This is a genomic window from Ruminococcus flavefaciens ND2009, assembly GCF_000621785.1.
GTDB classification, from domain to species: domain Bacteria; phylum Bacillota; class Clostridia; order Oscillospirales; family Ruminococcaceae; genus Ruminococcus; species Ruminococcus flavefaciens_C.
Map to the genome: position 1 here is coordinate 1 of NZ_KK211349.1, position 115,343 is coordinate 115,343.

At 48.9% G+C, this 115,343-nt stretch carries 110 protein-coding genes (1 of these 110 running past the window's edge); 45 read left to right on the forward strand and 65 right to left on the reverse strand.

The window, feature by feature from the left end; all coding sequences use genetic code 11:
• Nucleotides 1-164: 164 nt before the first annotated feature.
• The 5 genes from T488_RS0114860 to T488_RS0114880 all read right to left on the reverse strand — a co-directional run bounded on the left by T488_RS0114860 (nucleotide 165) and on the right by T488_RS0114880 (nucleotide 6,227).
• A complete protein-coding gene (locus tag T488_RS0114860; protein WP_028521483.1) occupies nucleotides 165-1,871 on the reverse strand; it encodes a [Fe-Fe] hydrogenase large subunit C-terminal domain-containing protein in 1,707 nt (568 codons plus the stop codon).
• Between the two features lie 42 nt (nucleotides 1,872-1,913).
• Nucleotides 1,914-3,017 carry a hypothetical protein gene (locus tag T488_RS0114865; protein WP_028521484.1) on the reverse strand — a complete coding sequence of 368 codons (1,104 nt, stop codon included), beginning with the start codon at nucleotides 3,015-3,017 and terminating at the stop codon, nucleotides 1,914-1,916.
• 191 nt (nucleotides 3,018-3,208) lie between these two features.
• Nucleotides 3,209-3,766 carry a hypothetical protein gene (locus T488_RS0114870; RefSeq protein WP_028521485.1) on the reverse strand — a complete coding sequence of 186 codons (558 nt, stop codon included), beginning with the start codon at nucleotides 3,764-3,766 and terminating at the stop codon, nucleotides 3,209-3,211.
• Nucleotides 3,767-3,885: 119 nt separating this feature from the next.
• A complete protein-coding gene (locus tag T488_RS0114875; RefSeq protein ID WP_028521486.1) occupies nucleotides 3,886-5,094 on the reverse strand; it encodes a GGDEF domain-containing protein in 1,209 nt (402 codons plus the stop codon).
• Entirely contained in the window at nucleotides 5,094-6,227 is a 1,134-nt protein-coding gene (locus tag T488_RS0114880) for a sugar ABC transporter substrate-binding protein (protein WP_028521487.1), read from the reverse strand. Before T488_RS0114880 ends, T488_RS0114875 begins: the two co-directional genes overlap by 1 nt.
• A 505-nt stretch (nucleotides 6,228-6,732) precedes the next feature.
• On the opposite strand from T488_RS0114880, the gene T488_RS0114885 reads away from it, so the two are divergent.
• The 6 genes from T488_RS0114885 to T488_RS0114910 all read left to right on the forward strand — a co-directional run bounded on the left by T488_RS0114885 (nucleotide 6,733) and on the right by T488_RS0114910 (nucleotide 12,966).
• Nucleotides 6,733-7,776 (forward strand): leucine-rich repeat domain-containing protein, encoded by a 1,044-nt coding sequence (locus tag T488_RS0114885; RefSeq protein ID WP_028521488.1) that lies wholly within the window; start codon nucleotides 6,733-6,735, stop codon nucleotides 7,774-7,776.
• 21 nt (nucleotides 7,777-7,797) lie between these two features.
• Nucleotides 7,798-9,141: a serine/threonine protein kinase gene (locus T488_RS0114890; protein WP_028521489.1), complete on the forward strand. Its 1,344-nt coding sequence runs from the start codon at nucleotides 7,798-7,800 to the stop codon at nucleotides 9,139-9,141.
• 45 nt (nucleotides 9,142-9,186) lie between these two features.
• On the forward strand, nucleotides 9,187-10,062 hold the full coding sequence (locus tag T488_RS0114895) for a vWA domain-containing protein (protein WP_028521490.1): 876 nt from the start codon (nucleotides 9,187-9,189) through the stop codon (nucleotides 10,060-10,062).
• Between the two features lie 27 nt (nucleotides 10,063-10,089).
• On the forward strand, nucleotides 10,090-11,001 hold the full coding sequence (locus T488_RS0114900) for a PP2C family serine/threonine-protein phosphatase (protein WP_242838363.1): 912 nt from the start codon (nucleotides 10,090-10,092) through the stop codon (nucleotides 10,999-11,001).
• Nucleotides 11,002-11,051: 50 nt separating this feature from the next.
• On the forward strand, nucleotides 11,052-12,179 hold the full coding sequence (locus T488_RS19940; protein WP_051536513.1) for a hypothetical protein: 1,128 nt from the start codon (nucleotides 11,052-11,054) through the stop codon (nucleotides 12,177-12,179).
• 256 nt (nucleotides 12,180-12,435) lie between these two features.
• Nucleotides 12,436-12,966, forward strand: a complete 531-nt coding sequence (locus T488_RS0114910; protein WP_028521492.1) for a hypothetical protein — start codon at nucleotides 12,436-12,438, stop codon at nucleotides 12,964-12,966.
• A gap of 174 nt (nucleotides 12,967-13,140) precedes the next feature.
• Here T488_RS0114910 and T488_RS0114915 read toward each other — a convergent pair whose 3' ends face one another.
• The 4 genes from T488_RS0114915 to T488_RS0114930 are packed head-to-tail and all read right to left on the reverse strand — an operon-like array spanning nucleotide 13,141 to nucleotide 18,432.
• The gene (locus tag T488_RS0114915) at nucleotides 13,141-14,529 is read right to left on the reverse strand and encodes an HlyD family secretion protein (RefSeq protein WP_028521493.1); all 1,389 of its coding nucleotides are present in this window, start codon (nucleotides 14,527-14,529) and stop codon (nucleotides 13,141-13,143) included.
• Nucleotides 14,530-14,531: 2 nt separating this feature from the next.
• Nucleotides 14,532-15,407, reverse strand: a complete 876-nt coding sequence (locus T488_RS0114920; protein WP_242838364.1) for a carbohydrate ABC transporter permease — start codon at nucleotides 15,405-15,407, stop codon at nucleotides 14,532-14,534.
• Nucleotides 15,386-16,240, reverse strand: a complete 855-nt coding sequence (locus tag T488_RS0114925; RefSeq protein WP_037298541.1) for a carbohydrate ABC transporter permease — start codon at nucleotides 16,238-16,240, stop codon at nucleotides 15,386-15,388. Before T488_RS0114925 ends, T488_RS0114920 begins: the two co-directional genes overlap by 22 nt.
• Nucleotides 16,241-16,242: 2 nt before the next feature.
• Nucleotides 16,243-18,432: an ABC transporter substrate-binding protein gene (locus tag T488_RS0114930; RefSeq protein ID WP_028521496.1), complete on the reverse strand. Its 2,190-nt coding sequence runs from the start codon at nucleotides 18,430-18,432 to the stop codon at nucleotides 16,243-16,245.
• A 146-nt stretch (nucleotides 18,433-18,578) separates the two neighbouring features.
• Here T488_RS0114930 and T488_RS0114935 point away from each other — a divergent pair, with 146 nt between their 5' ends.
• On the forward strand, nucleotides 18,579-19,256 hold the full coding sequence (locus tag T488_RS0114935) for a response regulator transcription factor (RefSeq protein ID WP_028521497.1): 678 nt from the start codon (nucleotides 18,579-18,581) through the stop codon (nucleotides 19,254-19,256).
• Nucleotides 19,257-19,258: 2 nt separating this feature from the next.
• The gene (locus T488_RS0114940; protein WP_028521498.1) at nucleotides 19,259-20,533 is read left to right on the forward strand and encodes a sensor histidine kinase; all 1,275 of its coding nucleotides are present in this window, start codon (nucleotides 19,259-19,261) and stop codon (nucleotides 20,531-20,533) included.
• 307 nt (nucleotides 20,534-20,840) lie between these two features.
• Here T488_RS0114940 and T488_RS0114945 read toward each other — a convergent pair whose 3' ends face one another.
• Complete coding sequence (locus T488_RS0114945) at nucleotides 20,841-21,791, reverse strand: glycosyltransferase (RefSeq protein WP_028521499.1); 951 nt, start codon at nucleotides 21,789-21,791, stop codon at nucleotides 20,841-20,843.
• 348 nt (nucleotides 21,792-22,139) lie between these two features.
• On the opposite strand from T488_RS0114945, the gene T488_RS0114950 reads away from it, so the two are divergent.
• The 4 genes from T488_RS0114950 (at nucleotide 22,140) to T488_RS0114965 (ending at nucleotide 25,159) form a co-directional block, all read left to right on the forward strand.
• Nucleotides 22,140-22,847 carry a LytR/AlgR family response regulator transcription factor gene (locus tag T488_RS0114950; RefSeq protein WP_028521500.1) on the forward strand — a complete coding sequence of 236 codons (708 nt, stop codon included), beginning with the start codon at nucleotides 22,140-22,142 and terminating at the stop codon, nucleotides 22,845-22,847.
• Nucleotides 22,847-24,121, forward strand: coding sequence for a sensor histidine kinase (locus tag T488_RS0114955; protein ID WP_028521501.1), 1,275 nt, complete (start codon nucleotides 22,847-22,849; stop codon nucleotides 24,119-24,121). Before T488_RS0114950 ends, T488_RS0114955 begins: the two co-directional genes overlap by 1 nt.
• Nucleotides 24,122-24,396: 275 nt before the next feature.
• Complete coding sequence (locus T488_RS0114960; protein WP_028521502.1) at nucleotides 24,397-24,987, forward strand: accessory gene regulator ArgB-like protein; 591 nt, start codon at nucleotides 24,397-24,399, stop codon at nucleotides 24,985-24,987.
• Between the two features lie 16 nt (nucleotides 24,988-25,003).
• Nucleotides 25,004-25,159, forward strand: a complete 156-nt coding sequence (locus T488_RS0114965; protein WP_196243336.1) for a cyclic lactone autoinducer peptide — start codon at nucleotides 25,004-25,006, stop codon at nucleotides 25,157-25,159.
• A gap of 49 nt (nucleotides 25,160-25,208) precedes the next feature.
• Here T488_RS0114965 and T488_RS0114970 read toward each other — a convergent pair whose 3' ends face one another.
• From T488_RS0114970 to T488_RS0115005, 8 genes are all read right to left on the reverse strand, one after another.
• Complete coding sequence (locus T488_RS0114970) at nucleotides 25,209-26,306, reverse strand: alpha/beta fold hydrolase (RefSeq protein WP_028521504.1); 1,098 nt, start codon at nucleotides 26,304-26,306, stop codon at nucleotides 25,209-25,211.
• Between the two features lie 260 nt (nucleotides 26,307-26,566).
• Nucleotides 26,567-28,102, reverse strand: coding sequence for a DUF4153 domain-containing protein (locus T488_RS0114975; protein WP_028521505.1), 1,536 nt, complete (start codon nucleotides 28,100-28,102; stop codon nucleotides 26,567-26,569).
• Between the two features lie 14 nt (nucleotides 28,103-28,116).
• Nucleotides 28,117-28,533, reverse strand: a complete 417-nt coding sequence (locus tag T488_RS0114980) for a hypothetical protein (protein ID WP_028521506.1) — start codon at nucleotides 28,531-28,533, stop codon at nucleotides 28,117-28,119.
• A 14-nt stretch (nucleotides 28,534-28,547) separates the two neighbouring features.
• Entirely contained in the window at nucleotides 28,548-28,841 is a 294-nt protein-coding gene (locus tag T488_RS0114985; RefSeq protein WP_028521507.1) for a hypothetical protein, read from the reverse strand.
• 90 nt (nucleotides 28,842-28,931) lie between these two features.
• Complete coding sequence (locus T488_RS0114990) at nucleotides 28,932-29,291, reverse strand: hypothetical protein (RefSeq protein ID WP_028521508.1); 360 nt, start codon at nucleotides 29,289-29,291, stop codon at nucleotides 28,932-28,934.
• A 10-nt stretch (nucleotides 29,292-29,301) separates the two neighbouring features.
• Entirely contained in the window at nucleotides 29,302-29,508 is a 207-nt protein-coding gene (locus tag T488_RS0114995) for a helix-turn-helix domain-containing protein (RefSeq protein WP_028521509.1), read from the reverse strand.
• A 15-nt stretch (nucleotides 29,509-29,523) separates the two neighbouring features.
• The gene (locus T488_RS0115000; protein WP_028521510.1) at nucleotides 29,524-29,991 is read right to left on the reverse strand and encodes a DUF2975 domain-containing protein; all 468 of its coding nucleotides are present in this window, start codon (nucleotides 29,989-29,991) and stop codon (nucleotides 29,524-29,526) included.
• A gap of 27 nt (nucleotides 29,992-30,018) precedes the next feature.
• The gene (locus T488_RS0115005; protein WP_028521511.1) at nucleotides 30,019-30,453 is read right to left on the reverse strand and encodes a hypothetical protein; all 435 of its coding nucleotides are present in this window, start codon (nucleotides 30,451-30,453) and stop codon (nucleotides 30,019-30,021) included.
• A gap of 224 nt (nucleotides 30,454-30,677) precedes the next feature.
• Between T488_RS0115005 and T488_RS0115015 the strand changes: the two genes are divergently transcribed.
• Together T488_RS0115015 and T488_RS0115020 are read left to right on the forward strand one after the other, a co-directional pair.
• Nucleotides 30,678-31,256, forward strand: a complete 579-nt coding sequence (locus T488_RS0115015) for an RNA polymerase sigma factor (protein ID WP_028521512.1) — start codon at nucleotides 30,678-30,680, stop codon at nucleotides 31,254-31,256.
• Nucleotides 31,253-33,073, forward strand: a complete 1,821-nt coding sequence (locus tag T488_RS0115020) for a hypothetical protein (protein WP_028521513.1) — start codon at nucleotides 31,253-31,255, stop codon at nucleotides 33,071-33,073. Before T488_RS0115015 ends, T488_RS0115020 begins: the two co-directional genes overlap by 4 nt.
• A 203-nt stretch (nucleotides 33,074-33,276) precedes the next feature.
• Here the strand turns inward: T488_RS0115020 and T488_RS0115025 are convergent, their stop codons facing one another.
• Nucleotides 33,277-34,464 (reverse strand): glycoside hydrolase family 5 protein, encoded by a 1,188-nt coding sequence (locus T488_RS0115025; RefSeq protein ID WP_242838365.1) that lies wholly within the window; start codon nucleotides 34,462-34,464, stop codon nucleotides 33,277-33,279.
• A 227-nt stretch (nucleotides 34,465-34,691) separates the two neighbouring features.
• Between T488_RS0115025 and T488_RS0115030 the strand changes: the two genes are divergently transcribed.
• From T488_RS0115030 to T488_RS18260, 3 genes are read left to right on the forward strand one after another with little or no spacing between them, the layout of a single operon-like run.
• Nucleotides 34,692-35,783, forward strand: coding sequence for an iron-containing alcohol dehydrogenase family protein (locus T488_RS0115030; protein ID WP_037298544.1), 1,092 nt, complete (start codon nucleotides 34,692-34,694; stop codon nucleotides 35,781-35,783).
• On the forward strand, nucleotides 35,771-36,868 hold the full coding sequence (locus T488_RS0115035; RefSeq protein ID WP_028521516.1) for a metallophosphoesterase: 1,098 nt from the start codon (nucleotides 35,771-35,773) through the stop codon (nucleotides 36,866-36,868). Before T488_RS0115030 ends, T488_RS0115035 begins: the two co-directional genes overlap by 13 nt.
• 9 nt (nucleotides 36,869-36,877) lie before the next feature.
• Nucleotides 36,878-37,675 carry a TIGR02452 family protein gene (locus T488_RS18260; protein ID WP_037298547.1) on the forward strand — a complete coding sequence of 266 codons (798 nt, stop codon included), beginning with the start codon at nucleotides 36,878-36,880 and terminating at the stop codon, nucleotides 37,673-37,675.
• A 47-nt stretch (nucleotides 37,676-37,722) separates the two neighbouring features.
• Here T488_RS18260 and T488_RS0115045 read toward each other — a convergent pair whose 3' ends face one another.
• From T488_RS0115045 to T488_RS0115075, 7 genes are all read right to left on the reverse strand, one after another.
• Entirely contained in the window at nucleotides 37,723-38,469 is a 747-nt protein-coding gene (locus T488_RS0115045) for an exodeoxyribonuclease III (RefSeq protein WP_028521517.1), read from the reverse strand.
• 287 nt (nucleotides 38,470-38,756) lie between these two features.
• Nucleotides 38,757-40,589, reverse strand: coding sequence for a hypothetical protein (locus tag T488_RS0115050; protein WP_028521518.1), 1,833 nt, complete (start codon nucleotides 40,587-40,589; stop codon nucleotides 38,757-38,759).
• Nucleotides 40,579-41,073 carry an RNA polymerase sigma factor gene (locus tag T488_RS0115055; RefSeq protein WP_028521519.1) on the reverse strand — a complete coding sequence of 165 codons (495 nt, stop codon included), beginning with the start codon at nucleotides 41,071-41,073 and terminating at the stop codon, nucleotides 40,579-40,581. The genes T488_RS0115050 and T488_RS0115055 overlap by 11 nt, the downstream gene beginning before the upstream one ends.
• A 385-nt stretch (nucleotides 41,074-41,458) precedes the next feature.
• A complete protein-coding gene (gene trxA / locus T488_RS0115060) occupies nucleotides 41,459-41,791 on the reverse strand; it encodes a thioredoxin (protein ID WP_028521520.1) in 333 nt (110 codons plus the stop codon).
• 24 nt (nucleotides 41,792-41,815) lie between these two features.
• Nucleotides 41,816-42,262, reverse strand: a complete 447-nt coding sequence (locus tag T488_RS0115065) for a GNAT family N-acetyltransferase (protein WP_028521521.1) — start codon at nucleotides 42,260-42,262, stop codon at nucleotides 41,816-41,818.
• Between the two features lie 64 nt (nucleotides 42,263-42,326).
• On the reverse strand, nucleotides 42,327-42,530 hold the full coding sequence (locus T488_RS0115070; RefSeq protein WP_028521522.1) for a ferredoxin-thioredoxin reductase catalytic domain-containing protein: 204 nt from the start codon (nucleotides 42,528-42,530) through the stop codon (nucleotides 42,327-42,329).
• Between the two features lie 21 nt (nucleotides 42,531-42,551).
• Nucleotides 42,552-43,709: an FprA family A-type flavoprotein gene (locus tag T488_RS0115075; protein WP_028521523.1), complete on the reverse strand. Its 1,158-nt coding sequence runs from the start codon at nucleotides 43,707-43,709 to the stop codon at nucleotides 42,552-42,554.
• A gap of 741 nt (nucleotides 43,710-44,450) precedes the next feature.
• On the opposite strand from T488_RS0115075, the gene T488_RS19430 reads away from it, so the two are divergent.
• The gene (locus T488_RS19430) at nucleotides 44,451-44,558 is read left to right on the forward strand and encodes a DUF3789 domain-containing protein (RefSeq protein WP_082320559.1); all 108 of its coding nucleotides are present in this window, start codon (nucleotides 44,451-44,453) and stop codon (nucleotides 44,556-44,558) included.
• Nucleotides 44,559-44,614: 56 nt separating this feature from the next.
• Here T488_RS19430 and serS read toward each other — a convergent pair whose 3' ends face one another.
• The 12 genes from serS to rpmH form a co-directional block, all read right to left on the reverse strand.
• A complete protein-coding gene (gene serS / locus T488_RS0115080; protein WP_028521524.1) occupies nucleotides 44,615-45,907 on the reverse strand; it encodes a serine--tRNA ligase in 1,293 nt (430 codons plus the stop codon).
• A gap of 11 nt (nucleotides 45,908-45,918) precedes the next feature.
• The gene (locus T488_RS0115085) at nucleotides 45,919-46,770 is read right to left on the reverse strand and encodes a ParB/RepB/Spo0J family partition protein (protein ID WP_028521525.1); all 852 of its coding nucleotides are present in this window, start codon (nucleotides 46,768-46,770) and stop codon (nucleotides 45,919-45,921) included.
• Nucleotides 46,771-46,786: 16 nt separating this feature from the next.
• A complete protein-coding gene (locus tag T488_RS0115090; RefSeq protein WP_028521526.1) occupies nucleotides 46,787-47,614 on the reverse strand; it encodes a ParA family protein in 828 nt (275 codons plus the stop codon).
• 154 nt (nucleotides 47,615-47,768) lie between these two features.
• On the reverse strand, nucleotides 47,769-48,590 hold the full coding sequence (locus tag T488_RS0115095) for a ParB/RepB/Spo0J family partition protein (RefSeq protein ID WP_028521527.1): 822 nt from the start codon (nucleotides 48,588-48,590) through the stop codon (nucleotides 47,769-47,771).
• Nucleotides 48,591-48,702: 112 nt separating this feature from the next.
• Complete coding sequence (gene rsmG / locus T488_RS0115100; protein ID WP_028521528.1) at nucleotides 48,703-49,407, reverse strand: 16S rRNA (guanine(527)-N(7))-methyltransferase RsmG; 705 nt, start codon at nucleotides 49,405-49,407, stop codon at nucleotides 48,703-48,705.
• Nucleotides 49,397-51,286 (reverse strand): tRNA uridine-5-carboxymethylaminomethyl(34) synthesis enzyme MnmG, encoded by a 1,890-nt coding sequence (mnmG, locus tag T488_RS0115105; protein ID WP_028521529.1) that lies wholly within the window; start codon nucleotides 51,284-51,286, stop codon nucleotides 49,397-49,399. The genes rsmG and mnmG overlap by 11 nt, the downstream gene beginning before the upstream one ends.
• A gap of 33 nt (nucleotides 51,287-51,319) precedes the next feature.
• Complete coding sequence (gene mnmE / locus T488_RS0115110; protein ID WP_028521530.1) at nucleotides 51,320-52,681, reverse strand: tRNA uridine-5-carboxymethylaminomethyl(34) synthesis GTPase MnmE; 1,362 nt, start codon at nucleotides 52,679-52,681, stop codon at nucleotides 51,320-51,322.
• A gap of 49 nt (nucleotides 52,682-52,730) precedes the next feature.
• On the reverse strand, nucleotides 52,731-53,813 hold the full coding sequence (gene jag, locus T488_RS0115115) for an RNA-binding cell elongation regulator Jag/EloR (RefSeq protein ID WP_028521531.1): 1,083 nt from the start codon (nucleotides 53,811-53,813) through the stop codon (nucleotides 52,731-52,733).
• A gap of 21 nt (nucleotides 53,814-53,834) precedes the next feature.
• A complete protein-coding gene (locus T488_RS0115120; RefSeq protein WP_028521532.1) occupies nucleotides 53,835-54,977 on the reverse strand; it encodes a YidC/Oxa1 family membrane protein insertase in 1,143 nt (380 codons plus the stop codon).
• 12 nt (nucleotides 54,978-54,989) lie between these two features.
• Nucleotides 54,990-55,277 (reverse strand): membrane protein insertion efficiency factor YidD, encoded by a 288-nt coding sequence (gene yidD, locus T488_RS0115125; RefSeq protein ID WP_028521533.1) that lies wholly within the window; start codon nucleotides 55,275-55,277, stop codon nucleotides 54,990-54,992.
• Entirely contained in the window at nucleotides 55,274-55,642 is a 369-nt protein-coding gene (gene rnpA, locus T488_RS0115130; RefSeq protein ID WP_028521534.1) for a ribonuclease P protein component, read from the reverse strand. The genes yidD and rnpA overlap by 4 nt, the downstream gene beginning before the upstream one ends.
• Before the next feature lie 66 nt (nucleotides 55,643-55,708).
• Nucleotides 55,709-55,843: a 50S ribosomal protein L34 gene (rpmH, locus tag T488_RS0115135; protein ID WP_009986162.1), complete on the reverse strand. Its 135-nt coding sequence runs from the start codon at nucleotides 55,841-55,843 to the stop codon at nucleotides 55,709-55,711.
• Nucleotides 55,844-56,410: 567 nt separating this feature from the next.
• On the opposite strand from rpmH, the gene dnaA reads away from it, so the two are divergent.
• The 12 genes from dnaA to T488_RS0115195 all read left to right on the forward strand — a co-directional run bounded on the left by dnaA (nucleotide 56,411) and on the right by T488_RS0115195 (nucleotide 68,348).
• Nucleotides 56,411-57,781 carry a chromosomal replication initiator protein DnaA gene (gene dnaA, locus T488_RS0115140; protein WP_028521535.1) on the forward strand — a complete coding sequence of 457 codons (1,371 nt, stop codon included), beginning with the start codon at nucleotides 56,411-56,413 and terminating at the stop codon, nucleotides 57,779-57,781.
• Nucleotides 57,782-58,252: 471 nt separating this feature from the next.
• Nucleotides 58,253-59,359 (forward strand): DNA polymerase III subunit beta, encoded by a 1,107-nt coding sequence (gene dnaN, locus T488_RS0115145; RefSeq protein WP_028521536.1) that lies wholly within the window; start codon nucleotides 58,253-58,255, stop codon nucleotides 59,357-59,359.
• Nucleotides 59,360-59,491: 132 nt separating this feature from the next.
• A complete protein-coding gene (gene yaaA / locus T488_RS0115150; RefSeq protein WP_028521537.1) occupies nucleotides 59,492-59,704 on the forward strand; it encodes a S4 domain-containing protein YaaA in 213 nt (70 codons plus the stop codon).
• Nucleotides 59,701-60,849: a DNA replication/repair protein RecF gene (gene recF, locus T488_RS0115155; RefSeq protein WP_028521538.1), complete on the forward strand. Its 1,149-nt coding sequence runs from the start codon at nucleotides 59,701-59,703 to the stop codon at nucleotides 60,847-60,849. The genes yaaA and recF overlap by 4 nt, the downstream gene beginning before the upstream one ends.
• Nucleotides 60,827-61,087, forward strand: coding sequence for an extracellular matrix regulator RemB (gene remB, locus T488_RS0115160; protein ID WP_028521539.1), 261 nt, complete (start codon nucleotides 60,827-60,829; stop codon nucleotides 61,085-61,087). The genes recF and remB overlap by 23 nt, the downstream gene beginning before the upstream one ends.
• Nucleotides 61,087-61,608, forward strand: a complete 522-nt coding sequence (locus T488_RS0115165; RefSeq protein ID WP_028521540.1) for a transposase — start codon at nucleotides 61,087-61,089, stop codon at nucleotides 61,606-61,608. The genes remB and T488_RS0115165 overlap by 1 nt, the downstream gene beginning before the upstream one ends.
• A 3-nt stretch (nucleotides 61,609-61,611) precedes the next feature.
• The gene (gyrB, locus tag T488_RS0115170; protein WP_028521541.1) at nucleotides 61,612-63,543 is read left to right on the forward strand and encodes a DNA topoisomerase (ATP-hydrolyzing) subunit B; all 1,932 of its coding nucleotides are present in this window, start codon (nucleotides 61,612-61,614) and stop codon (nucleotides 63,541-63,543) included.
• Between the two features lie 11 nt (nucleotides 63,544-63,554).
• Nucleotides 63,555-64,127 carry a YcxB family protein gene (locus tag T488_RS0115175; RefSeq protein WP_242838366.1) on the forward strand — a complete coding sequence of 191 codons (573 nt, stop codon included), beginning with the start codon at nucleotides 63,555-63,557 and terminating at the stop codon, nucleotides 64,125-64,127.
• 49 nt (nucleotides 64,128-64,176) lie between these two features.
• Complete coding sequence (gene gyrA, locus T488_RS0115180) at nucleotides 64,177-66,807, forward strand: DNA gyrase subunit A (RefSeq protein ID WP_028521543.1); 2,631 nt, start codon at nucleotides 64,177-64,179, stop codon at nucleotides 66,805-66,807.
• Nucleotides 66,797-67,267 (forward strand): hypothetical protein, encoded by a 471-nt coding sequence (locus T488_RS0115185; RefSeq protein WP_028521544.1) that lies wholly within the window; start codon nucleotides 66,797-66,799, stop codon nucleotides 67,265-67,267. The genes gyrA and T488_RS0115185 overlap by 11 nt, the downstream gene beginning before the upstream one ends.
• Nucleotides 67,268-67,272: 5 nt before the next feature.
• Nucleotides 67,273-67,551 carry a hypothetical protein gene (locus tag T488_RS0115190; RefSeq protein WP_037298555.1) on the forward strand — a complete coding sequence of 93 codons (279 nt, stop codon included), beginning with the start codon at nucleotides 67,273-67,275 and terminating at the stop codon, nucleotides 67,549-67,551.
• 14 nt (nucleotides 67,552-67,565) lie between these two features.
• On the forward strand, nucleotides 67,566-68,348 hold the full coding sequence (locus T488_RS0115195; protein WP_242838367.1) for a metallophosphoesterase: 783 nt from the start codon (nucleotides 67,566-67,568) through the stop codon (nucleotides 68,346-68,348).
• Here the strand turns inward: T488_RS0115195 and T488_RS0115200 are convergent.
• Entirely contained in the window at nucleotides 68,345-68,959 is a 615-nt protein-coding gene (locus T488_RS0115200) for a manganese efflux pump (protein WP_028521547.1), read from the reverse strand. The two genes, T488_RS0115195 and T488_RS0115200, sit on opposite strands and share 4 nt — an antisense overlap.
• Before the next feature lie 485 nt (nucleotides 68,960-69,444).
• Between T488_RS0115200 and T488_RS0115205 the strand changes: the two genes are divergently transcribed.
• The 4 genes from T488_RS0115205 (at nucleotide 69,445) to T488_RS0115220 (ending at nucleotide 72,541) form a co-directional block, all read left to right on the forward strand.
• Complete coding sequence (locus T488_RS0115205; protein WP_028521548.1) at nucleotides 69,445-70,773, forward strand: hemolysin family protein; 1,329 nt, start codon at nucleotides 69,445-69,447, stop codon at nucleotides 70,771-70,773.
• A 98-nt stretch (nucleotides 70,774-70,871) separates the two neighbouring features.
• Nucleotides 70,872-71,675, forward strand: a complete 804-nt coding sequence (locus tag T488_RS0115210) for a sugar phosphate isomerase/epimerase family protein (RefSeq protein ID WP_028521549.1) — start codon at nucleotides 70,872-70,874, stop codon at nucleotides 71,673-71,675.
• Complete coding sequence (gene nrdR / locus T488_RS0115215) at nucleotides 71,672-72,163, forward strand: transcriptional regulator NrdR (RefSeq protein ID WP_028521550.1); 492 nt, start codon at nucleotides 71,672-71,674, stop codon at nucleotides 72,161-72,163. Before T488_RS0115210 ends, nrdR begins: the two co-directional genes overlap by 4 nt.
• A gap of 3 nt (nucleotides 72,164-72,166) precedes the next feature.
• Entirely contained in the window at nucleotides 72,167-72,541 is a 375-nt protein-coding gene (locus T488_RS0115220) for a DUF4870 domain-containing protein (RefSeq protein WP_051536514.1), read from the forward strand.
• Nucleotide 72,542: 1 nt separating this feature from the next.
• Here the strand turns inward: T488_RS0115220 and T488_RS0115225 are convergent, their stop codons facing one another.
• Nucleotides 72,543-72,950: a DUF4830 domain-containing protein gene (locus T488_RS0115225; protein ID WP_028521552.1), complete on the reverse strand. Its 408-nt coding sequence runs from the start codon at nucleotides 72,948-72,950 to the stop codon at nucleotides 72,543-72,545.
• 91 nt (nucleotides 72,951-73,041) lie between these two features.
• On the opposite strand from T488_RS0115225, the gene T488_RS0115230 reads away from it, so the two are divergent.
• The 3 genes from T488_RS0115230 to T488_RS0115240 all read left to right on the forward strand — a co-directional run bounded on the left by T488_RS0115230 (nucleotide 73,042) and on the right by T488_RS0115240 (nucleotide 76,525).
• On the forward strand, nucleotides 73,042-73,827 hold the full coding sequence (locus T488_RS0115230) for a pseudouridine synthase (protein WP_028521553.1): 786 nt from the start codon (nucleotides 73,042-73,044) through the stop codon (nucleotides 73,825-73,827).
• A 115-nt stretch (nucleotides 73,828-73,942) separates the two neighbouring features.
• Complete coding sequence (locus T488_RS0115235; RefSeq protein WP_028521554.1) at nucleotides 73,943-75,073, forward strand: ABC transporter ATP-binding protein; 1,131 nt, start codon at nucleotides 73,943-73,945, stop codon at nucleotides 75,071-75,073.
• Between the two features lie 156 nt (nucleotides 75,074-75,229).
• Nucleotides 75,230-76,525, forward strand: a complete 1,296-nt coding sequence (locus T488_RS0115240) for a Sapep family Mn(2+)-dependent dipeptidase (RefSeq protein WP_028521555.1) — start codon at nucleotides 75,230-75,232, stop codon at nucleotides 76,523-76,525.
• A gap of 148 nt (nucleotides 76,526-76,673) precedes the next feature.
• Here T488_RS0115240 and T488_RS18265 read toward each other — a convergent pair whose 3' ends face one another.
• Complete coding sequence (locus tag T488_RS18265; protein WP_051536515.1) at nucleotides 76,674-77,030, reverse strand: hypothetical protein; 357 nt, start codon at nucleotides 77,028-77,030, stop codon at nucleotides 76,674-76,676.
• A gap of 472 nt (nucleotides 77,031-77,502) precedes the next feature.
• On the opposite strand from T488_RS18265, the gene T488_RS0115250 reads away from it, so the two are divergent.
• Nucleotides 77,503-78,243, forward strand: a complete 741-nt coding sequence (locus T488_RS0115250; RefSeq protein ID WP_028521556.1) for a DUF2461 family protein — start codon at nucleotides 77,503-77,505, stop codon at nucleotides 78,241-78,243.
• 227 nt (nucleotides 78,244-78,470) lie between these two features.
• Here the strand turns inward: T488_RS0115250 and gpr are convergent, their stop codons facing one another.
• The gene (gpr, locus tag T488_RS0115255; protein ID WP_028521557.1) at nucleotides 78,471-79,313 is read right to left on the reverse strand and encodes a GPR endopeptidase; all 843 of its coding nucleotides are present in this window, start codon (nucleotides 79,311-79,313) and stop codon (nucleotides 78,471-78,473) included.
• Nucleotides 79,314-79,539: 226 nt separating this feature from the next.
• On the opposite strand from gpr, the gene rpsT reads away from it, so the two are divergent.
• Nucleotides 79,540-79,800 (forward strand): 30S ribosomal protein S20, encoded by a 261-nt coding sequence (gene rpsT / locus T488_RS0115260; protein WP_028521558.1) that lies wholly within the window; start codon nucleotides 79,540-79,542, stop codon nucleotides 79,798-79,800.
• Between the two features lie 139 nt (nucleotides 79,801-79,939).
• Here rpsT and T488_RS0115265 read toward each other — a convergent pair whose 3' ends face one another.
• The 6 genes from T488_RS0115265 to T488_RS0115290 form a co-directional block, all read right to left on the reverse strand.
• Nucleotides 79,940-80,146 (reverse strand): hypothetical protein, encoded by a 207-nt coding sequence (locus tag T488_RS0115265; protein ID WP_037298560.1) that lies wholly within the window; start codon nucleotides 80,144-80,146, stop codon nucleotides 79,940-79,942.
• A gap of 81 nt (nucleotides 80,147-80,227) precedes the next feature.
• Nucleotides 80,228-80,737, reverse strand: coding sequence for a flavin reductase (locus tag T488_RS0115270; RefSeq protein WP_028521560.1), 510 nt, complete (start codon nucleotides 80,735-80,737; stop codon nucleotides 80,228-80,230).
• A gap of 67 nt (nucleotides 80,738-80,804) precedes the next feature.
• Nucleotides 80,805-81,560, reverse strand: coding sequence for a sporulation transcription factor Spo0A (spo0A, locus tag T488_RS0115275; RefSeq protein ID WP_028521561.1), 756 nt, complete (start codon nucleotides 81,558-81,560; stop codon nucleotides 80,805-80,807).
• A gap of 190 nt (nucleotides 81,561-81,750) precedes the next feature.
• A complete protein-coding gene (locus tag T488_RS0115280; RefSeq protein ID WP_028521562.1) occupies nucleotides 81,751-83,061 on the reverse strand; it encodes a hypothetical protein in 1,311 nt (436 codons plus the stop codon).
• Between the two features lie 15 nt (nucleotides 83,062-83,076).
• Nucleotides 83,077-84,729, reverse strand: coding sequence for a glycosyl hydrolase (locus T488_RS18270; RefSeq protein WP_051536516.1), 1,653 nt, complete (start codon nucleotides 84,727-84,729; stop codon nucleotides 83,077-83,079).
• Between the two features lie 14 nt (nucleotides 84,730-84,743).
• The gene (locus tag T488_RS0115290; RefSeq protein WP_028521563.1) at nucleotides 84,744-87,065 is read right to left on the reverse strand and encodes a glycoside hydrolase family 95 protein; all 2,322 of its coding nucleotides are present in this window, start codon (nucleotides 87,063-87,065) and stop codon (nucleotides 84,744-84,746) included.
• A 459-nt stretch (nucleotides 87,066-87,524) separates the two neighbouring features.
• On the opposite strand from T488_RS0115290, the gene T488_RS0115295 reads away from it, so the two are divergent.
• Both T488_RS0115295 and T488_RS0115300 read left to right on the forward strand, forming a co-directional pair.
• A complete protein-coding gene (locus T488_RS0115295) occupies nucleotides 87,525-89,027 on the forward strand; it encodes a hypothetical protein (RefSeq protein WP_028521564.1) in 1,503 nt (500 codons plus the stop codon).
• Nucleotides 89,020-90,327, forward strand: coding sequence for a hypothetical protein (locus T488_RS0115300; RefSeq protein WP_028521565.1), 1,308 nt, complete (start codon nucleotides 89,020-89,022; stop codon nucleotides 90,325-90,327). The genes T488_RS0115295 and T488_RS0115300 overlap by 8 nt, the downstream gene beginning before the upstream one ends.
• A 318-nt stretch (nucleotides 90,328-90,645) precedes the next feature.
• Here T488_RS0115300 and T488_RS18275 read toward each other — a convergent pair whose 3' ends face one another.
• The 10 genes from T488_RS18275 to T488_RS0115350 all read right to left on the reverse strand — a co-directional run bounded on the left by T488_RS18275 (nucleotide 90,646) and on the right by T488_RS0115350 (nucleotide 101,048).
• Nucleotides 90,646-91,116, reverse strand: a complete 471-nt coding sequence (locus T488_RS18275; RefSeq protein ID WP_051536517.1) for a DUF2726 domain-containing protein — start codon at nucleotides 91,114-91,116, stop codon at nucleotides 90,646-90,648.
• 66 nt (nucleotides 91,117-91,182) lie between these two features.
• Nucleotides 91,183-92,418 (reverse strand): phenylacetate--CoA ligase family protein, encoded by a 1,236-nt coding sequence (locus T488_RS0115310; protein WP_028521566.1) that lies wholly within the window; start codon nucleotides 92,416-92,418, stop codon nucleotides 91,183-91,185.
• A gap of 125 nt (nucleotides 92,419-92,543) precedes the next feature.
• Nucleotides 92,544-93,116 carry an indolepyruvate oxidoreductase subunit beta gene (locus tag T488_RS0115315; RefSeq protein WP_028521567.1) on the reverse strand — a complete coding sequence of 191 codons (573 nt, stop codon included), beginning with the start codon at nucleotides 93,114-93,116 and terminating at the stop codon, nucleotides 92,544-92,546.
• Nucleotides 93,106-94,923, reverse strand: coding sequence for an indolepyruvate ferredoxin oxidoreductase subunit alpha (gene iorA / locus T488_RS0115320; RefSeq protein WP_028521568.1), 1,818 nt, complete (start codon nucleotides 94,921-94,923; stop codon nucleotides 93,106-93,108). The genes T488_RS0115315 and iorA overlap by 11 nt, the downstream gene beginning before the upstream one ends.
• Before the next feature lie 134 nt (nucleotides 94,924-95,057).
• Entirely contained in the window at nucleotides 95,058-95,984 is a 927-nt protein-coding gene (locus T488_RS0115325) for a hypothetical protein (RefSeq protein WP_028521569.1), read from the reverse strand.
• Nucleotides 95,985-95,996: 12 nt separating this feature from the next.
• Nucleotides 95,997-96,482 carry a hypothetical protein gene (locus tag T488_RS0115330; protein ID WP_028521570.1) on the reverse strand — a complete coding sequence of 162 codons (486 nt, stop codon included), beginning with the start codon at nucleotides 96,480-96,482 and terminating at the stop codon, nucleotides 95,997-95,999.
• A 1-nt stretch (nucleotide 96,483) separates the two neighbouring features.
• Nucleotides 96,484-96,948 carry a lipocalin family protein gene (locus tag T488_RS0115335; RefSeq protein WP_028521571.1) on the reverse strand — a complete coding sequence of 155 codons (465 nt, stop codon included), beginning with the start codon at nucleotides 96,946-96,948 and terminating at the stop codon, nucleotides 96,484-96,486.
• Between the two features lie 87 nt (nucleotides 96,949-97,035).
• On the reverse strand, nucleotides 97,036-97,677 hold the full coding sequence (locus T488_RS0115340; protein ID WP_028521572.1) for a CDP-alcohol phosphatidyltransferase family protein: 642 nt from the start codon (nucleotides 97,675-97,677) through the stop codon (nucleotides 97,036-97,038).
• Nucleotides 97,678-97,798: 121 nt separating this feature from the next.
• Nucleotides 97,799-100,006, reverse strand: a complete 2,208-nt coding sequence (gene ppk1 / locus T488_RS18280) for a polyphosphate kinase 1 (protein WP_082320560.1) — start codon at nucleotides 100,004-100,006, stop codon at nucleotides 97,799-97,801.
• 19 nt (nucleotides 100,007-100,025) lie between these two features.
• Nucleotides 100,026-101,048 carry a uridine kinase family protein gene (locus T488_RS0115350; RefSeq protein WP_242838368.1) on the reverse strand — a complete coding sequence of 341 codons (1,023 nt, stop codon included), beginning with the start codon at nucleotides 101,046-101,048 and terminating at the stop codon, nucleotides 100,026-100,028.
• A 425-nt stretch (nucleotides 101,049-101,473) separates the two neighbouring features.
• On the opposite strand from T488_RS0115350, the gene T488_RS0115355 reads away from it, so the two are divergent.
• The 3 genes from T488_RS0115355 (at nucleotide 101,474) to T488_RS0115365 (ending at nucleotide 104,559) form a co-directional block, all read left to right on the forward strand.
• Complete coding sequence (locus tag T488_RS0115355) at nucleotides 101,474-101,854, forward strand: hypothetical protein (protein ID WP_028521574.1); 381 nt, start codon at nucleotides 101,474-101,476, stop codon at nucleotides 101,852-101,854.
• 155 nt (nucleotides 101,855-102,009) lie between these two features.
• Nucleotides 102,010-103,950: a threonine--tRNA ligase gene (thrS, locus tag T488_RS0115360; protein WP_028521575.1), complete on the forward strand. Its 1,941-nt coding sequence runs from the start codon at nucleotides 102,010-102,012 to the stop codon at nucleotides 103,948-103,950.
• Nucleotides 103,951-104,034: 84 nt separating this feature from the next.
• Nucleotides 104,035-104,559 (forward strand): hypothetical protein, encoded by a 525-nt coding sequence (locus tag T488_RS0115365; RefSeq protein WP_028521576.1) that lies wholly within the window; start codon nucleotides 104,035-104,037, stop codon nucleotides 104,557-104,559.
• 67 nt (nucleotides 104,560-104,626) lie between these two features.
• Here T488_RS0115365 and T488_RS0115370 read toward each other — a convergent pair whose 3' ends face one another.
• From T488_RS0115370 to T488_RS0115390, 5 genes are all read right to left on the reverse strand, one after another.
• Nucleotides 104,627-106,033, reverse strand: a complete 1,407-nt coding sequence (locus T488_RS0115370) for a glycine--tRNA ligase (protein ID WP_028521577.1) — start codon at nucleotides 106,031-106,033, stop codon at nucleotides 104,627-104,629.
• A gap of 238 nt (nucleotides 106,034-106,271) precedes the next feature.
• Nucleotides 106,272-106,454, reverse strand: coding sequence for a hypothetical protein (locus T488_RS0115375; RefSeq protein ID WP_028521578.1), 183 nt, complete (start codon nucleotides 106,452-106,454; stop codon nucleotides 106,272-106,274).
• 15 nt (nucleotides 106,455-106,469) lie between these two features.
• Entirely contained in the window at nucleotides 106,470-107,450 is a 981-nt protein-coding gene (locus T488_RS0115380) for a glycosyltransferase family 2 protein (protein ID WP_028521579.1), read from the reverse strand.
• 73 nt (nucleotides 107,451-107,523) lie between these two features.
• Nucleotides 107,524-109,410 (reverse strand): glycoside hydrolase family 13 protein, encoded by a 1,887-nt coding sequence (locus T488_RS0115385; RefSeq protein WP_028521580.1) that lies wholly within the window; start codon nucleotides 109,408-109,410, stop codon nucleotides 107,524-107,526.
• A 106-nt stretch (nucleotides 109,411-109,516) separates the two neighbouring features.
• A complete protein-coding gene (locus T488_RS0115390) occupies nucleotides 109,517-111,925 on the reverse strand; it encodes a glycogen/starch/alpha-glucan phosphorylase (protein WP_051536518.1) in 2,409 nt (802 codons plus the stop codon).
• 473 nt (nucleotides 111,926-112,398) lie between these two features.
• Here T488_RS0115390 and T488_RS0115395 point away from each other — a divergent pair, with 473 nt between their 5' ends.
• Nucleotides 112,399-113,607 carry a hypothetical protein gene (locus T488_RS0115395; RefSeq protein WP_028521582.1) on the forward strand — a complete coding sequence of 403 codons (1,209 nt, stop codon included), beginning with the start codon at nucleotides 112,399-112,401 and terminating at the stop codon, nucleotides 113,605-113,607.
• A gap of 60 nt (nucleotides 113,608-113,667) precedes the next feature.
• Here T488_RS0115395 and T488_RS0115400 read toward each other — a convergent pair whose 3' ends face one another.
• Both T488_RS0115400 and T488_RS0115405 read right to left on the reverse strand, forming a co-directional pair.
• A complete protein-coding gene (locus T488_RS0115400; RefSeq protein ID WP_028521583.1) occupies nucleotides 113,668-114,462 on the reverse strand; it encodes a DUF3592 domain-containing protein in 795 nt (264 codons plus the stop codon).
• A 52-nt stretch (nucleotides 114,463-114,514) separates the two neighbouring features.
• On the reverse strand, nucleotides 114,515-115,343 hold the 3' portion of the coding sequence (locus T488_RS0115405) for a helix-turn-helix domain-containing protein (protein ID WP_028521584.1). Its footprint extends 146 nt past the window's final position; only the last 829 of its 975 coding nucleotides appear in the window; the start codon falls outside the window, past its right edge; it ends in the stop codon at nucleotides 114,515-114,517.

Here is a 115,343-nt window from a genome sequence, read left to right on the forward strand (position 1 = left end):
GAGGCGCTGCCTCTGGACTCTGCCAAAGGAACACAGTCCCTTTGGAATCCCATTCATAGTTGCCGCAAGGTATTACGATAAATTCTGATTTACCTTAGCAACCATATAAACACAAATGCCCCGAAGCACTTTGAAATGCTTCGGGGCTTGTTTTATTTCAGTATTTATTCTGCCTTTACCTCTACAGGCTCGGCATTTTCGGTCTTGCCGAGAACTCCGTTTATCTCGCCGACCAGCGAAATAATATCGTTTATGGACTGATTTATGGTCTCTGAACTCTCATTTGTCCTGCTTACGTTGTCATCAAGGGCACTGAATGCCGCAATGGTGGTCTCCAGGATAGATGTGAGCTGTGAGACGCTGTCAGCGTCCATAGTGGAGTTTTCATTACAGAAGGTAACTACATTCTCCAGCAGATCCTTTACTACAGCAGCTCTCTCGCTGGTAGCGGTGGTGGACTCGCCGATATTCTTCATATTCTCGTTGATCTTTGCAACGTTGTCCTTCAGCTTGTCTGAAAGCTCAAGACATTCTGCGGTGATCTCGTCCAGCTGCTCATTCTGCCTGTTGAGGGCTGAATGTCTTGCCAGAAGGACTGACTTTGCGTGAACGATACAGTTATCGGGAGTATTGAGTCCGCGGTAGATAGCGATAGCCATGTCGCGGCAGGTATCGTATCCGCAGGCGTGACAGTCATACTTTCGGTCCTCCTCGGTGTGCATACCCATCTTCTTGAAAATGGGGTCAAGCTGTGCGTTTCCGGGAACGGGAGTAGGCATTGATGGCTTGTAGTTCCTGAGGAAATCGGCAACTCTGAGCTCGTCATCAAATCTCTTGAAGAGCCTGTCGTCGCCTCTGCCCATGATACCTGTGGACTTTCTGCGTCCCTTGGCATCATTCTCGATAGCGCGCATTGTTGACATAACATCGAAAACGGTATGCTTTGTACCAGAAGCGGGGCCTATATTACAGCCGAACTCACATGAGAGAACATCGAATACCTTGGGGTGCTTGGACTCGGGCATCCTGCCGTACATCTCTATCTCGCTGAACACCTTGTGGACGCCCTCTGAATTGGTGATATTGAGCTCGGGGTCATGTATCCAGAGATTATCTCTGAGTCCGCCGGGACGTGAATAAATGGAACCCAGCTGTCCCTGGGGCTCGTCAAACTTGTACTCATAATCCTCTGAGGTGTCTATGGGTATTGTTATATCGTTCCTGTCGAAGTATTCAAGGAGCTTCTTGATAGTGATATTGTAATCGAAGAGCTCTGTATCCTTAGCCTCGTTCCTTGCTGCGATACAGGGAGTGATGAAGGCTATGGGGTTATTTCTTCTCAGGTACTTCTTTATGTATATAGCGCTGCAGGCAGCAGGGCTGTGGATAGGCGAGAGATTCTGAAGGAGCTTAGGCTGGTATATCTCGATATACTTTACTATAGCAGGACATTGCTGTGTGATGATATTGCCTATCTTATCCTGCTCGATGGTCCTCAGATGAGCCCATGTGCAAATATCCGCACCGAAGGAAACATCGAATATGGTACATCCCTGCTTCTTGAACCAGTCAAGAACGCCCTTCCACTTTGTGGGAAGAACGGTCTTTATGGCGGGAGAAGCCATAATGATTATCTTTTCCTTGATTATATCGGCGATACATTCATCGGTATCGTCGATAAAGTCTCTTGCGCCGTGATTACACTTCTTGACGCACTCACCGCAGCCGATACACTTATCGTGATTAACCATGGTGATAAATCTGCCGTCCTCAAGCTGTTTTGTCATATTTGCCTCGGGGGCGGGACATTCTCTGACGCAGGCATTGCAGCCGACGCACTTTTCAGGTTTTACGATGATCAGTTCACTCATAACTATAATAACTCCTTACTGCAAATCAGAAAGTGATCCTCATTATTTTTTGCCGATGGAATTAGCCTTTGCTGCCAGGGCTGCAAGGTCTATCTTTCCGCTTTTTTTCTCTCCCTCTGCAGGTTTTTCTTCTGCTGCTGTGTCCTGCTGCTGTTCTTCAGCGGGCTCTGAGGGCGTTTCCTCGGCTGTATCCTTATCGTAGTCTTCCTTTTTACTCCCGATGGACTCTGCCATCTGTCTGAGCTTGTCAAGCTCCTCCTGTTTTTTGCGCCTTTCTTCCTCATTGCGTGAATCTTCGCGCATTTTCTCCGAAAGAGTAATAGGCTGCTCGGGGAGCTCAGGCTCATAGACCTTAGGCTCTCTGAACACGGGAACGCCGCCGTTCTTGAGGGTCGTCTCGGTATCGCCGAGAAGCTCTCTTGCCTTTTCCAGTCTCTCTATGCCCTCATCGCGAAGGGTCTCGAAGGCATTAGCCATGAACTCAACCTGTTTTTTCAGTTCGGCAACGTCATCGAGGGCAGCCGCTCTCAGGTTATTGGAAGCAACCTCCATCTGCTCGGCTCTGTTCTTAGCCTCTGCTATTTTTTCTGCGGCAGTTTTTTCTGCCTCATAAATTATCTGTTCAGCCTCAACGTTGGCATCTGAAACTATATTTTCAGCCAGCTTCTTTGAATTGAACTCTATCTCGGCAGCCTTAGCCTTTGCAGTTCCCTCCAGCATAGCCGATGACTTCTGAGCCTCGATGAAAACGTTGCTCAGAGCCATTGCCTCGTCCTGAGCCATCAGGGCGGCGCATTTCGATTCGGCAGCCTTCAGCTTGTCCTTCAGCTCGGCGATCTCTGCCTGCTGATCCTTTATCTCCTGCTCAAAGGTACGGTTCTCATCGTCCGTAGCCTTCAGCTTCAGGTTGAGGGTGTTGTTCTGTACCTGTACCTGTGTGAGCTTAGCGCGCTCCTCGGAGAGCACTGATTCCAGAGCCTTTTCCTGATCCGAGCCTTTTCTGTAGGCTTCCAGAAGGAGCTTAGTCTCCCTGAGCTCGTTCCTGAGGTCGTGAACCTGAGTATTCAGAAACTCCATTCGTTTTATTACGGCTTCTTTCTCATATCCGCCGAAGGTCACTGTTTTGATAAATCTTGCCTCAGCCATAAGTATATCCTCCTTGCAACACCCGATGCTGCGGCGGGACTGATTTCAGACAAACACCGCCGAGCGCACTTACCGAGTATGATATAAAATAATTATACACCATAACGGGAATATAGTCAATAAAAAAACTGCACAAAAAACAGGGCGGTTTTATGTAAACCGCCCAATGCTGATTTTTCCTGATATTGGCATTACCAATCGTTTTCGCTGTCCTTTATCATCTTCTGTACTTCCGAATTGTTGTACAGTCCCAGGTCGAAGAGCCTGTCCGCCTGACGCTTGGTAATGATGCCCTTTTCGGTATAGACGAACTGACCGTGGTGCTGCTGGGTGCCGTCCCATGAATCCATCACCTGGAGCCAGCCGTTCCTGTCCAGGGTCCTCTCGGGGAAGCGGGCGTTTGGATAGTACTTCATAGCTATCATTTTTGCGCACTTATTGTGGTTGGTGAAGGCGCAGGAGTAGGTGTCGCCATCGGGAGAGATCCAGCCCAGCTTGAAATCGGGGTCGTTGAGCTTGAACATCTCCTCCAGCTCAAGGGGATACTCCTTATCGGATTCGATTATCCTGCTGAAGTCATGGTCGTCCTCACGGAAGCGGAAATAGCCGCCTCTGCCGTCGAAGACCACGGGCAGCTGTTCCTCGGTGATTATATCCTCGAAGCCCGTGCCTTTGAGAGCTTCCTCGGTATCCGCATATCTGTAGCAATAATCCCCCGTAGGAGAGCTGTATACCGCATATTTTTTCACCGATCACACCTGCCTTTCATTATTCAATAAGTATATTCTATCACTTTTCCTACTATCTGTCAACAATTTCGGGCATAAAAGAACGGCTGCCTTTTCAGACAGCCGTTCCGTGAAGGATCTTACATATTCATTACTGTATTGATCATATTACCGCCGTTCATCTTAACGGTTCTCAGAGCTGTGTCGAGTTTAACCAGCAGTGAGTTTACGTTGAGACAATCGCCGGGCAGGTAGTGGTAAACAGCGCCTGAGCAGGGAAGCTGTACCGCAAGGTTGAGGACCTCATAGGGGCTGCTCATTACACGCTGGATGTTCTGAGCGATACCCATTGCCTGGCTCTCGGTAATGCTTGAATTGAATACGAAGCAGAATTCGTTTCCTGTGATGTTGTAGATCTCAGCTACCTCGCCGAACTCCTCCTTGAGCTTCTCGGCTACAGCTGCGAGGTACTCGTCACCGAAATCGTATCCGTAAGTATCGTTGATGCTTCTGAAGTTATCCATATCGAATACGGCGATATTGAATCTGCCTGATTCGAGTCTGTCGCTTATGTCGCTGTCGAGAGCGTAACGGTTCTTCATACCTGTAAGAACGTTGATAACAGCAAGGTCGCTTGCCTTCTGACGTGTAGCCTTGAGCTTTGCGTCGACCTCTGCAAGGTTCTTCTCACGCTCTTCCAGCTCTGCTCTCATCTTCTTTGCACGTCTTGCGAAGATCCATACAACGACCTCACCGAGGATAGCAACGATCATCATTACAGTCATGAGGAGGAATGCTCTCTTGGTGTTGGCTGCTGACATCTTTGCGGCCTCAACGTTAACGCCGTCGATGGTAGATGTAAGCATTTCGGAAGCGGTAGTCTGAAGAGGATAGATCTCCTGCTTCAGAAGGTCTCTCATCTCGGCCTCGTTACCTTCTCTGACAGCTCCGGAACCGAGGCTTTCGAGCTTTGCCTTGAACGCGGTGATGAGCGCCTTAGCATAATTGTATCTCTTTACAACGGCGGGAGAAAGACCGTCGATAGCCTCGAACTGATGCTCGGAAGCTATGATGTTTCCGTATCTTCTCTCTGTATCGCCCATTACCATTCCAATGTCCTCGGGGGCGATGATACCTGCTGCGATACTGATACTGTCCATATTGATGGATGTGAGCTCGCCGTTGATCTTATTGAGGGCGTTCATAGCCTGTCCTGTCTTCTGTGAAACCTCCTGGTTGCCCCAGTAGATGCTTTCAACGAGGAAGGTATTGATGACATAGATGATAGCGATAAGAATACCGGCGAACACGTATGCACCTGAACCCTTTGACTTCTTATTCTTTGCCATTAACCCTCACCTCCTTCTCCTTTTTCATCGGGTCTGCCGTCAGGGAACATCATGAGCTGGATGAACTCCTCGTTGATGTTGTCTGCGGTTACGAATACAGCACCTGTATCGACTCTTGCGGCACAGCTGTCGCCCGAGATGATCTTCTTTGCGTATCTTACGCCAACGTATCCCATCATGTAAGGATTCTGGATTATAGTACCGTCAAGTACATGGTTATTGATATAGTTTATCTCGTCCATATCCGAATTGAAGCCGATAACTACGACATCGTCCTGAAGGTCGAGTGCGCTTACGGCGTCACAGATACCGAGTGTGGTATTTGTGTTTGTACCGTACATAACAGAGATATTGCCTGCATTTGCCTCAAGGATCTCCCTTGCCTCAGCCTCGGCAACCTCACGCTTTGAGCAGGCAGCGCCCTTGACGATGCCCTTCTTGAAGTCATTCTTCTTGGCGTCTCTGTTCTCCTTTGCCTTAGCCTCGTTATTCTCTGTCATATTAACGGGAGCGATAGCATCTGAAGCCTGTTCTGTAAATGCTTCAACAAAGCCCGATACACGCTCTTCAGCAGTTGAGGCTGTATGCGGGATGATCGCAATATTCTTGAGACCAGCCAGCTCGGGATCTTTTGCCTTGAGAAGCTTTACCGCATTTCTTGCTGCGAGAGAGCCGCTTTCCTTATCGGAGCAGCGTACAAATGTGATAACACCATCATAATCAGCCTTTGAGTTGATATTGATGATCTTGATACCTGCTTTTTCTGCCTCTTCAAAAGCACTGTTGAGCTCTGTCTTGCCGTTGGGCGCGATAACTATCGCCTTTGCCTTTTTCTTGATAGCGTCCTGAATGTCTGCTTCCTGTGAAGAATAGTCGTTATCGCTTGTTCCCTGACGATAAACTATATCGTAACCGAACTCTTCACCTGCATCTTCAGCGCCCTTTCTTACATCGTCCCAGAAGCTGAGCGGCTGCTTTCCGATAACGTAGATAGTACCGCCCTGAGAACCGTAAGGTCCGTGTTGACCGCCGGGACCGCCGGGCTTTCCGCATCCGCCCGCAATGAGCATTGCAGCAGAAAGTGCACAAGCCGTAACTGCCCTGAAAACACCTCTTCTGTTTTTCTTGTTCATAATACTGAACCTCCTTTGATCAATTAAGCCTGTTCTACCGCAGGATACCTGCCGCGACTTTAAATGCTGCGCCTATTAACAACGTCTTAGCTTGCGGTAACACCCCTGTCAGGCTATCTATTGATATCCATACTTAATTCTATCACATTTCTTCCCGAATTTCAACAGTATTTTGTAAATACATTCCCGCAACCATGTACAAAAAAATCAAAAATTTTATATGCAATTTAATCAATTTTATACCTAAAGTTGTTTTGCTTCATTTATTTACAGTATTCCCGGGCTGCCGGAGGACGGATAATATTTCATGCCGATATTACGCACTGTAAAAGGATTTTCAATATTGCACAAACAAGCACACTTCTTTTTGTAAAAGATAATTCAAATTTTGTATCCGCCGTCCTTTTTGCTTGACATTAAAATAGAAAAGTGTTATACTAATCGTGATAACAATATAAATACGCATTTATTGCGCTGCTATATTTTTATGTCAGGAGGAGAGACCATGCAATGCGAGAAATGCAACGCACAACTTGACCCGAAGCTTACAGCCTGCCCCGAATGCGGTGCTCCTGTCCCGCAGAATATAGAAGGCTTTGAGAATACTATAGAATTTCAGAAAGAGCTTAGGTCTATCGTCGTTAACTACGGCGCCCGTGCCGTTATGAATAAAGACAGATTCATCGGACTTCTCAGCGACCACATCCCCGATTACGACAAGGAACGCCGCTTACTTATTAATATGTACCGTATGGGCGTCCTGAAGATCCTTCTCGAGGATAAGAACCGCGAGATAGCTGTCATGAAGGCAAAGAGCTTCATGCTCGGTGACCTGTTCCTTGCAGAGAACGCTTCGGAATTCGTTGTCGCCTGCTATACATACCTGCTGGGCTGGCCCTATGAGTCACATCTCAAGGTCCTCCCCGAAAGTGAGGACGGCTCAGAAAAGAAAGAGCCCGAAACAAAGAAAAAATCAGTTGATATCAACGAGATGGTATTCATGCCCCGTAACGCCTTCAAATACAGGCTCAGCGGAAATATCACCATCCCCGACGGATATACAAAGCTGGAAGCCTTCTGCTTCGACAGATTCGGCTCCCTCAGGACCATCAAGCTTCCCTCTACTCTGCTTGCTATCGGAGAATACGCTTTCTCCTCCTGTAAGCGCCTGAGAGGTCTTGAACTTCCCGAGGGACTCAAGATAATCAAGCAGGGCGCATTCAGCCAGTGCGCTAACCTGGTGGTCGTCAAGATCCCCGACGGCGTGCTGGAGATCGAGGACAGTACATTCTCATTCTGTACGAGCCTCGAAGTCATCGAGATACCGCCAAGCGTCAGCAGCATTGGTGCAGAGGCATTCTCGGGCTGTGAAAAGCTCAGGAAGCTCTACCTCCCCGAGAGCATCAAGTTCATCGACGCAAACGCCTTCTCGTACTGTCCCAATCTTACTATCTACTGCATAGAAAATTCTTACGTTCATAAATACTGTTTAGCCACTGGAATAAGGTACGTCCTCGTGACCTCGGCTGAAGAATATGAGCTTGACTAACAATGGAAAGGATGAGATCATATGATAGAGCTTGAAATAGGTCAGGAGGTCGAGATGGAATTCGGCGGCAAAGCCAAGGTCCTCAGCGTCATCGGCAGCGGCGGTCAGGGTATCGTTTACCTGGTCCGCTTCAACGGTCAGAAATGGGCGCTGAAATGGTATGACATCAATAAGATGGCAAAGCCCGCTGCATTCCGCAAAAATCTCCAGAACAACATAAATGACGGTCCCCCCAGCAATAAGTTCCTCTGGCCGAAATACCTCACCAAGGAGGCAGAGGACGGTACATTCGGATATATCATGGAGCTCAAGCCCGAAGGCTTCGACTCATTCGTTGATATCCTCAATACCTATAAGCTGGAGATAGACCCTCTTACAGGACGCAGCACCAAGCGTCCCGTAAAATTCAATACCCTCAGCGCTATGGTCACCTGCGTTATCAATATCGTAAACGCCTTCAGACAGCTCCACCGTGCCGGTAAGAGCTATCAGGACCTTAACGACGGAGGCTTCTTCATCAACGTGAATACAGGCGCCGTTCTGGTCTGCGACTGTGATAACATCGCTCCCGACGGAAGCAACTTCGGTATCGGCGGTAAGCCGGGCTATATGGCTCCCGAGATCGTAAGAGGCATAGCTCAGCCTAATGTCCAGACCGATAAGTATTCTCTTGCCGTAGTTCTCTTTAAGCTCCTCTTCAGAGGCGACCCCATGGAGGGCGAAAAGGTGGTACGCGATGTATGCCTTACAGAGTCCTCTGAGCTCAAGCACTACGGACAGAACGCTGTTTTCGTGTATGACCCCAACGACGATTCAAACCGTCCCGTAAGAGGTATCCACGACAACATCATCAAGTTCTGGAGAATATACCCCGATTATATCAAGGACGCCTTCATCCGCTCATTCACTACAGGTATCACCGATCCCTCAAAGCGTATCATCGAGAACGAATGGCAGAAGCTGTTCATACGCCTCAGATCAGAGATAATCCAGTGCGGCTGCGGAAGAACTAATTTCAGTTCGATGTTCATTCATCAGAACGAGAAAACATTCAAGTGCCCCAAGTGCGGTATGGAATTCGTCACCATCGGATTCAGCAACCGCGATTACCGTACTCCCCTATACCTGGGCTGTAAATTCTATTCCTGCGAGATAATCCCCGAATCCGACGACTTCTCAGCCGTTGCGGGAGAGCTCGTTGAGAATAAGCTCAAGCCGGGAGTACTCGGTATAAAGAACTGCTCAGACAGGCAGTGGAAAGCCAAGATGCCTGACGGAGTATTTTACGACATCGCCCCGGGAAAGGGCTTCCCCGTATGGCAGGGGCTCGAGATCGATTTCGGCGAAGTGAAAGCACAGATCTAACCTGCTTTCTCATAAGCAGTATTACTGAAAGGATGTATGTAAATTATGAGCAATGAACATGTTACAGAACCGGAAGTGAACGAGACTCAGAACGTTTCTCCTCTGGATGATTTTGATACCGCAGAAACAGTTTCTACCGCTCCCGTATCCGACGATAGTATTCTTGACTTCGATGACGATCCCCTCAGCGCTACCAGCGTTTCAAAGAAAAGCCTTGTTATCTTCTTCCTCATTGATACCTCAGGTTCAATGAAGGGCAAGAAAATGGGCGAGCTCAATACCGTTATGGAGGAGCTCATTCCTGAGATCCGCCGCGTGGGCGAGGCTGATACAGAGGTCAAGGTCGCTGTACTCACCTTCTCTACAGAAGTAAGATGGATGTACTCGACTCCTATCCCGATAGAGGACTTTGAGTGGGCAAGACTCCGCGCAAGCGGCGTTACCAGCATGGGCGCTGCATTCAAGGAGCTCAACCACAGAATGTCAAGAAACAGCTTCCTCAATTCACCTTCACTCTCTTTCGCACCCGTTATCTTCCTTATGACCGACGGTTATCCCTCGGACGACTATAAGGAGGGTCTGAGAGAGCTTCAGACAAACAGCTGGTACAAGTTCGGCCTTAAAGCCGCTCTCGGTATCGGTCAGGAAGCCAACGATAATATCCTTGCCGAGTTCACAGGCTCGAAGGATACAGTTGTTCACGCTTATTCGGGCGGACAGCTGGCTCAGATGATAAAGATAATCGCTGTTACATCTTCACAGATCGGAAGCAAGAGTATGACTCTCTCCGATGATACCAACCATGAGCTGGGCGAGGAAGATGTATTCGCAGCTAAGCAGAAGCTCCTCGGTCAGCAGATCCAGGAGCTGGTAAGCACCCAGACCGACGGAGATGACGTCCCCTTCGATACAGGCTGGTAATTCGCAATATTTCGTTAGGAGGACTGAATGATAATGTTTAACGGCTTCAGCCATTCGGTCATGGGCGCAAGCCATGAAAAGACCAATCTGGTTTGTCAGGACAGCTCTGCATTCAAGGTGGGCGACCACTACGCTGTTGCTGTAGTTGCCGACGGACACGGAAGCAAGAAGCACTTCAGGAGCCATCTGGGTTCAAAGTTCGCTGTCGAGGCTACTATCGAGGCTATCGACAGGTTCTACGAGGACCGCGAGGCGCTTGAAGCGAACCTTCCCGCCAACCACAAACTCATCATTAAAAATATCGAAAAGCAGATAATCTCAAACTGGAATATGAAGGTCGAAAAACATCTGGCTGAAAATCCCGTTACCGATGAGGAGAAAAGCAAGTTCACTCCCGAGGAGTTCGAGGCTATCCCTCCCGAGTCCTATTACGGAACGACCCTCGTTGCAGGTATCACAGGAGATAACTATACCTTCGGCGTACAGATAGGCGACGGAAGCTTCGTAGCCATTTTCGAGGACGGAAGGGCTGTAATGCCTATGGAATACAACGAATCCGCCCCCGCTAACGTTACAGCCTCTGTCTGCAACTCAAATGCAGCTTCCATGTTCAGCAGCTTCTATGCTCCCAACAGAAAGCTCATCGCTATGTACTGCTCTACCGACGGTCTCTATACCTCCTTCGGCAGCGAGCACGATTTCCTCGATTATCATACCATAATCACAAGTCAGCTCGTGAACATTGAGACCTTCAAGGAGATCATCAAGAACAACCTCACAAAGAGATCCCGCTTCGGTACAGAGGACGATATTTCTCTCTCCTGTATCTATAACGAGAAGCTCCTTCAGGACAGGATCGACCTTGTAAACAAAAGGGTCGCAGAAAACAAGAAAGCTGCCGCCGACAGAAAAGCGGCAATGCTTGAAAAGAAAGTATGATATAAAACGCAGGATACGCGTTTAATAAATTAAGAAAAGTGGTGTTTGTTATGGAAATAGGTTCTCTCTACAACACAGCCAAGAATTTTGCGGAAACAGTTAAACACAGCAGACCCGAGCTCGCCAATTACGATGCTTGTCTCTGTCTTATAGTTGCCGATTCAGGCGATATTTATTCGGGTGTTTCTTCCGTGTCCATAAACGAGGGTACAGTACAGGATGTACCTGCGGAGAGGATCGCGGTAATGTCCGTTATCACCGCAAAGCACGTTATCGCTAAACAGCTCATCGTCATCTCTATCGACGATTACAGCTATTTCAAGCCCGAGGACGAGGCTATCGCTCTCCTTGTCAATTCAAGCGTTGACAACGGCAGCTGTCAGGTAGTTCTCTCTCCCGATGAAACAGCCACCGCAGCAAGTCTGGCTCCCGCTTCCGCAGTGACCGACTTCCTCAGCGGCTATGACGAGACTCCCGAACAGCTGGGAGCTCCCGCAGAATACGCAAGCGGCTTCGATGTTGACTCTACCAACCCCTTCAACAACGGCGAGGAGGATAAGGTGGATTCACTCAACTCACTCTATGAGCATCCCGAGGAGGCTCAGCAGATGGGCGCAAGCGGATTCCCCAATGTATACGCACAGCAGGGCTATCCTCAGCAGCAGGGCTTCCCCCAGCAGCAGGGTTATCCCCAGCAGCAGGGCTTCCCTCAGCAGCAGGGTTATCCCCAGCAGCAGGGCTTCCCTCAGCAGCAGGGCTATCCCCAGCAGGGCTTCCCTCAGCAGCAGGGTTATCCCCAGCAGCAGGGCTATCCCCAGCAGGGCTTCCCTCAGCAGCAGGGCTATCCCCAGCAGGGTATGCCTCAGCCCACTCCTTACGGCGGCGGAATGCAGAACTCAATGTATCAGCAGAATATGAATGCAGCTCCCTACAGACAGGGATATACAGGTCAATCGCTCCACGGCGGCAGTATGTATCAGCAGCCTCAGAGCGTAAGTGTTACTCTTACATCAAAGCCCGGCGGCGAGAGCGCTTTCAAGAAGCGTCTCAATAACTTCCTCGGCGACGACGATGACGTCGAGACCACAGACAATATGTCTAAGGAAGATATGCTCAAGCAGGCTAAGGACAGAAAAAAGGTCGCTAAAGCTAACCTGAACTTCAAGAAAAAGATGTGATGACCGCTTCGGGGCATATGTCATAAATATGACATACCGGGGTCTCAGAGCCGCTTTTCCGGAGCTCCCGTAAGGCTTAGAACTGCGGCTTTACCATCTGAAACAAAGAAACTTATTTTAGTATTGCATTTTATTCAGTTTTGTGCTATAATAATTTTATATGATTATAGTTCGGATCTTTTACATTAAAGTTTACTGACCTGTTTTATATTCTCAGATGCACAGTTAATATTTCGTGTTAAGGAAAGGGATAGCTATGAATTACTTGCTCAATATTGATGAAGCGATAGACCGAAAGTTCCTTGTGACAAAGGCTATGAAGGGTCAGGCTGAAGTCGGTACCATCATTCACGTTATGGACGCCGAGCAGCAGGGACAGGCTGTTATAGTTTATTACCGCGTCACAAGGTATAACGAAAAATTCCACGATTATCAGGATTACACGGCAAAGTTTGAAAATCTCGCTGCGTTCTGCAAATGGGCACAGCCCGATAACTTCATTGCCCGTAATTATGAGTGCTTCAGTCTCAGAGACATACAGCACTACATAAAGGTAAAGAATAAGAACTTCACTTCATTCTGCCTTCCCATAATCCTTATTGCAGCTATCATCATCTGGGTACTTGCTCTGTTCGTACTCAAGGGTGTAGTCGGAATCATCGTGGGAGCATTCCTTACTCTCCTGGTGGCTTTCGGAACTCTCTATCTGCTCAAGAGCATGAAGAAAAAGGAAAAGATGCGTTTGTACCGAAAGGTCAGCGCGGGCTGGGGCGTAGTATTCCAGTAAGGGCTCCCGCCATTTGTAATGCTTCATCATTGACGACCTGATACGTCAGGTTTTCCCTTGAACAATATCATCAATATCAATGCCCCTTTAAGGAGCTATGGTAAACGCCATAACTGCTTAAAGGGGCATTTTATATTTTCTGTCTCGGATTGACCGACGCAAGGATTTCCTTCACTATCCCAGCCTTACCTTCATACCCTCGGCAAGCTTCTTTGAGCTGGTCCTGACTATAAGGGTCTCGGGAGTTAGCCCCAGGTCGGTGACGGCGTACATATTTCCCGTTTCCTCCTTTATCCTGAGGCTGGCGCTGTGTACGATGTACTCCTTGCCCAGGAAGCCCTCGGTCTCGGTGATATAGAAGACCTTTCCCTTGTCGCCTTCAGCGGTGACAGCCTCAAAGGGAATGCAGTCATACCTTTCATCGGAAAGCTTCGTGGTCACAAGCTCAGCCATGTCTCCCAGCTTAATGTCCTCGCTCTCTACGGACACCTCTATCCTGCACCCATCGCCGCCCTTTCGGGTCATGAGACCTATCTTCTGATCCTTCGCTCTTGCACTTTCACCTGCGGATATGCTCACCTTGTCCCCAACTTTGAGGTGCTCCACCTCTTCGTCGGGAACTATGCCCGAGAACAGCTTTCCCGAGCTCTCGTCGGAGATGATGAAGGCTGCTCCCTCGGAGGTAAGGTCTCCTGCGCGGACAGTCGCCTCGGTGATAAGCCCTCCCGCAGGACTGTTTATGTAGCCAAGGTGCTCAGCCGCCTTTTTCAGCGCATCTATCCTGCGACGGAGCCGCTCCGCCTCGCCGCTGAGCTCCGGGGAGCTGCTGATGAGCGCCACAGCCTGCTCCATGGTGATGTCTCCTGCCTTTATGAGTATATCCGTGACCACTCCGCCGCAGGAGCTGTAGACGGTACCGCCGTCATTCCATATACTGTTATAGCGGTCCAGCTCACGCTGCTTCTCGTCTATCTGCTTTGATAGAGCCTCTGCGGAGCGGCTGTCATCGGCTTCATACATACCGTCACGGGTGAGCCTCTGGGATTCCAGCTCCCCCTCCATATCGCTGATCTTACGCCCGAGATATTCCGTATCCAGACGGATAAGGGGCTGTCCTGCATAGACGCTGTCCCCCTTTTTCACGCATACCTGCGACACGCGGAGCCCACCCTCGGTAAATACGGGAGTCCTGTCTCCCTCGGTGTAGGCGTCCCCCTTTTCCATGAACTCCTCAAGCTCCTTTTCCGCATTGGCGGTCTCGCTTGCAAGGTAGTCCTCATCAAGGCGCATAAGGTGCTCGCCCTTGCCTATTTTTGAGCCCTGCTTCACATAGACTTCCGACACTCTCAGCCCCTCGGCAACGAATACAGGGGTCTGCTTTTCAGCTTCTATAGTTCCTCCCACCTCAACTCTGTGGGCGATACTTTCTCTCTTTATGCCTACGGTAGTGACCACGGGCATTTTCTGCGTGACTATGAAACGGGAGACCACCGTCATGATGAGCATGGCTCCCAGAAATATACCAAAGAGCTTAACAGCTCTGCTTTTCGTGTTTTCCTTCATATCTACTCCTTGAGCGCCGAGGCGATAATGCCCCGCTCAAGCTCCTCCTGTCCTATAACGAATACGAATACCGCAGGTATCAGCGTCACCGCCGCCGCTGCCAGCAGCAGCTCTCCCCTGTCAGCTCCCAGTGTGGGAAGGTAAAGGGACAGCGGATACTTTGTCTTGTCCCTGAGGAAGGTCAGGGGCTGTTCCACCATGTTCCACAGGTCCAGAAAGCTGATGACCACGCAGGCAAGTATGCCCGATTTTCCCAGCGGCAGACCAATGTACCTCAGCACCTGCCACTCATTTGCGCCGTCTATCCTTGCTGAGTCCGCAACGTCACGGGGAATGTCCGCAAAGCCCCTGTATATGAGAAATACAGGGAAAGCCGAGAACACCGCAGGCAGTATCACCGCCAGCCGCCTGTTCATAAGTCCCATGCCGTCCAGCACCAGATACTGTGAAAGCATGGTGACCTGAAAGGGCATGAGCATGAATATGACATAGACATTGAACAGCAGCCGCCTGCCCTTGAATTCAGCCCTTGCAAATGCCCACGCCGCAGGCACTGCCACAAGGGTCTGGAAAAGGAGTATGCAGCCCACCATGAGAAGGGAGTTCCAGAAAACACGGTAAAACTCGGGAGAATAGACCAGAAGCTCCTTGAAATTCTCCGTGGAGGGATACTGCGGCAGCAGGTCCACACGGGAGTACTTCCCTGTGAAGTTCACAAGGGGCGAAAGGGTGTCCTTCAGCTCGCTATGCGCCTGAAATGGCAGTATCACAGCCAGTATGACGGGAAAGAGCACTGCTGTGCAGAGTATCGCCATTACGATGTAAAGGGGCAGTCCTGCTGACTTTTTCCTCATGGTCAGACCTCCTTTCTGTCCCATACTCTCTGGAGCAGCACTGCTGCTGCGAATATAACTGAGAATACCACCACAGCCGCCGCTGCCATCTTGTCAAGGTCCATGTTCACGAACCAGTTGTTGAACAGGTGCTGGAGGAGGTAAATGCTCTTGTGGGGGTAGGCTCCTGCCACAAGATAGGCTTCCCTGAACACCTTGAAGGAGTTCAGGAATGAGATTATGGTTATGGTGTAGAGCGCGGGCTTCAGCTCGGGCAGTATTATGCGGAACAGGACCTGTCTCTCGTTTGCGCCGTCCACCTTTGCCGCGTCGATGACGGAGGTGGAAACGCCCATTATGCCCGTCAGCCACAGCAGCACCGTGTACCCCAGATTTTTCCAGATATAGCTCCCCACCAGCACCCAGAACGCCTTTGATGAGCCGAGGAAGCTGACCGCACCATGACCGTGTGAGGTGATGATGTGGTTTATCCAGCCTGCGTCCCCGAAAAGTATCTGCCAGATGAGCACCAGTGCTGCGGTAGGTACTGCCATGGGAAACAGCAGCACCGACTTTATGAGCCTTATGTGCTTCACGCGGCTGAGCCCGTAGGCTATGAAGAAGGAGATACCTATGAGCAGCGGTATGCACACCGCCGTAAAGACCGCCGTGTTCTTCACAGCCAGTCCGAAAGCTTCGTTGCCGAACACGGCTTTATAATTGTTTACCCCGACAAAATCGCCCGTTACCGCGGCGCAGAAGGACCTGCGGAATGAATCGGCAAAGGGCAGGAATGTGAATACCGCCACTCCCGCCGCACTGGGCAGCAGGAATGGCAGGTAACGATATTTTCTCTTTATATCATATCTTTTTATCATAACTATTCTTTCATTCTCAGTTCAAGCTGCTTCACGGTCTCCTCGGCAGCCTGCTCCGCAGTTTCCGTGCCGTTAAGGCATTTTTCTCCTGCGGCTTCTGCTATTTCTCTTACCGCATACTCAATGTACACAGGCTGATCAAGGCTCTTTATATAGTTGTCGAACTCCTTTACCTCGTCGTTGTCCATGCTCTTTATATCAAGCTCAACGGTGTCTTTGAGCTCGCCGTCATCGCTGTAAACGTCCAGAGATGTGGTATAATCATATTCATCATTTCTGTTTCTGGAATACATCTTTTTCAGCGCCTTTTCATTTACGGGGAAGCCATCGTAATCGTTGCCGTTTTCCTGTGTCTTATCGTTGAGGGCATAGGCAAGGAAGTTGTATGCGTCGTCGGTGTTCTTTGCTGACTGCGTTATGCCGATATTGCAGACAGGAAGGAAGCTGCGGCTGTCCTCGCTTATACCCAGCTTGTATGACAGCTTTTTGCCCAGCACGGATTCATCAACAGAGGTAAGCATACTCATATCCCTGCTTATATCATTTACGGCTCCCGTAGCTATGACCTTATAGCCCAGCGCGCCCCAGAATCTTGCGCTGAAAGCATTTTCGGAGGTCACATCGGGGCTCCAGTAGGTGATCGATGCCTCGGTGTTATCGGCATATTCAGCATCATGTATGCGCTTGCAGCTGTCAAAGAATTCCGTCAGAGCCTCCTTGTCGGGAGAGATGCCGAAAAGCCTGTTCCACTCATACATAAGCCCTATCCTTACGGAGTCGTTTACGTCATAATAGCCCATAATTGTTTCCTTAGGATCGTACTTCTCCCTGTATTTCTCGCAGAGGTCGGCAATGTCCGCATAGCTGTGTATCTTTTTCAGCTCGTCCTCCTCTGCACCCACGGCAGGCAGCCTGAACCTGCACGCAACGCTGCAAAGCTTTCCGTCATGGTCGTTCCAGTTGACCACATTGCTGAGCAGATCATTCTCGGGAAGCCATTCTTCGCTGTTCTCCGACAGATCTGTCAGCATATTCTTGTCAATGAGGTTCTCTATGTCAAGACCGTCCAGTATCATCAGGTCGGGAGCATTTCCCGAGAGTATCTGGGTTGTGAGCTCCTTCATGGCGTCGCTGTAGGTCATACCCTCCTTCATGCCCACCTGAAGGTCCACCTTGACTCCCCTGTTTTCAGAGGCAAAGCCGCTGATGAGCTTTGAGACGGTGTTGTTTTTCTCAAGGGTGTAGATCTTCAGCTCCGAAGCGGCTGTGGTCTCAAGCTCGGGATCGAAGCGATAGCTGTAAATACCGCTGACAAATGCACCATAGAGCGTTCCGTCCTCTCCGCAGTACAGCGAGATCATCTCGTCGGAGGGGTCTCCGAAGCGGCTCACAAATCCGTCTATGAGCTGCTCGATGATATTGCCGCCCATCACATAACGGTAGAGACCGTCAGAGCAGCCGATGTATATGTCATCATCATTTCCGTGGCATATATCCACAGCTATGCCGCTGGTCAGCCTTTCGTGTCTGTAGCTGCCGAGGAAATCCTTCAGAGCAGCAGGCACCTCTGTCTCCTTGCCGCTGTCAATGTCATAGAAATGGGCTCCGTCATCATCGATGTAGATAATATTGCTGCCTATGATGTCAAAGGCGGAGAATATTCCGTTTCCGCCGGTGATCTTTTTGGTATCGCCCGTGCTTATATCCACCTCAAGTATGTCTCCCATGGTGTTACAGGCAAAAAGCCTGCCGTCCTCTGAGAACTCCGCATACATGATGTTTTCGAGACCGCTTACCTGATTTTCGGTGCCGTCAGGTGAAAGCACCCATACATTGCTGTTCATTTTCCAGTACAGATATCCGTACTCAGATGCAGCAAATATCGTAGCAATGTCATCATTGTTGACCTCATCAAGGTCGGAAAGCACGTCCCTGAATATCCTTGTGCCGTCCTTGGAGATGTAGCCGAGCTCGTCGGTATAGGGAAGCACAGCCCCCACCTTTCCGCCTATATCGGTAAATTCGGAAGCAGGTCCCAGATCCCCGTATGCAAATTCCAGCTTCTTTTCGGCGTATCCGCCCTTTGCTGAGAGCTTCTTTATCTGTGCAGGCTTACTGCTACTGCATGACACTGCGGAAGCCGACATGACAAGGGCTGCTATGAATGCTGTTATCTTCATTATCTTTTTCATGTTGAGTTACCTCCTTGTTCTATGATAATATAATATCACATCAATCTCTAAATCTCCTCTAAAAAATCTCTAATTTTTCTCTAATTCTTTCCATTTGGGTATCAATGTGATATAATAGTCATAAGAAAACCGAAAGGACAGTTTTTATGCGTATACTTATTATAGAGGACGACAGGGAGCAGTGTACGCTCCTTCAGTTCAGACTTGAAAAGGAGGGCTATTCCTCTGATATATGCTTTGACGGTGCCGACGCGGACTACTACCTCAGCAGCAACGCCTATGACCTTGTGCTGCTGGACTGTATGCTCCCCCACAAGGACGGTCTCACTATCCTAAGCGAAATGCGCAGCAGCGGCAATACTACTCCCGTTATCATGCTCACCGCTCTCGGGGAGCTCAGCGACAGGATCTCGGGACTTGACAGCGGCGCCGATGACTACATCGTAAAGCCCTATGAGTTCGGGGAGCTTATGGCGAGGATACGCTGCCGCCTCCGCAGACACTCGGGCATAGAGAGCCTGAGCAGGCTGAAAGCAGGAGACGTTGAGTACTCCGCTGAGGAAAAGGTGCTGACGGGGCCAAATGACAGCTGCACCCTCTCCAACAAGGAGAGCGAGCTCATGGAGCTCTTCCTGCGCAATCCCGACCAGACCCTCTCACGCTCCACCATACTCTCAAGGATATGGGGCGCGGACTACGAGATAGAGGGCGGAAACCTTGACAACTACATCTACTTCGTCCGCAGAAGGCTCAGAAAGGTGGGCAGCAGCCTTGCCATCAGGACCGTTCACGGCATAGGCTACCGCCTTTCCACGGAGGGCTGACCATGTTCAGAAAGGTACATATAAGGCTTACTCTGCTGTTCACGGCGGTGTGCGCTCTGGTCATAGTAATAATGTCGGGGCTGTATCTCTACCTGAGCAGACAGAATATCCGTGAGAACAGTCTCATGACCTTCCGCACGGATATGGCGTCTTTCAGCGCTTCACTGTCGGACAGGCACGTTGTCACCCAGAGCTGGCTAAGTTCGGTAAGGAGCAACTATAACTACAGCTTTTTCATCTATGACAACGAAAAGCCCACCCGGTTCACCGCCCTGACTGCCAATGAGGAAAGGGAAAGCCTCATAAATGATATTCGTCAGCACTTTTCCGACGAGATAAGGCAGCTCCGCTATACAGGCTCTGTCAGCCACAAGGAAATGACCTACAAAAGGAACGGCAGGGAATACTATGTGGGTATCATCTGTATCAGCGGCGAAAAGGGCTACACGGAGCTCTACGCGGCAGACTCCCTTGACGCAGAAAAGGAGCAGTTCCGCTCTCTGCTGCGCAACTTCATTATTATAATACTGCTTACTGTTGCAGCCCTTTTCGTTTTTGCCTTTATGTTCACAAGAAGGCTGCTTCTGCCCATAAAGAAGAACCACGAGCAGCAGGCGCACTTCATCGCGGCGGCTTCCCATGAGATACGCAATCCCGTGAATACCATAATCTCCGCCCTTGATGCCATGGACAGCTCCGAGGGGGCACAGCAGAAGGAGTTCGCGGACATCGCCCGCAAGGAGGGCAAGCGTCTCACTCTCCTCACAGAGGACCTGCTCACCCTTGCAAGGTCAGACAACGGCAGCTTCGCACCGAGAACTGCGCCCACAGAGCTGGATACGCTGGTGCTGGACTGCTATGAAGCCTTTATCGCTCCCGCAAAGGAGAAGAACATCACCATGAATATAAGCCTGCCCGACGAAAACGTCCCCAAGGCAGACGTGGACGGTGAGCGCATAAAGCAGGTAATATCCGTTATTCTCAGCAACGCCGTCAGCTATACTCCCGAGGGCGGAAGGATAGAGATAGCCTATACCGCTGACCGCTCATGGCACAGGATAAGGATCTCCGACAGCGGCGGCGGAATCTCCGACGAGGACAAGGAGCATATTTTCGAGCGTTTTTACCGCGCCGACCGCTCCCGTGAGGACCGCTCCCACTTTGGTCTGGGACTTGCCATAGCCAAGGAGATAACCGACCTTCACCACGGCACCCTCACCGCCGAGGACAGCCCCCTGGGCGGCGCATCCTTTGTGATATGTCTCCCCGTTATATAAAGATAAATCATAATTTTGCGGAGCAAAATTATGATTTGAGTAAGTAGTAAGTAGAAAGTAGTGAGTAGAAGACGATACACTGAATAATACTACTCTCTACTTACTACTCTCTACTCACTCATAATTTAACACCTGCGGTGTTAAATTATGATTTATATAATCTTCCTATCTGAAAAACAGAAAAGCTCCGCAAAAATGCGAAGCTTTCGGAAGGAATATCAAAGCCCAAGGATATTTCCCCAAGCCTTTTATCAATATATTGCTGCCCCTTGTTACAGGGAAGGGACAAGGCGCAGCATAGCGGATATCAAGCAAATGAAGGCTTTCTTGCCGAGCGCTCAAGGTGCTTATAGACCTCGATCCAGATGTTTTTGCCGGGCTCTGCCTTACGGATACGCTCCCTGCGGACAGGATCAAAGAAGCTCTTGAACTCTGCCAGCTCGTCAAGGAAGCTATCGTTATATTTCCTGAGCATTATGTCAAGGTTGCTCTTCCATTCACTGTAGCGCTTGCTGTCGAATTTCTCCTTCTCATAGAGGCGGAGAACCGCTACCTGCGGATTATAAACTATATCCACGCCGTTTTTCATCATGCGGTATCCGAACTCCCAGTCCTCTACCTCCTGACCGCGGAAATTCTCGTCAATACCGCCGAACTGCCTGATACACTCCATGGGTATGGAGAGGTTTGAGGTCTGGGTGAATATCATCTTATACTTTACCTTCTCAAAATCATAGCGGTAGGGCTCAAGCATTTTGAGGCGTATATCCTTGATATAGTAATAGCTCTTGTGCTTGTCCAGTCCGTAGGTCTCGGGCTCTGTGAGCCAGTAGCGTATGCCGTTCCTGAGTATCTCGCGGTTCTCAAAGAACACCTCATCGTTGTCCTCAAACACCTGCTTGGTGAGACCGAACTGCATAACGGGCTTGCCGTGCTTCTTATAGGCTTCATAGTGCCCCGCAACGAAGTCTCGCGGAGCGATCTCATCACCGTTGAGGAAGATGAGAAGCTCACCTGAGGCGCGTCTGATCCCCTGATTTTTAGCCTGTCCCTCTTTTGCGCCTGCAATAGTGAAACAGCGGACCCTTACACTTGAGGGGTGTTCCGAGATATAATCGGAAAGGTTATCACTCTCACCGTAATTTACGAAGATAAGCTCATACTCATCATGTGGGAAGTCCTGGTGTTCAAGCGAGTGGTACAATCTTACCGCTCTCTCAGTTGAGCGGCAATATGATACTATTATGCTGCATTTCATTATTATTTCTCCTGTACATCCTTTATTATGTTTTGACGGTATCCCCATACCGACTGATCCCCTGCTGTGAAAAGCAGAATAATTATATAACACAACTAAGTAAGATTATAGCGCAAAACCGTTATAAATTTCAAGCGAAATGCGCCAAGTGTAATTTTTGTGCGTGAAATGCACTGTTTTGTTCATGAAAAATTCATTTTTCTCTTAAAACCTGCCCTTAAATGATTGACAAAATATATTTTTTATAGTATAATTAATCCGTTATATGTTTTGCACGAAGTGACCGTTTTGCGTTGATTAGTCAGATTTTTAAACATCAGCGCGCTGGATAAAAGGAGGATAAACATATTGAATATCGCCATTTGCGATGATGAAGAAAAATTTTTAATCAAAATAAAAGAGGACATCTCCTCTCTCCAGTCCTATGACAATGAATTCTCCTTTGACGAATTCAGAACGGGCAGAGAGCTCCTTGCGGAATTTTCTGAGGACAAATATGCTATTATTGTCCTGGATATTGAAATGCCGGGGCTCAACGGTCTTGAAACTGCGGAATTTATCAGGAAAATTGACGAAAAGGTAATTATCATATTCCTGACGAGCTATGAGAAATTCGCCTGCCAGGGCTATGCGGTGAGAGCCTTCAGATATATCCTCAAAAACCAGCCCCGCTCTATTTATATGAAGCAGCTGGACGACGCGGTCAGGGAGTATTACCGCAATACCCGCTATATCATCGCATCGGACGGTGACAAGGACGAAAAGATACCTACCGATGATATTCTCTATATCGAGGTGTTCTCACATAAGCTCCTTATTCATACGAAAAACGGGAATTACTTCACAAAGGGCACCCTCTCGGAGCTTGAAGCCCAGCTGTCAGACCTGCTTTTCGCACGCCTTGACAAGAGCACCCTCGCCAACATCGCCAATATCGACTATATCCGCAAAAATCAGGTGATACTCACCAGCGGTGACACACTATTTGCAAGCAGAAATCATATCAAGAATATAAAACAGTGCTTTATGGACTACAGCAGGAGCAGGTGGAGCTGATGTTTACTTCAGAAAACATTATAGAAACCGTAAATTGCGCCCTTGAGGCGTGTATAACTATTTTTTACCTTTATCAGATAATGAAGGAGCAGTGCCGGTATTCCCCGAAGCTCCTTGTTGTCCCCGCCGTCATGATGTTCGGCGTTATCGAAGCCGTCACTGTCACCCACTTGAACCCCTGGTTCAAGCTGGTATTCATGTTCGGGGCGATGATGCTCATTTCCGTGACTATGTTCGAGAGCAAGATACGAAGTATCATCTTCTACTGTCTGATGTTCATTGTCGTCATACTTGCCTCAGAGATAATCCCTATGGGAGCTATAACGCTGCTCAATCTGGGAACTCCCGAAACACAGCTTACCTCGGGCATGGGCAGATATATCGGCATGGCTTGCTCAAAGCTGTTCTGCTTCTGGATATGTATATATATCGCGGAATACCTCAGACCCAAGCAGCGAGAGCTGCCCTTCAAAAACTGGCTTCTCATAATCTTCGTGCCGCTGCTGAGCCTGATAATCCTCAACGGTATTTTCGTATCACACGCTATTTCCCCGAGAAGGACTATCATTTATCTTCTCTCCGTGGCAGGGATATTCCTGCTGAATATACTTGTATTCGACTTTTTCGATACCTACTCCAACACTATCAAGCTCCAGCTCATGGAGCAGCGGCTCAAGTCCGAGGAGGAGAACTACAGGCTCATCGAAAACAAATATATAGAGATACGCCAGCTCAAGCACGACATCAGTAATCAGCTTGCGGCGGCTAAGAGAATGTTCCGACAGGGCTCGGGTCCCGAGGCTGTTGTACATCTGGACAGACTCTATTCAAAGGTCAATGAAGCCAGCGGAGTCTGCTATACAGGCATTTCCGCTATTGACGCCATAGTTAATATGAAATGGGGACAGTCCCTCGAAAAGGGTATCCCCTTCTCCTGCAAGGTCATGGTGACAGAACAGATGGAGACCGATGAGCTCCTCCTTTGCAGGATAATCGCAAATCTGCTGGATAACGCCATTGAGGGCACCCAGCGCTCTCAGTCAGAGGACAAATACGTGTATATCTCAATAATACAGAATAACAAAAAGCTGAGGATATGCGTTATGAACCCCTCCGACGAGGTGGACGCCGATAACCTGACCACAAAGAAAGAAGGATACGGTCACGGTATCGGAGTAAACAGCGTCCGCGAAGCCGTCAAACAGCTTGACGGTATCCTTTCCTTTAAATGGGAAAAGGGTATCTTCACAGCGGACATTATGATAGCATATTGAGATAAGTGCCGTAAGGCATTTATTTCTGCTCATAGTATTAACAAACTATGAACAAATATGTGCATTTCACGCTGAAAACTTACATTTCACGCTAAGTTCTTGATTTTCTGATTTTAAAGAGGTATGATATAAGATAGTCTGTTCCGTCTGTAAACAGACAAATATCCACGGCTTTGCCGTGGATAACTCCGCTTAAATGGGCTTTTGTCCCCTGCGGAGGCTCCTTTTCATCACGCAGAGTCGGAACTTACCCCCCGTACCGAAAAGGAGTCTCCGTGATTGGAAAATTATCGCTGAAAACCGCAGTTTTCTTCTCAGATAACAATATAATAAGCTCCGAGGACATAGAAGCTTATGCCTATGGACTGGAAATACTCATCTCTACCGTGATAAATTTCATGGCGGCGATTTTTATTGCCGTTCTGACAGGCGAATTCCTCGCATTTACCGTCTGCCTCGCGGCATTCATTACCCTCAGACTGCACGCGGGCGGCTACCACGCAAAGACCCATGTCGGCTGTGTTTCCGTACTTGTGGTCTTTCTTCTTGCATATACCGCTGCACTAAGGCTGCTGTCACCTGCGGGAAAGACCGTAACAGCTGCCGTTTTTCTTGTCATATCGACAGCCGCTATAATCGCTTTCGCACCCGTCGGACACCCAAATCACCCTCTTTCCGATAAAACAAAGAAAAAGCTGAGATCAAAAACACTTATACTACTCGGTATGTGGATCGTCTTTTGCATCGTTTTTCATTTCTTCAGGACAGAGCTGTCCTTTTTTGCTGCCTCGGGAGTTTTTACCTCCGCATTGGCAATGGCAGCAGAAAGGCTCAGGCTCGGCTCCGAAAAGAATGATCATATATAAGAAAGGAAAGAATGATTTGAAGAGGATAAAGAGGTTCATATTGAAGCACGGTCATGTAATAGCTGCTCTGGCTATTGCAGCAGCCACGGAATCAGCATCAAAGGCTTGCTGGTTCTGGTTCAACCAGCCAAAAGTACCCGAGGGGATGAAAAAATTCGTAAAGGACGCATAAAAAATACAGAATAAGACCCGTAAGCCGATCGCTTACGGGTCTTTATTTATCAGTCAAGGCTGTCTATGAATTCCTTTGCTATCTTTGCGCACTCCTCGGGTCTGTACTGATACTCGAAGTGGTCGCCGGGGAAGTCCTTTATCTGGCAGTTTCCAAGCTTTTCAATATAGGGCTCGATGACCTCACTGCGCTCCTTTGCAACTTCCTCAAGCATTTTATCAACGGCATAGGCTCTGCGCTCCTCATCGCTTCCCTCAAAATCATCGGCAAACCGATTGACCGTAAAGCATTCATCAAAGCCGCCGTTATCGTCTATGTACTTGTTTACATCATCAGTTGTACGGAAGCCGTTGCTGAAGCAGATATACAGCTTCGGAACATCATTGGGCACCAGTGCATTCCATGTATCATTAATGTTTCGCTCGAAGTATTTGCTTTCCTCATAGATCGAAGATGAAGCTAAAGTCGATGTATACATTATATCGAAGGCTCTCTGCTCATCGGCAGTATAATCGGGATCCTTGGGAATAAATGCGTGGAACGCCACATCTCCTACGCCAAGATTTGCAAGATAGTAGATCAGGTCCTTGCCCGGTCCCTCCTCGGGAGAATCTATGGGCTTGGGACATGATCCGTCAAGATTTACCATAGCCTCTATCTCGTCGGGATACTTGCTTACCCAGTAGGAAGCGTAAATGCTTCCGAGAGAATGGGGCATGAGGAGATAGGGCTTCTGCACTCCTGCATTTTCCAGTGCCTTGCGGTAGTCCTCAACTACATTCTCAACAGTCATATCCTTCTTGCTGTCATCGCTGGCATCATAGCCTGCACGGGACAGGAATATGACCTGATCGTCCCCCTGGAGATAGCTTGCATAGTCCTTCATAAACAGTCTGTAGCAGGGACCTGATCCCGAGAGGATAACTATCCTGTGGTCGCCGTTCTCATTGCCTGTTTTCTGAACATTGAGGGAATAGTCCCCCACGGAAACGGGATCATAGTAGCCCTTTTCCTTCAGAAATTCCTTGTTTTTTGAGATCATTATGCGGTGATAGATGAAAATTCCGATAATACAGATTATCAGAAGTATCAGCAGCACCAGAAGTATCTTTCCTATGACCTTGAATATCTTTTTTACAACTTCCATACCAACTATCCATTCCCGCGGAAATACAGTTCTTTCCGCATTTTATATTTGTTTTATCATACATCTTTTTTGCGAAAGATGTATATATACATCATATACGGCATCAACTCTGTTGTCAAGTCTTTTTCCGAAATTTTTCCTTATTGCATCAAATATAAATAGTCAATATGCGCGGAAAGAGGTATGCCTTTTTGATCCTTATAACGAGAAAAAGCCGCATTCTCCCTGACATACTGGGAAAATGCGGCTTTATCCAAAGCTTATTCGGTCATGCTGTCAACTATCATTGCGGGGATATTGTATCTTCCGTAGCTGTGGCGCTGATAGAGCCTGTATTTCACTTCGTTGACCTCCTCAGCTGTCACCTCGCCCTCCTCAAGTGCCACAAGGAGACCGTCATCGGACATATGCAGAATGGCTTTCGTATCAAGCTCGTCAAGCTGCTCTGCACGGTACATCTCTATGTTGTACTTTGCGATGATGGCTTCGGGACGCGAGAAACAGAGGAGTCCGAACATGAGAGTGAAGATAATGCACAGGTGCTTCGCAAACTTCATATCATAGCGGAACTGCTTTATTATTATCAGTACAAATACCAGTGCAAGAAGCACCATGAACCAGCTTGTGTAAACTCTCAGAACTGTAAGTCCGTAGGCGTTGATGTACATTACCATCTTGCTCATAGCTGTTGCGATGAGTATAATGGTGAATACGCTGATGACAATGCTGTAAAACTTCAGGGCAAAGGGCTTTTCCTTGCCTGCCTTCTTGGAGTGAAGGCTCATGAAGCAGAGAACGCCCAGATTGATGAGAGCTACCACAAATAGCTCAAAGAAGCCCCGTCTTGCGTAGTCTGCGTAGCTGTAGCCCTCGGGAAGGCTGCCCGAAAAGGCTGAGAGGAAGTAATTCGCCTGTGAGATGAAGAACAGCACATAGAGTATACATATAGGAGTTACTGCGGTGTATACCACAAGGTTGCTTACGAAGCGCATATTGAATATCTTGAACTTGCACAAATTGGGGTCAAGCTCTTTTATGCCGATGCGGTGAGTGCTGGTGTAGAGCATACCGAAAAGATACAGCGAAACAGGAAAAGCTATTGCCAGCTGGATAATGACGTTCCATATCTCCTCGCTGAAAATGCTGTTTATGACACCTGTGAGCATTCTCTCAACGCCGTCATCTGCGGACATGAGAAGTCCTGCAACTACAACTGTAAGGGGGATAGTGATAAGGAGTCCGATAATGATGTATTTTATATTTGTGGCTGTCTTTGAGTCCGAGAGTGAGTCCTGAGCGATGTCGGTCTGCTTTGTGAAGCCCGAGAATGGGTGACCGAATACAGCCTTTGTAAGTGCAAAGGGCAGATAGCGCTCCACGCCCTTGTTGTCTGCTCCCACAGAGTACACCAGATAGGCAATGCCGCAGAAAAGGAAGAGCACATCAAGAGTCTTTATGAAGTTGTTGGCGGTTATGGAAAATACCGCGGAAAATAGGTAAAATACCACGGTCAGCAGCTTGTTGTAGCCTGAGAAGGTGCAGCTTCGCTTCTTCATGTAGATAATTGCCGCGGTAATGATCGCTATAAATAGTCCCGTGGTGATGAAGCCCGTAGCGTGGAACACCACGAACCTGACGAAGAAGAATGCTGCAATAAACACGAATGCCGAAAGGATCAGCTCCCCCTTTGAGTATTCGGGCTTTTCCTTCACCTTTGCCACAGGGTGAGGCGGTGTATAGGGCATAGAATAGGGCGTACCCGGGTACTGTCCGTAAAGATTATTGTTATTATCCATTATGGTATCCTCCTTTATACTGTCTCATGGAGCTTTATACAATAGCTTCCGCCTGCAAGGCAGGTCACCTCTATCTCACCTCTGCCGTCGCTGTAATCGTAGAGCAATCTGCCGTCGTTTGTGGGGCGGAGTTCCAGAGGGGCGTTGACGTTCTCGGATATGAACCTTTCGTAATCGTCAGTCTCAAGCTCCACTGTCTCGCCCTTTTCACTGTCCCTGCCGCTGTAGCTGAAGTATCTGAACTCGTCCGCCTCGCTTATATCAAAGACCTGCTCTATGTGGGCAAGGTTCTCATCGCTGAGAGTTATGCGGTAGTTGACTCTGTACAGCCGCAGGGCAACAGCTCCCGAAAACAGGACTGAGCCTGCTGCGATAGTGCCTGCAAGTAATTTAAGAAATGTGTGTATGCCGCCTGTTGTTCCCTTTTTCATTCTTATCTCTCCTTTTAAGCTATGAGGAAAAAGTCAATGCCGTAGAGGAGCAGTGCTGTGAGTATGAGCCTGTAGACGGTCATTACCGCGCCCACTGACTTAGGCGTATATTCGTCCTTGTAGTAGAGCCGCCTGAACCCCAGCGGCAGAACTGCCGACAGAAGGGCGATGACACCTGCCATACACAGCCATTCGCTTCCCCCTGCGCAGAGCACAGAGCATACAAGGAAGTTCATGACGCAGAGACAGAGGTCTGTGCCGTAGGTTATTTTGAGCTCTCTTCTTTCCGTTGCAGCTGTCTTTTTCATAGTAACGCCTCCTCTTAAAGCATATTATACATATCTGAATATAGTATATTGACTGTATGCCGATGTGACGGGAGTTTCCTGTACTCCCCCTCAGACCATCTTTACTTTTATTGTTTCCGACCTTGCTTCGCTGTAACCGCGTGCATCGACTATCAGATTCAGCTCGCCTTTACGGCTTCCCGTTCTTATTGAGCTGCCCTCACCTGTGATGACCAGCCCGTCCACGGAACCGTCGTCCCAGTAAGCGTCACATATGCCTGCGGTATCATATTTTTCTATATCAGCTATATCATGTAAATTTATCACCGTGCCTGCGCTGAATGTGAGGTCATTCTTTGGAGTTATCCTCGGAACACCTCTCGTATACCGGAATAATCCTGCTATCATAAATCCCGCACATATCACCCCGAAAGCGCCGGTCACCAGAACTATCCATTTCAGTACCTTCATATTATCCCCCCTATTCTCTCTTGAACTCCAGTATATCCCCCGGCTGGCAGTCCAGCTCGTCGCATATCTTTTCGAGAGTGGAAAATCTTACCGCCTTTGCCTTTCCCGTTTTCAGTATGGAGAGGTTTGCAGTGGTTATGCCCACCCTTTCGGCAAGCTCCTGAGAGGACATCTTCCGCTTTGCCATCATTACATCAAGATTTACTACTATCGGCATGGAAAGCACCTCCTGTTATATAGTAAAGTCGTTTTCCGACTTTATCTCTACTGCCTTTTCAAAGACATTTTTCAGCACCCTCATAATAAGTCCGAACATTACAGCTATCATACCAATAAAGGCGAATATCGAACTCCAGAGCCCGAATATCATGAGCACTACGCCTACTGCGATACATATCCAGGAAATGCGTCTCAGGCAGGAGGTGTTCTTGGGAATGAATACCTGGTCCTTGCTGATGTTTCTCAGCAGCAGATGAAGGTTCCACAGTGCTGCCAGCGCCAGCGCATCGCATACATAGAGTGTTACGCACATTGGTATGAACATCGAGCTCCTGTCAAGTATGCCCGCTGTCTCTACTGCCATCACGTACTGATACCACTCAGACAGCGTGGGGATAAAGAATGCAACGAATATCGCCACTCCTGCTGCCACAACGGTCAGTATACGGGATAGAAAAAGTGATTTGTCCTTGTTCCACATAAAAATAAGCTCCTTTATATTATTTGGTCAGCGCCATATATCGTAATCAAGGCTTTTTATATATGACGGAGTGTCCGCCGTCTTTCCTATGGTGTCCTCTGCTCTGAAAAACACAGGCTGCTGCATTCCGACGTCAATGAATATCTCTGCAAGATAATCCTCTGTGGCAGTGAGCAGGCAGATCCTTGTGTTTTTGTCCTCCGTGCCGTCCTGTATCACATATCCGAGACACTTCCCCACATCTTCGCCTTTAAGGGACCTTTCCACGGTGCCATAGGGGAGGAATTTTCTTCCATCGTACTCTATTTCCAGATAGGTATCGTCCTTGTCAGTTGGAGAAACATAAGTCTTTGTGTTGAATTTTATGGGCTCAGGCGGCAGGTCGCAGTTTATTCCCTTTCCGCAGCCGGTCAGGATAAACAGCGTTCCCAGAAGCGCCGCAGCCTTACTCATCGTCCTCATACAGACGTTTCCTTTCCTACGGACCTGTGCCGTATTTCTTACTGTGACTATAGTATATCACATAAAATATCATTTGTCAATAGAAAATTATTGTTTTTCAATAATTTTTTTCTGTTTTTCAAAGAGCTTGAATTTTTTCTCCAAAAATGATAGAATTATGTGTCTGTTTTTTTTATCCGGTTCGATTATATTATTGAATGCATTCAAAAAAGGAGGAGTTCCTGATGACGGACACGGAACTGCGTATGCTTATGGCTGAGTCTGTGCAGAAATGCCACAGGGCGGTCTTTGACAGATACTGCAACTATGTTTACGCCATTGTTATCAATATACTGAGAAACTGCGGCAGCCGCGAGGACATTGAAGACTGCGTCAGCGATGTCTTTTTCAAGATATACAAACAGCTTGACACCACCACGGAGTTTTCGGGGGATCTTAAAAGCTTTATCGCCGCAGTAGCAAGAAATACCGCTATAGACGCCTTCCGCAGGCTCAGCCTGAGAAATAACAGGAGCGTTTATATAGACGACGATACAATGGACGAGCTTCGCTCAGATGAGAGGATAGAGGAAAATGCCGAAAAAGCCGAGCGCTCACACATTATCCTCGGTAAGATAAAGGAGCTGGGCGAACCCGATACTACTATTATAATACAGCAGTATTACTACAACCGTACAGCCAAAGAGATAGCAAAAAGCATTTCCATGACAGCTTCGGCAGTCCAGAAACGAAGCAGCCGCGCCAGGCTGAAACTTAAAGACCTGCTCTGTGAAGCAGGTTTTAGTAAGGAGGATCTCATATGAAAGACGATCTTTTTAAGAATACCGATGATATGACCATAGATTCCCTTGCTCAGGACTTCCCCGTACTCACTGATGAAGAAAAGGAGAGGATCTACGCTATGAGCGAGAGAAAATACAATAACGATACAGATATGAATGCAGACAAGAAATTCGACAGAAAAATTGAAGTAACAGGCGTTGAGCGCTATAAGCGTCCCAAGTGGAGGAGCGCTTCCATAGCGGCAGCTGCCGCACTTGTACTGGGTGCAGGCTCCTTCGGAGGCTACAACATCGCACAGCAGTTCCGTGACGGCAACGGCGAAGACGAGCTCCCCACAAATGTTTCCGAGGAAATGTCACAGGAGAGCACAGGGGCTGTTGATGACAGCCGCGCAGAAGAATACCGCATCACCGCGGAGTCTCTGCTGAACGCATATGAGGACTTTATACAGCCCTATAATAACGATGAGATACTTGAGCGTGGTCTGACCGAAGAAGAACGCAACAGTATGTCCGTCGAAGAACAGGATGAATACCTTAGAAGGAATGACAATCCGAACTACTCTTTCTTCTGGTTTGCACTGGAAGACGAAAATGCTACATCATGGGCAGGACATGATCGCGGGATCTGGAGCTATGAGTATTATGCCACAGGAATGAAGTACAACAATACCGATGAGGTAATGGATAAGGCGCTTTCCTTTATGTCACAGAGCTGCATCGACAAGCAGTTCCCCGATCTTATAGGCGATGACCTTACAGACTATGAGGCTAACCGCATATATTCCGTTAATGAAGCCCCCCCTCATTTCGGCACCTACACGATGATAGGCGGCAAGCTTTATTGCAGCAGCGAAAAATATGATGACATTTATAAAATACCTTCCACATACAGCTTTTATCACCTCAAGGACGAGCCCATCGAAATATCCGACATTACCGATAACAGCTTCACTGCCTGCGTACACTATGAATTTACCAGTGTGCCCAACAGGTGTGATATGAAAATGAAGATCGTAAACGACGGCAATAAATGGGTCATAGATGATATCGGGACAACAGGTCCCGAGCTTGATGCCCAGAAGCTGGAGATCGTGGATAAGATGCTCAATTCCATGGATCACTATGACAAAATAAGTGCAAAAAAGGCAAATGCTTATTTAAGTAATGACGCTGATATAGGATCTCTCATCATGCCGAACAAGTACTACGCCGATAATAATGCACTGACATCATATAATATTAACGGCAATGACATAGATTATAATGGCGCTCAGGACATTCAGTCGCTCCTTGATTTTGTAAAGAGCGTTGATATTGATTCTCAGAAATCAGAAGAATCTTACTGTGACGGAGAAAAGAACTATTACTGGAACAGTCATGACGGAAATAGCGGATATAATAAGTTTGATAACTTTGTCCCGAGAAAGGACGATCCCAAGCTCAGTCTTGAAAACAGCATCAGGGTCGTAGACCCAGGGACCACAATAGGAAAAGAAACAAGACCAATGAACTGCCCCAACGGTCAAGATCTCGTCATTTATTACCTCTATGATTTCAGTAAATGGGATATTACAGGCGATACTACCTTTGAAGGCAGAGACTGCTATGTAATTGATTACCATTCATCTACATCTGTAGAAGGCAAAGATTATCAAAAAGATATTACCTGCTATGTAGATAAGGAAACAGGTATCCCCATGTATCAGCAGACCATTGCAAATGACGATGTTTATGTTATCTACAACTTCTACTATGACGTTCACTTCAATGAGGGCGCTGAGCCTATGCCCGAGGTAAACATAGACAAGAGTCTCTTTACTGAAATGTACTCATGATCACTTTTAGCGAGTAGACGGATATAAATAAAGAAATAATGCCCCGAGGCACATCATAGTGCTTCGGGGCATTGTGTTTTATAAATTATGAGTGAGTAGAGAGTAGTAAGTAGAGAGTAGTATTATTCAGTGTATCGGCTTCTACTCACTACTTTCTACTTACTACTTACTCAAATCATAATTTTGCTCCGCAAAATTATGATTTATATGCACTTTTTTACGTCGGAGCGTCTGCCTGCCATGGGGTCTTTATTCTTTACGCCGTTGATAATGGCTTCTATTATCCCGGGCTGTGTAGCCTTTACCGCCCGGCGGTCAAACAGCGCAAGACCGAATTTGCCGTTGAAGCCGTTGTCCCAGTACACGGGGACAATACCATTCTGAGCCGCAGTACCTGCCACAAATCCGTCATAGTAGGCGCGGTTCTCGTTTATCCTGTCGGGGATATGGGGAGCGCACACCGCACGGTCTATACAGCCGAATTCTCCTATAACTACAGGTATCCCCCTGTCGATGTAGTCCTTTTTAAGCTTGGCGAACTGAGCCCTTATATGCTCCTCATCGCCCCAGTCAGCCATATATCGCTGATCTGCCAGCTCAAGCTCGATGATCTCCTGTCCCTTTTCGCCCCAGAGGAAAATGGTCTTTTCCTCCTCGCCGCAGTAGTCCCACGGGTCATAGCAGTGAACGGAGAGTATGAGCCTGCCCTCTCCGCAGGTGCAGAGCTTATCCTCGGGAAATCGGAATCCGTATCCGCCGCAGGTATAGTTTATATCCGTATTCCAGCCTGCCGCCATGAGCCAGCGGTGGGTATTATTGCCCCCGGTGCTTCTGACAGTGTCGATGAAAATGCGGTTGTAATCATTGATATTCTCGTAATACTCCGCAACGGGAGTGTGATATATCCCGTCGAAGACCTCGTTCATGCTCTCGAAGATGAGGTGCTCGTCATAGTCCGCAAAGCGCAGAGCTATCTGCCGCCAGACAGCGGCGTATTTTTCCTTTATGTAGGACTGGTCGCTGCCGTCACAGAGAAGCCATCCCCCCTTGATGGTATGGTAGCCGTCACCGTGGATATTGATAATGACGAAAAGCTCTCTGTTATAGCAGTAATCCACCACCTCGGCTATCCTGTCCAGCCATTCCCGGTCTATCTTATATCCGCAGCTGTCGTCGATCTTGCTGAGAAAGGAAACGGGTATCCTGACGGTACCGAAGCCCGCATCCGCAACAGCGTCCACCATTGCCTGGGAAGCCCTCGGGTTGCCCCATACAGTCTCATCGGGAGTTCCTCCCCTGTTTGCTTCAAGGGTGTTTCCGTAATTCCACCCTGCCCCCATTCTGTCAGCGATCTCGTCAGCAGCTACCCTGAAATCATTGTCATTCTTCATAAGGCATATTCCCCCTTGCTGCCGTGGAAAGTTACACATATTATAACACAGGAAACTGCCCATTTCAACCGAATACAGGGCATAGAAGATTATATGCAACAAAGAGGCGTTTTTTTTACCCATATATTGACCGCAGATGAAAATTATGATAATATTAAAATATGTGGCGATGACCGCATTGTCCCGCCATTCGGATACTTTTTTCATTCCTGGATAAAGGTGATATTATGAATTATTATATGCCTGTAAAGGTTTTTTCGGAAAATAACTGCGTGCTGGTACACAGCGCCGACCTGGCAGCTCTGGGAAGCTGCGCACTCATCGTAACGGGAAGGAGCTCCTCAAAGAAAAACGGCTCTCTGGACGATGTAAAGGCTGCACTTGAGGCTGAGGGTATAAGATACACGGTCTTTGACGAGGTAGAGGAAAATCCCTCAGTGGAGACTGTCATGAAAGCCCGTGATATTGGTGTTTCCTGCGGCGCGGACTTCGTTGTGGGAGTGGGCGGCGGCTCACCTCTTGACGCTGCAAAGGCTATCGCTGTCATGATAAAAAATGCCGGCTCTCCCCGGGAGCTGCTATTCGATGCCGGCGCCTCTCCCGACAATATCCCCGTTGCTGCTGTTCCCACTACCTGCGGAACAGGCTCGGAGGTCACGGGGATAGCTGTGCTCACACGCCATGACCTGCGCACCAAGACCTCAATGGTACATAAGGTATTCCCCGATATTGCCCTATGCGACGGCAAATATCTGATGGGAGCTCCCATAAAGGTCATTGCAAATACTGCCGTTGACGCTCTGGGACATATGATAGAGAGCTATATAAACTCCGCCGCTACGCCCTTCAGCCGTATGTTCGCTGATACGGGACTGAAGCTGTGGAGCAGCTGCCGCAGATACCTCAGCGGAGAGGAAAAGCTCACGGAAAAGGCTGCTGCGGACCTGCTCTGTGCCTCTACTTTCGGAGGAATGGCTATTGCCCACACGGGTACATCGGTGCCCCACGGTCTCAGCTACACTCTCACCTACGAGGGCGGTATTCCTCACGGAGCTGCTGTGGGACTTTTCCAGAGCGGCTACCTCAGACTTGCCGATGAAGCCGACCGCAGCCATATACTCTCCCTCGCAGGCTTTGACAGCACCGAAAGTCTGGCTCGGTTTATCGCTGAAATCAGCCCGGTAATGGCTGACAGGGAGCTTCTTGAAAGGGCTGCGGAGAACCTGCTGAAAAATACGAAAAAGCTGGCAAGCTGCCCCTATAAGGCTGACAGGGACGCTCTTTACGATATAATAGGAGGAGTTATATGTTCTGGCTGATACTCTTTGCACTCCTGCTGATAATGGCTGTGGGGGGAACTGTCTATCTGTTCACTCGCTTTCACAGATTCAGCTTCATGGAAAAATTCGGCGAGAAGCACAAGGTGCTCTCCTGGCTCGCCTGCCTGATACCCTTCGGCGGACTTGCCTGCTTCGCCTTTATCAATATCTACACCGTCATAGTTGTGGTGCTCCACCTTATGATATTCTGGCTCATCGCTGACATCATCGCCGCCATAGTCAGAAAAATAGCAAAAAAAGAGCGCCGCCGCAATATCGAGGGAGTTATCGCCATTCTCTTTACGGCGGTATACCTTGCCATAGGCTGGCACAACGCCCACGACGTAAGGCGTACAGCCTATGAGCTCCACACGGACAAGCCACTCCCCGGGGGAGGTATCCGAATTGCCGCTATCGCTGACCCTCACCTGGGTATCACACTCAAGGGTGATGACTTCGCAAGGGAGATGGAGCGCATACAGGCTGAAAAGCCCGATATGCTGGTCATCGCAGGCGATTACGTTGACGACGACTCATGCAGGGAGGACATGGTCCGCTCCTGTGAAGCTCTCGGAAAACTGGATACAAAATACGGAGTCTACTTCATCTTTGGCAACCACGACAAGGGCTATTTTGAAGGCTACCGTGACTTCACTGCCGATGACCTCCGCCAGGAGCTGAAAAAGAACAATGTCACAATCCTTGAGGACCAGTCCGTGGAGATAGCTGAGGGACTTACCCTCATTGGCCGTCAGGACAAGAGCAACGAAGCCCGTGCTGAAATGTCCGCCCTTGCTAAGGATATGAACGCTGAGAGCTTCAACTTCATTCTCGACCACCAGCCCAATGACTACGCAAATGAGGCGGAGTCGGGCGCAGACTTAGTATTCTCGGGTCATACCCACGGCGGACATATCTGGCCTGCGGGACAGATAGGACTGCTCCTCGGCGCCAACGACAGAGTATACGGAACTGAGAAGCGAGGCAATACCGAATTCATCGTAACATCGGGCATTTCGGGCTGGGCTATCCCCTTCAAGACAGGTACATTCTCTGAGTATGTCATCATCGACATAAAGAACTGAGGTGTTTTTATGAACAACATCGCCATTGCAAATGAGACCATGAAGATAACCGCCGACGGCTTCTATGAGCTGGGCGGCAAAAAAATTGAGCTGCCCTGCGAGGACACCTCTGCCGTTGAGGTATGGGCTCCCGAAAATGGCGCTGCCCTTGTGGAGTCTACGGTGATACCCGAGGGCGATATGTGCACCATCACCGTCACTAAGGAGGACTCATTCACTGCCGCCAGCCGCTTTGAAAACGCCTTTGTTATGAACTTCGCCAACGCTCACAAGGCAGGCGGCGGCTTCCGTCTGGGAGCCAATACCCAGGAAGAGGCGCTGTGCAGGTGCAGCACCCTTTATGCCTCCATAACTTCCGAGGCTGCGGGAGAAATGTACCGCTATAACAACACTCACCTCAGCTCCACGGAATCGGACTATATGCTGTATTCGCCTGATGTATGCGTTTTCCGAAGCTGTGAATGTGAGCTGCTGGAGAAGCCTTTCATGGCGTCCGTCATAACCGTGCCTGCTCCCAACAGGCGGGGCGCTGCTATCTTTGCTTCAAACAAGAAGATAGCCGAGGTGATGACAAGGCGCATACGGATAATGCTGGCAATTGCCGCAAAACACGGTCACAGGAGCATTATTCTCGGAGCCTGGGGCTGCGGAGCCTTCGGCAACTCCTCAGAAGATGTGGCAGGCTATTTCCGGAAGGTCCTCATTGACGAGAAGTACGGACAGCTCTTTGATAACGTCTGCTTCGCCATCTATTCCTCGGGAAGCGACAAGAAATACAATATCTTCTCGGAGGTATTCAGCCGATAAAATAACAAAGCCATAAAGAAGCTCTTGCCTCTTTATGGCTTTTTCGTTTATTCTATGGTTAGCATTACGGGACAATGGTCGCTGCCCATTATATCCGTGAGTATCTCGGAATCCTTTACCCTCTCCATAAATCTGTCCGACACCACAAAATAGTCTATGCGCCAGCCCGCGTTCTTCTCACGGGCTTTGAAGCGGTATGACCACCAGGAATATGTAACGGTATCGGGATAGAGCTTTCTGAATGTATCAGTGAAGCCTGCACCTAAAAGCTCCGTGAACTTGCCGCGCTCCTCGTCGGAGAAGCCTGCATTTCCGCGGTTGGTCTTGGGATTTTTCAGGTCTATCTCGTTATGAGCAACGTTGAGGTCGCCGCAGTACACCACGGGCTTTTTCTTGTCAAGCTCCGACAGATAGCCTCTCATGGCGTCCTCGAACTCCATGCGGTAGTCTATGCGCTTGAGACCGTCCTGTGCGTTGGGCACATAGCAGCACACGAAGTAAAAGTCCTCATACTCGCAGGTGATGACCCTTCCCTCGTCAAGGTGCTCGCCTTTTATGCCGTAGGTCACGGAAATGGGCTCTGTCTTGCTGAAAACGGCAGTTCCCGAGTAGCCCTTCTTTACAGCGCTGTGAAAATATATGTGATAGCCCTCGGGCTTGAAGTCCGCCTGATCGGGCTGCATTTTTGTTTCCTGTAAGCAGAATATATCAGCATCCGCAGCCTTGAAAAAGTCCTCAAAGCCCTTTTGCAGACAAGCACGAAAGCCGTTTACGTTCCATGATATGAGCTTCATAGTTATACCTCCGAAAAAATTTCTCCGCAGCCATACCGACTGCGGAGACTTTCATATATTATAACATATAAGTACGAAAATAGCAAGATGCGCGGAGAAAAACTGCTGTTTTATGATTCTTCGCCGCGAAACAGCCTGCGGGGGCTCCCCGCTTATAACATAAAAGCACTATAATAGCAAGGGACGCGGCGAAAAAGTTCCCGTGCGACGTATTATAACGCGAAAAAGGGGGCGCAGGCTCTGCGCTTATAACATAAAAAGCCATAAATAGCAAGATGCGCGTGCCGTTATTCTGCAAACATATCCAGAATATCCTGATATACCTTGCCGTCATCAGCAAAACTGTGCATTGTAAGATTCTCTTTGCCGTTGTTGTTTTCAGTCCATGTAAATGCACCTGTATCGTATATCACTAATTTATAAGCATATTTTTCATTTGCTCCGACGTAAGAATATTCCTTTTTTGCTTCACCGATCTTTCTGAAAAATACAGTTATTTTCTTATCACTCGGACTAAACTCGCCCGGTCCTATTTCTGATGACATATCATAATTATCAAGATATTCAAACAATCTATTCTTATCAATATCATTCTTTTTGATGTCATCGCTGAGGTCAACGGTATAGCTCTCTTTATCAACTTTAAGCTTGCTGTATATTGTAGTTTCTTCGCTGTTCTCTGTGAAATGAGCGTCAAGTATCTCCCTGAACCTGTTCAGTGAGCTGTCAAACTTCAGCCTGTATGCACACTGATGTGTATCGCCGCTCTGTGGGTAGATATAGCCATTTCTGCTGATAATTGCGCCTGCAATATAGAAATCCTTATAGATATTCTCATCGCTGACCTCGCAGGTCACCCATTCAAGGGAAGCAAGCTCATTTTTCAGTCCCTCAAAGTCACTGACGGTGACATCGGTGTCCCCTGTGAACTGTCCGCTGTCCTTGCGGAATTTTGCAGTCTTTCCGTCATAGTTCTCATTAAATGCATCCCGTATAATGTAATCCTGAACGTCTGTGCCGTATTGGTTCAGTATAAAATGCTCATCAAGCATTTCCCTGAATGCCTCAACGTCGCTGTCATTTTCAAGAGCAAAGCAGGTCCTCATAATATCACCGTTCTCAATACGGATAATTCCGTTTCGTGAAATGTACAGACATGAAGTTTCATAATTACCTTCCGAACCATTTAACGCGCTGAGCATATATACGGCATCTGTCATGGGAACAAATCCCGGATAGACCCAGTCAAACTTCAGAAGGTCTGCCTTTAATGTATTGAAGTTGACGATCTTGTATTCCACAGGTCCGTCATAACTGCCCGACATATAATAAGCATAATCGCTGTCAATATGATTGAATTTTTCGTCCAGCAGCGATCTCAGACCTTCATTTGCGTCAGGGCTGTTAACTGCCCAGTCGATAGTGTACTTCATAAGCATTGCCCTGAGATCATCAAATCCCTCTTCTCCGTTTTTCAGACGGTGATAGGTAACTCTCGAAGCTGACATATCGCTCCATACATAGGTGCCGTTATTATATACCTGACAGATATATTCCGCAGATTGATCCATAGTCAGATCCAGAAGCTGATAGCTGAAGTCTTTCCCCTGATCCATTCTTCCAAAGCGGAAATAAATACATTCACTGCCTAATACGGCGCTATCCTTGCGTATTTCCTCGTTATCACCGTAAGTGTCCATGTAATCAAAGAATTCTGAAGCAGAATTGCATAAAACCAGCTTCGCTGCATTTTCTGTCCCATGAGCCGCACCGACCAACATACAGTAATCGTCCTTCTCACTTCTGAGAGCAGCATATATTGAGCCGTCGTCAACGAACTTATTTCCGTCCTTGTCGGTGATCACGTTGTCGCTGTTTACCTTTGAAAAATGATAGGCTGTTCCGCCTGCGGCTCCTCCTATTATCACGAATGCCGCTGCTAAGGCGGCAAACTTTCCCCATCTGCGCCCCGGAGTAATGACCTCCGCCTCTCCGCTGACTATCTCCTCATACTCGGCGTCCTCGGAAGGCTCGGCGCTCAGCTTTTCCTGCATACGGCTGCGGAAATCATCGCTGCAGCGTATCTTTTTCAGCAGGTCATCGTATTCATTAGGTCTCATAGATATAGCCCTCCTTTTCCAGTTCTGTTTTCAGCTTTTTCCTGCCGCGCTGCAGCAGCGAGCTGACGGTGTTTTCGCTCTTTCCCAGTATCGAGGCTATCTCTCTGATGTTGTACTCCTCATAGTAATAGAGGAATATCACAGATGAGTATCTCTCGGGGAGCTTTGCTATCCGCTCCCTTATCTCGTTGTCTCTGGGAGTGAATTCACAGCTCAGCGTATTTGCCAGAGCTTCATCGAGAGGAGTGTCCCGTCTTATACGGGCACTTTTTCTCAGGTTCTTGCAGCGGTTTATTGCTGTACGCAGCAGCCAGGCTTTCATATGTTCATCGGACTCAAAATCCTGCGGCTTTGTATGGAGTGTCAGAAAGACCTCCTGGGTAATGTCCTCTGCCTCGGGGTAGCTGCCCGTCATGGCGAAGGCTGCCCGCAGGACCGTGTCGCCGAATTTATTGAATGCATACAGCGCGGAATTATCATTCATGGTATTCCTCCTTTCCGTCAGAAGCGTTGCTTCACTAATATATACAATGCTGAGGAGCATTTCCGTGCAATGTCTGAAAAAAAAGGGCTCACTAATGACCGTTATACTCATATAGCAGTTTTATACGCAATTTTGAGGAAAGCCATTTTGAAGAAGTGCTTCCCTTAATTCTTTTTCTGAGGACTCTGTTTCGTTTTTATCAGGACAGGGCGCTTGATAATATATGCCTTTTTATTATATTTAAGGCGCCCTGTCCTGATAAAAACCAGCCAAAAGTCTTTGGAAAAGGGGTTCGGGGAAAGAACCTTTCCTCAGAAAGGTTTTTCCCCGATATTTACGTATAAACTTCTATATCAGCACCACGGTTATCGGTGAGTCCTCAGGCTTACTTTACGTCGGGATAAACTCCGAGCATATCATAAATGTCCTCCTTGGGACGAAGTCCCACAGCCTGCTTTACGATAGCGCCGTCCTTGACAACTACCAGAAGGGGGATGCTTTCAACTCTGAAAGCAGCTGCAAGCTCGGGCTGCTCGTCAACATTTACCTTGCCGACCTTTATCCTGCCGTCAAGCTCATCGGCTATCTCCTCAACTATGGGTGAGAGCATCATGCAGGGACCGCACCATGTTGCCCAGAAGTCGAGAAGAATGGGCATACCCTTATAGTTGCGCACTTCCTCGTCGAAGTTTTCCTTTGTGATGATTATTTCATTCATAATAGACCTCCTTCTGATCTGTTATCAAATTTCCTTTGCATACAGGCGGTCGGTATCGCCGCCGTAGTTCACTATATCACGGATATAGGTGTATCCGTATTTCTCATAAAGTCCCGTATACTCCGTGGGTATATAGGTCTTTGTGAAGCCCAGCTCCTTTGCGAAAGCATTGGCTGAGTTTATAAGCTCGCCGCTTATGCGGCGTCCCCTTGAACTCTCCGTTACGAAGATGCAGGAGATCCACGGAAATATTTCCGGAAGCGGATAGTAGTCCGTCTTCATTATTGAAGCCATTCCAACTATCTCGCCGTTCTCAACTGCGGCAAACATACACTCCCAGTCGGTGAACTCCCACTTCCTGAGCATTTCCGCAATGTGCTCCTTTACCTCATACCATGAGCAATTCTCAACGAAGCTCATGAGCTGCTGTGCAATAGGTGAGTCCTTTACGACTCTGCTTACGGTCACCATGAGAAATGCTGGGCTGCCAGCTGAACTTCCTCTTCCACTGTTTTGCCATCCATTATATTTCTCCTTAATCCTCCAGAGATTTATAGTAGAGCATACAGTGACAGAAGCCCTCAAATGTGGGGTCTGCGATCTGGTCGCGGAACTCCTTGCACATACACTTGTTCTCGGGAGTCTTTGCCAGTCTGCACGGACAGTAGCCGTCCTTCATTTTCAGACCTTCCTTTATTCTTGCCACTACTTCTTTGTCGGGATTGAGTGTAACTTTCACGCTTAGTCCCTCCTTGTATTTTTATTTCATGAGCTCCTCTGCGAGAGCGTCTATCTGCTCAAGGTTTGCAGCCTTAACAGCAGACTTGATAGATACTGTTGTGTCTGTCCATGTGATGTTCTTGGACTTCTCGAACATTCCCTTTACTACCTTTGCAGCCATGGGAGCCCAACTTCCGTTCTCGATGATACCGATAGTCTTGTTCTGGTAGTTTCTCTCGGTGAGGTCGAGAATGAAGTGCTTCATGAAGGGGAATATGTCTGCGTTGTAGGTAGTTGTTGCGATGACAAGCTTGCCGTAGCGGAATGCGTCCTCAACGGACTCAGCCATGTCCTCTCTTGCAAGGTCTGCGATAGCTACCTTTGGGCAGCCCTTTGCTTCCAGCTTCTCCTTGAGGAGCTCTGCTGCCTTCTTGGTGTTGCCGTATACGGAAGTGTAAGCGATGAACACGCCCTCGGACTCAACGCCGTAGCCTGACCAGGTGTTGTAGAGTCCCAGATAGTAGTCAAGGTTATCCTTGAGAATTGGTCCGTGGAGAGCACAGATTATCTTTATGTCAAGAGCAGCAGCCTTCTTGAGAACAGCTTGTACCTGCATACCGTACTTGCCTACGATGCCGAAGTAGTAACGGCGAGCCTCGCAAGCCCAGTCCTCCTCAACGTCAAGAGCGCCGAACTTACCGAAGGCGTCTGCGGAGAAGAGCACCTTATCTGTGCTGTCGTATGAGAACATTACCTCGGGCCAGTGGACCATGGGAGCGAAAACGAATGTGAGCTCATGCTTTCCGAGGCTGAGCTTGTCCCCCTCCTTGACCTCCAGCTTGTTTGCGATGTTCATATCCTCGAAGAAGTTGCCTATCATTGTGAAGGTCTTTGCGTTGCCCACAACAACAGTCCCGGGATACTTGTCCAGAAAGTTCTTCAGGTTAGCGGAGTGGTCGGGCTCCATGTGGTGAACGATGATGTAATCGGGCTTGCGGTCACCGAGCACCTCAGTGATATTGCTGAGCCACTGGTCTGTGAAGTTTCCGTCGACGGTATCGCAGACTGCTATCTTCTCATCAAGGATAATATATGAATTATAAGCCATGCCGTTGGGCACGTCATACTGTCCCTCAAAGAGGTCGAGCTCGTGATCATTGACTCCGATGTAGTAAATGTCGTTGGTTATTTTATTCATTGGAAATTACCTCTTTTCATTGATTTAAGTGCAGTTTTTTTCCTGCACGCTGTAAAGTAATTATAACATAAATACTATATAATGAAAAGTGGCATTTGCAACAAATTTAAACTTTTTTCTTGTACTGTCTGCGCTTCAAAAGTGCTCTTTATTTTGTTAAGATATGATATTTTAGTTTGCAGCTGCGAAAACTTCTCCCACGGAAAATAGCCTTATTCTCAGGCAGGGGAGTACCTCTCTCAGGCATTCTGCGGTGGGGGAGGGGTTGGTTTTCCACCACCTTTGTACAATATTACTATTGCCGTTTTTCAGAAAAATATGCAGGCTCTCTCCCCTCTCCCCTTGCGAGGCGCCTGACGTAATAAGGGGCTCTGCCCCTTGAACCCTGCCAGAGGCGCCGCCTCTGGACTCCGCCAAAGGAACAGAGTCCCTTTGGAATCCCGTTCATGAGCGTCCCAAGCACTCCCCGTGTCGAGGAGCAACTGCCCTTTCGTTGATACACGGACGTCTTAGCGCCGCCGCTCGCTCAGCGGCAAATTATGATTTATGATATTAAAAATATAGAACAACATCTCCGCTTTTGATTATTGTGATAAAAAATGAGCATAATATAAATGTGCGCGGAAAATGTTTTGAAAGTAAAGGAGTAAATTTATGCTTGGCTTCGTTTTAGGCAGTATGTTTGGCGGGCGGAGTGCCTCCGCTGCCAGCGTGCGCTACCGAGAGTAAAGGAGTAAATTCATGTTTGGTTTCGTTTTAGGCAGTATGTGCGGCGGGGTGGTAGGCGTTGTTACAATGTGTCTCTGCACAGCAGCAAAGTGGGGAGACCAGCACATCGACCGCCGGTAACTCCCCTGCCACATAAAAAAAGCGGTACAGCAAAACTGTACCGCTCATTATAATCATTACTTCTTCTCGGGAACCTTGATGAGATCCTTTCTCATGTAAGGCTGGAGTGCCTTGGGGATTCGGATAGAACCGTCCTCGTTGAGGTTGTTCTCAACGAATGCGATGAGCATTCTCGGAGGAGCTACAACTGTATTGTTAAGAGTATGAGGGAAGTACTTGTTTCCGTCCTCGGTCTTTATCCTTATGCCAAGACGTCTTGCCTGTGCGTCGCCAAGGTTTGAACAGCTTCCTACCTCGAAGTACTTCTTCTGACGGGGTGACCATGCCTCTACGTCGATGGACTTTACCTTCAGATCTGCCAGGTCTCCCGAACAGCACTCAAGTGTGCGGACAGGTATATCCAGTGTGCGGAAGAACTCAACTGTATAGCTGTAAAGCTTGTGGAACCAGTCCATAGACTCCTCGGGCTTACATACAACTACCATTTCCTGCTTCTCAAACTGGTGGATACGGTAAACGCCGCGCTCCTCGATACCCTTTGAGCCAACCTCCTTACGGAAGCAGGGAGAGTAGCTTGTGAGTGTCTGGGGAAGCTCAGACTCGGGAAGGATAGTGTCGATGAACTTACCGATCATTGAGTGCTCGGAGGTACCGATGAGGTAAAGGTCCTCGCCCTCGATCTTGTACATCATGTTTGCCATGTCATCGAAGCTCATAACGCCTGTAACGACTGCGCTTCTTATCATAAAGGGCGGGATATAATATGTAAAGCCCTTGTCGATCATGAAGTCTCTTGCATATGAGAGAATACAGCTCTGGAGCTGTGCGATGTCGCCCTTGAGGTAGTAGAAACCGTTACCGCTGGTGCTTCTTGCGCTGTCGATGTCGATACCGTTGACCTTTTCCATGATGTCAACGTGGTAAGGAACCTCGAAATCCGGTACAGCAGGCTCGCCGAACCTCTCCACCTCGACGTTCTCGGAGTCATCCTTACCGATTGGAACGCTGTCGTCGATGATGTTAGGAATGACCATCATGATCTCCTTGATCTCGCCCTCAAGCTTTGTCTCAAGATCCTCCATCTCAGCAAGCTTGTCGCCCAGCTGAGTTACCTCAGCCTTTGCCTTCTCAGCCTCTTCCTTCATGCCCTTAGCCATGTATCCGCCGATCTCCTTGCTTCTGACCTTGCGGACATTACGGAGGCTGTCGCACTCTGTCTTGGTCTTTCTGTACTCCTCATCGAGAGCAACTACCTTATCAACAAGCTCCAGCTTTTCGTCCTGGAACTTCTTCTTGATGTTTTCCTTTACCAGCTCGGGGTTGGTTCTAATAAGCTTAATATCTATCATATTTATTCTCCTTATTCCTCTTTTGCCAGCTTTTCAGCCAGTGCTGCGAGGTCATTTTTGTCATAAAATTCAAGTATGAGGGCGCCCTTGTTCTTCCCGTAGTCCACCTTGACCTTTCTGCCAAGGCGCTCATTCAGTGAAAGCTCCATTTCCTTGAAGTAATTGTCTATCTTCTTATTTGAAGTCTCTGCGGGAGCTTCGATGTGTTCCGCAGACTTCTGTGCAGCCTTCTCTACCTGACGTACGGTCAGACCGCCCTCAGCAGCCTTGAGAGCTGTTGCGATAAGCATTTCCTCGTCCTCAAAGCCCAGCAGCGCCCTTGCGTGACCTGCGGATATATCTCCGTTTTCAAGCATTTTAAGCACTCTCTCGGGAAGTGAGAGAAGTCTCACAGCATTTGCAACTGCGGAACGTGACCTGCCCACCATCTTTGCTACCTTTTCCTGAGTCATGCCGAACTTCTCTATAAGCTCGTTATATCCGGCAGCTTCTTCGACGGGATTGAGGTTTTCACGCTGAAGGTTCTCGATAATGGCTATCTGCATAGTCTCAAGATCCGAAAGCTCACGGATATTTACGGGCACCTCGTCCAGACCCAGCATTCTTGCAGCGCGCCATCTTCTCTCGCCTGCCACGATCTGGTAGCCGCCTGTGTCAATTGGTCTGACAACGATAGGCTGAAGCATACCATGCTCACGGATTGAGTCCGCAAGAGCTGTGATAGCTTCGTCGCTGAAGGCTTTTCTGGGCTGATCCCTGTTAGGCTCTATCTCAGAAGTGCGAAGGGTCTTTTTTACCTGCACATCGAAATTATTATCGCTGAGCAAGGTATCAAGTCCAGCACCTAAACCACCTTTTGCCATATTTTATCCTCATTCGTCAAGACGAACGTTTTCCTTTCTTATGTTTTTTGAAAGAGAAGATCTTCTTCTTTTTAGGCAGCTCCAGAGGCTCGCCCAGCAGCTCATGACACACAAGCTCATATGCTTCCGAGCCCTTTGACGCTTTGTCGTAGTACATCACAGGCTTGCCATGGCTGGGAGCCTCTGATATACGCACGTTTCTCGGCACCTTTGTGCTGAACACCTTGCCGGGGAAGTACTTCTCCACCTCTGCCACAACGTCGTTAGCCACATTAAGGCGTCCGTCAAACATGGTAAAGAGGATACCCTCGATCTGGAGCGCGGGATTATAATTATTTTTAACTATTTTAATAGTGTTCACCAGCTGTGAAAGTCCCTCAAGTGCATAGAATTCAGCCAACATAGGAACGATGACACTGTCGCAGGCAACTATACCATTAATAGTAATAGTACCCAGAGCAGGAGGACAATCAATAAATATATAATCAAAATTCTCCTTGCAGGTAAGAAGCTGCATTTTCAGTCTGTTTACCCTGTTCTCATTCTGTGCAAGCTCAAGTTCACAGCCTGCAAGATCCTCTGTCGCAGGAACTATTGATACATTCTTGAACTCAGTAGGTATGATTGCGTCCTGAATACGGGTCTTTCCTGTTATAACATCGTAAGTCGATGCAGGAACGGATTTTTTCTTTATTCCGAAGCCCGTAGTTGTATTGCCCTGGGGATCGGAGTCGACGCAGAGCACTTTAAAGTCTCTGGAGCCCAGATATGCCGCGATATTGATAACGGTAGTTGACTTTCCGACGCCGCCCTTCTGGTTGGCAACAGCGATGATCTTGCCCATATTATCTTCCTTTCAGAATTTACTTATACTATTATAACACTTTTTGCTCCTATTGTAAATACGAAAGAGAGATTTTTTCAAAAATTGTTTCATGTGAAACATTTTGAAATAAAAAAACACATGAAACATATAAAATGTTTCATGTGAAACAATTTCAGGTCTGATTTTTCTTCTGTATTGGTATCCTTACCCTGTACTCAATATAATCTTCACTCTGTATCTTTCTGGAGTCTGCTGAAATGCCCGCAGCCTGCATAGTCTCCACAGCCTTATTAATAGTGTTGACAAACATCTTTACATTCTGAAATACAACAGAACGTTTCTTGTAGCTCACCTTATTTTTCTCGCTTCCAATAAATTCATCTATAAGCCTCTCTGAACGCTCCACATTAAGGTTATTGCGAATTATCTTTTCAAGGATAAAAAGCCTGTCCTCAGGACTTCCAAGCCTGAGAAGTGCCCTTGCATGACGCTCGGTAAGATCATAGCGGGTTATCAGTCCCCTCTCCTTCTCAGTAAGTCTTAACAGACGAAGTTTATTTGCAACAGTGCTCTGAGCCCTCCCAAGCTTTGCAGCAGCGTCCTCCTGAGTCATACCATAGTGTGTGATAAGCTTTTCGATAGCAGCAGCCTCCTCAAAGAAGGACAAGTCCTGACGCTGAATATTCTCCACAAGAGCAAGAACCGCAGAATGTCGGTCGCTGATGTCATAAACAATACAGGGAACTACCTTAAATCCGCACATTTTAGCGGCTCTTAGCCTTCGCTCACCGGCAATAAGCTCATACATATTGTCCTTTTTGCGAACCGATAAAGGCTGTAGTATACCGTTCTGCGCAATTGACTCGGCAAGAGCGGTTATATCCTCGGTGAAGTCTGTTCGTGGCTGATAGGGATTAGCCATTATCTGGTCAATACCGATCTCAACTACCTTATTTACAAGCTTTTCTTTAGTGAAATTCAAAAATCCAGACATATTTACCTCCAAGTGTTTTTTTATATTTTAACACCTTCGGGAAATAGTTTCCATACAAAAAAATCGCCATTTTGAAACAAAATGGCGATCAATGCGACATATAAACGCATTATTATAAAGCTTTTTTCTTGATCTGACTGCTATTTCTTGGATATTTTGGCGGAGTCTGCGATATTTTTTTTACGACAACGATCTTTCTGCTTTCGTCAAAGAGCTTGTATTCCTGTTGAGTCTCAATACTTCCGCCAAGTATTTCTACAGCATTAGCTCCGAGGGAAATATCCTCATTAGGTCCCTTCATTGCCGCAAATAAACCGTTGATCTTTATAAATGGGATACACAACTCGCTTAAAAGTGACATATTGGCAACTGCCCTCGCGCAGGAAAAATCGAATTTTTCCCTATATTCAGGTAATTTAGAAATATCCTCGGCACGTCCATGTATAAATTCAGCCTCGATCTCAAGCTTATCACAAAGCTGTTTAAGAAAATCTATCCGCTTGTTAAGGCTGTCGAGAAGGGTAAGTCTGATGTCAGGGCGAAAGATCTTAATAGGAACAGAGGGAAATCCGGCACCGGTACCTACATCAATAAGAGAAGAATTTAGCGGTATATTGACAAATTTCAGAAGCATAATACTGTCAATAAAATGTTTGCGAAGTATTTCTTTTGGCTCTGTTATAGCAGTAAGATTGACCTTTTCATTATATTCAACAAGAAACTTTGCATATATATCAAGTTTGTCATACTGCTCTCTTGTAAGCTCAAGTCCGGCAGCTTTAAATTCAGAGCAAGATAATTCAAATTCAGGTAGCATCTGAAGCTCCTTTCTCGTGCATAAGCCAGACTGCAAGCATGGAAATATCAGCAGGTGAAACGCCTGAAATCCTCGAGGCCTGACCGAGAGATAAAGGTTTGATCTTATTCAGTTTTTCAGTAGCCTCTAAACGAAGTCCATATATCTGAGAATAGTCAATGTCGGGCGGGAGCTTTTTCGACTCCATTTTACGCATTTGCTCTATCTGTGCAAGTTGCTTTTCAATATAACCCTCATATTTGATCTGAAGCTCGACCTGTTCACAAACCTCCCAGGAGAGATCAGGACGATCAGGATCAAACTGAGCAAGATCGTTATAATTAATCTGAGGGCGCCTTATAAGATCAGACATTTTACAGCCGGTCGAAAGGGGACTTGTTCCACATGATTCAAGAAAAGAATTCAGCTCATTACTTGGTGATACGTTTAATTTTGACACTCTGTCGATTTCTTCAGCGGTCTGCCTTTCTTTTTCAAGAAGCTTTTCATACCTTTCGTGAGAAATCAAACCAAGACTGTGTCCGATCGGGGTAAGCCTCTGATCTGCATTATCCTGCCTTAAAATAAGCCTGTACTCACTTCGTGAAGTCATCATTCTATAGGGGTCTGAGCAGCCTTTTGTGACCAGATCATCAACAAGAGTACCGATATAAGAGCTTGCTCTGTCAAGTATCATGGGCTCTCTACCTTTTATCTTAAGGGCAGCATTAATACCGGCAACGAGACCTTGTGCTCCTGCTTCTTCGTATCCTGAGCTTCCATTGAACTGTCCTGCACCGTATAAGCCCTCGACATTTTTAAACTCCAGGGTAGGAAGAAGCTGATTTGGATTACAGCAATCGTACTCTATGGCATAAGCCGGTCTCATTATCTCTACGTCTTCCAGTCCGTCTATTGTTCTTAAAAACGCAAGCTGTACGTCTTCCGGCAGCGATGATGACATTCCCTGTAAATAGTATTCTTCTGTTGTCAATCCCATGGGTTCAACAAAAAGCTGATGTCGCGGCTTGTCAGAAAATCTCACAATTTTGTCCTCGATTGACGGACAATATCTCGGACCTACACCTTCGATCCTGCCGGAATATAAGGGTGATCTGTCAAGGTTTGCAAGAATAACTTCGTGCGTTTTACTGTTTGTATATGTAACATAGCAGCTAACTTTATTCTCAAGTCCCTCTGATTCAGTTTCAAATGAGAAGGGGACTATTCTTTCGTCTCCTTCTTGTTTTTCCATTATATCAAAATTAATACTTCTCTTGTTTACTCGGCATGGAGTTCCGGTCTTAAATCTACGGAGCTCTACACCATTTTCTGCAAGACTTTTTGACAACATTTTACTTGGTAAAGCAGCGTCAGGACCGCTTTCATATGAAACTTCACCTATATGTATCTTACCTTTAAGATAAGTTCCGGTAGCAATAATTACAGCCTTGACCCTGTATTCAGCTCCGAGACTTGTCCTTACTCCGACAATTTTATTATCTTCTGTAATAATGTCAGAGATCTCCGCCTGCTTGACATAAAGATTTTTTTGATTTTCACATACATTTTTCATATATTCATGGTATCTGACACGATCTGCCTGGACCCTGAGACTGTGAACTGCGGGACCTTTTCCCCGATTGAGCATACGGCTCTGTATGAAGCAGCTGTCCGCAGCTTTGCCCATTTCTCCGCCTAAAGCGTCTATTTCGCGCACCAGATGCCCCTTTGCAGTTCCGCCGATTGACGGATTACATGGCATATTTGCGATCTGATCAAGTGATATAGTAAACATCACAGTCTTGCAGCCAAGTCGGGCTGAGGCAAGAGCTGCCTCCACACCTGCGTGACCTGCACCTACAACTGCGACGTCAAATTCTCCCATCTGGTATGTCAAATCTATCCCTCCTTCATTGTTTCACATGAAACATTACTTTCCTACACAGAAGCGTGAAAATACTTCGTCAACTACAGCGTCGGTAACTTTCTTTCCGGTAAGCTGTAAAAGCGACTGTTCCGCTTCATCTATAAGTACATTGACAGCGTCCAGCATTTCACCGATTTCAAGTGATGAAATAGCACTTTCAATACCTTCAAGTGCTTTATCGATACACTTTTTCTGTCTCTCGTTTGCAGCTGTTACTGTATCAAAATCAGCTTCGTTGAGCTTGAATATCTCTTCAATATGTCTGTGGAGATCCTCCACACCTGTATTTTCCTTGGCAGATAAAAATACTATATGTTGAATTTTATTCTGTAAAAGGGAAGTATCTATCAGCTGATCAACATCATTTTTATTGATGACGGCAATTGTTTTATTATTATTAATTTTATTAATTAAATACAAATCGTCCTCCGTGAGCGGACAGCTTCCGTCAAAGACAGCAATGCACAACTCTGAGTTATCGATCATCTTTTCAGCCATCTCAATGCCGATACCCTCGATCCTGTCATCTGTATTGTGAATGCCGGCAGTATCTGAGAGCCTGAGAGTGATGTCACCCACGCGGACAGTTTCCTCAATAACATCACGGGTGGTTCCAGCGATCTCGGTTACAATACTCCTCTCGCAGCCGCTCAGACAGTTGAACAGCGTGGACTTCCCCACGTTAGGGCGCCCGATGATAGCCGTAGCAACTCCCTCACGAAGTATCCTTCCGCTGTCATAGTTCTTCACCAGTGAGCTGAGATCACCGCGGACCTCTTTCAGCTCCGCAGCAAGGTTCTCGGGACGTACCTCGGGAATATCCTCCTCGGGATAGTCAGCCCATGCAGCCAGATCGCCAAGTATCTTCAGCAGCTTCTGGGAGCATTTCTCAGCCTTTCTGAAGGCAGCGCCCTCACGGAGGCTCTCCGCCATTTTAAGCTCACGCTCCCCCTTGGCGGAGATTATATCCATGACTGCCTCCGCCTGTGTCAGGTCAAGCTTTCCGTTGAGATAAGCCCTCTTGGTGAACTCGCCCGCCTCCGCGTTGACAGCTCCGTTAGCAAGAGCCGCGCGGAGTATCTTCCTTGTGACATAGAGACCGCCGTGGCAGGACAGCTCCGCAACGTCCTCGCCTGTGTAGCTGTGTGGAGCACGGAACACCGTCAGGATACAGTCGTCAAGTCGCTCTCCGCTGTCGTGGGCGATACCGTAGGCGCAGGTGTACCCGGGCATATCAGCGACCTTCTTATCACCGTAAGGGGAGAATATACGCTCCGCAACAGCTATTGCCTCCTCACCGGAGATCCTTATGACTGCTATACCTCCGACTGCGTTGGGAGTCGAAATGGCTGCTATTGTCGACATTTTATCACTTCCTAAAAAAACAACGGCAATTAAGCCGTTGTTTGAGATATTAAAGTTCTATCTTTCCGTAGAGACCGCCCTCGATACTGTCCTCGGGCTTTGGTCTCTTGTAATCCTTTTCAAAGCTTGTTGAGAGGTCAACGCTTCTGCGCTCCATGTTTACCTCTCTGTCGCGGTTTCTTCTCTCGCCGCCGTTTCTTCTGTCATTTCTTCTTCCGCCTCCGCGTCTGTCGTCACGGCGTCCGCCGCTTCTTCTGGGATTATTTGAAGAGATGATGATCTTTCTGTAAGGCTCTTCGCCCACAGAGCGTGAGGAAACGCCCTCGATATTTGAGATAGCGGAGTGGATAACTCTTCTCTCATAGGGATTCATAGGCTCAAGGGGCTGTGATCTGCCTGTTCTGAGAACAGACTTGGCAACCTTAGCAGCCAGCTGCTCAAGAGTTTCCTTTCTCTTGCTTCTGTAGCCGAGGCAGTCAATGGTGATCCTGTAATAGTCCTTGTCGCCCTTGTTGGCGATGATCGAGCAGAGGTACTGGATAGCGTCGAGGGTCTCGCCGCGTCTTCCGATGATAGTACCGTTATTGTTGCTTTCGATGTTGATGACAGCGCCTGTCTCGTTCTGGTAAACGGTGAACTCTGCGTCAACGTCCATAGCTCTGAGAATGCTTGTGATGTAGTCCTTAGCCAGCTTTACCTTTGGATTGATGAGAGCCTCGTCCTCGATGAGGGTAAAGTTATCGAGGGAGTAAGCCTCCTCCTCCATATCCTCAGCGGCATTTGTCTCTGCGGGAGCTTCCTCTGCCTTCTTTTCAGCGGGCTGGGGAGCTGCCTTTGTCTCGGTAGTAACAACGGGCTTCTCTGCTGCGGGAGCCTTTGTAACAGGCTCAGCAGGCTTCGGTGCGGGAGCAGTGGTAACAGGCTTTGCCTCAGCATTTGGAGCTGTTGTCTGAGCTGCGGAAGCTGTCTCAACGGTCGCCTTTACCTTTGCTTCCTTGGCGCCCAGTCCGAAAAGTCCTTTTTTTCCTTCGTCGATGATCTCGAAGCTGATCTCACTGATCTTTTTTCCGAACTTCTTTGCGGCTAAATCCTTAGCCTCTTCAACGGATCTTGCTGTAAAAATTTCAGTCATACTTTTACCTCCCTGAGGACTTTAGTCCTCATCATTATCATCATCGTCGTAAGAATCACCGTATTTTTCAGCCATGCGTCGTCTTGCTTCCTTGAGCTTGTCGCGGTTCTGCTTATTCTGCTCGGAACGTGAGATGCCCTTAGCCTTGCCTGAAGCTGAAGAGCCGCTGTTCTGCTGATCGAGAGCAGCCTGCTGCTCCATCATTTTCTGCATGAAGGTCTTCTTATTCGGATGTTTTTCTGCGTAAATTCGTGCTTTTTCTTTTTCCTTCTCATTTATCGCCGTAATACGCTCGGGAGTAAAGTAGCAGTTAAGCGCAAAGGTTATAAGGAATGAGAATACGGATGACCATATCCAGTAGAATCCGATACCTGCGGGGAGACCGAAGGCAAAGAGGATAGAGATGATAGGCATACCGAAGGTCATTACTGTCATACAGCCGCCGCCTGCCTGAGCAGCAGGGTTGGTCTTCTTCTGATGGATCTGGCTGTAGACTGATACCAGCATCTGTGCCAGACCTGCCAGGAAGGGGATAGCTGCAAGGATAACAGCTTCCTTTGTCCAGCTGTCGGGGTGAAGAGTAGGAGTCTTGCCAAGGTTAGCGCCGAAGATGGTGAACTTCTCATTGAATTCGCTTACCTTTGAGAGGAAATTCTCGCCGAGAGAAGCGTACTTGTCGCCGTGGTCTCTCAGGTTCTCCATAGTGAGGAGCTCACATCTCAGGTTCTTCATATTGAGACCCTTGATGTCGCTGTTCTCAGCTGCAATACCTACAGCCTTTGTGATAACGTCCTTGGATATGTTAAGGATATGGGTTATGGGCTTATAAATAACGTCGATAACGCCGAAGAGCAGGAACATCTGTATGAACATAGGGAGGCATGAGCCCATGGGGTTTACGCCCTCCTGCTGATACAGCTTCTGCTGTTCCTCCTGAAGTCTCTGTGGGTTATTGGCGAAGCTTTTCTTGAGCTTTTCCAGCTTCGGGTTAAGAAGCTGCATTCTTGCTGCGCCCTTCTGAGTCTTATAGCTGACGGGGAAGAGCAGTATCTTTGTAACTATGGTGAATATGATTATAGCCACAGCATAGTTATTGCAAAACGAGTAAATAAGTCTCATCAGGTATCCGAAGGGGACACCGATAATATCATAAAGTGCGTTCAATATTCATCCCTCTTAAATCTTTTTGTTGTCTTCATCCTCACCGTAGTCAGGGTCAATGAAGTCGTATTTTTTCACCCTGAAGGTGAATTTCTCGGGGACGAGGTCCACGCCGCCCATAGACCATGGGTTACAGCGGAGTATCCTCCACACGGCAAGAGCCGAGCCCCTTACTGCGCCGAAGCGCCTGACAGCTTCCAGAGCGTAGGTGCTGCAGGTAGGATAATACTTGCATTTAGGGGGGAACAGCGGAGATATGAACCTGCGGTAGAACTTTATCAGCCCCAGTATCAGAAATTTCATATCCGCTTTTTATTACCGTCGAAGCTGCGGAACATCCTGTTGATGTCGGCGACTCCGTACTTTTCCATATAGCCGCAGTACTCCTGTGACTTGATCTCGCATATAGCGGTCCTTGCAACTATGACTATATCCATGCCCACGGGGAGCTTTACCTCATTATTCCTGTAGGCGAGGCGGATAAGCCTTTTAGCTCTGTTGCGGCAGACAGCGTTGCCAACTTTCTTACCTGCGGTTATACCCAGTCGATTGAATGGTCTGCCGTTTGGTCTGACATAGATGACCGAGTATTTTGAAGCGGCATACCTGCCCTTTTTATACAGGGCGAGGAAGTCCTTATTATCGTTCAATATTTCCGTATAAAGCATAATCGCACCTGTAAAAGCCGTCCTAACAAAAAAGACCACAAAATAAAGATTTTGTGGTCAGCCTCGTCAGTGAGTTAATCTTGCTCTGCCCTTAGATCTTCTACGAGCTAAAACCTTTCTGCCGTTCTTAGTAGCCATTCTCTTCATGAAGCCGTGCTCCTTCTTTCTGTGGAGCTTCTTAGGCTGATATGTTCTTTTCATATTCAGTGTCCTCCTCTCTGCCAATTGTATACAAGAGCGTAAAAACCGCTCTGACTGACGCGATTTACGCGCAGGGGCACTTCGCCCTGCATTACACTAAATCATTATATATTAAAAAGACCTTTCTGTCAAGCAATTCCCGAAATTTTTTTATCGGGAAGGTGATTTTCTGTCTTTTTGACAATATATTCTGAACCTTAACAGATGAAATTTCAACACTTTGTCCGATTTTGACAGCTGACACAGCTCTGACCCGGTATTGCTGATATATCGTTGAATTTTTTGAAAAACAAGAGTAAAATTCTTATCAACCGTCCTGTTTCAACATTTTCAGACACGGTTTTTTCAGTAAAAAACAGGTTTTCCCCATGAGTTTTCAAGCGTTTCAACACAGTTTTCAACAATATGTCAATTTGTGTGTGGAAAGAAGGGTTATTTTCTATCTCTTTACCAAGGAAATCTACTTGCTTTTTTCCACCCGTTATGGTATAATTGTCTTATATATTATTAATAGGAGAGTACGGTCATTTTTTCTCCAACTATACTTACATACATTCGGAGGTTATTATGAATTCATTTGTCGAGGTTTTTGAGAAGGTAAAGAGCTACTGTCTCGAAAACGGAACTATACCGGAAATAGGCATCAAGACATGGATAGATCCGCTGGTGCCTGTTGATTTCAACGGATCCGAGGCTATTTTCAGCGTGCAGACTGATTTCCAGAAAAATATTGTAATGAACTCATATGCCAATGCTGTCAAGGACGCATTCTTCAACGTTCTCGGACTCAATGTCAATATCACCATCAATGTTGAATCCGACGAGCCCGAAAAAATAAAGGTTCCCACGGACGCCGAGCTTGAGCAGAAGCACGCCGAGCTTGAGCAGTCCTATAAATTTGCAAATTACGATTACACCTTCGATACCTTCATCGAGGGCCGTTCAAACGAATTTGCCCTTGCCTGCTGTAAATCAGTGGCAAACAACTGCGGAAACAAGGATATTCCCGACTATAACCCCCTGTTCATCTACGGTCATTCGGGAATGGGCAAGACCCACCTCATCACCGCTATTGCCAACGAGGTAAGAAAAAATCACCCCGACTTCAACATCGTCTATGTCACCAGCGAGACCTTCGGAAGCGACCTTGTAAACGCCATCAACAAGAGCAGTCTCTCTGACTTCCACAATAAGTACAGGAATGCGGATATACTCCTCATCGACGATATACAGTTCTTCTCCGGCAAGGAACGTATGCAGGAGGAATTCTTCCATACCTTCTATAAGCTCCACCAGGAGGGCAAGCAGATCGTTATCACATCGGATAAGCCCCCCAAGGAACTGGTTACTCTTGAGGAGCGTCTCCGTACACGTTTCGAGGGCGGTCTCATCGCAGACATCTCAGACCCCGACTATGAGACAAGACTTGCTATCATCAACAGAAAATCCGAGCTCCTTGAGCTCAAGATGCCCAGCGAGGTCGCGGAATTCATGGCTAACCGCCTGAAATCCAATATCAGACAGCTTGAGGGCGCAGTTGTCCGCCTCAAGGCTCTCAACCACTTCGCAGGAAGCCCCATAACCATATCAATGGCTCAGAGCGTTATCCGCGATGTCCTCACAGACGAGCAGCCTATCCCCATCACCGTCGAGAAGATCATCTCAGAGGTATCCACGGTATACGGCGTATCTCCCGAGGATCTCCGCTCAAGCAAGCGCTCCGCACAGATCTCTACAGCCCGTAAGGTGGCTATCTACGTTGTCCGTGAGATCACTCAGATGCCCCTTGCTTCCATCGGTACTGAGTTCGGCGGCAGAGACCACTCAACCATCGTTTACTCAGTCACCAGCGTTACCGAGTCAATGGAAAAGGACTCTAACCTCAAGAACCTTGTCAACGATATAATCAAGAACATCAAGGACAAGAGCAAGATCTGAGTCAACGTTTAAAATGTTGAAAACTGCTCATTCAACAGAGTTTTCAACAGTGAGTTTAAAACTAATTCAGAGACAGTCCTCTGAATTAATCCCCGATACAAAAATGATACTCCGTCTTTGCCGGACGGTGATGCCGGATCTCATTTCAACAGGGACAACTTTCAACACTTAACACCATTGTGAAATTTTCAGCTTAAAAATATTTCAAAATCCCCCTTTCCACATTTTTCTCAACTTTTTTTCCTTTTCAACTCCACAATGCTCAACCTTTTTCACACAAAAACGGACAGGCTCTGAGCTTTTCCAAAAATTCCAAAATTTCACAACAGCGCTCTGTGGACGAGCTGTTCGGCGTATATCTTCAAAAAACGCCTGTTCCAACTTTTCCACCGACACAATAACAACAACAATAATATTTATTCTTATCTTAGCTTATCTTATCACAGCCAAGATAATACGGAGGCTTATATAATGAAATTCATCTGCAATAAAACAGAGATCAGCGAGGCTATCGGTAATGTCTCAAGAGCTGTTTCACAGAAATCCACCATTCCCGCTCTTGAGGGTATAAAGGTACGCGTATCAGAGGGAAGCGTTGAGCTCACAGCCTATAACCTTGAAATGGGTATCCGCACCTCTATCAGCGCAAACACCGATGGCGAGGGAGAATTCGTGGTAAGCGCAAGACTTTTCAGCGAGTTCACAAGACGTATGTCGGGAGACGAGATAACCTTCGATATTGACGAGAACCTCGTCATCACCATCTCATGCAGCGCTACCGAGTGCAGCTTCCCTGCAATGTCAGCAAACGAGTATCCCGAGCTTCCCAAGGTAGACTCCGCAAGAAGCTTCTCCGTAAAGCAGAGCATACTCAAATCCATGATAAATATGACCAGCTATGCTGCTTCTCTCAATGAGAGCAAGCCTGTTCTCACAGGTGAGCTCTTCGACATCGAGGAGGGAAGCTTCAATATGGTAGCTATAGACGGTTTCAGACTCGCTATCAGAAGCGAGCTCACCGACTGTGCAGAGAAATATCACTTCGTAGTTCCGAAAAAGGCTCTCCTTGAGGTGTCTACACTTATCAAGGACGACGACGATGAAAAGCTCTGCACAGTCTGCACCAACGACAGACACATCATCTTCGAGATAGGCAACGTTTTCGTTATATCCAGACTTCTCGAAGGCGTTTTCCATAACTACAAGCTCAGTATCCCCAGCGGCTGCAAGACAGAGGTCATCATCAGCAAGAGGGATTTCTCCACCTGTCTTGAGCGCTGCTCGCTGCTTATAGATGACAAGAACAAGTCGCCTATCCGCTGCGAGGTCGGCAACGGCGTAATGAAGATAAGCTGCAAGACAGGCATCGGTAAGATAAACGACGCTATTTCCGCTGATATTTCGGGCGAGACCGTTACTATCGGCTTCAATAACAAGCTCATTCTGGAGGCGCTCCGTGCTGCGGAGGGCGACAAGGTGCGCATTCGCTTCAACGGCGCAATGAAGGTCATCGAGATACTTCCTCTCGAAGGCGAAAGCTTCATATTCCTTGTAATGCCCATACAGCTCAAGAACTGAGAGCTGCGGAATGGCTGAACTTTCCAGCTGCTGTATGAGCAGCTGAAGTCATGTTTCAGCCCCTTGGCAAGATAAAGAATGTATTGATTTTTGTTCCGCTATTTAAGTATTCTACCGTAAGAGGTGATATATATGCCCGAAAACAGGATAAAAATAACCACTGAGTTCATAAAGCTTGACGCGCTCCTGAAATTCGCTTCACTTGTGGGCTCCGGCGGAGAGGCAAAGCAGCTCATACAGGACGGAGAGGTCCTTGTGAACGGAGAGGTCTGCACCATGAGAGGCAAGAAGATACGCCCCGGTGACAGAGTAGAGCTGGACGGTCAAGAGGTAATCGTAGAGTGATAGTCACCTACGCCGATATTGACGGCTTCAAGAACCTGAGCGGCATATCCTTTGCTCCCGACCCCAAGTATAACATCATAGTGGGTCCCAATGCTCAGGGCAAGACCAATCTCCTTGAAGCCATGTGGATACTTTCGGGCTGCAAGAGCTTCCGCGGCTCGAAGGAAAAGGACTATATCTGTCTCGGCGGCAGCCGTATGGAGTCAAAGGTGAAGATAATGGACAGCGTCCGCGAACAGAAGATAACCTTTGAGATGACCAGAAGCGCCGCAAACAGCAAGAATATAACCCTCAACGGCGTGAAACAGAAGGGAACAAGGGCGCTCTTTGACGTTTTCAAGTGCATAGCCTTTATCCCGGACGATGTGGACATTATAAAGGGTTCGCCCGAAAAACGGCGTAATTTCGTGGATATGGCAGCTTCGCAGCTCAATCCCGTCTTTGTCATGCACATCAACAAGAACAACGCCATCATGAACCAGCGCAATGCGCTCCTCAAGGGCATAATGCAGGGAAATACCGAAAGAGGCATCCTTGATGTATGGGACAGACAGGCTTCCCGTGAGGGAGCAGTCATCTCCTATATGCGCCACGAGTATATAGAAAAGTTCAACGGTATCTGCGGCAGACTTTACTGCACTATATCGGGAGGAACAGAGGAGCTTGAGCTGGAGTACAAGTCAAACGTTTTCAGACCCGAGGACTTTGAAAAGCCCTGCGGCGAGGAAGCTTATGAGCAGTATTACAGGAAGCTGAAAGAGACCTCGGATTACGACATCAGAACGGGAAGCACCCACGCGGGTGTGAACCGCGATGAGATCCTCATAAAGATAAACGGCGTCAGCGCCAAGGACTACGGCTCACAGGGACAGATAAAAAGTGCCGCTCTGGTCATGAAGCTGGCTCAGGCTGAGATATTCATGCAGCGTTCCAAGGAAGCGCCCGTCATATTTCTTGATGACGTAATGGGCGAGCTGGACGAGAGCCGCCAGAGGTTCGTATTCGATATGATAAAAGATATGCAGGTATTCATAACCACACCCAACGAAAATGCACTTCTTCCCGAGATAAAGGGAAAGATCCTCCGTATAAGCGGCGGAAGCGTCATGGAGGAGGAAGAAAATGTATCTGCACATAGGGAATAATTATTCTGTGGACGTCAGGGACGTTGTGGGAATTTTCGACATTGAGAATACAACTGTTGAAAAGTGTACCAAGAAGCTCCTTGAACGTGCCGAAAAGGAACATCATTGCATCTACACCACCTATGAGATGCCGAAAAGCTTCATAATAACCGTGAAGAACGGCAGCGAGAGGGTGTATATCTCCCAGCTCTCGGCAGCTACACTGCGGAAACGCCTGAAAAATGGCGGAGGGTTCTGATGGAGCAAAATGAACGAAAGCTCAACAGGCTTACAAATTTTGATTATTCGCGGAATGGTCTGTATTTCATTACCATTTGCACGAAAGAACGTAAAAAATGCCTTTCGGAAATACTGGATGTAGGGGACGGCGTCCTCGACGTCCCTATTGTTCGATTGACAGATTACGGAAAAATTGTAAATGACCAGATAAATGAGATAAATTCGGTTTATGCGAAATTGAAGATCATGAAATATGTTATCATGCCGGATCATCTGCACATGATAATATATTTATTTGATGAAAATAACGTAATTGTCGGGACGTCGAGGACGCCGTCCCCTACAAATGCCGTGATTCCATCATTGATATCGGTTTTCAAAAGATTCGTTAACAAGAAAACTGGATGTAATATCTGGCAGCGTTCCTATCACGACCACATTATCCGCAATGAGAGGGAATTCCTTGAGATCTGCAATTACATAGACAATAATCCCATGAATTGGGTCAATGACATATACAACCAGAATTTTTGGAGGTAAATCATGAGTCAGCAGAACAACAATTACGATGAAAACGACATACAAGTCTTGGAGGGACTTGAAGCGGTCCGCAAAAGACCCGGTATGTACATCGGTTCCACAGGTCCCGGGGGACTCCACCACCTCGTCTATGAGATAGTGGACAACTCCATCGACGAAGCCCTTGCAGGCTACTGTACAGAGATAACCGTTGAGATACTTGAGGGCGATGTCATCCGCGTTTCCGATAACGGACGCGGTATCCCCGTAGGTATCCACCCCAAGGAAGGCATCTCAGCTGCTACGGTAGTTTATACCATACTTCACGCAGGCGGAAAGTTCGGCGGCGGCGGATATAAGGTATCGGGCGGTCTCCACGGTGTTGGCGCCTCGGTAGTAAATGCCCTTTCCTCATGGCTGGAGCTCACGGTCAAGGACGGCGAGCACGTTTACTTCCAGCGCTTCGAGCGCGGTCACTACGACGAGGAGCTGAAGATAATCGGCGATACCAAGGAGACAGGTACCAGCGTAATGTTCAAGGCTGACGATGAGATATTCGAGAGCACTGTCTACGATTACGAGGTGCTTCTGAAGCGTCTCCGCGAGCAGGCTTTCCTCAACGCAGGTATAAAGATAGTCTTCTCGGATAAGCGCGACAGCGCCAATATCATCAGCGAGACCCTTCACTATGAGGGCGGTATCCGCCAGTTCGTAGAGCATATCCACGCCACAAGAGGACTTGAGTCCCTCAGCGGCGATGTTATCTATATTTCGGGAACTCAGGGCGACTCCTTCGCGGAGATAGCTCTCCAGTACAACGACAGCTACAATGAGGTAATACTCTCATTCGCAAACAATATCCACACCAAGGACGGCGGCTCCCATGAGACAGGCTTCAAGAACGCCCTGACCAAGGTCATCAACGAGTACGGCGTCAAGATGGGCAAGATAAAGGACGCCAAGGATAAGCTCAAGGGCGAGGACGTCCGTGAGGGACTTACCGCTATCATCTCCGTAAAGCTCACCGAATGTGAGTTTGAGGGTCAGACAAAGGGACGTCTCGGAAATCCCGAGGTAAGACCCTTTATCGAGAAAATGGTCCAGGAAAAGCTCATGAACTTCCTGGAGGAGAACCCAGAGACCGCAAATCTCATCTTCGAGAAGAGCGTTTCCGCTCTCAAAGCCCGTGAGGCTGCAAAGCGCGCCCGTGAGGCAGAGCGTAACAAGAACGCCTTCGGAAAGGCTACAATGCCCGAAAAGCTGGCGGACTGCGCCGAGCGTGACAATCGCTACACCGAGATATACATCGTCGAGGGAGATTCTGCGGGAGGCTCTGCAAAGCAGGGACGTGACCGACGCTATCAGGCTATCCTGGCTCTCTGGGGCAAGATGCTCAACGTTGAGAAGGCGCGTATCGACCGTATCTACGGCAATGACAAGCTTGAGCCCGTAGTTACTGCCCTGGGAACGGGAATAGGCGAGGACTTCGACATCGAAAAGCTCCGCTACGGCAAGGTAATAATCATGGCGGATGCCGATGTTGACGGTATGCACATCAGAACACTTCTCCTCACCTTCTTCTTCCGCTATATGAGACCCCTCATCACCAACGGCAATATTTATATCGCTCAGCCTCCCCTTTTCAGAGTCGAGCGCAAAAAGAAGATATACTATGCTTTCTCCGACGAGGAGCGCGATAAGTACATCGCCGAGCTCTCCGAGGACGGCAAGTACAAGGACGTAGAGGTACAGCGCTACAAGGGTCTTGGTGAGATGGATCCCGAACAGCTCTGGGAGACCACTATGGACCCCGAGCACCGTACCATCGTAAGGATAGGCATGGAGGACGCCCTCAAGGCAGACGAGACCTTCAGTATCCTTATGGGAGACAAGGTAGAACCGCGACGCAACTTCATCGAAAAGAACGCCAAGTTCGCTCAGGATCTTGATATATGACAGGAGCTCCAATGGAAGAAAATTACAGGCTTAAAAAAGAATATAAAATATCGTCGGAGCTCTTCAACAGATCCTATCTGGAGCTCCAGAAGAGGTTCGTGCTCCCCAAGAGCAGGCTGTATACCGCTGTTTTCGCGGTGCTTGCAGTTGGTATAATTATCTTCGGGATGTTTGTCATGAAAGACGCCACAACGAAGCAGAAATACATGATATACCTGGGATTTGCAATTTCCTGCGCCTTTGCGGTAAAGGAATGGTACGATCCCAAAAAGATGCGCAGGAACCTTACCGAGTCCATAAAGGCTCTGGGCGAGCCTGTGTACTGCGTAGGCATAGCCGATAAGTATGTGGACATAGCAACAGTTGCCGACGATCTCAGCAATATACCCGAGGAGGAAAGGGAGAAAGCCGCAGAGGAAGACCCCCTTCCCGAAAAGACAAGGATAAATATAGACGAAAACTTTCAGCTCATAGAGCAGGACGACTATTTCATGCTGATGAAGGGCAGGGAAATGTTCTATGTTCTCCCCAAGGAATACTTTTCCGGGGACGAGCTGGACATCATAAGAAGCTTAAAGAAATGAGAATAACGCATGATACTGCGGATAAAATAAATTCTCTCAGGAGGAAAAAATGCTTTACACTGACAACTCAAAGGTAATAAATACCGAGATAGTTGACGAAATGGAAAATTCCATGCTCAATTACGCCATGTCGGTAATTGTTTCCAGAGCGCTCCCCGACGTAAGAGACGGTCTGAAGCCGGTACACAGAAGAATACTGTATACGCTCCATGAGAACGGACTTACTCCCGAGAAGCCTTACCGTAAGTGCGCCGATACCGTCGGTGCGGTTCTGGGACGTTATCATCCACACGGCGACGCGTCAGTATATGACGCTCTCGTAAGACTTGCACAGGACTTCTCGATGCGCTATCCCCTTGTTGACGGCCACGGAAACTTCGGTTCCATCGACGGTGACGGCCCTGCGGCTTACCGTTATACCGAGGCTAAAATGGCTAAGCTGACGCTGGATATGCTCACCGACATCAACAAGGAGACCGTTGACTTTACCTCAAACTATGACGATCGTCTCAAGGAGCCTGTTGTGCTCCCCTCACGTTTCCCGAATCTGCTGGTAAACGGTTCTGTAGGTATCGCCGTAGGTATGGCTACAAATATTCCTCCCCACAATCTGGGCGAGGTCATAGATGCACTTCATCTTCTTATCGAAGACCCGGACTGCACTCTTGAGCAGCTCATGGAGCACATTCAGGGTCCCGATTTCCCCACAGGCGGCATAATCATGGGCAGAGCGGGTATCCGCGCTGCTTACGGCACAGGCAAGGGCAAGATAATCCTCCGCAGCCGTACCCACTTTGAGGAGATAAAGGGAAGAAACTGTATCATCATCGACGAGATACCCTATATGCTCCGTAAGGAGAGGCTCCTCAAGAGCATCAACCAGCTTGCGAGAGACAAGCGCATAGAGGGACTTTACGACCTCCGCGACGAGTCCGACAAGGACGGTATGAGAGTAGTAATCGAGCTGAAAAAGGACGCTGTTCCAAATATCGTCCTCAATAAGCTCTTTGCGCTTACACAGCTCCAGGATACAGTCGGTATCATCATGCTGGCTCTGGTAAACGGCGAGCCAAAGATACTCACCCTGAAGCAGATGCTCCAGCACTACCTCGATTTCCAGGTAGATGTTATCCAGAGAAGAACACGCTTCGACCTGCGCAAGGCTCTCGAAAGAGCTCATATCTTACAGGGCTTCGTGCTTGCTGCTGATTACATCGACGAGGTAATCGACATAATCCGCTCCAGCTCTACTGTTCAGGAAGCCAAGGACCGCATGATAGAGCGTTTCAAGGACATTGATATGTCCGCACTTCTGGACCGTGCACAGTACGACCTGACAGGTCTCCACATCGAGGAGCAGACAGGTCTTTCGCAGGAACAGGCTGAGGCTATCGTTCAGATGCGTCTGGGACAGCTGACAGGTCTGGAGAGACAGAAAATAACCGACGAACTCTACGGACTTCTCACAAAGATCTCCGACTATGAGGATATCCTTGCAGATGTGAACAGAGTTTACGCTATTATCATGGACGACCTCAACGCTATCCGCAAGAAGTTCAGCGACAAGCGCCGTACAGACATCGAGAATGTCAGCGGTGAGGTGGATATAGAGGACCTTATCCCCGAGGAGGACTGCGTCGTTACTCTTACAAACAACGGCTACATCAAGCGTATGCCCCTTACTGAGTACAAGACCCAGCACCGCGGCGGACGCGGCATAACAGGCATGAAGCAGCGTGAGGAGGACTTCGTGGAGGAGATGTTCATCTGCGGCTCTCACGACAATATCCTGTTCATATCCAACAAGGGTATAATGTACAAGCTCAAGTGCTATGAGATCCCCGACGGCTCAAAGGCATCAAGAGGCTTCAACCTCATAAATCTGCTTCCTCTCACAGAAAACGAGAAGATTGCAGCTATGATAAAGACCACGGATTTCAGCGATGAGAAGTTCATCACCATGGTCACAAAGAACGGCAAGATAAAGAGGACGAACCTGTCACTGTACAAGAACGTCCGCAAGAACGGTCTTATCGCCATTGGTCTTGACGAGGGCGACGAGATAGCAGGCGTACGCATGACAGACGGAAATGCACAGCTCTTTGTAGCTACTCACAACGGTATGGCTATCCGCCTTGAAGAGAGCAAGGGCAGAGCACTTTCACGTTCCGCTCACGGCGTAAGAGCTATCAAGCTCCGCGACGGCGACTATGTTGTAAGCATGGCAAGAGTCCGCGAGGGAGCAACTCTCCTGACAGTCACCGAAAACGGCTACGGCAAGCGCACCGAGCTTGACAGCTACCGTATCCAGAACCGCGGCGGCTACGGACTTACCAACTACAAGGTGGACGATATACGCGGTCATGTCTGCGGAATAAAGATAGTTGACGAGGACGACGATATAATCCTTGTATCCAGTGACGGTATCATCATCAGGATACTCGCCAGCGACATCAGAGTTATGGGACGTATCGCAAAGGGCGTCCGCGTAATGAGGGTAAATGAGGGCGCGAATGTAGTTGCCTTCACCCGTGCGGAGCACGATGACAATGCCGAGACCGAAAAGGTGGAGCAGCTCACCGAGGAACAGGCTCAGGCTGCTGAGGAAGAGGCTGCACTTGAGGAGCAGAACGAGGTTATCATCGAGGCTGAGCCCGAGGACGAGGAGAATGAGGAATAAGCCAGAGGCGAGCTTCCTTCGGTTCCGCGAAAGCCCGTTCACAGCCATAGCTGTGACTCTGGCAAGCCTTTTCTGCCAGTGGGCTAACTGGTTCGTATACGAAAAAATAAACTACGCATGGGGCTTCACTTTGGTGACGCCCCTCGTGCTATGTATGATGTATCATTTCGTACAGCTTGACAGCGGAAGGGAAGGCAGCTTCTCGCGGCGGTTCTTTTTCATATTCTCGGCAGCCGTGCCCTTGTTTACGGGAGTTATACTGACAGTGATAATGCTGCTGGCAGCTCCCGACATAAGCGTTTTTTCTCCCGAAGCTGAGTACAGGGGGACAGTAAGGGAAGTCATAGCCACGTATGCAGGAAGATTTGTGTTCACCTCGCTGTATCTGCTGATTTTCGGGATAGTTGACGCACTGATACTTAAAAAACACGGGCAGGACAGCCGCAGAGAAAGGAAATGAGAGCTATGGGCGGAGTTATAGAGCGTAAAAAGATGCACCCGAACAATATCATGTATGCGGGCTGGTCTCCTGCACTGAATATGTATGTGATGAATACGCTTGAGAACGACAGCTTCATGTATTACAGCGATTATTATGAGATAGACGAGTATACCTACGAGCATTTCTGCGACGAGGGCTTTAAGCCTCAGCCCATAAGACTGCTGTTTTCGGGAAGTCCCCATAGAATACCCAAGGGCGAGGAGAGAAGGTTTCACGACCTGTTTTTTGGAGAGAGAAATTGATATATATTATACTTTTGGTAGTAATTCTACTTGCCGTATATGCGGCAGCGGAGAACCTTTACATCCTTACGGTCAGGCGTGAGAAGCTGGGCAGCTGCATTAAGATAGCCCATCTTTCCGACCTCCACAGGCGGAGCTTCGGCAGTGACAACAGCAGGCTCATCAGCAGGGTGAGGGCTGAAAACCCCGACCTTATCATTTTCAGCGGCGATCTTGTTTCCAGGGACACCGACAGCCTTGACATTGCGAAGAAAACTCTCGATCAGCTCTGTGATATTGCTCCCGTATACATGATATACGGCAACCACGAGCAGAGCATTTCCGCGGAAATGAAGCCTCAGCTGGAGGCTATGTTCGCGAATACAAGGGCTGTGCTGCTGAGAAATCAGCATACAACGGTGAGTATAAATGGCAGGGAACTGAAAATATACGGTCTCCTTGAAAATTACGGCGTGTATAAGAAAAAGGGCGGCTACCGCGGTCTGGACAGCATTACCGCCGAGGATCTGGAAGCCTTGCTGGGCAGCTGTCCCGAGGGGGAAGTGCTGCTCATGGCGCACAATCCCTTTTTCGGTGAAGCCTATGCGGAGTGGGGAGCCGATTATACCTTCAGCGGTCATGTTCACGGCGGAGCTGTCAGACTTTTCGGAATTGCCATGCTCTCTCCCGAGAGAAAATTTTTCCCGAAAAACGCCAAGGGAGTGTATACCTTCGGTAAAATGAAGCTCCTTGTGTCCGCAGGACTGGGCAAGCTGAGGCTCTTTGACCCTGCCGAGATCGTGATATATGAGATCTAAGCCTGAAAAAAGGCGAATACTATGAGAAGGACTCCTCCCAGCCATGACAGGTCATGCCGCAGGGAGGATATTTTTCTGCCGACAGCTGAGCCGAGGAGAAGTGCAGCGGCTCCGCAGACAAAGGTCATAGCCGAGGCGGAAAGCGGCGATATACAGCCGTATCCGCAGCTGAGCCCTGTTGCTGCCGAGTCCAGGGAGCTTGCCAGTGCAAGAGCGGCAGCCTCCCCTGCGGACAGCACCTTTGAGCAGTCCTTATCCGCTGCGGTGTCGTCGATGCAAAGCTTCACCATGAGGGAGCTCCCCTTCAGCTTCAGCAGCAGCTCTCCCCTGTCGGCAATTCGCCGCACAAGGCTGCGGAAAAGGCTTTTTGCGATGGTGGCAGCTCCTATGATGATGAGTACAGCTTCCCCTGCCGTGCGGCAGAGCTCCATAGGGAGAGCGCGGCAGATAATGTCGGAAAATGTCATGGAAATACCAAGTACAGCCGCAGATATAAGGTCTATGACCGCAGCAGACAGCAAGGGTATCCGTATGCCGCTGTTACAGCAGGCGGCTGCCGCAAGGAATATGTCGATGCTGATAATGACGGAGAGGAACAGTTCTTTCAGCAAAATACCACACCTCCGCCTTATAATATGCGCCCGATTTGGAGACTGTGAAAAATTTTTCCGCTTAGTGTTGCTTTATTTTGAAATATATGATATAATGTTCGCAAGGCGAACATTATATATTATTTTTATGTCCTTGCAGATACGCATATCAAAGATATGCTCCCTGCAATCGGACAATTATATCAAAAAGCTTCGCTTTTATGATATAATTTCGCAAGGCGAACACTATATAATTTTTTTATTCCCTTTAAGGTTCAGATATTGCTATCTTAGGGTAATGAAAAGTGTTGCCGAAAAAATATAATTTGTGCAGAACAGGAGATGAAAACTGAGATGGACGGTGCCCCTGATGGCAGTAATCCTGATAATTACGGAATATACTCCGCTGAATATATGATACCGGGGCATGGTCTGCACTATCGTTTGTGTTAGGCTGTGCCTTTATGAGGTTATGGAAAAAATATATTTAAAACGGAGGATATAAAATGTTAGGGCAGATAATTCTGCAAATAATACTTATTGCGCTGAACGCGGTCTTTGCCTGTGCGGAGGTCGCTGTCATTTCCACAAATGATATGCGCATCGAAAAGCTTGCCGCAAGCGGTAACAAAAAGGCTGCAAGGCTGAAAAAGCTGACTGACAGTCCCACCCGCTTCCTCGCCACTATCCAGGTGGCTATCACTCTGGCAGGCTTTATCGGAGCGGCTTTTGCCGCAGACAGCTTTTCGGAATACCTTACGTCCGCTATCTTAAAGACGGGCATAGGCATACCCTCTGCTGTCGTAAAGAAGGTGTCGGTAGTTCTTATAACGCTGATACTCTCATATTTCACACTGGTTTTCGGCGAGCTGGTACCCAAACGCGCAGCCATGAAAGACCCCGAGAAGATAGCTCTCGCCATGAGCGGAGCCATCACCTTCGTGTCAAAGCTCTTTGCGCCTATGGTATGGCTGCTCAACGCCTCAGCTAACGGCATACTCAGACTCATGGGCATCGACCCCGAGAGCGATGACGATACCGTTACCGAGGAGGAGATACTCATGATGTCCGACGCAGGTGCGGAAAAGGGCACCATCGACGAGGACGAGAACCGCATAATCAAAAACGTCTTTGCCTTTGACGATATGACCGCAGAGCAGGTCTGTACCCACAGAACTGATGTTGACGTTCTCTGGAGCGCCGACGATGTCAGTGTCTGGGAGGAGACTATCCACCGCACCCGTCATTCAGCTTTCCCTATCTGCGGTGAGAGCGTTGATAACGTTATCGGCGTCCTCAACGCCAAGGACTACTTCCGCCTTGAGGACAAGAGCGTGGAAAACATAATGGCAAAGGCTGTCCGCGAGCCCTGCTTCGTTCACGAGAATATGAAGGCTGACCGCCTTTTCGACCAGATGAAGCAGCGGGGTGCAGACCACTTCGCCATAGTAGTAGACGAATACGGCGGCATGAGCGGTATCATCACTATCACCGACCTTGTTGAGGAGCTGGTGGGCGATTTTGCCGACGACCCCGAGGACGAGCCTGCTGCAAGACTTGAGCAGACAGGAAAAAACACCTGGACTGTTCCCGGTATCAGCTCTCTCAGCGACGTCTGTGAGGAGCTTGATGTCACTCTCCCTGCGGATAAGTATGAGACCTTCGGCGGCTATGTCATAGCCGAGCTGGGCGAGATACCAAAGGACGGCTCTCAGCTCACTCTCGAGGCAGGAGGGCTTAAAATAGCTGTTCTTGAGGTAAAGCACCACCGTATAGAGGTATGCCGCGTCAATAAACTCGAAACAGAGAAAAAGGACGAGGAACAGGGTGAATGATATACCTGTAATTATTGTAAATTTTTTGCTTGTTCTATTGACTTTCGGGCTGAATATGATATAATAAAAATATCAGAATTGCGCAAGGAGGGGTATAATTGATAGCAGGTGTTTCTACAGCTTGCCTGTATCCAAAACCCCTTGAAGAAGCTCTATACGACCTATCGGTCAACGGAGTTTCATGCGTAGAGCTTTTCATCAATACTCATTCCGAGCTGAAAAAGGGTTTCGCCCACGGCGTCGCCAATCTGCTCAGGAGATTTGATGTGAAATGCCCGTCTGTACATCCGTTTACCTGCGAGATAGAGCCTCAGATGTTCTTCTCTGAATATGAGCGCAGAGTAAACGATATGCTGGAATATTACAAACTTTATTTCCGCTTCATGAATATTGTGGGAGCCGATATTTTCGTCTTTCACGGAGGCAAGCCCTCATCGGTATGCACCTCTGAGCTGTACTGCGAGAGATTTTCAAAGCTCTACCGCCTCGGAAAGGAATTCGGGGTAACGGTCGCCATTGAGAACGTATCAAGGTGCAAAAGCGGTTCTTCGGCGTTTATAAAGGAAATAAAGAATATGCTGGGAGATGAATTTGCCTTCGTCCTGGATACAAAACAGGCGATACGTTCAAACGAAAATCCCATGAGGTTCCTTGATATAGTGGGCGACAAGATAGCCCATGTCCATATCAGCGACTCGGGAGAAATGGGCGACTGCCTTCTCATCGGAAAGGGCAGGTTCGATTTCAGAAAATTCTTCGATAAGCTTGCAGGCTATAACCCTGACTGCGGCGTCATTCTTGAGCTGTACAGAAGCGGTTGGACCGGCATCAGCGACCTTGTTTCCAGCTATAATATACTTACCAGAATGACTGAGTCTTATTGCGGGGAGCAGAAGCTATGAAGTGTCCATACTGCGGATATGAAGATATAAAAGTAATAGATTCGCGTCCTGTTGACGATAAGACAAGACGCAGACGCGAGTGTTCAAGATGCGGCGAGAGATTTACCACATACGAGGCTGTTGAGGTGCCGCTGCTCATGGTCGAAAAGAGGGACGGAAGCGTTCAGCTCTTCGACAAGGCAAAGCTGATAAACGGCATAGTCTCGGCAATAAAAAAGAGACCCGTCTCCGCGGAGAAGGTCACCGAGATAGCAAATTATGTGGAAAACTACTACGCCAATGCACTGAGAACAGTTGCAAGGTCTGCGGAGATAGGAGAGCTGGTCCTTGAAAAGCTCAGGGATATTGATCCTATCTCATATATCAGATTCGCTTCCGTGTACAAGGACTTCACGGATATTGACAGCTTCGTTGCCGCAATAAGCGAATTTGACAGAAAAGAGTCAAAAACGGAAGATGATTCCGAAAATAAAAATACGGAGGTATGAAACATGAATGATTTCCTTGAGCAGTTCAATGACATCAACACAGAGCAGACATTTGTACAGAATGAGGTAGAAAAGCATAAGGTGTTAGCAATTCTTGCATACTTTATCCCTATTCTCTTCTTCCTTCCCGCAATAGCAGGAGACAAGAACTCTACTTACTGTAAGTTCCACTCAAATCAGAGCCTCACATGGCTCATCACACTGGTTGTGCTCAGCATTGTAAGAGTTATATTTGCATTTATCCCGATACTCGGCGTTCTTCTCAATCTTGCTCTCTCACTTCTTCTCGTAGCTGTTCTCGTTGTTCTTATCATCGGCGCAGTTAAGGGCAAGGCATACAGAATACCCGTTGTAGGCAATCTCCTCAACGTATTCTGATCTAACTTACAGGCATTTTTATACTGCCGCTGTCCTCACTGTATACCATTGAGGCAACGGCAGTATTATCACAGACAAGCAGCTCTGCAAGCATTTTTTTGCTGTCGGGGCTGTAATTTTTTACCTCATAGGTGAAAAGTCTTGCATTCCTCCCAGCGTATTTTCTCAGGGGAAGTCCCTGTCTGTCCTGCATGAGGGCGTACTCCTCATACACAGCGGAAAAGCTGTGGGGGATAGTGACGGACTGCTCCGATACCTCCTCAACCTCCCAGCCGTGGGAGGCAAAATAGTCTATGCGCTGAGAGGGCTCTCCCGCAGCTATTGCCGCGGCTGAGCTCTCTCCCTTTCCGCCGCAGGCTGTCAGGGCAAAGGCAGCCGCCGCTATGAACATGAATGTGAGTTTTTTCATTATATCGCTCCCTTGTGAAAGATCAGGGGAAAACTCCCCGACTGTAAATCTTATTCCGTTACAGAGGGGGATTATTACTAAAGGAGCAGCTATGGCATCGGTCAGACTTGATAAATTCATCTCCGAGAGAACGGAGTATACCCGCAGTCAGATAAAGGAGCTTGCCGCAAAGGGAAAAATAACCATTGACGGTGCTCCCGTTAAGCGCTGTGATGTGAAGATAGACCCCGATACAGTTAATGCGGAGGTCTGCGGAAGGGCTGTGGGAAACAGCAGGTTCCGCTATATATTGCTGAATAAGCCCCAGGGCTATGTGTGCTCTACCGACGACAAGGACGGCGAGACCGTTATGAAGCTTATCCCCGAGGATATGCGCACAAAGGGTATGTTCCCCGCAGGAAGGCTGGACAAGGACAGCATGGGTGCCCTGCTGCTCACAGATGACGGCGAGCTTGCCCACCGTATGCTCTCACCGCGCAGGCACATACCTAAAGTTTATATTGTGAAACTTGCCAGACCATTTGAAAATAATTATGTTAACAAATTTAGTGAGGGACTGACTCTCGCCGACGGCGAAACTTGTCTCCCCGCTCGCGTGAAAAAGGCTGAAAACAGCGATAATCTGGCATTTATAGAACTTCACGAGGGAAAGTATCATCAGGTGAAAAGAATGTTCGCCTCTGTGGGAAACCACGTTGAGGCACTTATGAGAGTTTCGCTCGGAGCTCTTGTTTTGCCCGAAAAACTGGCGATCGGAGAGTGTATGGAATTATTGCACAAAGATGTTGAAAACTTGTTTAAAGAAGCGGATTTTGAACTCTTTTGCCGGCGTTTTTCCGCTGTTTTTTCGGCAAACTTTCTAATAAACCTTCATTAACTTTGGCAATTTAGAGACTTGCAATATTTTTGGAAATGTGGTATCATATTATCATAGCTGATACTGTAAAGAATAAATGATCGGCACTATATATTGAACTGGAGGACTGGATTAAATGGCAGGCTTAACACTTAAAGGCATTTATAAGAAATATCCCGGCGGCGTTGTTGCTGTTTCGGATGTTAATTTAGAGATAAGAGATAAGGAGTTCATCGTTCTCGTTGGACCTTCCGGATGCGGTAAGTCAACTACTCTCCGTATGATCGCCGGACTCGAAGAGATCTCTGAGGGTGAGCTTTACATCGGCGACCGCCTTGTAAACGACATCGCTCCCAAGGACAGAGATATTGCGATGGTTTTCCAGAACTACGCTCTTTATCCTCACATGACTGTATTCGATAACATGGCTTTCGGACTCAAGCTCCGTAAGGTTCCCAAGGCAGAGATCGAGAGAAAGGTAAACGAGGCTGCTAAGATCCTCGACCTTACACACCTCCTCGACAGAAAGCCTAAGGCTATGTCCGGTGGTCAGAGACAGAGAGTTGCTCTCGGTCGTGCCATCGTACGTTCACCTAAGGTATTCCTCCTCGACGAGCCTCTCTCAAACCTCGATGCTAAGCTCCGTGCTCAGATGAGAACCGAGATCGCTAAGATCCACAAGAAGCTGGGAACTACATTTATCTACGTAACTCATGACCAGACAGAGGCTATGACAATGGGTGACAGAATCGTTTGTATGAAGGACGGTTTCGTTCAGCAGATCGATACACCTCAGAACCTCTATGAGAACCCTGTAAACAAGTTCGTTGCAGGCTTCCTCGGATCACCTCAGATGAACTTCATCGACGCTGAGCTGAAGGAAGAGTATGGTCAGTTCATCGTTGAATTCGGCGCATCAAACGGCAGAGGAAACAGATACCAGATCATCGTTCCCGAGTCTAAGGTAAACGAAGACCTCGGCAGCTATGTTGGCAAGGAGATCATCCTCGGCGTTCGTCCCGAGTCTATCCACGATGAGGAAATGTACCTCTCAAATGCTTCTACAGGCGTTATCGACGCTAACGTTGAAATTACAGAAATGATGGGTGCTGAGACATACCTTTACCTCCTCTGTGAAGGTATCCCGCTCACAGCACGTGTAAGCCCGAGATCAACAGCAAGACCCGGAGATGACATCAAGGTTGCTATTGATCCCAACAGGATCCATATCTTTGATAAGGAAACTGAGAAGGCTATTGTGAACTGATTAATTCTTTTCATATTTATCCTTTCTTTCTTGGTACACACCGTCGGGAGACGTTGTGTACAAGCAAATTGCCGCAGTACTCCTACTGCGGTTTTTTGCGTTTACAGGCATTTTTCGGCGGTATACCGCCATTCATCAGGTATAAAGGAGACTTTAATGAGCAATATCAGAGACTATCTTGAAGCACATAAACAGGAAATGATCGACCTTCTCAGCGCACTTGTGGCAGTCCCCAGCGTTCAGGGCAAGGCTGAGGATGGAGCTCCCTTCGGAAAGGAGCCTGCAAGAGCTCTTGAGCTTATGCTGGAGAAATGCAGGGAGTACGGTTTTACTGTTGATAATGTTGAAAACTTCGCAGGCTCCGCAGATGTGAACGACCTGCCTGCGGGGCTTGCTGTACTTACCCACCTTGACGTGGTGCCCGTCGGCGCAGGCTGGACCACGGATCCTTTCGTTCTGCGCTATGAGCCCGACACCGACAAGCTGGTGGGAAGGGGAGCTATCGATGACAAGGGACCTGCCGTTGCGGCGCTTTTTGCGGCAAGAGCCGTCAGGGAGCTGGGACTTCCCCTGAAAAAGGGAATTCGCCTTATTTTCGGCACCAACGAGGAAAACGGCTCAGCCGACCTTGAATACTACCGCAAGCACAGGGAGCTTCCGTCTATGGTGTTCACTCCCGACGGTGAATACCCTGTCATCAATGCGGAGAAGGGAATGCTGAGAGTGTGGTTCTCCTCGGACTTCGACGATGACGAGATACTGGATATACAGGCAGGAACGGTCATCAACGCCGTTCCCCAGTTCTGCACGGTGACCATGGAAAATGACGAGGGCGAGCCTGAGGAGGCTGTCTACGAGGGCGTTTCCGCACACGCATCTACTCCCGAAAAGGGCGAGAACGCCATAACCCTGTTTCTGGACAGCTACTGCGGCGAGAATATGCTTATACAGTCCCTCGGGGAGCTGTTCCCTCACGGTGAGTTCAGCGGCAAGAGCTGCGGACTTGGCTTCCGCGATGAATTATCGGGGGATATGACCTGCGTGCTGTCAATGCTGAATACCGTGAACGGCAGGCTTTGCGGCGCTGTGGACATTCGGTTCCCCCTTGACCGCAAAAAGGCTGAGATAAGCGGTATCATCTGCGACGCCCTTGAGGGGGCAGGCTTTACCGTTGACAGCTGCGAGGGCGTGGAGCCCCACTGTACCGACGAAAACAGCGAATTCGTCCAAGGTCTTCTCCGAGTCTATGAGCGCGTGACAGGGGATAAAGCCCACTGTATAGCCATCGGCGGCGGTACCTATGTACACGATATCGAGGGCGGAGTTGCCTTCGGTGCGGAGTTTCCCAATGAGGACGGCCGTATGCACAGCCCCGATGAGTTCATAACTGTTGCAAATCTTCTGAAAAATGCGGAGATAATGGCGGAGGCTATGGCTGAGCTCTGCGGCTGATTTTCAACAATTACAGGTAATATGTTGAAAAAGCCTGCTTATAAATAGGATTTCAAAGGTTTCACAACCCTTTGGCAGAGTCCGGAGGCAGCGCCCCTTGTAACAACGATCACGAAGCCCCGAGGCAATGCCCCGGGGCTCTCTTTTGTCATTCCCTTTTACTTTTACGGGAGGTAGTTTCCTCCTCGTCATGCTCCTTGTCGCCGTCAAGTCCGTCGATAATATCGTCCGCGGCGTCCTTAGCCCCGTCGATAGCCTCCTTGCCCGCGTCACCTGCGCCGTCAATGATGTCTTTACCGGCGTCACCGATACCGTCGGCAGCGTCGTCAACACGGTCCCGAATGTCATTGTCAGCTGTAGTCTCGTACTTTTTACCGGTGGTGGAGTCCTCTATGACAGCGCCGTTTCCGTCGTCCGTATAATGTCCGTCGTTATTATCGCCGCAGCCTGTGAGAGTTGCACAAACGGTAAAAAATATGGAGCATATTGCTAAAAGCTTTTTCATACAAATCATATCCTTTACAGTGAATTGTTGTGGAGCTGTTTTCCACAACGTATTTTTATTGTTTACTCATTTTCCCTGATTATCCACACCGTTTTCAACTTTTAAGAACTTCCAGAAAGTTAATTCTGCGTTGTTTTCCACTCTTTCAACAGAGTTATCAACAATCGAACATATGACTCCACAGTCATTTCAACACCGTGTTGAAAACTTTTCCACCCCTGTGTGAAATATAATTAGGACGATATTGCTGTAAGAATTTGGTTAAAAGTTGTTTCCGCTTGAATTATGTCACAACTTGTGATATAATAAATCATAATTTAACACCTGCGGTGTTAAATTATGAGTGAGTAGAGAGTAGTAAGTAGAGAGGAGTATTATTCAGTGTATCGGCTTCTACTCACTACTTTCTACTTACTACTTACTCAAATCATAATTTTGCTCCGCAAAATTATGATTTATGAAAGGATAAACCATGTTTGAAGGATTTTCACAGGAGGCGCTGGAGTTCCTCCTCGGTATAAGGCATAACAACAATAAAGAGTGGTTCGAGCCGCGGAAGGCGGTCTACACCGAGAAGATATACGAGCCCATGAAGGCTCTCGGAGAGGAGCTTTTTGCGCCCTTTGCCGAAACTGACGGAATGATGTACAAGGTGGGCAGGATATACCGCGACGAGAATTTCGCTCCCTATCTTCACTACCGCGACACCATGTGGATATATGTTCGCTACGATGCCTGGTACTGGAGCAAGACTCCTACCCTGTATTTCGAGCTTTCCCCCGAGGGAGCGGAGTTCGGCTTCCGTATTTCCAAGCCCGAAGCCGCTGTTATGGAGCGTTTCCGCAGCGGACTTCTTGAGGACTCGGAGCCGTTTATCAACATGGTGGATGAGCTTGTTGAAAAGTACGGGCTCACCGTCGGCGGTGACGAGTACAAGCGGAAAAAGTCCTGTCCCGACCCGAAGCTGGAGCCCTATTTCATCAAAAAGGGGGTTAGCGTCCACACCAAGGTCAGCGGCGCTGAGGAGCTTTTTTCCCATAAAATAGCTGACCACGCTATTGAAGTATTCAAGGCGCTCCAGCCTCTCAACGATTATTTCCACGAGATAGTTGAAATGGAGGAGCTTGCAAAGGCTCTGCTGAAGGAGGAAAAGTCTCAGCCCGAGCCCGAGATCAACATGGTAAAAGCTCCCGATGTGGAATTTATGTGGTAGCGCGGAGCCCGCGCTGCCTTGCCAGCTCTGCATATAGCTGTGAAATCCAAATCAAAGATTTGGTACACAGCGTAACGTTGCCGCTCGCAAGCTTGCTTACAGTTATAAGGATCGATATTCGTACATCGCTTACAGCACTTTTTTTAACTGAACGTGAAAAGCTGACGTCAGAATTTTTATGCGGATATCACTTATAATTATGAATTATGCATTATGAATTATGAATTTTAAAACAGCCCTCTTACGTCCTCAAAGCTGAGGGCAGGCTGCAATGCAAGGTTTATGCCGAAGGCGATGAGCTGAGAGGCGCGCTCTGTAAGGCGGTCTATATCACGGGGAGTTACCATCATATTTGGCAGCTCCCTGTTTATTTTCTCCCCTGTCAGGCTGCGGACTATGGTGTGCATATCCACCACCGTAGGAACTCCCACGGCGATAACGGGAACTCCCAGCACCTTTTCCGACAGCTCTATGCGGTGGTTGGAAACACCGCTTCCCGGGGATATGCCTGTGTCGGTGAGCTGTATGGTGGTGCCCAGACGGCTTATGTCCGTGCAGGCGAGGGCGTCCACGGCTATGACTGCGGCAGGGCGGAGCTCCGTCGCTACTGCCCGTATAAGCTCCGCGGACTCAATGCCCGTCTGCCCCATTACTCCACCTGCAAGGGAGCTGACTCGGCGCAGGGACGCGAAAAACTCCTCTTCCACGGTATCGCAGCTGAGATGCCGCGTGGCAAGCACCTTTGCGGCAGTCTGGGGACCTATGGCGTCGGGCGTAATATCGTTGTTGCCGATACCTGCCACCAGAATATCCCCCTCGGGCACAAGTGCGGACAGCTCCGCAGCAAGCTCCTCGGTCATGGACTGATAGTCCTCGGCAAAGCGGCTGAGACTGCTGCCCTCAAGGGTGATGTAGCGTCCCCTGCCCTTGCCGATGGTGTCAAGGCAGCTGTCGTCGTCAATGGTTATCTCCGTTATGCGGAAAGCCCTTCCCCTTGTGGAGATGTGAACGCTTTCGGGCAGGCTGTCGGGAGATATGCTTTCAAGTGCAAGATCAGTACGAATATCCATGAATTCCTCCATATTGTGCATATTGCTTTAATTGTGGAAAATATTTCGGGTCATAATTTCACTTTTGGCTATTGAAAATGGTGTGGAAAAATGTTATAATTATATTTGTCTCAGTATGGCAGCTGTGCGTTGCAGCTGTCGGGAGTGAACGAACCCGTGTTTGCTCCTATTATCTGTAAAATGCAGGCGATTATTCGGTCTGCATAATCCAAGGAGGTGTAACGTAATGCCAAACATTAAGTCTGCAAAGAAGAGAGTAAAGGTCAATGCAACAAAGGCTGCTGCCAACAAGGCAAGAAAGTCTAATCTCAAGACTATCCTCAAGAAGGCTGACGCAGCTGTAGCAGCTGGTTCTGCTGACAAGGCAGAGGCAATCAAGGTTGCTATCAAGAGAGTTGATCAGGCTTGCGCAAAGGGTCTTATGCACAAGAATAAGGCTGCAAGAAAGAAGTCACAGCTCGCTAAGAAGCTCAACTCTGCTGAATAAGGTCTTTTTTGATCATATAAGAAATGAACCCCTTGCGGACAACTCACGGTCCTGCAAGGGGGTTTTGTTTTGGAAAAGTGAATATAAAGACAAACCCCGAGGCTTTCCGTAAAAGCTTCGGGGATATTTTTATGAAAAGTCAATTCATCTGGGATTTAGCTACTTCCTTGAGGACGTGTTCCATGACCTCTTCGGTAGTAGGCACTCTTCCTTTACCTAACTTATTTATGGGGTTTTTGGGGTCTTTGCAGGCTTCTGCGATAGATGCTTCGATCTCGCGTCTTACTTCTTCTTCTGATACTCCGTTTTTTACAGCTATTTCCTTTAAAATGTCATTTATGTTCATATTCCCTCCAATAGCAGCTTTTACCGTGAAAAGCACTGGTCGTGTTGTTTGTTTTGTGATGTTATTATGCCCCTTTTGCGCTTACTTTTTCACATATACTCCGACGATCTCGGAGATATAAGCGCGGTGGTACGGATCCGTGCCGAAGAATCTGGCGGGGATACCGTCATCTGTGAGAAAACCGCTCTCCTGAAGGTCATAGCTGTAGAGCTTGCGGCAGACCAGTACGAGCTCTGCCTCCTCGAAAGCCATTGAGCCGTCTATCTCAACAGGAGTGAGACCTGTCTCCTCAGCCTTGTTGCAGTCCCTGCCCGAATGGGAACCGCAGAAGGAGAGGGCATTTCTGTATTCCTCGCCATAGAACGAAGCTGTAAAGCACTCGCCCTTCTCGACGAAGTCATAGGTATAGCGGTTAGGTCTGATGTAGCAGGTAAGGACGTTCTTGTTCCAGAGAACACCCAGCTGACCCCATGAAGCGGTCATTGTGTTGAAGCTGTCCTTATCGCCGCCTGTCAGGAGCATCCATTGTTTGCCGATCTTATCGAAGGGATTGAATGAAAGCTCACTGATGTCGATTTTTGTAAAAGCCATGATGTTGTTCCTCCTTTTATTATTATCACGGAATAGTATATTCGGAAACAACGCGGCTTATACGTTATCAGTGAGTGTTCAGTGCACTTTTATAGCGAAGTCTGAGCTTATCTGTGATAAGAGCGATGAATTCCGAATTTGTGGGCTTGCCCTTTCCTGTATCAACTGTATAGCCGAAGAAGGAATTAAGGGTATCCACGTTTCCTCTGTCCCATGCTATTTCGATAGCGTGGCGGATAGCACGTTCCACCCGTGATGACGTGGTATCGTAGATACCTGCCACAGTGGGATAGAGGAGCTTAGTTACGCTGTCAAGGAGAGTTTTGTCCTTGATAGAGTAAAGGATAGCCGTTCTGAGATAGTGATATCCTTTTATATGAGCGGGCACTCCCAGCTGATGAATCATGTCGGTGACTACCACCTCCATATCATCGCTGAGACTGCTTACCCTGTCTCCGAGAGAAGAATTGATAGCGGTGCAGAGGTCCTCTGCGCTGTAGGGTCTGAGCATGAATCTTGAAGCTCCGTTTTCCATTACCTGTCTTTCGATGAACTCGTTGTCATAGGCAGAAGTAATGATGAAGACAGGGGGCTTTACGCCCGAGTCCTTCACGGTCCTCATGACCGAGATGATGTCGCCGTTCTGGGACGAGATGTCCATTACAGCCACATCGGGGGGATCCTTCTTGATAGACTCAAGTATTATACCGCAGTCTCTGCGCCTTGTATAGGCATACATTCCCTTTTCGCGGAGCTTATTAGCCACGCTTACACCTGTTTCGGCGGAATCGTCGCCGATAAGTACCTTTACCTTGTTGTTCATTATTTATACCTCCTTTTACTTGACGGTCCCTGACCGCTCAATAATGATAACACGAAGCAAAAGGTGGCTGCAACGGGATTTTTTAGGTTCTTACGGTATTTTTGGGTGGGAAATGTAATAACCCATAGCTGTTATAAAACGCCGTCGAAAACGGCTGTCGTAATTGAAGTTATGTGGGAAAAAGCTGCGGTCACTTTTTCTTTTTTCCCGTGAGTATGCCCTCTGAGATCTCCCTGACTCTTGTACCTTCGGGGAAAAGCTTGTCGGCAAGCTTCTGAAGAGGGTTCTTTTTGACCGCTTTTGTATGTACGGGAGCGAGTTTTGGTTCATTGGCGGGTTTTCCCCATTTTTTGAGACCAATTTCGGACAGAGTGGGCTTTATGAGCTCTCTGTCGCCGATATAGCTGAATTTTTCGATGAATTCCAGCGGCAGCTGACAGCCTTCGCCGCCGTATTTCCCGATGAAATCTCCGAAATGGTGGTAGACCATCTGTTCAAAGTCCTGTTTTCCCGCAGAGATCTCCTTATTTTTCTCCATAGCGTCGATGAGCTGGCGCTGGAGCTCGGTCTCGGGGGAGAAGTCCTTGATGAACGTAAGGGGACCCAGTACGATGAAGCCCAGCATACGGGCATCGCCGCAGAAATCGCTCTTTGGTCTTTTATTCTGAGGAGTGTCGAAGCCGTATATTGCATAGAGAGCCAGAGCGCACCTGAGAGCGGTGAATTTCGGCTCCTCGATGTCGTAGAGGTGCTTTTCCTCGATGAAGCCGCGGAGCCTTCCCGACTTGACCATAAGTGGAAGTACGGGCTGGAGCATTATGGCTCTCATGCCCTTCATTATGGGCGTCTCAACATCGTTAACAATGTCGCTTCCTATGTGGAGTATATTTGAAGCTTCAACTCCCGATTTCTTTATGACCGTGCCGATGAAGGCAGAAGCGGCGGAATCGGGGATATTCTGCTCGGCGGGGATAATGAGCGAATCGTATTCGCCGTAGCCGCAGTCGCAGAGTATCTTCACTATAACGTCCCTCGGATAGATCGATTCCGAGGTGATGATTATCTTGTTCTTACAGTCCTTTGCCTTGTCGAAAAGGAGCTTTCCCGTATGTCTGGCAAAGGCAAAATGGTGTATAAGGTCGCACTCGCGGTTGAAGAGCTTTTCCCTTCCTGCGGGAGTGATACCGCTCATCTTGGTGAAGATGTCGTATATCTTCTCAAGGGTCACATTGCCCTTGAGGGCGTATTTTTTCTCCGCAGCCTTCTGTGCCTCGGTCCTGAGCTGAGTGAAGGTCTTGTCCCCTGTATTCAGCAGGGAGAAGTCATCCTCCATGAACAGGAAAAGGTCCTCGGGCTGAGAGAATGGGGTAATGACCAGGGTGTCCCACATTTTGAAGCTGGCAGCCCTGTGGTCATTTCTTTCCACCTCATGGAGCATTTTCACCATCAGCTCCGCCTGAGTGTCGGAATCGGGTTTTATCGGCGAAATATCGTCGTTCATGCGAAGCCTCCTTCCTTAATCTTCACCGTCAGCCTCAGCAGGCTTCGGTTCGATGCCTCTCATTTTCTGATATTCATCCAGAGTCATGGCGCCGTCGGAGTTATAAGCCCTGACGAGAGCGTCCTTGCTGGTGAATTTCTCGGAATATTCGCCCTTTTCGTCCTGTATGTACTTTCCGTACCACTGTCCGAAGAAGGACCATACAGCGTTGTCGCGGAAGGCAGCGTCCATATCGGGAACGCTTCCGCACTCGCTGAGAGCAATGAGCTTATCGCTGCCCACGAACTTCTGGACAGCGGCGAATTCCTCGTAAAATCTGCTTCCGTAGTCCTTCTCGCCGTCAAGGTAGAGGTCTACAGCGGCAATATCGAAGGTACGCTTGTCCACCAGAGAGCTTTCGCTCTGACCGTTCCATATCCAGATAAGGTTGTCCAGCTCGAAATATCTGGTAAAGCGGTCATAGATGAGCTGCCAGAGCCACTTATAGGGAGCATTTCCCTTTGCGCCCCACCAGTACCAGTCGCCGCAGCCCTCGGGCAGGGGTCTCCAGAGCACGGGAACTCCCCTGTTTTTGAGAGATGTGAGCTGTCCCGCCATGCTGTCGATGTCGAGTATCAGACCGTAGCATTCTTTGGAAATAGTGCCCTTGCTGTAGAGCTCTCTCAGCTCCTCCTCGGTGAGATCCGCTATCTTCTCCTCGGTGACAGCCTTTGACAGGTCAAAGTCAGTATCCTCGGTGCGGATACCGCTTTTCTTGTCCGAGGGAGCCTTCCAGAACCAGCTGACACAGGTGATACCGCCGTTGAGGTACCATTCCGCTGCGGCATCTATTTCCTTGAAGCCGGCATCGTAGTTCTCGTCGGGGACCTCAAAGTTTGAGAAGCGTATAACGGGGTATTTGCCTGTAGTGCGGTAGATAAGGTCCATTTCGGAGTTATTTCCGCCGTAGGCATACTGTCCCGTGATGATGTATTTTCCGTAGTTTTCGCTGAGGAAGCTCATGAGCTCCTTTGCGGACTCCCCTGCGTTCTTGTTTACCAGCTCGCCCTTTGCGTCGTAGCTGATATCGCTGAGGGAGGTATTGTTCTCTATCTTGAGATAGTCTATGCACATATCGCCGTTCTGGGGAGTTATGGTAAGCTTCTGCTTGCCCTTGGTGAGGAAGACTCCGTAAATGGTGATATAGGTGAACTGATCATTGTCGGTGGTCCTGAACACCGTCAGCTGCTCGTCGCCCAGTGACAGGCGGCAGTCCACAGCGGTCTTTGCCGAGATGTTGAAGGAAAGGTCATAGTGCTGATTGCTGGGCACGTCCACCTCAAAGGTGACCGAAGCCTCGCCCTTGTTGCCAAAGCCTGTGACATAGCCCTCGCCGCTGAATTCGGGAAGGTCTGCGGCAGCTTTTGCGCCGCCCTTCAGCTCGCCTTTTTCCGCCTCATATAGGTTGCCCGACTGGGTCTTCTCTATCTCGGGGAAGGTCACGGGATAATCGGGGAAGGTCTCCACAGGGACCGTGGTAGTGGGTTCGGTTGTCTTTTTAGCAGTGGTTTCCTCGATTATAGGCACGGAAGCCGTTACCGAAGCCTTTTTGCTTTTGCTGCAGGCTGTGAATGCCGATGCGGCAGCTCCCAGAGCAGCTGCAAGAGCGATGAACTTGCGAATATCCATTTGTTCCTCCTATATCAGGCATTGACAGTATATGTTTTGCCCTGTTCCGTGTTAAATACCACAGCGCCGTCCTCTATCCGTGAATCGACTGACTCTCCCTCGCAGGTGATGCTGACCACAGAGTTGGTCCTGAGTCTGAGCTCTCCGCCCAGAGATGAGTATATCTCCGCGGAGCTGAGCCTGTTCTCTATCCAGTTCATATCCACGGTGAAGCCGCCCTTGGCTCTGAGTCCCCTTACGTGCCCCTTGCTCCACTCGTCTGGGAGGGCAGGGAGCAGGTAAATACAGCCGCCGCAGCTCTGCATGAGAGACTCTGCGATAGCAGCAGTGCCGCCCAGATTGCCGTCTATGCTCATGGAGGGCTTCCATGACATCATGTTGGGAGCGGTGTAGTGGGACAGCAGTCGTTTCAGGTGCTCCGATACCATGCTGCTGTCATAGAGCCTTGCCCACATATTGGTGACCCATGAGCAGCTCCAGGCTGTACGTCCGCCGCCGTTGATGATTCTGCGGACCAGGGTAGCTCTTGCGGCATCAGCCAGCTTCGGCGTACTATGGGGAGTTATCAGGTCAGCGGGGTGGAGTGCGAAAAGCTGTGAGATGTGGAGATGACCGATGTCTATCTCGTCGAAGTCCTCCGACCATTCCATTATCTGACCGTATTTGCCCACCTGAGGCTGAGGAAGCTTCTTTACAGCCTCCACAAGCTTCTCTGCCAGCGCCTCGTCTCTGCCAAGTATTCCGGCAGCCTTTATGACGTCGGAGAACAGCACCGTAAGTATCTGTGAGTCGATGGCAGGTCCCATGCAAAGGCTTGCCTCAGCGCCGTTTCCGTCCTTATATATGTTTTCGGGGGATACGGAAGGACCTGTTACCAGTCTGCCGTCCTTGTCCTCTGCAAGATACTCCAGGAAGAATTCCGCAGCCTCCTTCATTATGTGGTACTTCTCCCTGAGGAAATCCTTGTCAAGGGTGTACTCATAGTGCTCGAAGATATGCAGAGCCAGCCATGCACCGCCCATAGGCCATATGGTAGCCGTCGGGTTCTCGTCCTGAGGAGCGGTATCTCCCCATATATCCGTATTATGGTGACATACGAAGCCCTTTGAGATTCCGTACATCTCCTTTGCGGTGACTCTGCCGTTGCCGCAGACCCTTTCCAGAAGGTCGAAAAGGGGCAGATGACATTCGGGAAGTCCGCAGCTCTCAGCCAGCCAGTAGCACATCTCGGTGTTGACGTTGAGAATGTATCTGCTGCCGATATGTACGGCGGTAAGGTCGTTCCAGAGACCCTGCAAGCCCACGGGCTGAGTGCCTGCGCGGCTGCATGAGATCATCAGGTATCTTCCAAAGTTGAAGTAAAGCTCAAAGAGCTTGTTATCGTTTATAAGACGGCGGCAGTCCTTATTGTCCAGCTCGTCGCCCTTGAGACGGTCTATCCTCTCCGCGGTGTTGAGGAGGGCGATGTCCTCCTCCTCGCTGTTGTCGCTGAGGGAAAGCTCAACGCGGTCGAAGAGCTCGCGGTAGTCATTGACATGGCGGTAGTAGAGCTCGTCGTATTCGCACTGCAAAGCCATTTCCGTGTCAACCTCTGCGGACTCGGCATAGCTCTGGCTGTAGAAGTCGGTGCGGACCGAGAGTATCATCATGACCTCGTCGGCATTTTCAACTACGAGCTTGCTTCCCACGGTCTTTACAGAGCCGTTTTTGGCTGAGGCTCCGAGACAGGCAGCAAAGAGTATACCGTTTGCACCGCCTGTACCGCCGCTGAAAAGTATCATATTCTCTCCGCAGGGACGGTTGTCGTCGTAGAGGTCCTCGGGGCTGTCTATGCAACAGGAGAGAGAGACCTTTCCGGGCTCAGATGCGCTTATGCGCACAGCCATTACCTCGTCGGGAGCGGAGACGAAATACTCCTTGGTATATGTGATTCCGTTGACTGTGAAGGAAGCGTCGGCAACAGCGCTGCCGATGTCAAGGCTGCGGGAGTAATCCCTTGCCCTGCCGTCCAGCCGGAGGTCTATCTTCAGCTCGCCCAGGGGCATATATCTGCGCATATTGGGCGTAACGCCCTGCATCTTCGCAAAGGCAGCCTCCTCGGCTTCCGAGGGTTTACCCTCCAGGAGCAGGCTGCGGGCTTCCCTGAAGCCCTCTACCGCGTCGGGGTTGATACGGTGGCGCAGACCGCCTGACCAGAAGGAATCTTCGTTGAGAGTGATAGACTCCTTATCGGGCGTACCGCTTATCATAGCTCCGATACGTCCGTTTCCGATAGGGAGGGCTTCTATATAGCTCTCAGCGGGAGAATCGTATTTCATTATAGTTTCAGTACTCATTTGTATCTCCTATGGGAATATAGTATCGTTGGTTCATAGCGTGTGGAAAAATGTCAATAGTTTGTGTATCTTACTATTATAACATAAATGCTTTAAAATAGCAAGTGGCGCGGCGATAAAGCCGATATTTTACAGTATTCTGCCGCGAAACAGGCGGCGGAGGCACTCCGCTTATAACATAAACTTACTGATAAAGCAAGTGGCGCGGCGATAAAGCCGATATTTTACAGTATTTTGCCGCAAAACAGGCAGCGGAGGCACTCCGCTTATAACATAAATGAATATAAATATCAAGTATGGTATTTAGTGATTAGTTGTTAGTGCTTAGTTGGGGATTGACAGTATGAAGGCGGTGCGATATAATGGATATATATTTTTTTGTTTTAACATGAAAAAGCTTCGTCTTTTCTGCCCTCTGAAATCACTTATATATGAAGACTATCCGAAAGGAGCATCATCATGAAAAGGGTATTATGTTTAATTGCGGCTTCAATGCTTGCTTTCAGCACCTTCTCATGCAGTGAGAAGAAGAATAAAAAGTCCTCGGCACCCGCGGCGGATACCACTGCGGATACAGGTGAGGATATTTCGGGAGAGCCCGTTGAAAGGGAGTTTATGACCTATTCCGCCGAGGATTTCTCCGCAGTAAACGTGGAGACCACCATTACGGACAGGGAGTTTCCCTATAAGCGCTGCGAATTCTCCTCTAAGGAGCAGGACTTCGGCAGCATGATCTCCCCGTGCAGGGACGAGAAATACCGCGACAGGTTCATTGAATATTTAAACGAAGGCTACCGCGATGAGCGTTTTATGGCAGACAGGTTATCGGAATGGGAGATGAGCTTTACCGATCCCGATAGTTTTATCATCACCTCCGCAATTGGCTGCGGCACAACTGCCTATATAGCCGTAAATTACGATACGCTCTGTTACGGATGCCATGAGAGCTCGGTTTTTCGCTATGATACGGAAAAGGGAGAGCTGAAGGAGATACTCCACCACTCCGATCCCGAAAACAGCCTTGAGATAAGGCAGATATGCTCCGTCCGCGGAGAGCTTTTCGTGGATACGGATACTTTGGGCATCTGCCGCTTTGACGGGGAAACAGGCGAGATGGAGCAGATACTGGAAAGCGAAGATGACGGTTATGGCCACATGGTCTCCAATGACGCCGACAGGCTCATAGTTACATTTTCCGTCCCTCAGAGGGAAAAGGTGGACAAGGACTATAAGCCCAAGGAGGGAGAGGTAGTATACTCCGACAACAATGAGAACTTCTTCGTTGAGCATGGCTCGGACATGACCATGAAGGAGTACGATTTCGATACGGGGGAGTGGAAGGAGCTTTATTCCGTTTTCAGCCCTGCTGAAGAAAGCAAATGGGGCACAGAGGAGTTTCCCAATATATACGGGGAGCTCTTTGCATGGAAGGAAAAGCCCGAGGGCACACGTAAATACGACGTTGTCACCGAGGAATACAGAATGTCCACAGGTCTCAACAACTGCGATATAGTATATGCGGGCAGGGATAAGCTTATTCTCAGCCTTTCCAACGGCGGAGGAAATGGCGGCGTTTCTAAATATGTCCTGCACGAATTCGACCTTGAGACCATGCAGCACTATGTTATTGATTATACCAGCTACGGCGGAAACTGCGTTGCCTTCGGTGACGGAGTTATCACATATATGGGTGGTATGCGTACAGGCGGCGCTTATTACATTATGCCTGCTCTGGGACTTGTTTTCCCTGTTGAGACAGTTCCTATTGATGACGGAAACCTGATGAACATGAGCACGGGACTTTTCGGCAATGACAGAAAAAATGCGATGTTCATGACCTACCGTCCTACAAAATCAAAGCCTGTGACGGTAAGTACCCCTGACGGTGACTTCACACATACGGAGTATTATGACTATGAGTACATATACTTCTGGTTCACTGCGGAGGGTAACGATGAATAAGAGAATAGCACTGATACTGGCGGCAGTTTCGGTATTCGGCTGGGGCTGCGCCGAGAAGAAAAAGGTCAGCTCGGTGACCGATGACATCACGGGCGACTACGCCGAGGACAGCGAAATAAGTACAAAGGCAGAGTACAGCGACAGCGATTTCAAGGTGCTGAACGTCACACTGAGCTATCCCGAGGGAGAGGCTCCCGTAAAGGTGGAGAGCACAGACCTCAGCGGCATTGAGGTGGGCGAGAGGATACCTGTCTGCAACAAGGCGGAGTTCGCCGAGCAATGCTACGGGCAGGAATACTGGAACGAACAGTCTGTATATAACTGGCAGGATTTTGTAGACAAGCCCATGGAGGGAGTCATAGAAAGCTGCTATACCGAGAATGACCTCTGCTTCCTCTATATTGCCTATCCAAACTTTATGTATGGGGTATATGACTGGGACGTTTTGTGCTATGACCCTAAAAGCGGCAGCACTGAGGAGGTGTTCAGCTGGTCAGCCGAGAGACTGGAGGACCACTGTCAGGACCCCTGTTTCGGCAATGGAGCCCTATTCAGTGAGGTCTACGACTCATCGGGTGAAAAGGGCAGCGTGATCTATAAGACCGACCTCTATACCCATGAGACGGAGCAGGTCTTTGAGGGCAGCACCGAGGAGTATTTATGGCTTCATACCGATGATACGGGAGCTGTCTGCATACTCGCATATCCAAAGGACAGCGATGATGACAGGGTGCTTTACAAGTTTGACAGCGACAAGGACGGATTTGTGCTGAGCGAGGATATAGAAGCTCCCGAAAATTCGGTGACAAATGACCGTTTCAACGGTGTACAGAGCTATCTGGTAAAGCGTGAGGGCAGCCGCAAGCTGGATATGGACAACGAGTTTTACCACGCGGAGACCTCTGTCTCCACGGGCATAATCGTATATGCCGACGCGGAGCGCTTCATCATAAGGTCGGGGAATAAGCTCCACACCTATGATATTACGAAGATGGAGCACTATATCTCCGACATCACGGACATGGGCGACGAGATAACTTACAGCTGCGGAATGGTGTTCATCGGAAACAGGAGCAATACCTTCCGGATGCCTGTATACTGCATAATGCCCGAGCTGGGACTCACCTACCCTGTCTGCGAAAAGGGCATATATGGGGACATAAGAAGGCAGGAGGACGGAATATCCTTCAACAGTATACATAATGTGGAGAACACCATGGTCGGTGCCGGCGGTGAGGTCTTTTTGACATACAGCTTACATACCGTGGATAAGGTATACAGATTGACAGTTGAGAGTTGAGAGTAGGGGCGGCGTTCCCTACAAAAAAAGCATGGCTATCGTTATACTTATATAGCAGTTTTACGCGTAATTTTGAGGGAAGCCCTTTTGAAGAAGTGCTTTCCTTAATTCTTTTTCTGAGGACTCTGTTTTGTTTTTATCAGGACAGGGCGCTTGATAATATATGCCTTTTTATTATATTTAAGGCGCCCTGTCCTGATAAAAATCAGCCAAAAGTCTTTGGAAAAGGGGTTCGGGGAAAGAACCTTTCCTCAGAAAGGTTTTTCCCCGATAGTTTCGTATAAATTTCTATATAAGCATCACAGTAGCCATGCTTTTTTATTTAAGGTATTCCTCGATAACGTCAAGGTCGCCGTAGGTTCGGAGCAGGGTGTAGCCCGTATTCTCCAGCACGGCGTTGACGAAATCGTCTCTCTCCACGCGGTCAGCACGGGCATGGGAGGTGTCGTCCAGCTCTATGAGCGCCACGATGCAGGTCTCATCGTCGGCAAGGGCAAAGTCGATATGCTTCGCTTTTATCTTGTTGAAGCACTCCATCCAGTAGGGGTTCTCCTCCTTGGGCTTGGGCTCGATAAGGTCCGCAAGCCTGACCTTGGTGTAGATATTCAGCCCGTACTGATCCGCAATGGGCTTGAGACGGGTGTAGAACTCATACTCCCTGTCGGTGAGGATGGTCTTTGCATTGTAGAGCTTGGTAATATCGGGCTTGTGAAGCCTCTTGTACAGCCATACCGCAAAGGCGATAACGGCTGTTATAAATATAAGCGCGAGAAGTTCGTTTGCATTCATTTCCTTTATTTGTTCCCGTGGAAGTATTGATAAGGGCGCTGTGGTGAGCGCCCTTAAAATGTGTTATCAGTCAAATCTCTCGTCGATGACTCTTGCGGTCTTCTTCATGCTTCTGGGCAGGACTCCCACCTCTACTACCTTTACGATAGGAGTGAAGCCTATCCTGCTCTTTACCTTTTCGGCTATCCTCTTGCTCAGCGACTCAAAGTCCACATCGCCTGTGGACTCGACGTAGATACGCATAGTATCCTTGCCGTCAAGGTGAGAGATACGGATCTGGTATTCGCTGTTTATCTCGTTGAAGTTTGCAAGAACTTCCTCTATCTGGCTGGGGAATACGTTTACGCCCTTGATCTTCATCATGTCGTCGGTACGTCCCATGATAGTGTCAAGACGGGGATAGCAGCGTCCGCACTTGCACTTGCCGGGGATTATCCTTGAAAGGTCATGTGTTCTGTAACGGATAAGGGGAGCGCCCTCCTTGACGAGAGTTGTGATTACGATCTCGCCCATTTCTCCGTCGGGAACGGGCTCGCCTGTCTTGGGGTCGATGATCTCTATGTAGAGGAAGTCGTCCCAGTAGTGCATACCCTCGTTGTATTCGCAGTTTATACCGATACCGGGGCCGTATATCTCGGTAAGTCCGTAGATGTCGTAAAGCTCGATACCGAGAGACTCGGAGATGTGCTTGCGCATCTTGTCGCTCCATCTCTCAGAGCCGATAACGCCCTTCTTGAGGTGGATATTTTTCTTTATTCCGCGCTTTTCTATCTCCTCTGCAAGAAGAAGTGCATATGAAGATGTTGAGCAGAGCACAGTGCTCTTCATATCCTGCATCATCTGGAGCTGCTTGTCGGTATTTCCGGGACCCATGGGTATTACCATTGCACCCAGCTTCTCGGCACCGTTCTGGAAGCCGATACCTGCGGTCCAGAGGCCGTAGCCGGGGGTTATCTGGATACGGTCCATGTTGGTTATGCCTGCTGTCTCGTAGCAGCGCTTGAACATGATAGCCCAGTCGTCAACGTCCTTGGCTGTATAGGGGATAATTACGGGAGTACCTGTAGTTCCCGATGATGAATGTATGCGGACTATCTCCTCCTCGGGAGCGGTCATGAGTCCGAGAGGATAAGCGTCACGGAGGTCCTTCTTCTCGGAGAATGGCAGCTTTGTGAAGTCCTCGGGAGTTTCAACGTGGGTGATACCTGCCTCTGCAAGCTTTTTTCCATAGAAGCTGCCTGCCTCAACGAGAGCGCGTATGCGGTCGTTGACCAGGTCCAGCTGCTGCTGTGATATCTGCATTTTAATTCTTTCCTTTCAATTAATTCGTAATTAACGATATTGTAGGGGAGCCCGCCCTTGGGCTCCCGATACACATTTTTATGTCCGTTTCGGGAGGGCGCCCTCCCCTACAAAGTCAATTTTAATTATCCATTATAGCGGAGCGCTTTGCTGTTGAGCTCGATGAACTGCGGTTTAACTGTCTTTTTCATGGTGTCTTCAATATCGTCTACAGAGAAGGGCAGTACGCCGTTGCGGACGGCTGCACCCAGCATTACCATGTTCAGCACCTTAGGGGAGCCTATCTCCTCGATAGCCTTATTTCCGTCAACGAGGACAACGTTCTTCACGTTGCGCTGAAGGTAATCCAGCATCTCGTTTCCTGTGTAGTCAGAGCCGCTGAGAGTAGCGGTTACGGGCATTATGGGGTGGGTATTGACTACCACCTGACCGCCGTCCTTCAGATAGGGCAGCATACGGACAGCCTCGGCAGGCTCAAAGCCTATGATTATATCCGCAGTCTTTTCGGGGAACATTGGGCAGTAGATGTCATCACCCAGTCTCAGGAAGCTGAAAACGCTTCCGCCCTTCTGAGCCATACCGATGGTCTCGGCACTCATAACGGGTATATCATGCTCCATAGCTGTAGCGGCGATGAGCTTTGAGGTAAGGACTATTCCCTGACCTCCTACGCCGCAGATAAGGATATTACTCTGCATCTTCGCCACCTCCTATAGCACCGAAAGGACATACCTGCGAACAGAGTCCGCAGCCTGTACAAAGGGAATTCTCGATAGTTACCCTGCCGTCCCTCAGCACGATGCCGGGGCAGCCCAGGGTCTTTATGCACTTCTTGCAGGAGGTGCACTTCTCGCTGTCGATAACAGCGGGCTTGTTGCCCTTGATGAGCACAGCACATGGTGACTTGAACACGATGGCTTTGACGCCCTTTTCTGCGGAAACACGCTTTACCGTGTCGATAGCCTTATTGAGCTCAAGGGGATCAACGGTCTCTACGGTCTTTACGCCCACGCCCTTCAGGACCTCCTGAATGCTGACCTTTTCAACGACCTCGCCCATCATGGTGCGGCCTGTGCCGGGGTGAGGCTGATGGCCTGTCATGGCGGTGGTGGAGTTGTCAAGAACTACCAGTGTCATATCAGCCTGATTGTATACAGCGTTCACAGCGCCTGTGATAGCGGAGGCGAAGAATGTGGAGTCGCCCACGAAAGCGAAGCAGTTTGTGTCGGGCTCTATCTTGCCGATACCCTGGGTGATGTTCACGCCTGCGCCCATGCAGAGACAGGTGTCCACCATGTCAAGGGGCATGGCGTTTCCGAGGGTGTAGCAGCCGATGTCGCCGCAGAATACGGACTTCTTGCCCTTCATTGCTTCCTTTACAGCGAAGAATGAAGCTCTGTGAGGACAGCCTGCGCAGAGGACGGGAGGTCTGACGGGAAGTGCGGGGGGAGTCTCAGCCTCAATGGCAGCAGGCTTCTCCCAGCCCATGAATTCCGCGATATTTGCAGCAACGGTAGCGCAGGTGTTCTCGCCTGCGGTCTTTACATTATGTGTAAGCTTGCCCAGTATCTTTGTGGGAAGGTGGTACTTTCCGCAGATATAGGTAAGCTCTCTCTCGATGATGGGGTCAAGCTCCTCGATACAGAGCACCTCGTCCAGTCCCTCAAGGAACTTTACGGCAGCCTGCTCGGGGAAGGGGAAGGGAGTGGACACCTTGAATATTCTGGGAGCGCTCTTTCCGCGGAGTGCCTCCATAGTGTAGGTGTAGCTTATGCCGTGGGTAGCTATACCCCTGCGGCAGCCCTTGTCGCCTGCCTCTGTGATGATATTTCTCTCATATTCGGAGAAAACCTTTGAAAGCTCAACATTGCGCTCCTCAATGTGGATATGAGCGTTGTAGGAAAGACGGGGGAAAATTACCCATTTTGAGGAGTCCTTGATGAAGCCCTCGGGCTTGTTTACCTTGTACTCCTCCTTGTCCTTGACCTCAATGGAAGCGTAGCCGTGACAGACTCTTGTAGTAGGTCTGAAAAGCACGGGTGTGTGGTATTTCTCGGAATATTCAAATGCCTCCTGTATCATGTCATAGGCTTCCTGAACAGAGGAAGGGTCAAAGCAGGGAAGCTTTGAGAATGAGGCGAAATGTCTTGTATCCTGTTCTGTCTGTGATGAAATGGGACCCGGGTCATCGGCGACCAGTATCACCATGCCGCCCTTGACGCCGATATAAGCAAGGCTCATAAGGGGGTCGGAAGCCACGTTGAGACCCACCTGCTTCATGGTGACCATTGAACGTGCTCCGCTGTAGGCAGCGCCTGCGCCCAGCTCCATAGCGGCTTTTTCATTTACCGACCACTCGACGTATATAGAGCCGTCGTTGGTCTTTGCGGTAGTTTCCAGCACCTCCGTGGAGGGAGTGCCCGGGTAGCCTGCCACAAGGTTCAGACCTGCCGCAATAGCGCCGCGTGCTATGGCAGCATTACCCATTAAGAATTCCTTATGCATAGTATCTCTCCTTTATTATTTCAAAAAAGTCCATACTTATTTCAATTATACCATTTATGGAGCATAAAGTCAAATCAGAGGAGCTGCTCCTTCACTGTGCAAAAAAAGGACTGCCACTGGCAGTCCTTTGGGTATCAGGTAGTTTCCTCCGTCTCCTCGGGATTGAGGATAGCGTCATCGTCGGGAGCTGAGGCCGCAGCGGCAGAGAAGTCATAATCGGAGAATTCCTCAACGCTGTGGAGCTTTATGACAAGTCCCGTTTCGCTGTCAAGAGTGAGTATGCCGTCATTGAGGGTGATAGCGAAGCCCTCATAGTCGTTCCACATATAAAGCTCGTTCTTCTTCTGAGCCTCCCACTGATAATCCAGGGGCTCGCCGAAAATGGACAGGACAGCGGAATTATCGTCATTGAGTTCAAATCTGAATGCCACATTTACGGGATAATCGCCCATAGTCTCGGTATAGGTCTCACCGTAGGAGGTGACCTCCTCCGACTCCCATTTGCCGAAATATGCGCTGTAATCCACCTTGTCCAGACCAGCCTCGGTTGTGGACTGTGACTCGCTGAATTTATCCACGGAGAACAGGAATATCTCTGTTCCGTCGTCGTAATCGGCGTATCTCACTATCATCTGTCCCTGCTCGATCCTGCAATCGTACCTGTCATCGGGACTTACGACGTGGAGGACGTCATTTCCCTCCATAGAGGTGATGTTCCACTTGTAGTAATCGCTGGTGCGCTCCTTGCCGCGGGGGTTGAGAGCGGTGGTGATATGGGCGGTATTGTCCTCGAATATCTCCAGCTTCATGACAGCGCTGAGGGGATAGCCCGAGTAGTCTGTCTCGTAATCCACGCCCCCCACGGTAGCCTTGTAGGACTCCCATTTACCGAGGAATTTCCTTACGTCATTGGTAACCGTGGTATTTTCTGAGGAAGCCTCCGCTGTGGAGGACTCGGTGGTGGTGCTGCTCTGAGAGGTCTTTCCTGTTTTGTTGCTGCAGCCGCATATACAGCCTGCCATGAGAACAGCTGCTGCACAAAAGCAAATCAGTTTTTTCATAATGATCTCCTGTTAGTTGGAAATGCCGAAATTCTGGATAACTCCCGCAGCTGCGTTGAGGGCATCGGGGTCTATCTCTGTGAATTCATCGACTTTGCTGATATTGATGTATGAGCCTTCTTCTTCGATCACGAGTTTTCCGTCGCGATAGGTAAGATCCATGATGTTATCGGGATTTTTGTCGGTGAGGTCGGAGACTCTTATCTCGATGACGTTGTCCTCGGTCTCCTTCCAGGTTATGTCCAGGTTTTCGTTGGCGTTCTGGATCACTTTGTTATTTACCGCAGATCTCCATTCCACCTTGCCGTCCTTCTTTATCTCAAAGCTGAACAGTGCCGACAGGGGGACGCCCATCATATCCTTGTAGCTGGTGCCGTCCATCATCATCTCGGTGGCTTCCCATTTACCGATATACTTGGGGTCTCTTTTGGCTCCGCAGCCTATGACGCAGCACATGAGGATAAATGCAGCGGCGGCGAGAGAAATAATCCTTTTCATATCAGTTCTCCTTATCATCCTTGTCTTTTTCGGGGGACTTTGTCTTTGAGATGCAGGTCTCGCGGACGCCCTCGTCAGTATCCTCCGTCAGGGTCAGCACTTCATTGCTGAGCTCATAGGGGGCAGTGGTCTCATCGGTCTCCACATAGGTAATGGTGATACCGCCGCTTTCGGTGATATGCCAGGTTATCTGGTGGAGCCCGCCCTCCTTGTCGTAGAAGGTGCCGTTTCCGTTGTCGGTGAAGGTGAATTTATCGCGGACGAAGTCACAGGGCTCGCCGTTTATGGTGGAGGAAGTGGTCTCCCAGTCTCCTTCCATTTCCTTTGAGACGTCCTCGGCTGTTCTGTTGCTGTGCATTTTCAGCGTAGCCGAGACGTTGTCCGTTGAGACTGTGCGGCTGCCGCAGGAAACGGCACAGCACAGCAATGCTGCCGCAGCTGCGGCGAAGCGCATTATCCTTTTCATATTTTAGCTCCTTGAACTGCGCCGGGGCGCTGAGTAAAAACTATCCTAATCCGAAAGGGCTGCCGCAGCCCGCAGCAGCCCTCATGTTCATCTTGTCTTGGTCTTATAGAGCATCCATACCAGTTCACCCACGCCCACTCCGATAAAGCAGAGCATGGTCTTCATACTGGGCTTCTTGACCTTGAAGCGGGTGATGAATGCGAGGGCGATGAGCAGGAGAGCGCCGCCGTATACCTCGGGGAACCATTCACCTATATCCTTGTGGAAGCTGTAAAGCAGGGGCAGTATCAGTGCCACGCTGGTAACGGGAAGTCCCTCATAGACCTTGCGGTTCTCGGCAGTTTTCTTCTGCCTTTCCTCCTCAGCCACGTTGAAGTAGGCGAGCCTTATTACGGCACAGAGGGGAAAGAGCACCAGTATAGGCAGGTCTATCCAGTCTCTCATGCCTACGGAATAGCCGATTACCACGGGGAGGACGCCGAAGCAGATGGCGTCGCAGAGGGAATCTATCTGTATACCGAATTTCTTTTCGCATTCGGTGCGGTCTTTCTTTGTACGGGCGACCTTTCCGTCGAACATATCGCACAGTCCCGAAACCATAAGGCATATTATGGCATATTCGGGGTGACGTTCCATACCGCCGAAGCCTGCCGCGAAGAACATACCTATCACAGATGAGATGAGACTCATATATGTAAGAATAACCGTATAGTTATAATATCCAATCATTATCCAAACCTCAAATAAAACTTATTGCCGCTTTATACCATTTAATACAGGTATAACAGATATTATATCATAAATCGGGCAAAGTTTCAAGTGTTTTATTGCTTTTTCGCATATAAATGACTTATGAGGACTTTTTCTTCCTTCCGCGCTTTGCCGCAGGTTTGGCGGGCTTTTCCGCAGAGGTCTTTGCCGAAGTCTTTTTTGCCGCTGTACGGGGCTTCTTTGCAGCCGCCTTCTTCTTTGCGGCACCCTTTTCGCGGTTCACGCGGAGCTGCTCCTGCCTTGCGGTCTTGTCCTCAAGGCGTCTGTAAGCCTCGTCATAGAAGTACTCCTGCGAATTGAGGGGAGTATCAGCGTTCCTGCGCTCGCGGATATATCTGCCGTCGCTGAGCATTATCCTTGCCTTGACGTTATCCCGCATAAGTACGCGGAACATCTCGCGGATACGTCTTCTGAGGCGTTCGTCCTCTATGGGTGCAGCCACCTCTACTCTGCGTATGGTATTCCTGCTCATATAGTCGGCTGAGCCTATGTATATCTTCTGGTCGGGACCGTCCTCGCCGAAAATGAATATACGGCTGTGCTCAAGGAAGCGTCCCACGATACTGCGGACGGTGATATTCTCGGTATAGCCCTGCACTCCTGCGATAAGGCAGCAGAGTCCGCGGACTACCAGCTCTATCTTTACGCCTGCCTGAGAAGCCTCCACCAGCTTGTCGATGATGACGGGGTCGTTGAGGGAGTTCACCTTTGCGGCGATATAGCCCTTTCCGCCGTTCTTAGCCAGCTCTATCTGTCCGTCCATGAGTTCCAGCACCTGAGGCCTGAGGGCAAGGGGAGACACAAGGAGCTTGTTGGTCTGCTCCACAAATGTGCCGTTGAGGAGACCTGAGAAAACAGCCTCTGCGTCGGCAGCAATGTCCCTGTCGGCAGTGAGGAGCATGAGGTCGGTGTAGAGCGCGGCGGTCTTTTCGTTATAGTTGCCCGTGCCTATCTGTGTCACGTAGTCGAAGCCGCCGCCCTGAGCCTTTCTGGTGATGAGCAGGAGCTTTGAGTGAGCCTTGAAGTCCCTGGGACCGTAGATGACCTTGACTCCTGCCTCCTGAAGCTGCTTTGACCATTCGATATTGTTCTCCTCGTCGAACCTTGCGCGGAGCTCTATCATGACCAGCACCTCCTTGCCCTGCTCGGCGGCAGTGCAGAGAGCGTCGATGACCTTGCTGTTCCTTGCAAGACGGTAGAGGGTTATCTTTATGGAAGTGACTTTGGGATCGTTGGCGGACTCCTGAAGGAGCCTTATGAATGACAGGTTTATGGACTCAAAGGGGAAGCTGAGCAGCATATCCTTTGACTTTACCTGTGAGAAAACGGGTCTTGTGTCAGAGAGAGCCGCAGGCTTTCTGGGCGTCCTGGGGACGTAGTGGAGCTTCGGGTCCTCGTCGTATTCCTGCAAAGTATAGAGGTAGGAAAGGTCCAGAGGGATACGTGAGGTAAAAACGTTGACGTTCTTCAGCTTCAGCTTCTTGCAGAGATAGTCCAGTGCAGTGCGGTTGAAGACGTCGGATATTTCAAGGCGCACGGGTGCCAGTTTCTGGCGCTTGTCAACGAGCTCCTCCATGCGCTGGCGGAACTCGGGTCCCCTGCCCGATACCATAATATCGGCGCTTCTGGTGACTCTGATGAGAGCGCGGTCCATGACCTTGTAGTTCTTGAACATCAGGTGCGCGAAGCGGAGGATGACCTCCTCCTCCAGTATGAACCTCTTGCCGTCCCTGCCCAGGTGGATTATCCTCTCGGAGCGGCTTGTTGAGGCAGGGATAACGCCTATGGATACGCCCTTCTTGGCGCCCAGCTGCACAACTGCGTAGATGTACTTGTTCTTGAGGAAGGGGAAGGGCAGTGCGTCATTGACTACGATTCCCGATATGAAGGGCTTCAGCTCGCGCTTGAAATAGAGCTCCAGGAAGGTCTGCTCCTCCTTGGTCGCCTTGTCAAAGGTAACGTGCTCAAAGCCGTAGGGAGCCAGCTCCTTCATAGTGCTGCGGAGAGCCTCCTCCACAGAGGGCTGGAGCCTGCGGACAGCGGTGAAGATGGCATCGAGCTGCTGGGCAGCGTTCATGCCCGAGAATTTATCCTTTTTCTTGCCCTCGCTCTTGGCTTTGTCTGTGACAGAGCCCACGCGGACCATGAAGAATTCGTCCAGATTGCTCTGGTATATAGCAGAGAATGAGAGCCGCTCAAGCAGCGGAGTATCGGGGTCTGTTGCCTCCTCCAGTACTCTTTTGTTGAATTTGAGCCATGACAGCTCTCTGTTTTCGAGATATTCCATATATAGTCTCCCTTATGTATCAGTATTTGAACTGTCCGTTGCCTATGAATTCGCAGATGAGCGAGTCGGGGGAAATGTCCTTCTTGCTCAGGGGAGTCAGCTGCTCCAGAACCTTTACTGACTCGGCTATCTCGGGAACGTCCATCATCTCCTCAAGCTGGGTGAGCAGGTCGTTCCTGTAGGCGGAGAGCTCATAAGCCATGAAGGTGTCCACATCGTAGTCCGAGCGGTACTTGTAGGGCATGATGTACTTGTTTTCCCCTGCCTCAACGCTGTGGAACATATTCATGGTCTCGCGGAGAGAGCGCTTGCGGAAGTTCTTGTCCCTTATCATGCGGCGCATAAGACGAACCCTTGATGGGTGGAGAAGTATGCCGTCACCGGATATTCTGGTGCGGACGCTGACGTAAATCTTGCTTATCATGGTGTCGGGAACGGTTATTACCGACGGGTTGAGGGCGTGAATGCCTTCAAAAATAACTATCTCGCCCTTGCTGCGCTTGAATTTCTTGCCCGAGCCTGTGCGTGTAGAGGTCTTGAAGTTGTACTTGGGAAGCTCTATCTCGCGGCAGGCGCTTATGGCTTCTATCTGCTGGTTGAGGAGCTGGCTGTCCACGCGGAGGGGAGACTCAAGGTCCATCTTGCCCTCAGCGGCGAGTGCCTTCTCAGCCTCTGTCAGCGGACAGAACCAGTTGTCCATGGAGAGGGTGTGGGTCTGGAGCCCTCTATCGTCCAGGAGCTTTTCTATCATCATAGCCGTTGTGGTCTTGCCGGAGCCCGAGGGTCCCGACAGCAGCACAACAGGCTTCTCATTGCGGTTTTCAGCTATATCGTCGGCTATCTTGCTGAGCTTGTAGATGTAGTCCTCATTTATAGTCCTGACGTATTCCTTAGGGTCTTTCTCTATCCCCTGATTTATTCTTGCTATTTCGATGTTCATGTATATCTCCTTATGGTTTATTGTTCCGGGGAGCCGTTTTCCGCCTGCCTGCGCAGTCCCCCTCAGTTCAGGATACTCCTCGGACATTATACTTATTAACATTATACCACATTTTTTGAATTATTTCAACCCGTTATTTTGTGGTTTTTAACGTGAGTTTCAACAGAATGTTTAATTCGTTGCGGAAAACTGCGGAAAAACTTGGATTTCACACTTTTTCCTCTTGACAAATAGTAAAATCTGTGCTAAGATAAGTGTACAATATCCCGCAAAACGTCGATGAGGAAGGCTTTTCCCCAGCCGTTTCAGAGAGCAGCCGTTCGGTGCAAGGCTGCACGGCAAAGGATATACAGCACACCGCCTCTGAGTGCGCCCAATAAGCGTCGGGAGCTCCCGTTACAGAGCACTTGAGATACGGAGAAGGCTCCGTGTGAATCAGGGTGGAACCACGGTAGACTATCGTCCCTTGTGCCTAATTACAGGCGTAAGGGGCTTTTTTGTTATTCTGTCTTCGGGGAGGTGATGATGTGAGCAATATCAGCTACAACCAGAGGGAGGAAGCCTATGAGCTGCCCTATAAGCTGTGGGACGAGATGATGACCGTCCGCTTCTATACCGACAGCGAGGAGACTATCATCGCCAACCTCTCGGATATAGCCAAAAAGCTGGCAAGACTGGACGGCGGCAGAAGCACCATAGCAGCAATGCTTATCGACGACGGCTTCTATGAGGGCGGAAACGCCGAGGCTCTCGCAAAGCTGCTGAAGCTGAGGAACGTCTATGTGGATATAGACGAGGAGGAGACTGTTGTCTGCTTCGAGACAGGCACCGATGACGGCTATATGGAGAATTACGTCCATGTGGAGCTCTTCGGCGAGCTGTTTGAGATATCGGGCTGGGCGGAATGAATTTGAATACCGCGGTGTATGGCAATACATTGAGGATAATCCCGCAACCCGGGAAAACGATGGATTATTTTGTAAGGAATAATTCATCATAAAAAGCTGCAACAATTATGCATCAAGCATTATGAATTATGAATCAATAAAAAGGAGAGATCGACATGATCAATTTAACACTTCCCGACGGCAGTGTCCGTCAGATCGAGGCTGCACAGTCAGCTGCTGAGATAATCAAGGGTATCGGCATGGGACTTTACAAGGCTGCCTGCTGCGTAAAGGTAAACGGCGAGGTAAAGGATCTCCGCACAGTCATCGACGGTGACTGCCACTTCGAGGTATGTACATTTGACAGCCTCGACGGCAAGAAGACCCTCTGGCACACAGCTTCCCATATCCTTGCACAGGCTGTAAAGAGACTTTACCCTGCTGCAAAGCTGGCTATCGGTCCTGCTATCGACAACGGCTTTTACTATGACTTTGACCTTGAGAAGCCCTTCACTCCCGAGGAGCTGGAGAAGATTGAGGCTGAGATGAAGAAGATCGTCAAGGAGGATCTTGAGCTTGAGAAGTTCGAGCTCTCTCCTGCCGAGGCTGTTGCAAAGCTGAAGGAAATGGACGAGCCCTACAAGGTAGAGCTCTGTGAGGAGCACGTTGACAAGGGCGAGCCTATCTCATTCTACAAGCAGGGTGAGTTCGTTGACCTCTGTGCAGGTCCTCACCTTATGACAACAGGTCCCGTAAAGGCATTCAAGCTCCTCTCATGCACAGGTGCTTACTGGAGAGGAAACGAGAAGAACAAGATGCTCAGCCGTGTTTACGCTATCGCATTCCCCAAGGCTTCACAGCTTGACGAATACCTCAAGATGATCGAGGAGGCTAAGCTCCGCGACCACAAGAAGCTGGGCAAGGAGCTGGCTCTGTTCATGTTCGACCACACAGCTCCCGGTATGCCCTACTGGCTCCCCAGAGGCTGGAAGCTGTTCAACGCACTTCTTGAATACTGGAGAGGCGTTCACGAGGATCACGGCTATACAGAGATCTCAGGCCCTGTTCTTTCCAAGAAGGAGCTGTGGGTGACTTCGGGTCACTGGGATCACTATCAGGACGGTATGTTCGTTATCCCTGCCGAGGAGGACAACGAGGTCTACTGCGCTAAGCCTATGAACTGCCCCAACGCTATCAAGGTTTATATGAACAGACAGCGCTCTTACAAGGAGCTTCCCCTCAAGTTCAATCAGGTTGACGTTATCCACCGTAAGGAGAAGTCAGGCGAGCTCAACGGTCTTTTCCGCGTACAGCAGTTCAGACAGGACGATGCTCATATCCTGGTAACCGAGGAGCAGATCGCTTCCGAGATCAACGATATAATGGACATCGCAACCGAGATATACAACACATTCGGTCTTGAGTACAAGGCTGAGCTCTCAACACGTCCCGAGGACTTCATGGGCGACATCAAGGTTTGGGACAAGGCTGAGGCTGACCTGAAGGCTATCCTCGAGGAGAAGTACGGTCCCGACGGATACGAGCTCAACGAGGGCGACGGCGCATTCTACGGTCCTAAGATCGACCTGAAGATGAAGGACGCTATCGGCCGTGAGTGGCAGATGGGTACTATCCAGCTCGACTTCCAGCTTCCCCTCAACTTCAAGATGAAGTACATCGCTTCCGACGGCTCGGAGAAGCAGCCTGTAATGATACACAGAGCTATATTCGGTTCATTCGAGAGATTTATCGGTATCATCACCGAGAACTTCGCAGGAGCATTCCCATTCTGGCTGTCTCCTATGCAGGTAGGTATCGTTCCTATCAGAACAGATCATAACGACTACGCCAAGAAGGTAGCCGATCTTCTCAAGAAGAACCGTATCAGAGCTGAGGTGGACTACACCGACGACAACATGAAGAACAAGATCAGACGTTTCAAGGACTACAAGGATCCCTATGTTGTCATCATCGGTGACAGCGAGGCTGAGAACGAGCAGGTCTCCATCAACATCAGAGGAAACAAGCAGCTCAAGAACGTGCCTCTTGACAAGTTCATCGAGATGTGCAGAACCATGAACGAGGAGCACTCTCTCGACATCATCGACACACTGTAAAAAAGCCTTTAGCCGTCAGCCCTTAGCCTTTAGTCTGAGGGCGGCGGCTTTTATATCAATATTATTATAAACGGAGGGATATTTATGAACGAGCTTTGCAAGATAATCAGGGAAATGGTGATCCCTAACTTTATGAACATAAGGACTTCACTGCGAACTTACGACAGAGACGCTCTCTGCTGCGGCTCTCCCTGCTGGAGGTGGGCGTATCACGCTATACATTCAGCGGACAAGTGGTTCATAAATCCCTGTGTTTACGATGAGCCGCCTTTCCATGAGGAGGGCATGGACAATCCCGATAATCCCACGACGGTAGTTCTCTCGGACGAGCAGCTTTTAGAGTATCTGGACGCTGTTGAGAAAAAGACTCTCGATTACATCGACAGTCTCACGGACGAAATGCTCTATGAATGCCCCGAAAACTGCGAGCACACGCGCATGGAGCTGGTACTGAGACAGTTCAGGCATATCTCCTTCCACACGGGAATGCTCAACGGTCAGACTGCTCTGGCTACGGGAAAATTCCCTATGTGGGTATCACAGGCTGATAAATACGTCGATGACGGTATATTCTTCGGAAGATACCGCAAGGGACAGGTAACGAAATAAAAAAAAGGGCACCTTCGGGTGCCCTTTTTATGCATAATTAAGGGGCGGCATTCTGCCGCCCCTGCAATTAGAATACCATTTTAGCTTCGAGGTAAGCTACGAGGTCATCGATAGCAACTCTCTCCTGCTGCATTGTATCACGGTCACGGACTGTTACACAGTTGTCCTTCTCAAGTGTATCGAAGTCATATGTGATGCAGAAAGGTGTACCGATCTCGTCCTGACGGCGGTATCTCTTACCGATGGTACCTGCCTCGTCGAAGTCTACCATGAACTTCTTGGAGAGCATATCGTATACTTCCTCAGCCTTGGGAGTGAGCTTCTTTACGAGGGGCAGAACAGCTGCCTTGAAGGGAGCAAGTGCGGGATGGAAGTGCATAACTGTTCTTGTTTCCTTCTTCTCGTTGCCGTTCTTGTCGGTGGAGACGATCTCCTCTTCGTCGTAAGCCTCTGTAACGATGGAGAGGAAGAGTCTCTCAACACCGAGAGAAGGCTCGATAACGTAAGGAATGTACTTCTCGTTTGTCTCGGGATCGAAGTATTCAAGTGACTTTCCGCTGGTGTTGATGTGCTGTGTCAGGTCGTAGTCGGTTCTGTCGGCAACGCCCCAGAGCTCGCCCCAGCCGAAGGGGAAGAGGTACTCGAAGTCGGTAGTAGCCTTTGAGTAGAAGCAGAGCTCCTCCTTATCGTGGTCACGGAGACGGAGGTTCTCCTCCTTGAGTCCCAGTGAGAGGAGGAAGTTCTTGCAGTAGCTTCTCCAGTAGTCGAACCACTCAAGGTCTGTGCCGGGCTTGCAGAAGAACTCAAGCTCCATCTGCTCGAACTCTCTTACACGGAAGATGAAGTTTCCGGGAGTGATCTCGTTACGGAATGACTTACCTACCTGAGCAACGCCGAAAGGCACCTTTTTACGGGTAGTTCTCTGGATATTTGCGAAGTTTACGAAGATACCCTGTGCAGTCTCGGGACGGAGATAGAGCTCAGACTTGCTGTCCTCTGTAACGCCCTGGAATGTCTTGAACATAAGGTTGAACTGACGTATATCAGTGAAGTTCTGCTTGCCGCAGTTAGGGCAGACAATGCCTTTTTCCTTGATGTAGTCCATCATCTGCTCGTTGGACCAGCCTGCTACGTTGGTGCCGTCGAAGTCCTCGATGAGGTTGTCGGCACGGTGACGGGTCTTACACTCCTTACAGTCCATGAGGGGGTCTGAGAATCCGCCGATATGTCCGGAAGCCACCCAGGTCTGGGGGTTCATGAGGATAGCGGAGTCAAGACCTACGTTGTACTTGTTCTCCTGAACGAATTTCTTCATCCATGCTCTCTTGATATTGTTTTTCAGCTCAACGCCGAGAGGACCGTAGTCCCATGTATTTGCAAGACCGCCGTAAATTTCCGAGCCGGGGTATACAAAGCCCTTGGATTTACAAAGGTCAACGATCTTATCCATTACTTTTTCATTGTTTTTAAGCATAATGAGCAACCTCGCTTTAAAATTTAATAGTCACATTATATTGTAACTCAAACGCGGGAAAAAGTCAAGACTTTTTAGCCATTGTAGGGGAGCCCGCCCCCGGGCTCCCGTCGATGCGTAATTGCAGGGCGCCCTTTCGGCGCCAGAAAGTCCCGGCACAAATAAAAAATGCAGGGGACAGCATCCCTGACGTCCCACAAAACGGGCTGTCGGGGACGCCAGCCCCTACACATTAATATCATTGGATATTGAAGAAGGTAACGCCCGATGCGAACAGGGCTGCACCTATGAGTACCGCAAAGAAAATAGCCTTTTTTATCTTGTGCTTTATCTTTATGAGTATTATCAGTACGATGATAAATAAAATTATAGCCCAGTACTGCGAGAGAAAACCGGAAAAGCTGTTGATAATAGCGTCCATATCAAATACTCCCTATCATTTTTCGTCGTTTTTATTCCCGTTATCATTCAGGAATTCCGCGATGATGTACCGCGGTCTCTGCTTGACCTCGGCGTATATCTTGCCTATGTACTCGCCGATTATGCCCAGGCAGAAAAGCTGCAAGCCGCCTATGAGCCATATGGAGCAGATCGTACTGGACCAGCCGTGCTCGGTAAAGCCGCCTATCTTTGCGATGAACGCCCATATAAAGGCAAGAATGCTGGCTACGGACATGATGAAGCCCAGAGCCGTTATGAGCTTCAGGGGCTTGGTGCTGAAGGAGGTGATGCCGTTTACGGCGAATGCCAGCATCTTTCTCAGGGGGTACTTGCTCTCGCCTGCGGCTCTCTCGTGGCGCTCGTAGTAGACCTTGCAGTTCTGGAAGCCGATAAGGGGCACCATGCCGCGGAGGAACAGGTTTACCTCCTTGAAGCCCGAAAGCTCCTGAAGGACCCTCCTGCTCATAAGGCGGAAGTCCGCATGGTTATAGACCACGTCAGCGCCCATTACCTTCATGAACTTATAGAAGGCCTCGGCAGTGGATTTTTTGAAGAATGTGTCGGTGTCACGGGCGCTTCTCACGCCGTATACCACCTGATTTCCCTCATAGTATTTCTTCACCATCTCGTCGATGGTGTTGACATCGTCCTGGAGGTCGGCGTCCATGGTTATGCACATATCGCAGAGCTCCTTGACGGTCATGAGTCCCGCAAGAACGGCGTTCTGGTGACCGCTGTTGTGGGCGAGGTCGATACCCGAGAAAAGGTTCGGCTCAGCGCTGTGGAGCTCCCTTATAATGCTCCAGGTGCTGTCAGATGAGCCGTCATTCACGAACACGATACGGCTCTCGGGGGATATGAGTTTCTGAGAGATAAGTGCAGAGTATTTGTTTTTCAGCTGTTCCGCGGTCTCGCGCAGTACCTCCTGCTCGTTGTAGCACGGAACGACCATATAAAGAATTTCCGGCTTATCCATGTTGTTTCCTTTCACGTTTTTCTCAAGTATATCACAGCATTGCCCATATGTCAATATTTTCGGCTTTACGCTGTTATTTTACGAATTTTGCCTTGATGATGGTATAGCCGTAGGGCTTTACGGTAATGGTATCGTCCATGAATTCGCCGTAGAAGGGCTGAAGGTCCTCAAAACGGGACAGTATACCGCTCATATTGCCGAGACAGACAGTGTCTCCGCTTCTGTTGACGAAGAAGATGTAGTCCAGCTTCTGACCCTGACGGGTGAAGCCGATGAGACGGCTGTCGTGGACCTCCTTTTCGTTGATGACGAAGTATATCCTTCCGTCGATGGTATTGGGAATGGACTTCCTTACGCGGCTGAGCTCGGAAACATAGGCGATAAGGTCGGTGTCCTCATGTCCCCAGGGATAGCAGCGGCGGTTGAAGGGGTCCTTGTAGCCCTGAAGTCCTGCCTCGTCGCCGTAGTATATGCTGGGAACTCCGGGGAGGAAGAACTGGAGAGCCATTGCTGCCTTGAGCAGCTCCTTGCCGTGGGCGTACTGCTCCTCCGAGAGCCATTTTTCCGCCATCCAGTCCTTGCTCTTGTCGTCACAGTTCTCGCCGCCGAGACGGTTTATGGCACGCTCGATGTCGTGGGTCGAGACGAAGTTCATGAGCACGTCGATGGTGGGCTTGGGGTAGTTCTCCACGATAGTCATGACGGAATTTATGAAGTCAATGGGCTTGCCGCCCTTCATGAAGCTGATTATAGCCTCGCGGAAGGGGTAGTTCATAACGGAGTCAAGCTGGTCGCCCAGGAGATAGCGGCGCTTTACGCCGTAGCTCTCCTTGTTGGAGGCGTCCTCCCAGACCTCTCCGATGATTATCTTGTCCTTGTCATAGCCCTTAACGCATTTTCTCAGGTTATTGAGGAACTGGTCGGGGAGCTCGTCGGCTACGTCCAGACGCCAGCCTGCGGCACCTCTGTCCATCCAGTATCGGAGTACGCCATCCTCACCGCAGATGAACTCGGTGTAGTCCTCGTTGTTCTCACATACGTTGGGGAGGGTGTCGATGCCCCACCATGCTTCGTATGTATTTGGATAATCTATGAATGAATACCAGTCATAATACTTGCTGTCCTTTGACTGGAAGGCGCCGACCTCGGGATAGCGTCCGAACTTGTTGAAGTAAACGCTGTCAGCGCCGGTATGGGAGAAAACGCCGTCCAGAATGACGGAAATGCCCATACTGTCAGCTTCTCTGCACAGCTCCTCGAACTCCTCGTTGGTGCCGAGAAGAGGGTCAGCCTTCATGTAGTCTGCGGTATTGTACCTGTGGTTCTCATGAGACTCGAAAATGGGATTGAGGTAAATGCAGGTAACTCCCAGGCTCTTGAGATAGGGGAGCTTTGACTGTATGCCTGCGAAATCGCCGCCGAAGTAGTCGTTGTTCCAGACATGACCGTTCTCGTCGGGCTTGTAGAAAGGAGTACCCTCCCAGTCCTCGCGGAGAACTCTGCCCTCGGGGATATTCTCCTTGGGCTTGCCGCTTTTGCAGAAGCGGTCGGGGAATATCTGGTACATAACGCCGCCCTTGAGGAAATCGGGGGTCTCATAGGTATTCTTGTATACTGTCAGCTGGAACATATCTCCCTGGTCCAGACCGCCCTCGTGGACGTTCACCTTCTTGATATAGTGGCGTATTCCTCCTGTGGTATAGGAGAAATAGTAGTAGTGGACATCGGTGTATCTGGCGTTGTACTCGGCTGTATAGGCTATGCAGTCCTCCTCCTCGGTGACCTCGTTCATGGTGATGAAGCGTTCCTTGAAGCCTGTTCTGAACAGCACCAGCACTGGAGAGAAGTCGGGGACTGTATCCTTGGGAAGCCTGATGGTGAAGCGGCAGGTCTCGAACTGCCTTACCGCACCGAATATTGATTTATAGCCTAAATTCCATGTATCATAGATAGGTCTCATATAAACATAACACTCCGTTATCAATAATCCCTTATGGGTGTATCTGCAAAAAGGTAAAAAAGGGGACGAAGAAAACAACGTCCCCTTATTGTATTTTATGCTCCGGTCATCTTAAATGCCAGATGTTGTCGGCGTATTCCGTTACAGCGCGGTCTGCCGAGAAGATACCTGCGCCTGCGATATTGTTGAGTGACATCTTAGCCCACTTCAGCTTATCGTTGTAGCACTCAGTGATATACTGCTGTGCATTTCTGTAGCTGTCGAAGTCGGCAAGCACCATATAGGGGTCTCTGTCCTTCAGTGAATTTGCCACATCGTTGAAGGTACAGCCGTTTATGCCGTGGTACATACGGTCGATAGCCTCGTGGATTCGTCCGTCATTGTTGTAGCGCTCGCAGGGATTGTAGCCTCTTGCCCTGAGGTCGTTTACCTCGGGAGTCGTCATGCCGAAGATAACGATGTTATCGTCGCCGCAGGCTTCCTTTATCTCGATGTTGGCACCGTCGAGAGTACCAAGTGTGACTGCGCCGTTGAGCATGAGCTTCATATTGCCCGTACCCGAAGCCTCTGTACCCGCAAGGGAGATCTGTTCGGAAACGTCGGAAGCAGGCATAAGGTGCTCTGAGAGAGTTACGCAGTAATTCTCAAGGAACACAACTGAGAGCTTCTGGTTGATCCTGGGGTTCTTTCTTATCTCCTCGGAGATAGCCCAGATGAGCTTTATTATCTGCTTTGCCAGATAATAGCCGGGAGCTGCCTTTGCTGCGAAGATATAGGTCTTGGGAGTAAAGGGAGCATCGGGGTCATTGAGGAGATATGCGTAATCCGTAAGGATATTCATGACATTGAGGTGCTGTCTCTTGTATTCGTGGAGACGCTTTACCTGAACGTCGAAAATACTGTCTGTATTGAGTATGATGCCGGATCCGTTCTTGACGTATTTTGCGAAGGCTTCCTTGTTTGCCTTCTTTACGTCCATGAGCTTTGTGAGGACCTCCTTATCGTCCTGGAACTTGCGGAACTTTTCAAGCTCTGCGCCGTCCTTGATGAACTTGGGACCGATAGTGTCCTTCAGCAGCTTTGTAAGTCCCGGATTGGACTGATAGAGCCATCTTCTGTATGCGATACCGTTGGTGACGTTCTTGAACTTCTCGGGAGTATTCTCGTATTCGTCATGGAATACAGAGTCCTTGATTATCTGCGAGTGGAGCTTGGAAACGCCGTTTACGCTGTGTGAAGCCGCAACGCAGAGTGTAGCCATGTGTATCTGGTTGTCCTTGATGATGGACATACGGGTAGTCTTTGCGCTGTCGCCGCCGTTTCTCTCCATGAGAGAAGCGCAGTAGCGGTTGTTTATCTCAACGATGATGGAGAAAATTCTCGGGATAACTGACTTTACGAGGTTAACGTCCCATTTCTCCAGAGCCTCAGCCATAACTGTATGGTTTGTGTAGGCGAAGGTCTTTGTCACGATGTCCCATGACTTCTCCCAGCTGTATCCGCAGTCGTCAAGGAGTATGCGCATGAGCTCGGGGATAGCAAGGGTGGGGTGAGTATCGTTTATGTGGATAGCCACCTTGTCAGCCAGGTTTTCAAGGGTGCCGTAAACGTTCATGTGGGTGTTTACGATGTCGCCGATGGAAGCTGCGCAGAGGAAGTACTGCTGGCGGAGACGGAGGCTCTTGCCCTCCAGGTGGTTGTCGTTGGGGTAGAGTATCTTCGAGATGGCGTTTGCGATGGAGTTCTGGGCAAGAGCGCTCTCATAGTTGCCCTTGTTGAACATTTCCATATCGAAGTTGGGCGCCTTTGCGGACCATAGACGGAGCACGGAAACTCCTTCTGAGTCGTAGCCCGAAACGTACATATCGTAGGGCGTAGCCACAACGGTATTGTAGTTAACATGAGAGATGTAGTGATACTGGTTGTCCCAGTACTCCTGAAGGTCGCCCTCAAAGTGGACGTCGATGGAGAGCTCGGGCTTGGGCACCAGCCATACTGAGCCGCCGGGGAGCCAGTTGTCGGGGAGCTCTGTCTGCCAGCCGTCCTCCAGCTTCTGCTGGAAGATGCCGTACTCATAGCAGATAGAATAGCCCATTGCGGGGAAGCCCATGGTAGCAAGACCGTCAAGGTAGCAGGCAGCAAGTCTTCCCAGACCGCCGTTGCCCAGACCTGCATCGGGCTCGTTTTCGTATATCTTATCGAGATTGATGTCATACTGCTTCAGCATGGACTTTATGCCGTCAGCAAGCTCGAGATTGTAGATGCTTGTTTTGAGGGAGCGTCCCATGAGGAACTCCATTGAAAGGTAGTAGATCTGCTTACCGCCCACCGAGTGGGTGTGATTGATGAAGCTCTGCCTCTTTGCACCAAGAATTTCCACGATTATCGAGGAAAGAACATGGTAAACCTGCTTGTCTGAAGCTTCCTCGGGAGAAACGCTGTACAAAAGCTGAAGTTTTCTCGGGAACTCTTCCTTGATCCTGTCCATGAGAGGGTTTGCTTTTTTTGTAGCCATATCTGATCTCCATTCTGCCGCAGAAGCGGCGTTATTACCTTTTGTATAACTCGCCCTTCCTATAACAAACGTGCTTTCGGGAAATGGGGAGAAATTATTCTACAAGCGGTATACATCTTTAATTATACTATGATTTATAAGATATTTCAAGTGCTTATTTCAACAAATATTTGTCCACTAAATTTATATATTGCGGAAAATCGCCAAAAACTCAGCATGACCTGTCCCGAAGCTGCGTTTTTGTATTGTGCATATTGACTGAATGAGAGATAAGCGGAGTTCATATTTGTGCAGAAACACGAAAAAATTTGGTTTGAAAAAATTTTCTATATTTTTAAAAGATAAAACTTAGAAAATGTTTGAAATTTGTAATAATATGTGATATAATAGATAAAGCGGTTCCCGAAAAACAGAGCCGCAGAGAAAAAAGTGTAGAAAAAGACAACAAAAGAAAATGAAAAAGGTGATGTAAAATGGAAAAGAAAAAGCGTTTCTCGGTACTTAAGTTCGTTCTTATCGTGATCTGTATCATTCTGATCGTTATCTCGATATTTGTAAATATTGCATTCTCGGGCGGCAAGACCCCCAAGCTCTTCGGAAACTATGTTTACGTTGTGAAGGAATCCGACAACATGGGCAACAACGTAAGCACAGGTGCGGCTCTTATAGCTCCCGACGCTAAGGATCTCACTATCGCAAAGGGCGACATCGTTCTCGCCTATCCCGCTGCCGAGCCCGACAAGCTCCGCGTTCTCAGTATCTACGACATCGTTACCGCTGAGGACGGCACAGAAAAGTACGTTACCGCAGACGCTACCAATGTTGGCAGCTCTGAGCCCATAACCAAGGACAAGATCGCTGCTCTCTGCACAGGTCATACCCAGAGCGACGAGATCGGCGGACTTATAAGATTTGCTTCGGGCATCAAGGGCATACTGGCACTTCTGGTGCTCCCCTGCGTGCTCCTGGTGATCTTCCTCATTGCAAAGATCGCTTCCAACAAGGGCGATGACGACGATGAGTTCGGCTTCTACGAGTACGACGAGAAGGAAAAGGAAAGAGCAGACTTCGAGAGCAGGAAGAATATCCACGACAAGACTGCCAATCCCCTGTTTGAGCCTTCTCAGGAGATCCAGCCCAGCAACGAGCTTGAGCGCAAGAAGATGTCCATTGCCGAGAACTTCAGTCAGAAGAAGGTAAATCCCGATTCTCCCTATCAGAAGGAGAAGGAGCGCACAATGCAGTTCAAGGCACAGCGCAGTGCCGAGAGCACATTTGCTGCAAGAAATGTGGGCGGTTCATCGTCTACAGCTCCCACAGCCGACGCCCTCAGAGAGGAAATGCTCCGCAAGACAGCCGAGGCTGAGCGCACAGGCACCTTCAACATCAAGACCACAAGCACTCCTCAGCAGGCACCTTCCGAGCCTGTAAGCGATAACACAGGTATCCTCTCAAAGAGCCAGCTTGCAGAGATGTCAAGAAATGACGTTCCCAAGACAACTCCTCTGAGAAGCCAGTCCGCTCCTTCAACAGCAGCTCCCAAGCCGCCCAGAAAGAGCAGCACACCTGATATTTCTGACATCATCAGCAAGACCGAGCACAACGAGCGCAAGAAGAAGGCTGCGGATATGTCCGTTGACGACCTTCTCAAGCTCATTGAGGAAGAGAAGAACAAGCTCTGATAAAAACATCAAAGGCAGACCAAAACGGTCTGCCTTTTTATTATTGTCCGATATCTGGTATTATATTCCTGCTTCGTGAAAAGCGAATATAAACAGCGCCATTAGCGCAAGAGGACCTCCGATAAGGAACAGTGCGCGGAGCAGGGCTCCTGCCAGTGACTCCTTTTCAGCTTCGGGGTCATTTATTATTTTTGGATCTTCCGGGTCTACGAATATATCGTAGCTGTCCCCTTCCACACGGAATGCCTGAGTGAGACCGCCCTGTGCCGTATATTTCACGCCGTCAAAGGTGTATTCGTAGGTGGGACGGTACTTTACGCTGGTGATTCTGCCGTTTGTAGCGGCGGTTTCGGTGGTCATGCTCTTGCAGACCGCGGAAACATGAGCCGTACAGTTATCCTTTGATACAAGGGCGTGCTTTATGCCTGCCGAGGCGTAGTAGGCTCCGATACACGCAAAAGCCAGGGGTATACCATAGGCGAACAGCTTTACCATCTTCATTTTCATGTTGTCGCCGCCTGTCAGCACCATACGGGTACAAACGAAGCCTGCAACACCTATTGCTAACGCTACGAATGAGCCTGCCTGAAGCTTCTTCCCCTTGATAAGGTCGGAGATCATGGTGATGAGTCCGATGCCGCTGAACAGGGCGAAAAATGCGTATACAGCCTTGTACTGCTCGCCGCTGCGGTTTCCCATCACAAACATATATATAACGCCCACTGCGAACAATATCAGCACAAGTATACCCGTGATCGTATCAATGACCTTGAATTCCTTGCTGTTTTCGGGCTTTTCGTCGGGATACAGACCGTTTTCGTCGTAATTCATGGGCTGGTCATCGTATTTTTTCATGGAAATTCCCCTCCTTTGTGCTGATTATACCACGAAAGAGGGGAACTGTCAATCATTCGTCCTTGTTCTTGAATACGATGGCGATAACGGGGCAGAGTATAGCGCCAAGGACCCAGATTATCCAGGATACCTCCCAGGCGCGGGTGATGAAGCTCCAGAGCAGATATACCGCTGTTATGCAGCACCAGTAAACTGTCATTGCGGGATTGGGTCTGCCTCTGTGCTTTTTTCTCTTGCGTGTGAAGTCCTCCTCCTCAAGGAGCTTCCTGTAGCCGCCCATGATTATGCCTGTGTGAGTGAGGAAACCTACTCCCAGAGCCACAAATCCGAAGAACAGTGCGCCGGATAAAGCATCGGCCAAGTCACTGTCGGGAGCTGCAACGTCAAGTATCATAGTGGGCAGGAATGATAATATCAGCAGCATTACGCCGATAACGATGAATATAGTGTGCTTGGGGGTGTACTTGGTCTTTTTGTCGCCTGCCATGCCCGAAACTCCGTACTCCGTGTCGATGCCCTCTCTGCTGAGGTAGTCATAGGGCTTCATTTTCTGTCCCGAGATTATGAACAGGGCAACGCCTATGGCGACCATTATGAAAAGCAGGGGAGCTCCCAGCATATCGCTGAATTTGTCGGTGCTGTCAAGGCTTTCTATGACAATTGTGGGAACTACGCTGAGTATGCACAGAACAACTCCAATGGGTGTGCGGACAGAGCGCTTTTCGTTTGCGGCGAGGAAGCTGTTTGCCTCCTCCATGGATACCTTTCTGAGAGGGGGCTCGGTCTCCACCGAGGGCTCAGCTGCCGGAGCAGCTCCTGCGGGAAGGTCTTCATCATCTTTAAGTAATGTATCGGTGCTCACGCTGAATATTTCCGAGAGC

Coding starts and splice junctions, on each gene's coding strand:
- T488_RS0114860 (WP_028521483.1), bottom strand. CDS start 1,871: ATGAGTGAACTGATCATCGTAAAACCTGAAAAGTGCGTCGGCTGCAAT.
- T488_RS0114865 (WP_028521484.1), bottom strand. CDS start 3,017: ATGGCTGAGGCAAGATTTATCAAAACAGTGACCTTCGGCGGATATGAG.
- T488_RS0114875 (WP_028521486.1), bottom strand. CDS start 5,094: ATGGCAAAGAATAAGAAGTCAAAGGGTTCAGGTGCATACGTGTTCGCC.
- T488_RS0114880 (WP_028521487.1), bottom strand. CDS start 6,227: ATGAACAAGAAAAACAGAAGAGGTGTTTTCAGGGCAGTTACGGCTTGT.
- T488_RS0114885 (WP_028521488.1), top strand. CDS start 6,733: ATGCAATGCGAGAAATGCAACGCACAACTTGACCCGAAGCTTACAGCC.
- T488_RS0114890 (WP_028521489.1), top strand. CDS start 7,798: ATGATAGAGCTTGAAATAGGTCAGGAGGTCGAGATGGAATTCGGCGGC.
- T488_RS0114895 (WP_028521490.1), top strand. CDS start 9,187: ATGAGCAATGAACATGTTACAGAACCGGAAGTGAACGAGACTCAGAAC.
- T488_RS0114900 (WP_242838363.1), top strand. CDS start 10,090: ATGATAATGTTTAACGGCTTCAGCCATTCGGTCATGGGCGCAAGCCAT.
- T488_RS19940 (WP_051536513.1), top strand. CDS start 11,052: ATGGAAATAGGTTCTCTCTACAACACAGCCAAGAATTTTGCGGAAACA.
- T488_RS0114910 (WP_028521492.1), top strand. CDS start 12,436: ATGAATTACTTGCTCAATATTGATGAAGCGATAGACCGAAAGTTCCTT.
- T488_RS0114915 (WP_028521493.1), bottom strand. CDS start 14,529: ATGAAGGAAAACACGAAAAGCAGAGCTGTTAAGCTCTTTGGTATATTT.
- T488_RS0114920 (WP_242838364.1), bottom strand. CDS start 15,407: ATGGGACAGAAAGGAGGTCTGACCATGAGGAAAAAGTCAGCAGGACTG.
- T488_RS0114925 (WP_037298541.1), bottom strand. CDS start 16,240: ATGATAAAAAGATATGATATAAAGAGAAAATATCGTTACCTGCCATTC.
- T488_RS0114930 (WP_028521496.1), bottom strand. CDS start 18,432: ATGAAAAAGATAATGAAGATAACAGCATTCATAGCAGCCCTTGTCATG.
- T488_RS0114935 (WP_028521497.1), top strand. CDS start 18,579: ATGCGTATACTTATTATAGAGGACGACAGGGAGCAGTGTACGCTCCTT.
- T488_RS0114940 (WP_028521498.1), top strand. CDS start 19,259: ATGTTCAGAAAGGTACATATAAGGCTTACTCTGCTGTTCACGGCGGTG.
- T488_RS0114945 (WP_028521499.1), bottom strand. CDS start 21,791: ATGAAATGCAGCATAATAGTATCATATTGCCGCTCAACTGAGAGAGCG.
- T488_RS0114955 (WP_028521501.1), top strand. CDS start 22,847: ATGTTTACTTCAGAAAACATTATAGAAACCGTAAATTGCGCCCTTGAG.
- T488_RS0114970 (WP_028521504.1), bottom strand. CDS start 26,306: ATGGAAGTTGTAAAAAAGATATTCAAGGTCATAGGAAAGATACTTCTG.
- T488_RS0114975 (WP_028521505.1), bottom strand. CDS start 28,102: ATGGATAATAACAATAATCTTTACGGACAGTACCCGGGTACGCCCTAT.
- T488_RS0114980 (WP_028521506.1), bottom strand. CDS start 28,533: ATGAAAAAGGGAACAACAGGCGGCATACACACATTTCTTAAATTACTT.
- T488_RS0114985 (WP_028521507.1), bottom strand. CDS start 28,841: ATGAAAAAGACAGCTGCAACGGAAAGAAGAGAGCTCAAAATAACCTAC.
- T488_RS0114990 (WP_028521508.1), bottom strand. CDS start 29,291: ATGAAGGTACTGAAATGGATAGTTCTGGTGACCGGCGCTTTCGGGGTG.
- T488_RS0114995 (WP_028521509.1), bottom strand. CDS start 29,508: ATGCCGATAGTAGTAAATCTTGATGTAATGATGGCAAAGCGGAAGATG.
- T488_RS0115000 (WP_028521510.1), bottom strand. CDS start 29,991: ATGTGGAACAAGGACAAATCACTTTTTCTATCCCGTATACTGACCGTT.
- T488_RS0115005 (WP_028521511.1), bottom strand. CDS start 30,453: ATGAGGACGATGAGTAAGGCTGCGGCGCTTCTGGGAACGCTGTTTATC.
- T488_RS0115015 (WP_028521512.1), top strand. CDS start 30,678: ATGACGGACACGGAACTGCGTATGCTTATGGCTGAGTCTGTGCAGAAA.
- T488_RS0115020 (WP_028521513.1), top strand. CDS start 31,253: ATGAAAGACGATCTTTTTAAGAATACCGATGATATGACCATAGATTCC.
- T488_RS0115025 (WP_242838365.1), bottom strand. CDS start 34,464: ATGAAGAATGACAATGATTTCAGGGTAGCTGCTGACGAGATCGCTGAC.
- T488_RS0115030 (WP_037298544.1), top strand. CDS start 34,692: ATGAATTATTATATGCCTGTAAAGGTTTTTTCGGAAAATAACTGCGTG.
- T488_RS0115035 (WP_028521516.1), top strand. CDS start 35,771: ATGTTCTGGCTGATACTCTTTGCACTCCTGCTGATAATGGCTGTGGGG.
- T488_RS18260 (WP_037298547.1), top strand. CDS start 36,878: ATGAACAACATCGCCATTGCAAATGAGACCATGAAGATAACCGCCGAC.
- T488_RS0115045 (WP_028521517.1), bottom strand. CDS start 38,469: ATGAAGCTCATATCATGGAACGTAAACGGCTTTCGTGCTTGTCTGCAA.
- T488_RS0115050 (WP_028521518.1), bottom strand. CDS start 40,589: ATGAGACCTAATGAATACGATGACCTGCTGAAAAAGATACGCTGCAGC.
- T488_RS0115055 (WP_028521519.1), bottom strand. CDS start 41,073: ATGAATGATAATTCCGCGCTGTATGCATTCAATAAATTCGGCGACACG.
- trxA (WP_028521520.1), bottom strand. CDS start 41,791: ATGAATGAAATAATCATCACAAAGGAAAACTTCGACGAGGAAGTGCGC.
- T488_RS0115065 (WP_028521521.1), bottom strand. CDS start 42,262: ATGGTGACCGTAAGCAGAGTCGTAAAGGACTCACCTATTGCACAGCAG.
- T488_RS0115075 (WP_028521523.1), bottom strand. CDS start 43,709: ATGAATAAAATAACCAACGACATTTACTACATCGGAGTCAATGATCAC.
- T488_RS19430 (WP_082320559.1), top strand. CDS start 44,451: ATGTTTGGTTTCGTTTTAGGCAGTATGTGCGGCGGGGTGGTAGGCGTT.
- serS (WP_028521524.1), bottom strand. CDS start 45,907: ATGATAGATATTAAGCTTATTAGAACCAACCCCGAGCTGGTAAAGGAA.
- T488_RS0115085 (WP_028521525.1), bottom strand. CDS start 46,770: ATGGCAAAAGGTGGTTTAGGTGCTGGACTTGATACCTTGCTCAGCGAT.
- T488_RS0115090 (WP_028521526.1), bottom strand. CDS start 47,614: ATGGGCAAGATCATCGCTGTTGCCAACCAGAAGGGCGGCGTCGGAAAG.
- T488_RS0115095 (WP_028521527.1), bottom strand. CDS start 48,590: ATGTCTGGATTTTTGAATTTCACTAAAGAAAAGCTTGTAAATAAGGTA.
- rsmG (WP_028521528.1), bottom strand. CDS start 49,407: ATGCTACCTGAATTTGAATTATCTTGCTCTGAATTTAAAGCTGCCGGA.
- mnmE (WP_028521530.1), bottom strand. CDS start 52,681: ATGTCGACAATAGCAGCCATTTCGACTCCCAACGCAGTCGGAGGTATA.
- jag (WP_028521531.1), bottom strand. CDS start 53,813: ATGACTGAAATTTTTACAGCAAGATCCGTTGAAGAGGCTAAGGATTTA.
- yidD (WP_028521533.1), bottom strand. CDS start 55,277: ATGAAATTTCTGATACTGGGGCTGATAAAGTTCTACCGCAGGTTCATA.
- rnpA (WP_028521534.1), bottom strand. CDS start 55,642: ATGCTTTATACGGAAATATTGAACGATAATAAGGACTTCCTCGCCCTG.
- rpmH (WP_009986162.1), bottom strand. CDS start 55,843: ATGAAAAGAACATATCAGCCTAAGAAGCTCCACAGAAAGAAGGAGCAC.
- dnaA (WP_028521535.1), top strand. CDS start 56,411: ATGAATTCATTTGTCGAGGTTTTTGAGAAGGTAAAGAGCTACTGTCTC.
- dnaN (WP_028521536.1), top strand. CDS start 58,253: ATGAAATTCATCTGCAATAAAACAGAGATCAGCGAGGCTATCGGTAAT.
- yaaA (WP_028521537.1), top strand. CDS start 59,492: ATGCCCGAAAACAGGATAAAAATAACCACTGAGTTCATAAAGCTTGAC.
- remB (WP_028521539.1), top strand. CDS start 60,827: ATGTATCTGCACATAGGGAATAATTATTCTGTGGACGTCAGGGACGTT.
- T488_RS0115165 (WP_028521540.1), top strand. CDS start 61,087: ATGGAGCAAAATGAACGAAAGCTCAACAGGCTTACAAATTTTGATTAT.
- gyrB (WP_028521541.1), top strand. CDS start 61,612: ATGAGTCAGCAGAACAACAATTACGATGAAAACGACATACAAGTCTTG.
- T488_RS0115175 (WP_242838366.1), top strand. CDS start 63,555: ATGGAAGAAAATTACAGGCTTAAAAAAGAATATAAAATATCGTCGGAG.
- gyrA (WP_028521543.1), top strand. CDS start 64,177: ATGCTTTACACTGACAACTCAAAGGTAATAAATACCGAGATAGTTGAC.
- T488_RS0115185 (WP_028521544.1), top strand. CDS start 66,797: ATGAGGAATAAGCCAGAGGCGAGCTTCCTTCGGTTCCGCGAAAGCCCG.
- T488_RS0115190 (WP_037298555.1), top strand. CDS start 67,273: ATGGGCGGAGTTATAGAGCGTAAAAAGATGCACCCGAACAATATCATG.
- T488_RS0115205 (WP_028521548.1), top strand. CDS start 69,445: ATGTTAGGGCAGATAATTCTGCAAATAATACTTATTGCGCTGAACGCG.
- nrdR (WP_028521550.1), top strand. CDS start 71,672: ATGAAGTGTCCATACTGCGGATATGAAGATATAAAAGTAATAGATTCG.
- T488_RS0115220 (WP_051536514.1), top strand. CDS start 72,167: ATGAATGATTTCCTTGAGCAGTTCAATGACATCAACACAGAGCAGACA.
- T488_RS0115225 (WP_028521552.1), bottom strand. CDS start 72,950: ATGAAAAAACTCACATTCATGTTCATAGCGGCGGCTGCCTTTGCCCTG.
- T488_RS0115230 (WP_028521553.1), top strand. CDS start 73,042: ATGGCATCGGTCAGACTTGATAAATTCATCTCCGAGAGAACGGAGTAT.
- T488_RS0115235 (WP_028521554.1), top strand. CDS start 73,943: ATGGCAGGCTTAACACTTAAAGGCATTTATAAGAAATATCCCGGCGGC.
- T488_RS0115240 (WP_028521555.1), top strand. CDS start 75,230: ATGAGCAATATCAGAGACTATCTTGAAGCACATAAACAGGAAATGATC.
- T488_RS18265 (WP_051536515.1), bottom strand. CDS start 77,030: ATGAAAAAGCTTTTAGCAATATGCTCCATATTTTTTACCGTTTGTGCA.
- T488_RS0115250 (WP_028521556.1), top strand. CDS start 77,503: ATGTTTGAAGGATTTTCACAGGAGGCGCTGGAGTTCCTCCTCGGTATA.
- gpr (WP_028521557.1), bottom strand. CDS start 79,313: ATGGATATTCGTACTGATCTTGCACTTGAAAGCATATCTCCCGACAGC.
- rpsT (WP_028521558.1), top strand. CDS start 79,540: ATGCCAAACATTAAGTCTGCAAAGAAGAGAGTAAAGGTCAATGCAACA.
- T488_RS0115265 (WP_037298560.1), bottom strand. CDS start 80,146: ATGAACATAAATGACATTTTAAAGGAAATAGCTGTAAAAAACGGAGTA.
- T488_RS0115270 (WP_028521560.1), bottom strand. CDS start 80,737: ATGGCTTTTACAAAAATCGACATCAGTGAGCTTTCATTCAATCCCTTC.
- spo0A (WP_028521561.1), bottom strand. CDS start 81,560: ATGAACAACAAGGTAAAGGTACTTATCGGCGACGATTCCGCCGAAACA.
- T488_RS0115280 (WP_028521562.1), bottom strand. CDS start 83,061: ATGAACGACGATATTTCGCCGATAAAACCCGATTCCGACACTCAGGCG.
- T488_RS18270 (WP_051536516.1), bottom strand. CDS start 84,729: ATGGATATTCGCAAGTTCATCGCTCTTGCAGCTGCTCTGGGAGCTGCC.
- T488_RS0115290 (WP_028521563.1), bottom strand. CDS start 87,065: ATGAGTACTGAAACTATAATGAAATACGATTCTCCCGCTGAGAGCTAT.
- T488_RS0115295 (WP_028521564.1), top strand. CDS start 87,525: ATGAAAAGGGTATTATGTTTAATTGCGGCTTCAATGCTTGCTTTCAGC.
- T488_RS0115300 (WP_028521565.1), top strand. CDS start 89,020: ATGAATAAGAGAATAGCACTGATACTGGCGGCAGTTTCGGTATTCGGC.
- T488_RS18275 (WP_051536517.1), bottom strand. CDS start 91,116: ATGAATGCAAACGAACTTCTCGCGCTTATATTTATAACAGCCGTTATC.
- T488_RS0115310 (WP_028521566.1), bottom strand. CDS start 92,418: ATGCAGATATCACAGCAGCAGCTGGACCTGGTCAACGACCGCATACGC.
- T488_RS0115315 (WP_028521567.1), bottom strand. CDS start 93,116: ATGCAGAGTAATATCCTTATCTGCGGCGTAGGAGGTCAGGGAATAGTC.
- iorA (WP_028521568.1), bottom strand. CDS start 94,923: ATGCATAAGGAATTCTTAATGGGTAATGCTGCCATAGCACGCGGCGCT.
- T488_RS0115325 (WP_028521569.1), bottom strand. CDS start 95,984: ATGAAAAAACTGATTTGCTTTTGTGCAGCAGCTGTTCTCATGGCAGGC.
- T488_RS0115330 (WP_028521570.1), bottom strand. CDS start 96,482: ATGAAAAGGATTATTTCTCTCGCCGCCGCTGCATTTATCCTCATGTGC.
- T488_RS0115335 (WP_028521571.1), bottom strand. CDS start 96,948: ATGAAAAGGATAATGCGCTTCGCCGCAGCTGCGGCAGCATTGCTGTGC.
- T488_RS0115340 (WP_028521572.1), bottom strand. CDS start 97,677: ATGATTGGATATTATAACTATACGGTTATTCTTACATATATGAGTCTC.
- ppk1 (WP_082320560.1), bottom strand. CDS start 100,006: ATGGAATATCTCGAAAACAGAGAGCTGTCATGGCTCAAATTCAACAAA.
- T488_RS0115350 (WP_242838368.1), bottom strand. CDS start 101,048: ATGTTAATAAGTATAATGTCCGAGGAGTATCCTGAACTGAGGGGGACT.
- thrS (WP_028521575.1), top strand. CDS start 102,010: ATGATCAATTTAACACTTCCCGACGGCAGTGTCCGTCAGATCGAGGCT.
- T488_RS0115365 (WP_028521576.1), top strand. CDS start 104,035: ATGAACGAGCTTTGCAAGATAATCAGGGAAATGGTGATCCCTAACTTT.
- T488_RS0115370 (WP_028521577.1), bottom strand. CDS start 106,033: ATGCTTAAAAACAATGAAAAAGTAATGGATAAGATCGTTGACCTTTGT.
- T488_RS0115375 (WP_028521578.1), bottom strand. CDS start 106,454: ATGGACGCTATTATCAACAGCTTTTCCGGTTTTCTCTCGCAGTACTGG.
- T488_RS0115380 (WP_028521579.1), bottom strand. CDS start 107,450: ATGGATAAGCCGGAAATTCTTTATATGGTCGTTCCGTGCTACAACGAG.
- T488_RS0115385 (WP_028521580.1), bottom strand. CDS start 109,410: ATGAGACCTATCTATGATACATGGAATTTAGGCTATAAATCAATATTC.
- T488_RS0115390 (WP_051536518.1), bottom strand. CDS start 111,925: ATGGCTACAAAAAAAGCAAACCCTCTCATGGACAGGATCAAGGAAGAG.
- T488_RS0115395 (WP_028521582.1), top strand. CDS start 112,399: ATGGAAAAGAAAAAGCGTTTCTCGGTACTTAAGTTCGTTCTTATCGTG.
- T488_RS0115400 (WP_028521583.1), bottom strand. CDS start 114,462: ATGAAAAAATACGATGACCAGCCCATGAATTACGACGAAAACGGTCTG.